The sequence below is a fragment of the Streptomyces sp. NPDC034086 genome (genome assembly GCF_055575515.1).
Map to the genome: position 1 here is coordinate 1 of NZ_JBVISM010000014.1, position 115,343 is coordinate 115,343.

General features: G+C 75.3%; 29 protein-coding genes and 2 pseudogenes (1 of these 31 running past the window's edge). 8 read left to right on the top strand and 23 right to left on the bottom strand.

Features of this window, described 5'->3' with window-relative positions; all coding sequences use genetic code 11:
• The coding region (locus ACZ514_RS26060) for a type I polyketide synthase (RefSeq protein WP_469125804.1) at window positions 1-3,840 on the bottom strand (3,840 nt) is incomplete at its 3' end.
• A gap of 256 nt (window positions 3,841-4,096) precedes the next feature.
• Here ACZ514_RS26060 and ACZ514_RS26065 point away from each other — a divergent pair.
• Window positions 4,097-5,320, top strand: coding sequence for a cytochrome P450 family protein (locus ACZ514_RS26065; RefSeq protein ID WP_469125805.1), 1,224 nt, complete (start codon window positions 4,097-4,099; stop codon window positions 5,318-5,320).
• A 78-nt stretch (window positions 5,321-5,398) separates the two neighbouring features.
• Here the strand turns inward: ACZ514_RS26065 and ACZ514_RS26070 are convergent, their stop codons facing one another.
• The 5 genes from ACZ514_RS26070 to ACZ514_RS26090 form a co-directional block, all read right to left on the bottom strand.
• On the bottom strand, window positions 5,399-11,206 hold the full coding sequence (locus ACZ514_RS26070) for a type I polyketide synthase (RefSeq protein ID WP_469125845.1): 5,808 nt from the start codon (window positions 11,204-11,206) through the stop codon (window positions 5,399-5,401).
• Between the two features lie 52 nt (window positions 11,207-11,258).
• Window positions 11,259-12,311, bottom strand: a complete 1,053-nt coding sequence (gene zapE, locus ACZ514_RS26075) for a cell division protein ZapE (RefSeq protein ID WP_469125806.1) — start codon at window positions 12,309-12,311, stop codon at window positions 11,259-11,261.
• A 199-nt stretch (window positions 12,312-12,510) separates the two neighbouring features.
• Window positions 12,511-13,272, bottom strand: a complete 762-nt coding sequence (locus tag ACZ514_RS26080; protein ID WP_469125807.1) for a thioesterase II family protein — start codon at window positions 13,270-13,272, stop codon at window positions 12,511-12,513.
• 569 nt (window positions 13,273-13,841) lie between these two features.
• Window positions 13,842-16,622, bottom strand: coding sequence for a helix-turn-helix transcriptional regulator (locus ACZ514_RS26085; RefSeq protein ID WP_469125808.1), 2,781 nt, complete (start codon window positions 16,620-16,622; stop codon window positions 13,842-13,844).
• A 164-nt stretch (window positions 16,623-16,786) separates the two neighbouring features.
• Window positions 16,787-18,223, bottom strand: coding sequence for an NAD(P)/FAD-dependent oxidoreductase (locus ACZ514_RS26090; RefSeq protein WP_469125809.1), 1,437 nt, complete (start codon window positions 18,221-18,223; stop codon window positions 16,787-16,789).
• A 209-nt stretch (window positions 18,224-18,432) separates the two neighbouring features.
• Between ACZ514_RS26090 and ACZ514_RS26095 the strand changes: the two genes are divergently transcribed.
• Together ACZ514_RS26095 and ACZ514_RS26100 are read left to right on the top strand one after the other, a co-directional pair.
• Entirely contained in the window at window positions 18,433-18,876 is a 444-nt protein-coding gene (locus ACZ514_RS26095; RefSeq protein WP_468170408.1) for a nuclear transport factor 2 family protein, read from the top strand.
• Window positions 18,877-18,887: 11 nt separating this feature from the next.
• Entirely contained in the window at window positions 18,888-19,337 is a 450-nt protein-coding gene (locus tag ACZ514_RS26100) for a nuclear transport factor 2 family protein (protein ID WP_468699757.1), read from the top strand.
• Between the two features lie 110 nt (window positions 19,338-19,447).
• Here ACZ514_RS26100 and ACZ514_RS26105 read toward each other — a convergent pair whose 3' ends face one another.
• From ACZ514_RS26105 to ACZ514_RS26170, 14 genes and pseudogenes are all read right to left on the bottom strand, one after another.
• Window positions 19,448-21,076 (bottom strand): ABC transporter permease, encoded by a 1,629-nt coding sequence (locus ACZ514_RS26105; protein ID WP_468170414.1) that lies wholly within the window; start codon window positions 21,074-21,076, stop codon window positions 19,448-19,450.
• Window positions 21,073-22,026: an ABC transporter ATP-binding protein gene (locus ACZ514_RS26110; RefSeq protein WP_469125810.1), complete on the bottom strand. Its 954-nt coding sequence runs from the start codon at window positions 22,024-22,026 to the stop codon at window positions 21,073-21,075. Before ACZ514_RS26110 ends, ACZ514_RS26105 begins: the two co-directional genes overlap by 4 nt.
• 259 nt (window positions 22,027-22,285) lie before the next feature.
• Entirely contained in the window at window positions 22,286-23,107 is an 822-nt protein-coding gene (locus ACZ514_RS26115; protein WP_468170420.1) for a class I SAM-dependent methyltransferase, read from the bottom strand.
• A gap of 59 nt (window positions 23,108-23,166) precedes the next feature.
• Window positions 23,167-23,949 carry a thioesterase II family protein gene (locus tag ACZ514_RS26120; RefSeq protein ID WP_468170423.1) on the bottom strand — a complete coding sequence of 261 codons (783 nt, stop codon included), beginning with the start codon at window positions 23,947-23,949 and terminating at the stop codon, window positions 23,167-23,169.
• A 68-nt stretch (window positions 23,950-24,017) separates the two neighbouring features.
• On the bottom strand, window positions 24,018-24,404 hold the full coding sequence (locus ACZ514_RS26125) for a nuclear transport factor 2 family protein (RefSeq protein ID WP_468699759.1): 387 nt from the start codon (window positions 24,402-24,404) through the stop codon (window positions 24,018-24,020).
• Window positions 24,405-24,749: 345 nt separating this feature from the next.
• Window positions 24,750-31,700, bottom strand: coding sequence for a type I polyketide synthase (locus ACZ514_RS26130; RefSeq protein ID WP_469125846.1), 6,951 nt, complete (start codon window positions 31,698-31,700; stop codon window positions 24,750-24,752).
• Window positions 31,663-42,918: a type I polyketide synthase gene (locus ACZ514_RS26135; RefSeq protein WP_469125811.1), complete on the bottom strand. Its 11,256-nt coding sequence runs from the start codon at window positions 42,916-42,918 to the stop codon at window positions 31,663-31,665. Before ACZ514_RS26135 ends, ACZ514_RS26130 begins: the two co-directional genes overlap by 38 nt.
• 58 nt (window positions 42,919-42,976) lie before the next feature.
• Window positions 42,977-47,887 (bottom strand): annotated as a pseudogene (locus tag ACZ514_RS26140) (type I polyketide synthase); the annotation flags it as partial.
• An 84-nt stretch (window positions 47,888-47,971) separates the two neighbouring features.
• Window positions 47,972-52,246 carry a type I polyketide synthase gene (locus ACZ514_RS26145; RefSeq protein ID WP_469125812.1) on the bottom strand — a complete coding sequence of 1,425 codons (4,275 nt, stop codon included), beginning with the start codon at window positions 52,244-52,246 and terminating at the stop codon, window positions 47,972-47,974.
• Window positions 52,247-52,370: 124 nt separating this feature from the next.
• A complete protein-coding gene (locus ACZ514_RS26150; RefSeq protein WP_469125813.1) occupies window positions 52,371-63,638 on the bottom strand; it encodes a type I polyketide synthase in 11,268 nt (3,755 codons plus the stop codon).
• 65 nt (window positions 63,639-63,703) lie between these two features.
• Complete coding sequence (locus tag ACZ514_RS26155; protein WP_469125814.1) at window positions 63,704-68,644, bottom strand: type I polyketide synthase; 4,941 nt, start codon at window positions 68,642-68,644, stop codon at window positions 63,704-63,706.
• Window positions 68,645-68,680: 36 nt separating this feature from the next.
• Window positions 68,681-76,723, bottom strand: a pseudogene (locus ACZ514_RS26160) (type I polyketide synthase); the annotation flags it as partial.
• Between the two features lie 96 nt (window positions 76,724-76,819).
• Complete coding sequence (locus tag ACZ514_RS26165) at window positions 76,820-88,636, bottom strand: SDR family NAD(P)-dependent oxidoreductase (protein WP_469125847.1); 11,817 nt, start codon at window positions 88,634-88,636, stop codon at window positions 76,820-76,822.
• Window positions 88,637-88,713: 77 nt separating this feature from the next.
• On the bottom strand, window positions 88,714-103,527 hold the full coding sequence (locus ACZ514_RS26170) for an SDR family NAD(P)-dependent oxidoreductase (RefSeq protein WP_469125815.1): 14,814 nt from the start codon (window positions 103,525-103,527) through the stop codon (window positions 88,714-88,716).
• A gap of 312 nt (window positions 103,528-103,839) precedes the next feature.
• On the opposite strand from ACZ514_RS26170, the gene ACZ514_RS26175 reads away from it, so the two are divergent.
• Both ACZ514_RS26175 and ACZ514_RS26180 read left to right on the top strand, forming a co-directional pair.
• A complete protein-coding gene (locus ACZ514_RS26175; RefSeq protein ID WP_468170447.1) occupies window positions 103,840-104,871 on the top strand; it encodes a 3-oxoacyl-ACP synthase III family protein in 1,032 nt (343 codons plus the stop codon).
• Window positions 104,868-106,634: a 3-hydroxyacyl-CoA dehydrogenase family protein gene (locus ACZ514_RS26180; RefSeq protein ID WP_468170450.1), complete on the top strand. Its 1,767-nt coding sequence runs from the start codon at window positions 104,868-104,870 to the stop codon at window positions 106,632-106,634. The genes ACZ514_RS26175 and ACZ514_RS26180 overlap by 4 nt, the downstream gene beginning before the upstream one ends.
• On the opposite strand, the gene ACZ514_RS26185 is transcribed toward ACZ514_RS26180, so the two are convergent.
• Window positions 106,631-107,146, bottom strand: a complete 516-nt coding sequence (locus ACZ514_RS26185) for a GbsR/MarR family transcriptional regulator (protein ID WP_469125816.1) — start codon at window positions 107,144-107,146, stop codon at window positions 106,631-106,633. The genes ACZ514_RS26180 and ACZ514_RS26185 overlap by 4 nt on opposite strands.
• Before the next feature lie 82 nt (window positions 107,147-107,228).
• On the opposite strand from ACZ514_RS26185, the gene ACZ514_RS26190 reads away from it, so the two are divergent.
• On the top strand, window positions 107,229-108,149 hold the full coding sequence (locus ACZ514_RS26190) for an ABC transporter ATP-binding protein (RefSeq protein ID WP_469125817.1): 921 nt from the start codon (window positions 107,229-107,231) through the stop codon (window positions 108,147-108,149).
• Here ACZ514_RS26190 and ACZ514_RS26195 read toward each other — a convergent pair.
• Both ACZ514_RS26195 and ACZ514_RS26200 read right to left on the bottom strand, forming a co-directional pair.
• Window positions 108,098-109,510 (bottom strand): AMP-binding protein, encoded by a 1,413-nt coding sequence (locus ACZ514_RS26195; RefSeq protein ID WP_469125818.1) that lies wholly within the window; start codon window positions 109,508-109,510, stop codon window positions 108,098-108,100. The genes ACZ514_RS26190 and ACZ514_RS26195 overlap by 52 nt on opposite strands.
• Window positions 109,511-109,591: 81 nt before the next feature.
• Complete coding sequence (locus ACZ514_RS26200) at window positions 109,592-112,210, bottom strand: AfsR/SARP family transcriptional regulator (protein ID WP_469125819.1); 2,619 nt, start codon at window positions 112,208-112,210, stop codon at window positions 109,592-109,594.
• Window positions 112,211-112,457: 247 nt separating this feature from the next.
• Between ACZ514_RS26200 and ACZ514_RS26205 the strand changes: the two genes are divergently transcribed.
• Together ACZ514_RS26205 and ACZ514_RS26210 are read left to right on the top strand one after the other, a co-directional pair.
• Window positions 112,458-114,263, top strand: a complete 1,806-nt coding sequence (locus ACZ514_RS26205; protein WP_468699770.1) for a fatty acyl-AMP ligase — start codon at window positions 112,458-112,460, stop codon at window positions 114,261-114,263.
• On the top strand, window positions 114,260-115,343 hold the 5' portion of the coding sequence (locus ACZ514_RS26210; RefSeq protein ID WP_468699771.1) for an acyl-CoA dehydrogenase. The gene runs 704 nt beyond the window's last position; 1,084 of the gene's 1,788 nt are visible here — the first part of the coding sequence; the start codon lies at window positions 114,260-114,262; its stop codon lies off the right edge, out of view. Before ACZ514_RS26205 ends, ACZ514_RS26210 begins: the two co-directional genes overlap by 4 nt.

Sequence of the window (115,343 nt, forward strand, 5' to 3'; positions counted from 1 at the left end):
GGCCGGGTCCAGTTCCGGATCGGCCGACACCCGCTCCAGCAGCCGGCCCGCCTGCGCCCGCACCGCCTCCCCGTCCCGCCCCGACAGCACCCAGATGGCCGGGAGGGCGGGGGCCGTCCGGGGCTCCTCCGCGGTGACGGGCGGGGCCTCCTCCAGGATGACGTGGGCGTTGGTGCCGCTGATGCCGAAGGAGGACACGGCCGCGCGGCGGGGTCGTCCGGTCCGGGGCCAGGTGACGTTCTCGCCGAGCAGCTCGACGCGGCCGGCCGTCCAGTCCACGTGCGGGGTGGGGGCGTCCACGTGCAGGGTGCGGGGCAGGACGCCGTGGCGCATCGCCATCATCATCTTGATGACGCCGGCCATCCCCGCCGCGGCCTGGGTGTGGCCCAGGTTCGACTTGACCGAACCCAGCCACAGCGGCCGGTCCTCCTCGCGGTCCTGGCCGTAGGTGGCGAGCAGGGCCTGCGCCTCGATGGGGTCGCCGAGGGTGGTGCCCGTGCCGTGCGCCTCGACCGCGTCCACCTGGTCCGCCGTCAGGCCGGCGTGGGCGAGGGCCTGGCGGATGACGCGCTGCTGGGACGGGCCGTTGGGGGCGGACAGGCCGTTGGAGGCACCGTCCTGGTTGACCGCCGAGCCCTTGAGGACCGCCAGGACCTCGTGGCCGTTGCGGCGCGCGTCCGACAGCCGCTCCACGAGGAGCATGCCGACGCCCTCGGACCAGCCGGTGCCGTCGGCGGCCGCCGCGAAGGGCTTGCAGCGGCCGTCGGGGGCCAGGCCGCGCTGGCGGCTGAAGTCGACGAAGGAGGCCGGGGTGGACATCAGGGCGACGCCGCCCGCCAGTGCCAGTGAGCATTCGCCCCGGCGCAGGGACTGCGCCGCGAGGTGCAGGGCGACGAGGGAGGAGGAACACGCCGTGTCCACGGTCAGCGCGGGGCCCTGGAACCCGTAGAAGTAGGACAGCCGCCCCGACAGGACGCTGCCCGCGCCGCCGGTGCTCAGGTAGCCCTCCAGGCCGTTCTCCCCGGCGAGCCGCGGCGCGTAGTCGTGGTACATCTGCCCGGCGAAGACGCCGGTGCTGCTGCCGCGCAGCGAGTCCGGATCGATGCCGGCCTGTTCGAACAGCTCCCAGGAGGTCTCCAGCAGCAGCCGCTGCTGGGGGTCCATGGCGAGGGCCTCGCGCGGGGAGATCCCGAAGAAGCCGGCGTCGAAGTCGGCGGCCCCGTCGAGGAAGCCGCCCTCGCGGGCGTACGTGGTCCCGGGTGCGTCGGGGTCCGCGTCGAAGAGGCCGTCCAGGTCCCAGCCGCGGTCCTGCGGGAAGGGGCCCACCGCGTCGGAGCCCGAGGCGACCAGACGCCAGAGTTCCTCGGGCGAGCCCACGCCGCCGGGGAACCGGCAGGCGGCGCCCACCACGACCACCGGGTCGGTGGCGTCCGCCACCGGGGACTGCGCTGCGGCCTCCGGCGGCGGACCGACCAGCTCGCCGTGCAGGAACCGGGCCAGCAGGACGGGGCTCGGGTGGTCGAAGGCCAGCGAGGCGGGCAGGCGCAGCCCGGTCGCCGCGCCCAGCCGGGCCGACAGGCGGACCGAGGCCATGGAGTCGAAGCCGAGCGGCCGGGACCGCTCGCGGGGGCCGGGCGGGGCGGGGGCGGGGGCTTCGCCGCGGACTGCGGCGATGGCGTCGGTGACCAGGCGCAGCAGCCGCCGTTCGCGGCCGGCCCCGGTCAGGGTCCGCAGTTCCGCGGTCAGGCGCCGGGTCAGCTCGGGGTCCTCGGTGGCCGTGGTGCCGGCGCGGGCCGCCGGTTCGTGGCCGTACGCGTGGACGCGGACGGCCGGTTCGCCTTCGATCAGTGCGGCGTCGAGGCCTTCCCGGAGCTCGCGCCCGGTGACGTCGGGTGCGGCGTTCAGGGAGAGCGCGGTGCGGCCCCGCGCGCGCAGGCGCTGGGCGACGGCGTCGAAGACCGCGCCGGGGGTGTCGGCGTCGAGCAGGACCACGGCGTGGGCGTCGCGGCCCGCGAGGGCCCGGTCGACGGCGTCGGCGTCGGCCGGGTCGCAGGTCGCGCGGGTGACGTCGGTGCAGTGGTGGGCGCCGGTCAGGTGTGCGGCCAGGGTGCCGGCGCGGTCCTCGTCGGCGGGTCCGGTGAGCAGCAGCACGGAGGCGGCGGCCAGGGCGCTGGCGTCGTCGGCGGGGAGCGAGGCGGGCAGGGGCGCGGGTCCGGGCAGGGTGCGGCTGATCCGGTCGTGGTGGGTGGTGCCGGCGGCGAGCAGCCGCGAGGGTTCGGGGCCGTCGCCGACGAGCCGGCGGACGATCTTGCCGGAGGCGGTGCGGGGGATGTGTCCGGTGCGGTGGAGCGCGACGGGGACCTTGTAGTAGGCGAGCCGCTCCCGGCAGCGCGTCAGGATGTCGTCGGGAGACAGGCTCCGGCCGTCCTCGGGCACGACGTAGGCGACCGGGACCTCGCCGAGGGTGCCGTGCGGGCGGGCCACGACGGCCGCGTCGGCGATGCCCTCGCCCGCGCGGATCAGGTCCTCGATCTCGGCGGGGTGGATGTTCTCGCCGCCCCGGATGATCAGTTCCTTCAGCCGTCCGGTGATGGTCAGGAAGCCGTCGGCGTCGAGGCGTCCGAGGTCTCCGGTGCGGTACCAGCCTTCGTGGAAGGCCGCTTCGGTCGCCTCGGGCGCGCGGTGGTAGCCGAGCATCAGGCCGGGGCTGTCGACGCGGATCTCGCCCTCGTCGCCCACGGGGACGTCGAGCCCGGTGGCCGGGTCGACGACGCGCAGGCGCAGGCCCGGGACGGGCCGGCCGCAGGAGCCGGGGACGCGCGGTCCGGTGAGCGGGTTGCAGGTGATGACGCCGGTGGTCTCGGTGCTGCCGTAGCTGTCGATCAGGGGGACCCCGAAGGCTTCGGCGAAGCGGGCGCCGAGTTCGGCGCCGGTCACCGCGCCGGCCACCAGGAACGCCCGCAGTCCGGTGAGGGCCGGTTCGCCTTCGCGGGCGGTGTCCAGGAGGTGGTGGCAGAGCGTCGGGACGGCCGCCATCAGGGTGTACGGGGCCGCGCGGAGTTCGGCGAGCACCTCGCCCGGCGTGCGGTCGGCGATGATCCGGGCCGAGGCTCCGGTGGCGGTGACGCCGAGGACGCAGAGGTTGAACGCGAAGCTGTGGTGCAGCGGCAGCGGCCACAGCAGCCGGTCGTCCTCGGTGATGCCGAGGACGGACGGGTATCCGGCCGCGACGGACCACAGGCCGGCGCGCTGGGTGGACAGGACGCCCTTGGGGGTGCCGGTGGTGCCCGAGGTGTAGAGCATCCAGGCGACCTCGTCGAGGCCGAGGTCGTCGGGGGCGGGCACGGGCGGTTCGGTGGCGCACAGCCGCGCGAAGTCGTGGACGTCCGCGCCGTCCGTGCCGTCGGGGCCGGCGGTGTCGAGGGGCTCGTCCGGTGCGGTGACGACGACGAAGCGGACGCCGTGTCCCACCGCGCCCAGGCGGCGGTACCGCGCGAGGCGCCGCACGTCGGTGATGACGAGGGCGGCTTGAGAGTCGTGGAGGACGTGGGCCAGTTCGGAGTCGCCGGCGTGCGGGCCGACCGGTACGGCGACGAGTGCGGCGCGGGTGACGGCGAGGCAGCTCTCGACCGTCTCGACCCGGTTGCCCAGGTGGACGAGGACGCGCCGGCCGCGGCCGGCTCCGAGGGCTGCGAGGTGACCGGCGAGCCTGCGCGTCGTCGCCGCCAGCTCCCCGTACGTGACGCCGCGCGTCCCGTCGGAGAAGGCGGGCCGGGCGGCGCGCTCGCGTGCGTGCTCCCGGAGGAGTTCCGAGAGGGGCCTGAAAAGGCCGTCCCGCACACCGTGCTCCCCCATTGCATGTCCCCCGCATCCGATCGAACACATTGATCCAGACCCATGCTCTCACCGCACGGGAGAAAGGTTTATGAATTTCTTTCCCCCCCGCTCAGCGGCCGATACTATGCGAGCCGACAAGTGAGATCAACTTCAATAGTGGTGTTACCCGGGGCGACCCCTACCGGCCCCCAGAAACCCCTCAACCAACCCCTGAAACAGCATCTCGGTCCACCCCTATTCAGCATTCCGAGGAGTTTTCATGTCCCTTCCCGTAATGGATGACGAGTTTCTGAGCAACCCCTATCCGGCCTTCGCGGGCCTCAGGGCGAAGGGGCCGGTGCACCGGATGCTGCTGCCCAGCGGCCTGCGGGTGTGGGCGGTCGTCAGCCACGAGGAGGCCCGCACCGCCATGACGCATCCCGCGCTGTCCAAGGACATCGACACCTCGGTCGAGCGGGGGTACTTCGACCGCGAGATGAGCGAGGGCGGCACGCCCCGGCTGGAGCACAGCTCGGTGGGCCGGCACATGCTCAACATGGACCCGCCGGGCCACACCCGGCTGCGCAAGCTGGTCAACAAGGCCCTGACGGCGCGCGGCGTGGAGCGGCTGCGGCCCACGATCGAGCGGATCAGCGCGGAACTGCTCGACTCGGCCGAGAAGGCGGCCGCCGAATCGGGCGACGGCGTGGTCGACCTGGTGGAGCACTACACGGCGGTCTTCCCGGTCAGGGTGCTCGGCGAGCTGCTGGGCATCACGGCCGAACACCTGCCGGTCCTGGTGGGGCTGACGGGCGCCATCATGTCGAACGACAACGAGAACGCCGGCGCGAACATGGCGAGGTTCGGGCAGCACATCGGGCAGATGATCCAGCACAAGCGCGCCGATCCGGGCGACGACCTCATCAGCGCCCTGGTGACCGCCCGCGACGACCAGGACCAGCTGTCCGACGTCGAACTGGTCTCGACGGTGTTCCTGCTGGTGGTGGCCGGCTACGAAACCACCGTGAACATGATCGGGCACGGCCTTCGGGCCCTGCTCAACCATCCGGCGCAGCTCGCGGCGGTGCGCGCGGACCCGGGCCTCGTCCCGGCCGCCAACGAGGAGTTCCTGCGCTACGAGGGCCCGGGCAACCGGGCGACCCTGCGCTATGCCACGGAGCCGCTGGAGCTGGGCGGGGTGACCATCGGGGCCGGCGAATACGTGTCGGTGCTGCTCGGGTCCGCCAACCGGGACGAGGCGAAGTTCGCCTGCCCGCACCGGCTCGACGTCACCCGGTCCACCAACGGCCACCTGGGATTCGGTCACGGAATCCACTACTGCGTCGGCGCGCCGCTCGCCCGGGCAGAAATGGAAATAGCCCTGCGCGATATCCTGGCGCGCTTTCCGGAGCTTTCGCTCGCCGTACCGGATTCGGAACTGCGCTGGCGCAAGAGTTTTATGATGCAGGGACTCGAGACGCTTCCGGTGCGCCTTCACCCGTAACGGGCGCAGGCAGCGGAACGGGCCCGCGCCGGACGGATCGCCCGTCCGGCGCGGGCCCTGCCGCGTCGTGTTCCGCTCCTACCTGCCGAATTCCGCCTGGATGAAATCGAATATCTCGTCGGCGGAGGCGGTGCCCAGGGCGGCGGCGGAGGTCCCCGCGCCGGTCCCGCCACCGGTCCCGGCGGGCGCCGCCGTCCCGAAGAGCGCCAGCAGGTCCGCCAGGCGTGCGGACACCTCGGCCCGGACCTCCTCGGAGTCCCCGGAGGCGGCCGCCCGGACGGCGCCCTCCAGCCGGTCCAGTTCGCCGAACACCGCCGGCCGCGGCTCCTCGGCCACCAGCAGGCCGCGCAGGTACGCGGCGAGCGCGGCCGGCGTCGGGTAGTCGAAGACGAGCGTGGTGGGCAGGCGCAGTCCGGTGGCGGTGCCGAGGCGGTTGCGGAGCTGGACCGCCGTCAGCGAGTCCAGCCCCAGCTCCAGGAAGCCGCGGCCGGCCTCCACCTCCTGCGGCCCCGCGTGGCCGAGGACGGTCGCGGCGTGGCCGCGTACCAGGTCGGACAGGATCCGGGTGCGCTCGTTCTCCGGCAGCCCGGCGAGCTGGTGCGCCAGCGAGGTCACGGGCGCCGCCTCGGCGGCGGCCCGGCGCACCGGTGCCGGAACCAGGGCGCGCAGCAGCGGGGGCACGCTCTCGCCGGCCGCCGACTGGGCGCGCACCGCCGCGAGGTCCACCCGCATCGGGACGAGCACCGCCTCGGGGGAGGTGAGCGCGGCGTCGAAGAGGGCGAGGCCCTCGGCGGTCGTCAGGGCCCGGGCTCCGGCGCGTTCGATGCGGGCGAGTCCGGCCCCGTCGAGGTGTCCGGTCATGCCGCTGCGTTCGGCCCACAGGCCCCAGGCGAGGGACTGCGCGGGCAGGCCGAGGGAGCGCCGGTACTGGGCGAGGGCGTCGACGTAGGCGTTGGCGGCGGCGTAGTTGCCCTGCCCGGGGGCGCCGAACAGGCTGGCGGCCGAGGAGAAGAGGACGAACGCCGACAGGCCGAGGGCGGCGGTGAGTTCGTGGAGGTTCCGGGCGGCGTCGGCCTTGGGGCGCAGGACCGCGTCGAAGCGTTCCGGGGTCAGGGACTCGACCACGCCGTCGTCCAGGACGCCGGCCGCGTGGACGACCGCGGTCAGCGGGTGCCCGGCCGGGATCCCGGCCAGCAGCCCGTCGAGGGCGTCCCGGTCCGCGGCGTCGCAGGCGGCCACGGTGACCGAGGCGCCCAGCTTCGACAGCTCGGCGACGAGGTCCCCGGCGCCGCCGGAGCGGCTCGCCAGGAGCAGGTGGCGGACGCCGTGTTCCGTGACCAGGTGGCGGGCCACCGCGCGGCCCAGGGTTCCGGTGCCGCCGGTGACCAGGACGGTGCCGCCGGGGGCGAGGAGCGGCCCGCCGGACGCGGCCGCGGCCGTGGCCGCGCGGGCCAGGCGCGGGGCGTGGACGGTGCCGCCGCGGACCGCGGTCTGGGGCTCGCCGGACGCCACGGCCCGGGCCAGGGCCTCGCGGTCGGCGGCCTCCTGGTCGGGGTCCTCGTACTCGGCGGCGTCGTCGGTTGCGGAGTGCCGCCGCTCCAGGTCGATCAGCAGGAACCGCTCCGGGTGCTCCGACTGCGCCGAGCGCACCAGGCCCCACACGGCCGCCTGCACCGGGTCCGGAGCCCCGTCGCCCTCCCCCGCCGCCACCGCGCCCCGGGTGACCACGGCCAGCCGGGAGTCCCCGGAGCGGGCGTCGGCCAGCCACGACCGGAGCAGTGCGAGGGTGGACGCGGTCGCGGACCGCACCTCGGCGGCGCCCGCGGCGGGCGAGGCCAGCACGAGCTCCGGGACGGTGGTGAACTCCGCGAGGTCCCCGGCACGCCGCGCACCGGAGGCCGGGCCCGGGGTGGCCGGACCCAGCGCCGCCCAGGAACCGTCGAGGGCCGCCCGGGCCGCGGGGAGCGGGGTCCAGTCGAGGCGGAACAGGGCCTCGCCGTGCCCGGGGCGGCTCCCCGCGAGCTGCTCCCGGTTCAGGGGGCGCAGCACCAGCGATCCGACGGCGGCCACGGGAAGGCCGGTCTGGTCGGTGAGTCGCAGGGAGACGGCCTCGTTCCCGGCGGGTGCGAGGGCGACCCGCAGCGCCCGGGCGCCGGTGGCGTGCAGGGTCACGTCGTGCCAGGCGAACGGCATCCGCCCCTGGCCGATGCCGCCGATGCCGCCGGTCCCGCCGTCCCCGTCGGCCGGCGCGCCCAGCGGGATGGCGTGCAGGGCGGAGTCCGACAGGGCCGGGTGCAGGCCGAACCGGTCCGCGGTGTCCTGCTGTTCCTCGGGCAGGCGGACCTCGGCGAAGACCTCGTCGCCCCGGCGCCACGCCGCGCGCAGCCCCTGGAAGGCGGGCCCGTACCCGAAGCCCGCCGCCGCGAACTCGGCGTAGACGCCGCTCACGTCGACCGGGCTCGCGCCCTCGGGCGGCCACACCCCGAAGGCGGTGGCGGCGGGGGAGGTGTCCGGGGTCAGGTGCCCGCCCGCGTGGCGGGTCCACGGCTGTCCGGTCCCGGCCGGGTCGGCGCCGGGGCCGTCGGTACGGGCGTACACGGCCACCGGCCGGCGGCCCGTCCCGTCGGCCGCGCCGACGGTGAGCTGGATCTGGACGCCTCCGTGCGCGGGCAGCGGCAGCGGTGCCTCCAGGACCAGTTCCTCCACGCGTGCGCAGCCGAGCCGGCGCCCGGCGTGCAGGGCCAGCTCCAGGAAGGCGGTGCCCGGCAGCAGGGCGTGGTCCAGCAGGGCGTGGTCGGCGAGCCAGGGGTGGGAGGCCTGCGAGAGGCGGGTGGTGAAGAGGAATCCGTCGGTGTCGGGGAGCGGGACGGCGGCGCCGAGCAGCGGGTGTCCTGCGGAGCCGAGGCCCAGGGCGGTCGCGTCGCCGGCGGGGGCGAACGCCTCCGGCCAGTACCGGCTGCGCTGGAAGGCGTAGGTGGGCAGGTCGGCGGGGCGCGGCAGCCGTCCGAGGCACGCCGCCTCCCAGTCCGTCTCCACGCCGTGGACGTGGGCGGCGGCGAGGGAGGTGAGGAAGCGTTCCGTGCCGCCGGCGTCCCGGCGCAGCGTCTCGCCCAGGAAGGCGTCGGTGCCGGTCTGTTCGAGGGTCTCGGCCAGCCCCACGCCCAGCACCGGGTGGGGGCTGATCTCCAGGAAGTGGGCGTAGCCGTCGGCGGCGAGGGCGCGCACGGCCTGCTCCAGCTGGACCGTCCGGCGCATGTTGCGGTACCAGTAGCCGGCGTCGAGTCCTGCGGTGTCGAGGAGGGCGCCGGTGACGGTGGAGTAGTAGGGGACGGCGGATTCGGCCGGGGCGACGGTGGCGAGGGCGTCGAGCATCCGTTCGCGCACCTCCTCGATGCGCGCCGAGTGTCCCGGGGTGTCCACCCCGGGGACCCGCCGGGCCCAGACCCCGTCGGCGGTCAGCTTCTCCAGCAGTTCCTCCAGGGCCGTGCGGTCGCCCGCGACGACCGCGGAGGTCGGTCCGTTGACGGCGGCGAGGGAGAGGCGGCCGTCCCAGGCGGTCAGCAGGGCGGTGACCCGCTCGGCCGGCAGCGCCACCGAGGCCATGGCGCTGGTTCCCGACAGCTCGAGCAGGGCCTGACTGCGCAGGGCGACGATCCGGGCCCCGTCGGCCAGGGACAGGGCGCCGGCGACGACGGCCGCCGCGACCTCGCCCTGGCTGTGGCCGACCACGGCGGCCGGTTCGACGCCGCAGGCCCGCCAGAGCGCGGCGAGGGAGAGCATCACCGCGAACAGGGCGGGCTGCAGGACGTCCACCCGTTCCAGGGAGGGCGCGCCGTCCGCCGCCCGCAGGACGTCGGTCAGCGACCAGTCCAGGTAGGGGGCGAACGCGGCCTCGCACGCTTCGACGCGTGCGGCGAAGACCGGGGAGCTGTCGAGGAGTCCGAGGGCCATGCCGGTCCACTGCGAGCCCTGGCCGGGGAAGACGAAGACCGGCCGGACGCCGGACGTCCGGGCCACACCGGTGACCGGGCCGTCGGGGCGCCGTCCGTCGTCCTCGCCCGTAGCCGGGCCGGCGGCCAGCGCGTCCAGCTGCCGCAGGAAGCCGGCCCGGTCCCCGGCGAGGAGGACCGCGCGGTGTTCGAAGTCCGAGCGAGTGCGCAGGAGGGCGGCGGCCACGGCCCGCGGGTCCAGGGCCGGGTCGGCCTCGATCCGGTCCCGCAGCCGCCGGGCCTGCGCGCGCAGGGCCGGTCCGGTGCGGCCGGAGAGCGGCCAGGGGACGGCCGGGGCGGTGGTGCTCGCGCCGCGGGAGAAGGCCGCGGAACGGGCGACGGGCGCGGCGGCGTCCGCGTCGGGGGTCCCGGCGGCCGGGGCGCCGGTGTCCGGAGTCCCGGCGGCCGGGGCGCCCTGCGCGGGCAGCGGGGCGGTGGTCCGGTCGTCGGGCGCCCGGCCGTCGGGGGCCGGTCCGTCGGACGTGCGTTCGTCCGGGGCCTGTTCCAGGATGGCGTGGGCGTTGGTGCCGCTGATGCCGAAGGAGGACACGGCGGCGCGCCGGGGCCGTCCGGTCACGGGCCACGGCCGGGCCTCGGCGAGCAGCTCCACCGCGCCGGAGGCCCAGTCGACGTGCGGGGTCGGCTCTTCGGCGTGCAGGGTCTTGGGCAGGACGCCCCGGCGCATGGCCATGACCATCTTGATGACCCCGCCGGCCCCGGCGGCGGCCTGGGTGTGGCCGATGTTGGACTTGAGCGAGCCCAGCCACAGGGGCTGGTCCGCCGGCCTGTCCTGGCCGTAGGCCGCCAGCAGCGACTGCGCCTCGATGGGGTCGCCGAGCGAGGTGCCCGTGCCGTGGGCCTCGACCGCGTCGATCCGGTCGGCGGTCAGCCGGGCGTTGGCCAGGGCCTGCGCGATGACCCGTTGCTGCGACGGGCCGTTGGGGGCGGTGAGGCCGTTGCTGGCGCCGTCCTGGTTGACGGCCGTGCCCCGGATCAGCGCGAGCACCTCGTGGCCGTTGCGCCGGGCGTCCGAGAGCCGCTCCAGCAGGAGCATGCCGACGCCTTCGGACCAGCCCGTGCCGTCCGCGTGCGCGGAGAAGGGCTTGCAGCGGCCGTCGGGGGCCAGGGAGCGCTGGCGGCTGAACTCCACGAAGGAGGCGGGCGTGGACATCACCGTCGCGCCGCCGGTCATCGCGAGGGAGCACTCGCCGCGGCGCAGCGACTCGGCGGCCAGGTGCAGGGTCACCAGGGAGGACGAGCAGGCCGTGTCCACGGTGAGGGCGGGGCCCTCGAAGCCGAAGGTGTAGGCGATGCGGCCCGAGGCGATGCTGCCGGCGCTGCCGTTGATGACGTAGCCGGCGAGGTTCTCCCGGCCCTCCAGGAGGTTGGCGTAGTCGTGGTACATCACCGAGAGGAACACTCCGGTGCGGCTGCCGCGCAGTGAGGCGGCGTCGATCCCGGCGCGTTCGACGACCTCCCAGGCGGTCTCCATCAGGAGGCGCTGCTGGGGGTCCATGGCGAGCGCCTCGCGCTGGTTGATCCCGAAGAACCCGGCGTCGAACTCGGCGACCCGGTCGATGAACCCGCCCTCGCGGGTGTACGTCGTACCGGGCCGCTCGGGGTCCGGGTCGTACAGCGCCTCGAGGTCCCAGCCGCGGTCGGCGGGGAAGGGGGAGATCGCGTCGACTCCCCCGTCGAGCAACCGCCACAGGTCCTCCGGCGACGTCACTCCGCCGGGGAAGCGGCAGCCCATGCCCACGATGGCGATGGGCTCGCTGTCCGCCGCCTCGGCATCGTGGAGCTGCTGCTTGACGGAGCGCAGTTCGACGGTGGCCCGCTTCAGGTAGTCGCGGAGTTCTTGTTCGGTCGCCATCGGCATAGCCCTTTGTTGTCTGATGTCGGAAACAGCTGCGGACGGAGCCGCGCGTTCCGCACCGTCCGGGCCCCGCTCAGCGCGCGTCGGAGTCGGCCGTGGCGGACAGCAGCGACAGGCGGCTCGCGGTGCGGTTGACGTCGAGCGGCAGGGCCTCGCCCCGCAGTACGTCGTCGAGCGGTGCCTCTCCGACGAGGACGAGGCGTACGTCCCGGTCGCAGAGCACGTCGATCAGGTTGGCGAACCGCTGGGCCGCGTCCCGGTTCTCCCCGGCCAGGCGGGGCAGTCCGGAGAGCACCCAGACGGGGAAGCGGTCCGTCACCGCCAGGTAGTCGCCGGTCGAGTTCGGCTGGTCGCACAGGTCGTGGAAGTCGAACCAGACCAGGTCGCCGCGGACCGCCAGCGCGGGCACCGTGCGGCCGCCGCCGACCTCCACCTGCTGCCGCTCGTCGGCCCCGGGCAGGCTCAGGCCCCGCTCGGCGAGCTGCTCGCCCGTGCCGGGCCAGACGTACGCCCCGCGCTCGAACTCGGAGCGGGCCGCGCCGGATCCGTACGCGGCCCGGTAGTCGCGTCCGCCGCCGAGTTCGACGACGTCCATGGTCTCTTCGAGCATCTTGATCGTGGGCTCGAACATCTCGTGGAAGACCGGGTTGGGGAGCAGTCCGGCCGGGGGGTAGTTCGAGGTGGTGAGCAGGGTGATCCTCTGGTCGAGGATCGACCTGAGCACCCGGCCGATCAGCATCGCGTCACCGGCGTCGTGGACGTGGAACTCGTCGAAGACGAGGAAGCGGCAGTCGCCGAGGAGTTCGGTGACGGCGAGGTCGGTGACCCGGCGGTCGCCCCGGTGGCGGTAGTACGCGGCGTGGAACTCGCGGAAGAAGTCGTGGAAGTGCAGCCGCCGCTTGTTCCGCAGCGGCACCGCCTCGTAGAAGGCGGTGGTCAGCCAGCTCTTGCCGCGGCCGACCGATCCCCACAGGTACACCCCGCGCGCGGGTGCGGCGTTGCGGCTGAACAGTCCCCGTCGGCGCGTCAGGTCCGCGCCGAGTTCGCCGAGCCTGAGGGCGGCCTGCCGCTGGGCGTCGTCCAGGACGAATCCGGCCTGCTGGGCGGCGCGTTCGAACTCCCGCATCAACTGGTGATCACCCGTTTCCCGTTGGTTTCGGATCCTGATGCGCACGAGCGATCAAGAGATGATCATCTTTCCCGACGCGTACGGTGCCCTCCAAGACTGGATCACCGCGCCCCCTGCCGGCACCCCTGTTCCGGGCGCGGCGACCCCTGCTTCCGGTCCGGCGGCCCCTGTGCGGCCCGGCCGGGGCGGCGGCCGATCAGTGGGTGAGGCCGCGTACGGCGCTGCGCAGGGCGGCGGCGACGAAGGCCTGGACCCGGTCCAGGTGCTCCTGGAAGGCGAAGTGGCCGCCGGTCAGCACCAGGCGGTCGAAGGGCCCGGTGGTGATCTCGGCCCACTCGGCGAGCGCGGCGACCGGGACGTAGGGGTCGTCGTCGCCGCCGATCGCGGTGACCGGGCAGCCGAAGGGCGGCGCGGGCCGGTAGCGGTAGGCGTCGCAGAGCTCGAAGTCGGCGCGCAGCAGCGGCGAGACGAGGTCCAGGAGTTCGGGGTTGCGGAACACCTCGGCGGGGGTCCCGCCGGTCTTGCGCAGCCACGCGCGGAACTCGTTCTCGGGCAGTTCGTGCAGCGGGCTGCCCCCGGTGCGGGGGCGGCGGCCCGGCATGCCGCTGCCGGACATGAACATGCGGATGGGTTCGGGCAGGCCGGCGCCGACCAGGCGGCGGGTGAGTTCCAGGCCGAGCATGGAGCCCATGCTGTGGCCGAAGACCGCGTACGGCCGGTCCACGAGCGGGACGATCCGGGTCATCAGCGCGTCGAGCAGCGGTTCCACCCGGCGCAGCGGCGGCTCGTCGAACTCGGTCCCCCGGCCGGGCAGTTCCACGGCGTGCACGTCGACGTCGGGGGCCAGTGCCCGGGGCCAGCCGCGGCGGTAGGCCACGGCGCCGCCGCCGGCCCACGGAAGGCAGAACAGCCGTACGGGTGCGTCCGGGCACTCCACGTCCCAAGGCCGACGGACCACGGTTCCCCCAAGATCGCTCGCTCACACGTGTCGTCGCGCTCGACGTTAGGGCGGCGCACGCCGGGGCCACACCCCTGCCGGGGCCCCTGCCCACCCCTGTCGTACGGCCGGTGTCGGTCCCGCGGTCCCGCGGTCCCGCGGGGCCGGTGCCGGAGCCGGGGCCGGTGCCCGGTCCGGGGGCCGGGTGGCGGGGCGAGGACTTGCGGACGGATCCCGGCGCGGCCCGGTCCGGGCGTCCTCCGGCCCGTTCGGAGGAGGCCAGCTGCCAGGGGACGCTGGTGACCATGACGCCGGGCTGGAACAGCAGCCGGGCCTTGAGGCGCAGGGCGCTCTGGTTGTGCAGCAGGTTCTCCCACCACCGGCCCACGACGCTGCGGCGCGTAGGCCACGGAGGACAGGGCGTCGCTGGCGAAGATCGGCAGGGCGATCCTCTTGGGGAGCAGCTGGCCGTGCCGCTGTTCGCTGCGCAGCGCACGTCCCAGCAGGACCCGCTTGGTCAGGTCGGTGAGGGTGGACACGCCGGCCGATGCCGAGCAGCGACCGCGTCCGGCCCCCTCCCCTGCCGGCCCCTAGGCGACCCCTACGCCGGGGAAGGCGCTTTCCAGGCTGTCGAACTGCAGGCTCATGGGCAGGTCCTGACGGCGTGAGATGCCGAGCTTGCGGTAGGCGCGGGTGAGGTGCTGTTCGACGGTGCTGACCGTGACGTAGAGCTTCGCGGAGATCTCCCGGTTGGTGTAGCCGTACGCGGCCAGTGCGGCGACCCGGCGCTCGGACTCGCTGAGCTGCTCGGTCTCCACGGTCTCCTCGGTGCGCTGGACGGGCGCGGCGCGCTGTTCGGTGCCGGTCTGGCCCGGCATGATCTGCCCGCACAGCGGCACGGCCCCGCAGTCGGCGGCCAGGTGCCAGGCCCGGCGGGTGACCATGCCGGCCCGGGTGCCCTCGCCGAGCAGCAGCAGGGCGCGGCCGAGGTCGGCGAGGGCCTTGGCCAGTTCCAGCCGGTCTCCGGAGCGGCTGAGTTCGTCGACGGCCCGGGTGAGCAGCTTCGGGCGCTGGCGCAGTTCCGAGGTGGCCGCGCGCAGCCGCAGGGAGACCCCGAGGACGCGGGGGCTGCGGACGCCGGAGGTGGCGAGCTGTTCCACGACGAAGCGCTCGGCCTGGCGGTGTTCGCCGAGCCGCAGCAGGGCCTCGGCGGCGTCGGTGCGCCAGGGGAGCTGGCGGGGCCGGTCCAGGCCCCAGCGCTGGGCGAGCCGGCCGGCGTCGAGGAACTCGCCGAGCGCCGCCCGGTGGCGGTGGGTGGCCAGGTAGTAATGTCCGCGCGCCCGCAGGTAGTTGAGGGCGTAGACGCTGGAGAAGAGCTCCTCGGGCACGGGGGTCTGGAGGCGGCGGGCCACGGCGTCGTAGCGGCCCATCGCGGTGAGGGCGGTGACGAGGGTGGCGACGGGGCCGAAGAGGAAGAGGCCGCCCCGGTCGGCGACGGCGTCGACGGCGGCGGCGGCCTCGCGTTCGGCGCCGGCGAGGTCGCCCAGGCGCAGCAGCGCCTCCGAGTGGACGAGCCCGAACACCGACTGCCAGCCGGGGGAGCCGGCGGGCTGGGTCTCGGCCTGGAGGCGCCGGCACCAGACGGCGGCCCGGTCGGGGCGGTCCGCGTGCACCAGGGTGCGGACGGCCTGGACGATGGGGTCGAAGGTGGCGTGGGCCAGCGGGGTGCCCTTGAGGAGGCGTTCGGCGGCCTGTTCGTCTCCGGAACTGTCGGGGTGGGTCCACAGGGCGGCGGAGGAGCGCAGTTCGGCGGTGCCGGTCCGGGCGGGGCCGCCGCCCGGGTGGTCGCCGGGCGCGCCGGATCCGGCGGCCGGGCCGGCGGGGGCCGCGGGGGTGGCGGCGGGGGGCAGTGCGAACAGTTCGCGCAGCGGGTCCTCGCGGGTGGTACGGGCGGCCGTGCCCGGGTCCGCCATGCGTTCGAGGGCCTCGGCCGCGTCCTCGATGCGGCCCTGGGCGACGAGCAGCCGGGCGAGCCGGCCGGCCCCGGCGGGCCCGAGGCCGCCGCGGCGCAGTGCGGCGAGCGGGCCGTCCAGGTGGCGTTCGGCGGCGGCGGGGTGTCTGCGCCAGGTCACCGCGGCCAGCTGGAGGCCGATCTCCCAGCCGGTCCGCTCGTCGGCGCACAGGGCGCGGGCGAGTTCCAGGCAGGCGGCGGCGTGGTCGCACCGCTCGTCGTCGACGAGTACCTGGAGGGCGGCCTCGCGCAGGACCTGGACGGGCCAGTCGCCGCGCGGCGCCTCCTCCGGGCCGGCGCCGGCCTCGGAGGCGGCGAGCAGGTGCGGGGCGACGGTGGCGGCGCGGGCACCCGACTCGTGGAGCACCTGGGCGGCGCGCATGCGCAGCCGGGCGAGTTCGTGCCGGGAGACCCCGTCGAGGACGGCGGCGGCCACGGCGGGGTGGCGCAGGCGGCCGTGCTTGCTGAGCCCGGAGGCCTCCAGGGCGGCGGCCGCGCGGGCGGCGGCGGCCGGGCCGGTGCCGGCGAGGCGGGCCGCCAGTTCGGGGGTGGCGTCGTCGCCGAGGACGGCGAGGGCCACGGCGAGCGTGCGGGAGTCGGCGCCGTCGCGGTGCAGGCAGGTCAGCGCGGCCCGGGCGAAGGGGCCGCCGGGTGCGGGTTCCGGCCACCGGTCGGCGGGGCCCCGTACCGGGCGGGGCCGTTCGTTGAGCAGGGCCCGCAGCAGCAGCGGGTTGCCGCCGGTGGCGCCGTGCAGCCAGGCGGTGTCGGCGGTGGACGCGGGACGGCCCGTGTGGTCTTCCAGCAGGGCCGCCGTGCCCGGCTCGTCGAGCCGCCCGAGCAGGATCCGGGTGAAGCCGGGGTGGCGCAGGAACTCGGTGCGGGCGAGCGGGCTCTCGGTGTGCTCGTGGAGCGCGTCGGCCAGCACCAGCAGGAGCCGTTCGCCGCGTACGGCGCGGGCGACGTCCAGCAGCCGTTCCAGGGAGACGGGGTCGGTGTGGTGGAGGTCGTCCACGCACACGACGACCGGGGTCCGGTCCGCGGCGGTGCGCAGCGCCCGGATGAGCTCGCGTCCGCCGAGCGGCTCCCGGCCGGCGGACTCGGCCGGGAGGGCGCCGGCGGGCAGTCCCGCGGTCAGCTGGCGCAGGACTCCGTAGGGGACGTCGCGCTCCTGGGCGGTGCCGGCGGCCCGGAGCACCAGGGCTCCGAGCCGCTCGGCCCTTTCGGCCAGGTGCAGGAGCATCTCCGTCTTCCCGCAGCCCACCGCCCCTTCCAGGAGTACGACGCCCGCCGTCGCGGACGCGCATGCCGTCAGCGCGTCCTCCAGCTGCGCGCACGCGTCTTCCCTGCACCTGAGCCTCATGGTCCGCCCCCTCCGCATGGCTTGCCTCGAACCGCAGCAAACGATGCCTTGCGAACCACCGGGGCTCACCGGCTTCGTGCCGGTCACTAGTTGCCCGGCAGCAAATGCGGCAGCGGTGATCACGCCCTTTTCGGGGGTGGCGGGGCGTGGAGGGGCGCTCTGTGCTACGCGCCGGTCAGGGCGGGCGCTCCCGTCTCCTCGGCGGCGGCGAGCACGGCCCGCTCGGCCGGGGTGAAGGGAGGGCCGTCCGGTTCGGTGCGCGCGCCGGCCGCTCCCGCCTTGCGCAGGGCGGCGACCAGGTGCGGGGACTCCAGGCTGGCGACGGGCGCGGCGAGCGAGGTGACCTGCATGGCCGCCGCGTTGACGACCGGGTCGTACAGGGCGGCGGTGCCGAGCAGGTCGGCGAACTGCTGGGCCTCCCGCGGGCGCGGGGCGATCCGCGGGTCCTTGGCGTGGTTGCGGGTGCCCGGGTAGCAGATGTCCTGGGTGGTGGCGAGCAGCCAGGGGTCGTCGACGACCTTGGCGACCGCGTGCCGGGCGGCGTCGGCCGTGCCGGCGGCCAGGCCGCCGCGGGTCAGGGCGGTGTCCAGCGCGCGGGCGCTGAGGGCCGCGCAGCTCATGCCGTGTCCGTAGACGGGGTTGAAGGCGGCGAGGGCGTCGCCGAGGACCAGCAGGCCGTCGGGCCAGGTGGCGAGGCGCTCGTAGTAGCGGCGGCGGTTGACGGTGGAGCGGGACCCCTGGACGGGGCCGAGCGGTTCGGCGCGCTCCAGCAGGTCGGCGATGACGGGGTGGCGCAGGCCGCGCGCGAAGGGGATGAACTCGTCGTCCCCCGTGGGGGGTTCGGCGCCGCGGGTGCCGGCGAGGGTGACCAGCCAGCGACCGCCCTCGATGGGGACGAGGGCGCCGTTGCGGCCGGGCGCGCCGGTGCCGGGGACGGCGGCGACGTTGACCATCGGGAAGGTCTCGGCGCCCGCGGGGGCCCGGTAGACGCGGGTGGCGTAGGCGATGCCCGTGTCGACGACGTCCTCCTCGACCTCCGGCAGGCCCAGCTCGGGCAGCCACTTGAGGGTCTGGGAGGGGCGCCCGCCGGTGTCGACGACGAAGTCCGCGGCGAGCTCGCTCTCCACGCCCTCGGCGTCGCGCAGGCGCACGCCGGTGACGCGGGCGGCGGAGCCGGTGAGGCCGGTGACGCCGGTCTGCCGGCGCACCTCGATCCGGGGGTTGTCCAGGGCCTGCTCGCGGACCACCCAGTCGAGCAGGGCCCGGCTGGCGGTGATCATGAACTGGCTGCCGGGGAAGCGGGTCTGCCAGCCGTACGGGGTGAACCAGACGATGTCGCGCGGCAGGTAGAGCCGGTGGGCGCCCTCGTCGGCCAGTCGCTTGAGGGCGCCGGGCAGCAGCGACTCGATGGCGCGGGCGCCGCCGGACCACAGGAGGTGGGCGTGCCGTGCCTGGGGAACGCCCTTGCGCAGTTCCGGTCCCTCGGGGTAAACGTCCCGTTCCACCACGGTGACGCGGTCCACGTGCCGCGCGAGCACCGTGGACGCCAGCATGCCGGCCAGGCCGCCACCGATTACCACGGCGCGTGTTTCTGCGGTCATGAGTGCGTGACCCTTCCATCCGTCAGACGCCTTGCGCACCGTCGAATTCGAATTCCCGGGAGCCGGTGCAGGCATTCCCGATCCCCGCGACGCTAGCACTCGCCCACAATGCCCTGAACCCCTACGAACCCCTATCAAACAAGGCGCCTATGGCGGGATCCGGGCGGCCGCCGCCACGATGGTCCGGCCTGCTGAAAGGAGAAGAATCCATGCTGGACGAGGCGGCGCTGAAAGACCTGATCCTGGAACACACGCGCCGGGTCAACGCGGGGGACGTCGAGGGGCTGCTGAGGCTGTACTCGCCGGACGTCCGCTTCGAGGACCCCGTGGGCGCCGGGGCGCAGCAGGGCCACGCGGCGCTGCGCGCGCACGCGACCGGCGCGGTGACCAGTAACGCGGTGGAGGTGCCGGGGCCACCGGTGGCGGCCCAGGACGGGCGCCACGCCGCCGTTCCGGTCGTCGCCACGATGGACTACCTGCCGCTCGGGCCGGTCCTGACGCGGCACGGAGTACTGCCGGCCCCGGCCGAGCCCGCACGGCAGCGGATGCTGTTCCGCTTCCTGATGGTGATCCGGGCCGGGGACGACGGGCTGATCGAGGACATGAAGGCCTACTGGGGGGCGAGCGACGTCTCCCTCGCCGACGCGGCTTAGGGGAGGAAGAGATGCTGGACGAGGCGGCTCGCAAGGAACTGGCGCTGGAGCACTGCCGTCGCATGAGCAGCGGCGACGTGGACCACATGCTGGAGCTGTACACGAAGGACGTGCGCTTCGAGGATCCGGTCGGTTCGGTTCCGATGATCGGGCACGACGAATTGCGCGTGCATTTCCAGCGGGCCGCGGAAGCGAAAACGGTGGATGTCGCCGGTGTTCCGGTGGCCGCGCAGGACGGCCTGCACGTGGCCATTCCGGTCTCGGTGTACATGAATTATCTTCCGCTGGGCCCCGCGCTGACGAAGCACGGATATCTGGACAAGCCCGCGGACCCGTTCCGCAAGCGCATCAAATTCGCGCTCACCAGCATCTTCCGGACCGGCTCGCACGGTCTGATCGAAGCGGTGTGGGTGTACTGGGGGAAGTCGGACCTGTCGCTCCTGGACCCCGGCCAGGAGTGACGCGGGGCGGCCCGCCCCCGCGAGCGGGGCGCCGGGACGCGCGAAGAGGCCGTCCGCACCGGGATCCCCGGTGCGGACGGCCTCCGTGTACGCCGGGACGCGGCCCGGGCTCAGGCGGCCAGGTCGCGCCGCCCGAACAGGGCGGTGCCCGCCCACAGGAGCAGCGCCGCCACGGCGGTCAGCAGCACCAGCGGCAGCGCCTCGGCATCCACCGCGGGCAGGGCCGGCAGGTGGCTGAACGGCGAGAGGTCGCGTACCGCCTGCGGCAGCTTCAGCAGGGCGCCGAGCTGTCCGACGACCAGGCAGAGGGCGAGCGCCCCCCAGGCGGCGCCGGAGGTGGCCGCCGGCGCGAGGCCGAACACCAGCACCACGACGCCGGCGAGCACCAGGACCGCGGGGGCCTGGACCAGCGCCGCCCCGGTCAGGTCGGCCACGCCCGCGCCGACGTCACCGGCGGCGGCACCGTAGGCGAGGCCCGCGGCCAGCCCGGCGACGAACAGCAGGATCAGCGAGCCCGCGACCGCGACCGCCACGTGGCCGGCCACCCAGCGGCTCCGTCCGATGGCGGTGGCCAGCAGGGACTCCAGCCGCCCGGAGGTCTCCTCGGCCCGCAGCCGCAGCAGCGCCTGCACGACGAAGCCCGCCGTGATCGCGCCGACCATGACCATCATCGAGGCGAAGAAGGTGTCGACGGGGTCACCGCCCCCGCCGCCGATCTTGCCGAGGGTGTCGGTGAGGCCGGTGTTGTCCTCCAGCGCGTCCCCGGCCGACTTGCCCATGCCGCCGATCACCGCGCCGAGCACGGCGATGCCCACGGCCCAGCCGATCAGCGAGCCCCGGTGCAGGCGCCTGGCCAGCCCGTACGGGCCGAGCAGGCCGGGTGCGGCGGTGGCCGGCCCCGGACGGTCCTCGAACATGCCGGCGCCGAGGTCGCGGCCCGCGGAAAGGCGCAGCGCGACGGTCGCCGTGGCGGCCGCGAACAGCAGCGGGACCACGAGGACCCACCAGTTGTCCTCGCCGAACGGGCTGGTCCGCTGGGCCCAGCCGATGGGCGACAGCCAGGACAGCCAGGAGCTCTCCACGACCGTGCCCGACTCCCGTACCTCTCCCCCGGCGTCGGCGATGCCGCGGACCAGGAAGGCGACGGCGATGGCCGCGCCGGCCAGCGAGTTGGCGCCCCGTGAGGTGCCGGACAGCTGGGCCGTGACGGCGGCCACGCCCGCGAAGGCGAGTCCGGTCGCGGCGACGGCCGCGGCGGCCACGAGCGAGCCGCCGAGGGGCAGCCCGGCCAGCGGCAGCACGATGCCGAGGAAGATGAACAGGCCCGCATTGGCCTGGAGGGCGAGCAGCAGGGCCGCGGCGAGGCCCGCCTGACGGCCCACGGGGGCCGCCCCGACGAGTTCGGCGCGGCCGCTCTCCTCGTTCTGGCGCGTGTGCCGCACGACGGCGAAGGTGCTCATCAGGCCGGCCAGGACGCACAGGAACGTCAGGACCTGCACCATGGCGAGCGCGCCCTCGCTGGTGCCGACGGGCGCGCCGCGGGTGAGCAGCAGGGCCGGGTTGTCGGTGAGCAGCTTGACCGCTTTGGTGCGGGCCGCGTCGTCGGCGTAGGTCTTGCTGACGCTGCCCGCCGCGCTGTAGGCGAGCGCCGCGGTGCCGTAGAGCCACACGGACAGCTGGATGCGGTCCCGGCGCAGCGCGAGCTTGAGCAGTGGCTGGGTATTCGCGTACTCGCTCATCGCGCGCCCGCTCCCGCCTTGGCGCGCCGCCCGCCGCGCTGCTCGGTGCCCTCTTCCACGTGGTCGCCGTAGTGGCGCAGGAAGAGCTCTTCGAGGGTGGGCGGGGTGCTGGTGAGCGCGCGCACGCCGAAGGAGGCCACGTGCGAGAGCACGGTGTCGAGGCTGCCGTTGTCCACGTCGAAGCGGAGGTGCTTGCCTTCGGCCTGGACGTTGTGGACGCCCGCGAGCGACTCGACGCCGGTGATGGCGCGCTCCGACTCGACGGAGAGAGCGGTGCGGGTGAGGTGCCGCAGCTCGGTGAGGGTGCCCGTCTCGACCGTGTGGCCCTTGCGGATGATGCTGACGCGGTCGCACAGGGCCTCGACCTCGCCGAGGATGTGGCTGGAGAGCAGGACGGTGCGGCCCTGCCGCTTGACCTCCTTGACGCTGTCCTGGAAGACGGCCTCCATCAGCGGGTCGAGACCGCTGGTGGGCTCGTCGAGGATGAGGAGTTCGGCGTCGGAGGCGAAGGCGGCCACCAGGGCGACCTTCTGCCGGTTGCCCTTGGAGTAGGTACGGCACTTCTTGGTCGGGTCGAGCTGGAAGCGTTCGATCAGCTCGGTCCGGCGGGCCTGGTCGATGCCCCCGCGCAGGGCACCGAGGGTGTCGATGGCCTCCCCGCCGGAGAGGTTGCGCCACAGGCTCACGTCGCCGGGGACGTAGGCGAGGCGGCGGTGGATCTCCACCGCGTCGGCCCAGGGGTCCTTGCCGAGCAGGGAGGCCTGTCCTCCGTCCAGCCTCAGCAGGCCCAGCAGGGCCCGGATGGTGGTGGACTTGCCGGCCCCGTTGGGGCCGAGGAAGCCGTGCACCTCGCCCGTGCGGACCGTCAGGTCGAGTCCGTCGAGTGCCCGGAACTTCCCGAAGTTCTTGGTCAGTCCTGTTGCGGCGATTGCGTTCTCGCTCAGCGCCACCGCACACCACCTTTCACGATGTCGTGTTCATCGGAGTCGTCGTCCGTGCGACTCCCGAAGACGACGGCACCGCGGCCAGTTTGCGGCCCGGATCAGCATTCCGCCGATCCCCTTTCCGGAGCAATGTGAGGGCGTGTTCATGGCCGGATTCAGGGGTGCGTAAGGGTGTCCGGTAGGGGTCGTCCCCGCCCCGCGGGCGGGCACGCCGAAGGGCCCGGGAGCCGATCGGCTCCCGGGCCCTTCCCGGTGTCACGGGACGTCAGAAGGCGTAGCGCAGCACCCGGTTGTACGTGCGCAGCACCGGTATCACGTTCATGATCTTGCACATGACCCGCGAGGTCCACGGCATGTGCGACACGTACGGCGAGTCGGTGAAGGTCCACTCCGTCTTGTGCTCGATCCGCGGGTGCCACCCCTCCATCGCCTTGGGGTCCTTCAGGCCCCAGACGAAGCGCTGGCCGGTCGCCTTGACCGTCCAGTGCTTGTTCATCGCCTTCACCGAGAACGGCGTGTAGGCGTCGAACAGCAGCTCGCCCTCGGGGAACCGGCCGACGATCCGGGTGACGAGGTCGCGGACCTGCTCCTCGGTGAAGTACACGAGGACGCCCTCGGCGACGACGAGCACCGGCCGGTCGGCGGGGATCCCGTCCAGCCAGTCCGGGTCGAGGGCGGAGGCGCCGATGACGTGGTGGTGCTCCCGCGCCGGGAACAGGTCGCGGTAGATCTGCGCGATCTCCGGCAGGTCCAGGTCGTACCACTCGACGTCGTCGGAGGGCTCGATGCGGAAGACGCGGCCGTCGAGGCCGGCGCCGAGGTGGAGCACGACCGCGCGCGGGTTGCGGCTCAGGAAGTCCTGGACCCAGCGGTCCACCTCCTTGCCGCGGATGGCGAGGGAGATCGCGTCGTCGTCGCGCATCTTCAGCTGGACCTTCAGCTCGTCGTAGTCCTCGATGGACTCGACCGCCCGGACCGCGAGGCGGTCGCCCAGGATCGGGCGCTGCGACTTGGCGTCGTGGGCCCGTGAGTAGAGGGCGACGAGGAGGTTCCTCGTGGCCGCGCTGAACTGCACCTTGGTCTGCATGGGGACACCCGTCTCGGTTCGTTCGGTCGATCGGTACGGCCGCGGCCGGCGCGCGGACGTCAGCGCCCGGCCGGCACCGCGGTGAAGGCCGCGAGGTCCTCGATGACCGCCCGGGTCACTGCGGCCTGCTGCGGGGTCAGGTAGAAGTGCCCGCCGGGGAAGCTGCGCAGGCCGAAGCCGCCGCTGGTCAGTTCCCGCCACTCCATCGCCTCGGCGAGGCTCACGCGCGGGTCCGACTCGCCCGTGAGGACGCTGACCGGGCACTTCAGGGCCGGTCCCGGACCGTCGGGGCGGTAACGGTAGGTCTCGATGGCCTTGTAGTCGCTGCGGATCGCCGGCAGGACCATGCGCAGCAGCTCCTCGTCGGCCAGCAGGCCGGCGTCGGTGCCGCTGAGGGCCCGGATCTCGGCGATCAGCGCGTCGTCGCCGCGCGTGTGGACGTTCTCCTCGCGCCGGACGGTCGGCGAGCGCCGGCCGGACGCGATCAGACCGGCCGGCGGCAGGCCCTCGCGCTCGAACCGGCGCGCGAGCTCGAAGGAGAGCACCGCGCCCATGCTGTGCCCGAACAGCACCAGCGGCTTGTCGGTCCAGGGCAGCAGCGCCCGGTGGATCTGCTCCACCAGCTCGGCCACGTCGTCGAGGGGCGGTTCGGCCCGGCGGTCCTGGCGGCCGGGGTACTGCACGGCCAGTACCTCGGCGTGCCCGGCCAGCTCCTTGGAGAAGGGGAAGAAGAAGGACGCGCTGCCACCGGCGTGCGGCAGCAGCACCAGGCGGTGCCGCGCTTCCGGCGTGGGGTGGAAGCGCCGGATCCACAGGTCGCCGTGCTCGTCGGGGGTGCTCATCTCCGTACCTCTCCTCGGTCGTGATCGCCTGTCGGGTGCGCCGCGTTCCGGCGGCGCGGTGGGGGGGCTCAGACGCCGATGTCGCTCATGCCCCAGAAGACGCGCATGTCCTCGATCAGGCCGTCGGCGTTGATGGTGAACACGTCGACCGCGTTGATGTGGGTGCGGGTGCGGTTCGGGTCGAGGATGTTGGTCATCGTCGCGGCGACCGGAACGGCGACCTGCTTGCCGTCCTGGCCGACGGAGGCGTGACCCGGGGCGACCGTGACCTCGGCGGCGATGTTGCTGTGGAAGTACTCGCGCTGGGCGGCACGGCCGACACGGGGCTCACGGCCGACCGGGTCCTCGATCCGGGCGTCCTCGGTGAAGTGGGTGAGGATGGCGTCGACGTCACCCTCGTTCACCTTGCGGAAGTACTCCGCGACGATCTCCTTGCGCTTCTGCTCGTCCAGCATGGGGGTTCCTCCACGGTCGTGATCGATGTGCGTACGCGGGCGTGACCGTAGGCGCGTGGCTTAAAGCCGCGCTTAAGACGTCGTTTCCCACGGGGAGCGGCACCGGTTCGTCGGACGCGGCGGCTCTGGTCAGCGGGGCAGGCGGCCGGACCGTTGCCGTCGTCGGGGTCGGGTCCCGGTCGGGCGCCGGTGGCGGACGAGAGCCGCGGCCGGACCCGTGCGGGCGGGCCCGGACACGCGTCCACCCCCGGTCGTCAGGGCCGGGGGTGGACGGTACCGGGGGTGTGCGCACGGGGTCCGGGGGTGTGCGGGGCCGGGGGTCGGTCGGCCCCCGGCCCCCGTGGCTCAGCCGAAGATCCAGAACCGTTCGCGCTGGAAGGGGTAGGTCGGCAGGTCCACGCCGTGGGCTCCGCTGCCCTCGAACACCGCGGCCCAGTCGACCGGCTCGCCGGCGCTGTGGAAGGCCGCGGCCAGGGCCAGCGGCCCCCCGGTCACCGGGTCCGCGGAGGGGACGGGGGCCGGGACGGCCGCCAGGGCCTCGGCGAGGCCCTCGGCCCAGTCCTCGCCGAGCGGTTCGCCGGAGCCGGCGTCCAGGAGGGCGATTTCCGGCCGGGCGGCCCCCGTCACCCGGGGCTGTTCCCCGTCCGCGAGGGCGGCCAGCGCCTCGACGGCCTGCTCCAGGGTGAGCGCGCCCGCCACGTGCGCGGCGGCGAGCCGGCCGGGGCCGGACACCAGCAGCGCCTGCGGGGCCAGGCCCCAGCTCTCGTACAGCCGGTACAGGGCGACCTCCTCGGCGAAGGCCTCCGCGACGTCCGGGAAGGGCGCTGCCAGCCGGACGTCGAGGTGGGCGCGTACGGCGTCCCAGGCGTCGGCGAAGACGGGCCGGGCCTCGTACAGGGCGTCCGCGAGGCCGCGTACGGCCCCGGTGAACGCGATCCGCGCGGTGCCTTGCGTGACGGCCCCGGGGTGTTCCTCTCCCCGCTCCACGGCGGCCAGCGCCGCGAGGAGCTCCTCGCGGCCGGAGGCGAGCAGCACCGCGCGGTGTTCGAAGGCGGCCCGGCCGGTGGCCAGGGTGAAGCCGACGTCGGCGGGGTCGAGGGCGGGGTCCTCGGCGAGCGCGGCACCGATGCGGGCCGCGTGGGCCCGCAGGGCCCGCGGGGTGCGGCCGGACAGCGGGACCGCGACGGCGCCCGGGGCGGTACGGGCGGGGCCGGCGGGGGCCGGTTCCGGGGCGGGCGGCGCTTCGAGGATCAGGTGGGCCTGGGTGCCGCTGGCGCCGAGCGAGGAGACGCCGGCCCGGCGCGGGCGGCCGGTCTCCGGCCACGGGGTGGGCTCGGTGACCAGGCGGACGGCGCCCGCCGACCAGTCGACGCGGCTCGTGGGCTCCTTGACGTTCAGCGTCGGCGGCAGCAGCGCGTGGCGCAGGGACAGCACCGTCTTGATGACGCCGGTGACGCCGGAGGCGGACTGGGGGTGGCCGATGTTGGACTTGACGGTCGACAGCAGCAGCGGCCGGCCGGCCGGGCGGTCCTGGCCGTACGTCGCCAGCAGGGCCTCCGCCTCGATGGCGTCACCGAGCGGGGTTCCGGTGCCGTGGCCCTCGACCGCGTCCACGTCCCGGGCGCTCAGGCCGGCGTCGGCCAGGGCCTGCCGGATGAGGCGCTGCTGGGAGATGCCGCTGGGGGCGGTGAGGCCGTTGCCGGCGCCGTGGTGGTTGACGGCGGACCCCCGTACGACGGCCAGGACCGGGTGGCCCAGGCGCCGTGCCCGGGACAGGCGTTCGACGAGCACCATGCCGGCGCCCTCGCCCCAGCCGGTGCCGTCGGCGTCCTCGGAGAACGGCTTGCAGCGGCCGTCGGCGGCGGCGCCGCCCATGTGGTGCCAGGCGACGGGGGCGGACAGGACCGTGACGCCGCCCGCGAGGGACATCGCGCACTCGCCGCGCCGGACCGACTGCACGGCCAGGTGCAGGGCCACGCCGGACGAGGAGCAGCCGGTGTCGACGGTGAGGGTCGGGCCGTGGATGTCGAGGGCGTAGGCGACCCGCCCGGAGGCGATGGCCGGAGCGATGCCGCTGCCGAAGTGCGGTTCGCTCTCCTCGGGGATCCGCTGCGCCGGCAGGAAGCCCTGGTAGCCGACGCCGATGTAGAGGCCGATCTGCTCGTCGGTGAGGCCGCGGGGGTCGACGCCGGCCCGCTCGAACGCCTCCCAGGCCGTTTCGAGCAGGATCCGCTGCTGGGGGTCCATGACGAGGGCCTCGGCCTCGGAGATGCCGAAGAAGGAGGCGTCGAACTCGCCGATGCCGCGCAGCAGTCCGGCCTGCGTGAGGGTCTTGACGGCCTGGAAGCCGTCCTCGTCCGCACTGTCCTCCGCGCCGTCCTCGTCCGCGCCGCCGGCGGTGCCTTCGCCGGGGAGGCCGGTGATCCGCCAGCCGCGGTCGCGCGGCAGGTCCCCGACGAGGTCCTCGCCCTCGGAGACCGCCTGCCACAGCTGTTCGGGGGTCTCGATGCCGCCGGGGAGGCGGCAGCTCATGCCGACGATGACCACCGGGTCGTCGTCCTCGGCGGCGGCGTGGCCGGTGGCGGGCGCGGCCGTCTCCTGCTCGCCGGTGCCGAGGAGTTCGGCGGTGAGGAAACGGGCGAGGGCGACGGGGCTCGGATGGTCGTAGACCAGGGTCGCCGGCAGGGTCAGTCCGGTCGCGGCGGTGAGCCGGTTGCGCAGTTCGACGACGGTGAGCGAGTCGAAGCCGAGTTCCTTGAAGGCCCGGCCCGCCTCGACGGCCTCGCCCGAGGCGTGGCCGAGCACGGCGGCCGCCTGGGCCCGTACGAGGTCGGTCAGCAGGGTGGTGCGCTCGCCCGGGGAGGCCGCGCGCAGGTCGCGGACCAGGTCGGAGGAGGACTCGTCCGGGGACGGGGGCGCGGCGGGCGCGGACCGCGGCACGAGTTCGGTGAGCAGGGCGCTGGGCCGCTCGGAGGTGAAGCCGGGCGCGAAGCGTGACCAGTCGACGTCGGCGACGGCGACGAAGGCCTCGTCGTGTTCGACGGCCTGGACCATGGCGTCCAGGGCGGCCTGCGGATCCATCTCGAGGACGCCGCGGCGGCGCATGTACTCCTGCGCTCCCTCCAGTTCCATCATGCCGCCGCCGCCCCAGGCGCCCCAGGCGAGGGAGGTGGCGGGCAGGCCGCGGGCCCGGCGCCGTTCGGCGAGCGCGTCGAGGTAGGCGTTGGCGGAAGCGTAGGCGGTGTGCCGGGCGGCGCCCCACACCCCGGAGTTGGAGGAGAACAGGACGAAGGCGTCGAGGTCGGTGCCGTCGAGGAGGGCGTCGAGGTGGTCGGCTCCGGCCACCTTGGCCGCCGACAGCTGTTCGAACTCCGCGGCGGTGGTCTCGGCGCCGAGGGTGTACTGCGGTACGCCGACGGCGTGGACGACGGCGGTCAGGGGCTGCCCGGCCGGGATCGCGCCGAGGACCGCCGCCAGCTGGCCGCGGTCGGACACGTCGCAGGCGGCGAGCGTCACCTCCGCGCCCAGCGAACGGAGTTCGGCGGCGAGTTCCGCCGCCCCGGGGGCGTCGGCGCCGCGCCGGCTGGTGAGGACGAGCCGGGCGGCCCCGGTGGCGGCGAGGCGGCGGGCGACCTGCGCGCCGACGCCTCCGGTACCGCCGGTGACCAGCACCGTCCCGGACGGCCGCCAGCGGCGGACCGGCTCGCGGTCCCCGAGCGGGGCGCGCACCAGCCGGCGGCCGAGGACGCCGCTGGTGCGGACGGCGACCTGGTCCTCGTCGCCGTAGCCGCCGGCCAGGACCCCGGCGAGCCGGCCGAGCGCGCGCTGGTCGAGGACCGGCGGCAGGTCGACGAGGCCGCCCCAGGTGCGGGGCTGTTCGAGGGCGACGACCCGGCCGAGGCCCCAGACGCGGGCCTGTGCCGGTACGGCGGGGGCGTCGGCGCGGCCGGCGGCGACGGCTCCCCGGGTGGCGGCCCAGTGCCGGGCGGTGATCCCGGCGTCGGCCAGGGCCTGGACGAGGACGTGCGTGCCGGTGGCGCCGGACGCCTCGTCCAGGCCGAGGAGGGAGAGGACGCCGCCGAGTCCGGGCAGGGCGGCGGTGGCCTCGCCGAGCCGGACCGCGAGGGCCGGGCGGGTGACGGCGGCGGGGTCGGTCTCGAGGACGACGGTCTCGACGCCGTGGGCCGCGAGGCCGGCGGCGACCGTGCCGGCCACGTCGGTGGCGGCGGGCGGGGTGACGATCAGCCAGGTGCCGGCCGGGGCGGTCGTGGCCGGGGCCGCGGTCAGCGGCGTCCAGGCGGCCTTGTAGCGCCAGGAGTCGAGGGTGGAGCGGGCCCGCTGTCCTCGCCGCCAGGTGGCGAGGGCGGGCAGCAGCTCCCCGAGGGCACGGCGCTCCTCGAGGGCGAGGGTGCCGGCCAGGGCCTCCAGGTCCTCGGCCTCGACGGCCGCCCAGAACCGGGCCTCGGTCTCGTCGGCGGTGGCGGGACCGCTGGTGGGGGCCTCGGGCCGGACGGGGGCGGGCTTGAGCCAGTAGCTCTGGCGCTGGAAGGCGTACGTGGGCAGGGCGATGGTGCGGGCGCCGGAGCCGGTGAGGACGGAGGCCCAGTCGACGTCGACGCCACGGGTCCAGGCGGTGGCGAGGGAGGTGTAGAACCGGGCCAGGCCGCCCTCGCCACGGCGCAGGGTGCCCGTGGCCAGGATCTCGGCGCCCGCCGCTTCGGCCGTCTCCACCAGCCCGTACGTGAGCACCGGATGCGCACTCGACTCCACGAACGCCCGGAAACCCTCCGCCAGGAGGGAGCCGACGACGGGTTCGAAGGAGACGGGCTGCCGGCAGTTCTCGTACCAGTAGGCCGCCGTCAGCTCGGGACCCTCCAGGACCTCCCCGGTGACGGTGGAGTACAGCGGGACCGAACCCGTCCGGGGCTCCACGAAACCCAGCAGGTCCAGGATCCGCTCCTTGAGGCGGTCCACCTGGGCGCAGTGCGAGGCCACCGTCGACGGCACGATCTTCGCCCGCACCCCCTCGGCCTCCAGGGCCGCGACGAGCTCCTCCAGCGGAGCGACCTCACCGGCCACCGTCACCGCGCGCGGACCGTTGATCCCCGCGATCGACAGCACGTCCCCGTACGGGGCGATGCGCGACTCCGCCTCGGCACGCGACAGCGACACCGAGGCGACCGCGCCCCGGCCCACCAGCTCGTCGGCGAACAGCTGCGAACGGAGCACGACGACCTTCGCACCGTCCTCCAGCGACAGCGCACCCGACACCACCGCGGCCGCGATCTCACCCTGCGAATGACCCACCACCGCGTCCGGCACCACACCCGCCGCACGCCACAACTCCGCCAACGACACCATCACCGCGAACAGCACCGGCTGGAGCACCTCGATACGGGAAAGATCACCCTCCCCCCGCAGCACCCCCTCCACCGACCAGTCCACATGCGCCTCCACCGCCGCCGCGACCTCCGCGAACCGGGACGCGAACACCGGCGACGAATCCAGCAGCTCGACACCCATCCCGGCCCACTGCGACCCCTGACCCGGGAACACGAACACCGTCCTGCCGCCCGCGTCCGCCACACCCGCCGCGACGGGCGCGTCGAGCGAGGAGAGGAGTTCCTCGCGGGTGGAGCCGAGCGCCACGGCCCGGTGGTCGAAGGCCGAGCGGGTGGCGGCCAGGGAGAGCGCCACGTCCTCGGGCCGCGGCGCGGCACCGGACCGGACGAACTGCCGCAGCCGGGCGGTCTGCGCGGTCAGCGCCGCCGCCCCCTTGCCGGACAGCACCCAGGGGAGCGGTCCGCCGGTGCCCACGGCCGGGGCGGCGGCGTCCGGCTCCTCCTGCCGCTCGGGGGCGGCGGGCGCCTCGGGGGCGGCCTCGAGGATGGCGTGGGCGTTGGTGCCGCTGAGGCCGAAGGAGGAAACGGCGGCCCGGCGCGGGTGGTCGGTCTCGGGCCAGGACCGGGACTCCAGCAGGAGTTCCACGTCGCCGGCGGCCCAGTCGATGTGCGGGGAGGGCGCGTCCACGTGCAGGGTCCTGGGGAGGATCCCGTGGCGCAGCGACATGACGGTCTTGATGACGCCGCCGACGCCGGCCGCCGCCTGGGTGTGCCCGATGTTGGACTTGATCGAGCCGAGCCACAGCGGCCGGCCCTCGGGCCGGCCGCGACCGTAGGTGGCGAGCAGGGCGTTGGCCTCGATGGGGTCTCCGAGGGTGGTGCCGGTGCCGTGCGCCTCGACGGCGTCGACCTGGTCGGGGGTGAGCCGGGCGTTGGCGAGCGCGGCGCGGATGACGCGCTGCTGGGCCTTGCCGCTGGGGGCGGTGAGGCCGTTGGAGGCGCCGTCCTGGTTGATGGCGGAGCCCCGGATGACGGCGAGCACCTCGTGGCCGTTGCGGCGCGCGTCGGAGAGCTTCTCCAGCAGGACGAGGCCGACGCCCTCGGAGAAGGAGGTGCCGTCGGCGCCGGCCGCGAACGCCTTGCAGCGGCCGCTGAACGCCATGACCCCCTGGGCGCTGAAGCCCACGAACAGGCCGGGGGACGCCATCACGGTGACCCCGCCGGCCAGGGCGAGCGAGCATTCGCCCTGGCGCAGCGCCTGGGCCGCGAGGTGCACGGCGACCAGGGAGGAGGAGCACGCGGTGTCGATGGTGACCGCGGGGCCCTCGAAGCCGTACGTGTAGGAGAGCCGGCCGGAGATCACACTGGCCACGGAGCCGGTGACGAGGTGCCCCTCGGCGCCCTCGGCCTCGTCGCCGAGGCTCTGGGCGTACGAGGGCTGGGAGGCGCCGATGTAGACGCCGGTCTGGGTGCCCTTGAGCCGGACCGGGTCGATGCCGGCCCGCTCCAGCGCCTCCCACGAGGCCTCCAGCAGCAGCCGCTGCTGCGGGTCCATGGCGAGGGCCTCGCGCGGCGAGATCCCGAAGAACGCGGCGTCGAACTCGTCGACGTCGGGGACGAACGCGGCCTCGCGCACCGTTCCCGTGTCGCCGAGGTCCCAGCCGCGGTTGTCGGGGAAGCCGGAGACGGCGTCCCCCTCCTTGGCGACGAACTCCCAGAGGTCTTCGGGGGATTCGATGCCGCCGGGGAAGCGGCAGCTCATGGCGACGACGGCGATGGGCTCGTGCGCGGCGTCGACCAGGTGCTGGTTCTGCCGGCGCAGCCGTTCCGTCTCCGTCAGCGACGCCCGCAGCGCTTCGACGACCTTTTCCGAGGGGGTGCTCATGGGTGTGATCTCCGGATCTCGTCTTCGCGTATCAGTGGTGGTCGCCGTCCAGGGCCAGGGACACGAGATCGTCGAGGTCCATCGTGGCGATCGAGTCCTCCCGTGCCCCGGTGTGGTCGGACGTGGGCGGTTCGGCCGCCGGGCCGCCGGCCAGCCGCAGCAGCGTGTCGAGGACGCCCGCTTCGCTCAGCCGGGCGAGCGGGAGGGTGGCCAGGGCCCGCCGCAGGTGTGCCTCGTCGACCGGTGCGCCCGTGCCCGCCGGGGCGGCCGCGTCGTCCGTCGCTCCGGTTTCGGGGGCGAGTTCGTCCCGCAGGTGTTCCGCGAGTTCGACCGGGGTGGGGTGGTCGAAGACGATGGTCGCGGGCAGCCGCAGTCCGGTGGCCGCGCCGAGCCGGTTGCGCAGTTCGACGGCGGTCAGCGAGTCGAAGCCGAGCTCCTTGAAGGCCCGGTCGGCCTCGAGGGAGCCGGGGTTGGCGTGGCCGAGGACGGCCGCGACGTTGGTCCGTACGAGGTCGAGCAGCACGCCCAGGCGGCGTTCGGCGGAGAGGCCGGCGAGCTTGCGGGTGAGCGCGGAGCCGTCCGGTTCCGCCGTGGCGGTGGATCCCGCGGCCCGCCGTACGGGGGTACGGACGAGGGAGCGGTACAGGGCGGGCAGGCCGGCCCCGCCGGCGGAGTCGCGCAGGGCGGCCGGGTCGAGGCGGACGGGGACGCTCAGTGCCTCGTCCTGGTCCACGGCCGCGTCGAACAGGGCGAGGCCCTGCTCCGCGGTGAGCGGGGTGACGCCGCCGCGGCCGAACCGGGCCAGGTCGGTGTCGTCGAGCCCGGCCGTGAGTTCGCTGGTCTGGTGCCACATGCCCCAGGCGAGGGAGGTGGCGGGCAGGCCCTGGGCCCGCCGGTGGTGGGCGAGCGCGTCCAGGTAGGTGTTGGCGGCGGCGTAGTTGGCCTGGCCGGAGTTCCCGGTCACGCCCGCGGCCGAGGAGTAGAGCACGAACCGGCGCAGGTCCAGATCGCGGGTGAGTTCGTGGAGGTTCCACGCGGCGTCCACCTTGGGCCGCATGGCGCGTTCCATGCGGGCCGGGGTGAGCGAGTCGAAGACGCCGTCGTCGACGACCCCGGCGGCGTGCACCACGCCGGTCAGCGGCCGGCCGGCGGGGATGGTGGCGAGGAGGGCGGCCAGGGCGTCGCGGTCGGCGGCGTCGCAGGCCACCACCTCGGCCGTCCCGCCCAGCTCGGCTATCTCCGCGACGAGTTCGGCCGCTCCGGGCGCGTCGGGGCCGCGCCGGCCGGCGAGCAGCAGGTGCCGCACCCCGTGCCGGGTCACCAGGTGTTTGGCGACGAGCGCCCCCAGGGTTCCGGTGCCGCCGGTGACCAGGACCGTGCCGTCGGGGTCCCAGCCCTGCGGAACCGTCAGCACGATCTTCCCGGTGTGCCGGGCCTGGCTCATGAACCGGAACGCCTCCGGCGCCCGCCGGACGTCCCAGGCACGGACCGGCAACGGCCGCAGCACACCCGCCTCGAAGAGGCCCGTCAGCTCGGTGAGCATCGCGGCGGTGCGCTGGGGGCCGGCCTCGGCCAGGTCGAAGCGGCGGTAGTGGACGCCCGGGTGGTCCAGGGCGACCTGTCCGGCCTCGCGGACGTCGGTGGCGCCGAGTTCGACGAAGCGGCCGCCGCGCGGCAGCAGCCGCAGCGAGGCGTCGACCAGGTCCCCGGCCAGGCAGTCCAGGACGACGTCGACGCCCTCGCCGCCGGTGGCGGCGGAGAAACGCTCCTCGAAGGAGGCATCACGGGAGGAGGCGATGTGCGCCTCGTCCAGACCTGCCGCGCGCAGCACGTCCCACTTGCCCTCACTGGCCGTGCCGAACACCTCGGCACCCAGGTGCCGGGCGATCCGCACCGCGGCCGAACCCACACCGCCGGCGGCGGCATGGACCAGGATCCGCTCACCCGCCTTCAGGCCCGCCAGGTCCACGAGCGCGTAGTACGCGGTGAGGAACACGGCGGGCACCGAGGCGGCCTGCTCGAAGGACCAGCCCTCGGGGATACGGGCCACCATCTGGGCGTCGGCGACCGCGAGGGGGCCGAAAGCGTGCGGCACCATGCCCATCACCCGGTCGCCCGGGGCGAGGTGGGCGACGCCCGGGCCCGTCTCGACGACCACACCGGCCGCCTCGCAGCCCATGAAGCCGCCGCCCGGATACATCGCGAGGGAGACGAGGACGTCGCGGAAATTGAGCCCGGCGGCGCGCACGGCGATGCGCACCGCCCCCTCGGTCAGCGGTCCGGCCGCCTCCGGCCGGGGCAGCAGGGCCAGGTGGTCGAGGGTTCCGGCGGCGGTGGTGTCCAGGGCCCAGGCGGCGGTTCCGCCCGGTACGGACAGGGCCGTGCCCGAGCCGGCCCGGACCAGGCGCGGTGCCAGGGCGGTGCCGGAGCGCAGCGCGGTCTGCGGTTCGTCGTGGACGAGGGCCGTGGCGACCGCGCCCCGCAGGGCGGCGGCCGACTCCTCGGTGGCGTCGAGGTCGGCGATCAGGAGCCGGCCGGGGTTCTCGGCCTGGGCGGAGCGGATGAGCCCCCAGGCGGGTGAGTGGGCGAGGCCGGTGGCGTCCTCGCCGGTACGGGTGGCGACCGCGCCGTGGGTGAGGACGACCAGCCGGGATCCGGCGAAGCGTTCCCCGGCCACCCACTCCTGCACGGTGGCGAGGAGGGCGGCCGCCCCGGCGTGGACCTCGGCGAGTGCGCCGTCCGGGCCCGGGTGCGCGTCCGGGTCTCCGTACGGCAGGACCACGGTCTGCGGCAGGGTCGCGCCGTCGGCGGCGGCGAGGGCCGCGAGGTCCTCGTACCGGTCGACGGCGGCACCCGCGCCCTCCAGGGCGGCCGCGATGCCGGGTGCGGCGGAGCCGATGACGGCCCAGTTCCCGGCGGCGGAGGCGTCGGCGTGGGCGGGCAGTTCCGTCCAGTCGAGGCGGAACAGCCCGTCGGTGCCGGGGTCGGCGCCCTGGCGCAGGGTGGCCGTGTCGACGGGACGCAGTACGAGCGCGTCGACGGTGGCGACCGGTGCGCCGGCCGCGTCGCAGACGTCCACCGCGATGGTGTCGGTGCCCGCCGCGCTGACGCGGACCCGCAGGGTGCCGGCGCCGGCCGCGTGGAGGGCGACGCCGCTCCAGGCGAAGGGCAGCCGGGCCTGGCCGGTCAGCTCGATGAACTCGCCGAGCCGCATGGCGTGCAGCGCGGCGTCGAGCAGTGCGGGGTGCAGGAGGTAGCGGGCCGCTTCGCCCTGGTGGCTGTCGGGCAGCGCGACCTCGGCGAAGACGTCGCCGGTGGACTCCTGGCGCCATGCGGCGCGCAGGCCCTGGAAGGCGGGGCCGAACTGGTAGCCGGTCTCGGCCGCGGCGGCGTAGAAGCCGTCGAGGTCGACGGGTTCCGCGGTGGCCGGCGGCCAGGCGGTCAGGTCGTGGCCGGGGGCGCGGACGTCCCGGGCGAGGACGCCGCTGGCGTGGCGGGTCCAGGGCAGGTCGGCGGGGGCGTCCTCGGCGCGGGAGTGGATGGTGACGGGGCGGGTGCCGGCGCCGCCTTCGGGGCCGACCAGCACCTGGAGGTGCACACCGCCGCGGGCCGGGAGGAGCAGCGGTGCTTCGAGGGTGAGCTCGTCCAGCAGCGTGAACCCGGCTTCGTCGCCGGCGCGGACGGCCAGCTCGACGAACGCGGTGCCGGGGAGGAGGGGAGTGCCGGACACCGCGTGGTCGGCGAGCCAGGACTGGGTGTCGGGGGCGATCCGGCCGGTGAACAGGAGGCCTTCGCCGCCCGCGAGGCTCACGGCCGCACCGAGCAGCGGGTGCCCGGCGTCCGAGAACCCGAAGCCGGTGGCGTCACCGGAGAAGGGCGGCAGCGGATCGGGCCAGAAGGGCTCGTTCTGGAAGGCGTACGTGGGCAGGTCGACGCGCGCGGTGTCCTGGCCGGCGTGGACGGCCCGCCAGTCGACGGGGGCGCCGTGGGTCCAGGCCTCGGCGAGCGAGGCCAGGAAGCGCTGGGCTCCGCCTTCGTCACGGCGCAGGGTGCCCTGGGTCACGGCGGAGGTCCCGGCGGCCTCGATGGTCTCCTGGACACCGATGGTGAGCACCGGGTGGGCGCTGGACTCGACGAAGATCTTGTGCCCGCGTTCCAGGAGTGCGGCGATGGCGTCCTGGAAGCGGACGGTGTGGCGCAGGTTGGTGTACCAGTACGCGGCGTCCAGCTCCGACCCGTCGGCCCACTCGCCGGTGACGGTGGAGAAGAACGGGACCTCGGCCGTCCGCGGCTCGATCCCGGCGAGGAGGCCGATGACCTCGTCGCGGATCAACTCGACCTGCGGACCGTGCGAGGCGTAGTCCACATTGATCCGGCGCGCCCGCACACCATCGGCCTCACAGCCCGCCATCAGCTCGTCCAGGGCCTCCGGATCACCCGAAACCACCGTCGAAGCCGGCCCGTTCACCGAAGCCAGCGCCAGACGCTCACCCCAGGCCGAGATACGTTCCGCCACGGCATCGGCCGCAGCCGCCACCGACACCATCCCGCCCTTGCCCGCCAGCGCGAGCAACGCCTTCGCCCGCAACGCGGACACCTTCGCCGCGTCCTCCAACGACAACGCGCCCGAGACGGCCGCGGCCGCGATCTCACCCTGCGAGTGACCGACGACGGCCGCCGGGACGACCCCCACGGAACGCCACAGCTCGGCCAGCGACACCATCACCGCCCACAGGGCGGGCTGGACGACGTCGACCCGGTCGAAACCGGGAGCACCGTCCTTCTGCCGGAGCACCTCCAGCAGCGACCAGTCCGTGTACGGGGACAGCGCGCGCTCGCAGTCGTCCAGACGGGACGCGAACACCGGCGAGGAGTCGTACAGCTCCACCGCCATCCCCGCCCACTGCGAGCCCTGACCCGGGAACACGAACACGGGGCGGCCGGTGCCCTTGACGACGGCGCCCTCGGTGACGCCGACGCCGGGCGCGCCCTCGGCCAGGGCGGTGAGCCCGGCGAGGAGTCCGGCGCGGTCGTCGGCCTGGACCGCGCCACGGCGTTCCAGGGCGGCCCGGGTGGTCGCCAGGGACCAGGCGACGTCCACGGGGCGCAGTGCCTCGCCGCCGTCGGCCGCGGCGAACTCCCGCAGCCGGCCGGCCTGGCCGCGCAGGGCGGCCGTACCGCGCCCGGAGACGATCCAGGGCAGTGCGGCGGCCGGGAAGGCCGGGACGGCGGGTACGCGGGCGGGCTCCTCGGTCCGCGGCGCCTGCTCCAGCACGACGTGGACGTTGGTGCCGCTGCCCCCGAAGGAGGACACGCCGGCGCGGCGCGGGCGGCCCGTCTCGGGCCACGGCCGGGCCTCGGTCAGCAGTTCCACGGCGCCCGAGTCCCAGTCGATCTCGCGGGACGGCTCGGCGACGTGGAGGGTCTTGGGCAGGACGCCGTGGCGCAGCGCCATGACGGTCTTGATGACGCCCGCGACGCCGGAGGCGGCCTGGGAGTGGCCCAGGTTGGACTTCAGGGAGCCCAGCCACAGGGGCCGCTCGGCGGTGTGGGCCCGGCCGTAGGTGGCGAGGAGGGCCTGTGCCTCGATGGGGTCGCCGAGGGTGGTGCCGGTGCCGTGGGCCTCGACGGCGTCGATGTCGGCGGGGTCGAGTCCGGCGTCGGCGAGGGCCGCGCGGATGACGCGCTGCTGGGCGGGGCCGCTGGGGGCGGAGAGGCCGTTGCTGGCGCCGTCCTGGTTGGCGGCCGTACCGCGGATGACGGCGAGCACCTGGTGGCCGTTGGCCTGGGCGTCGGAGAGCCGCTCGAGCATGATCACGCCGACGCCCTCGGACCAGCCGGTGCCGTCGGCGTCGTCGGAGAAGGACTTGCAGCGGCCGGACGGGGAGAGTCCGCCCTGCTGGCTGAAGCCGATGAAGACGCCGGGTGAGCACATGACCATGGCGCCGCCCGCGAGCGCCATGCGGCAGTCCCCGGTGCGCAGGGCCTGCACGGCGAGGTGCAGGGCGGTCAGCGAGGAGGAGCACATGGTGTCGACGGTGACCGCCGGGCCCTCCAGCCCGAAGGTGTAGGCGAGGCGGCCGGAGGCGACGGCGGCGGAGGCGCCGAACAGCATCTGGCCGTCGGAGCCTTCGGGCATCTGCACGTCGTGGCCGTAGCCGGGGTATCCGGCTCCGATGAACACGCCGGTACTGCTGCCCTTGAGGGTGTCCGGGTCGAGGCCGGCCCGTTCGAAGACCTCCCAGGCGGTCTCCAGGAGGAGGCGCTGCTGCGGGTCCATGGTGAGGGCCTCGCGGGGCGAGATGCCGAAGAAGCCGGGGTCGAAGTGGGTGGCGGTGTCGACGAAGCCGCCCTCGCGGACGTAGCTCGTACCGGCCTTGGCGCGGTCGGGGTCGTAGAAGCCGTCGAGGTTCCAGCCGCGGTCGGCGGGGAAGCCGCCGATGGCGTCGCGGCCTTCGGCGACGAGCTGCCACATGTCCTCGGGCGAGGTGATCCCGCCGGGGTAGCGGCAGCTCATGGAGACGATGGCGATGGGCTCGTCGGAGGCGACGGTCCGCGCGGCGGCGCCGGCCTCGGCCGCGGTGGCGGTGTCCTGGGCGCCGAGCAGTCCGGTGCGCAGCAGGTCGGCGACGGCCTGGGGGGTGGGGTGGTCGAAGACCATCGTCGCGGGCAGGGTGAGGCCGGTGGCCGCGGTGAGCCGGTTGCGCAGGTCGACGGAGGTCAGCGAGTCGAAGCCGGTCGCCTTGAAGGCACGTCCGGGCTCGATCGCGTCGAGGGAGGGGTGGCCGAGGACGGCGGCCGCCTCCCGGCGGACCAGGTCGAGCAGGATGGTGTCCCGTTCTCCTTCGGGGGCCTGCCGCAGGCGGCGGGCGAACTCTCCCGAGGGGCTGTCCCCGTCGGTGTCCGCGTCGGCGCGGGCGGCCCGGGTGGCCTCGCGGGCCTCGGGGATGCCGGTGAGCAGCGGGCTGGGGCGGGTGGCGGTGAAGCCGGGCGCGAAGCGGGACCAGTCGACGTCGGCGACGGCGACGAACGCCTCGTCGTGTTCGACGGCCTGGAACAGCGCGGACAGGGCGGCCTGCGGGTCCATCTCGAGGACGCCGCGGCGGCTCATGTACTCCTGGGCGCCGGCGGTCTCCATGATGCCGCCGCCGCCCCAGGCGCCCCAGGCGACGGAGGTGGCGGTCAGGCCGCGGGCCCGGCGGCGTTCGGCGAGCGCGTCGAGGTGGGCGTTGGCGGCCGCGTAGGCGGTGTGCCCGGCGGCGCCCCAGACCCCGGAGTTGGAGGAGAACAGGACGAAGGCGTCCAGGGCGGTGGCGCCGAGGAGCTCGTCGAGGTGGGTGGCGCCGGCCACCTTGCCGGCGAGGACCCGCTCGAACTCCTCGGGGGTGACGTCCTCCAGGACGGTGGACTGGGGGACGCCGGCGGCGTGCACGACGGCGGTGAGGGGGGTGGCGGCGGGTACGGCGGCCAGCAGCGCGGCGACCGCGTCGCGGTCGGAGACGTCGCAGGCCACGGCTTCGGCCTCGGCGCCCAGGGCGCGCAGCTCCGTGAGGAGTTCGGCGGCGCCGGGGGCGTCGGGCCCGCGGCGGCCGGCCAGTACGAGGCGTTCGGCGCCGGCGGCGGCGAGCCGGCGGGCGACGTGCGCGCCGACTCCGCCGGTGCCGCCGGTGACGAGGACGGTGCCGTGCGGGCTCCAGTCGCGGGCCGGTTCGCGGTCCTCCAGGGCGGCGCGGACGAGGCGGCGGCCGAAGGCTCCGGAGCCGCGGACGGCGATCTGGTCCTCCTCGCCGGCGCCTCCGGCGAGGATCTGGACGAGCCGGGTCAGGGCGCGTTCGTCGGCGGCCCGCGGCAGGTCGACGAGTCCGCCCCAGTCGCGGGGCCGTTCCAGGGCGACGACCCGGCCCAGGCCCCAGACCTGCGCCTGGGCGGGGTCGGCGGCGTCGTCGGAGCGGCCGGTGGAGACGGCGCCGCTGGTCACGGTCCACAGCCTGGCGCCGGTCACGGCGGCGTCGGTGAGGGCCTGGACCAGGACGAGGCCGTGCAGGGCTCCGTCGGCGCCGAGGCCGGCGAGGGAGAGGACCCCCGTGATCTCGGCGGCGGCGACGGCGGTGCGGATCAGTTCGGCGAGCGCGGTCCGGTCGCCGCCGGTGACGCGTACGGTCACGGTCGAGGCGCCGTGCCGGGCGAGCGCGGCGGCGCAGTCGGCGGCGAGGGGGTCGTGGGCGGGGTCGGCGGGCAGCACGACCAGCCACGTGCCGGTCAGCGGCGCCGGGGCGGGCTCGGGGAGACGCTCCCAGGAGACGCGGTAGCGCCAGGCGTCGACGGTGGAGCGTTCGCGGCGGCGGCGACGCCAGGAGGACAGGGCGGGCAGCAGCTCGCCCAGGGAGCGGCGTTCCTCCAGCTCGAGGGTGCCGGCGAGGGTTTCGAGGTCCTCGCGTTCGACGGCGTCCCAGAAGCGGGCTTCGATCTCGTCGGCGGGCGGTGTCGCGGCCGGGGTCCCGGGGGTGGCGGCCGCCTCCAGCCAGTAGTGCTGCCGCTGGAAGGCGTACGTGGGCAGTTCCACGGTGCGGGGGCCGTGCGGGGCGACGAGCGTGGCCCAGTCGACGCCGGCGCCGTGGACCCAGGCCTCGGCGAGGGAGGTGAGGATGCGGCGCGAGCCGCCCTCGTCGCGGCGCAGGGAGCCGAGGGCGACGGCGGCGGCGGCCGTGGTGTCGATGGTCTCCTGGACGCCGATGGTGAGGACGGGGTGGGCGCTGGCCTCGACGAAGATGCCGTGGCCCTCGGCGAGGAGGGCGCGGACGGCCTCCTCGAAGCGCACGGTGGTGCGCAGGTTGGTGTACCAGTACGCGGCGTCGAGTTCCGTGCCGTCGACGAACCCGGCGGTGACGGTGGAGAAGAAGGGGATCTCGGCGGTGCGGGGCTCGATCCCGGCCAGCAGGCCGATGACCTCGTCGCGGATCGACTCGACCTGCGCGGAGTGCGAGGCGTAGTCGACGTTGATGCGGCGGGCCCGCACACCGTCGGCCCCGCAGGCCGCCATCAGCTCGTCCAGGGCCTCCGGATCACCGGAGACCACCGTGGAGCGGGGCCCGTTGACGGAGGCCAGCGCGAGCCGCTCCCCCCAGCCGGAGATGCGTTCCCTCACCGCGGCGGCGTCGTCCGCGACCGACACCATCCCGCCCTTGCCGGCCAGCGCCACGATCGCCTTCGCCCGCAGCGCGGACACCTTCGCCGCGTCCTCGAGCGACAGCGCGCCCGACACCGCCGCGGCCGCGATCTCGCCCTGCGAGTGGCCGACGACGGCCGCCGGGACGACACCGGCCGCACGCCACAGCTCGGCGAGGGACACCATCACCGCCCACAGGGCGGGCTGGACGACGTCGACCCGGTCGAAACCGGGTACGCCGTCCTTCTGCCGGAGCACCTCGAGCAGCGACCAGTCGGTGTGGGGGGCGAGGGCCGCGGCACACGCGTCGAGGCGGGCGGCGAACACCGGGGAGGCCTCGTACAGTTCCACGGCCATGCCCACCCACTGGGAGCCCTGGCCGGGGAAGACGAGGACGGTCCCGGAGCCGGGCAGGGTGGCGCCCCGGACGACGGTGGTGGCGCCGGGTGCGGCTTCGGCGAGGGCGGCGAGGCCTTCCTGGAAGCCGCTGTCGCCGACGGCGACGACCACGGCGCGCTGTTCCAGGGCGGCGCGGGTGGTGGCCAGGGAGTGGGCCACGTCGGCGGGGCCGGGCGCGCTCTCGCGGGCGGCGAAGGCGCGCAGCCGGTCCGCCTGGGCGTGCAGGGCGCCCGGGGTGTGGCCGGAGAGGGCCCACGGGATCAGCGGGGTGGACAGGACCGCCGGGGTGGCGGCGGGGGCGGCGGCGGCCGCATCGCCGGTGTCGGGGCCGTCGTGGGCGTCCTGTTCGAGGATGACGTGCGCGTTGGTGCCGCCGACGCCGAAGGCGGAGACGCCCGCGCGGCGCGGCCCGCCGTCGCGGGAGGTCCACTCGACGGGTTCGCGCAGCAGCCGTACGGAGCCGGCCGACCAGTCGACCTGGCTGGTGGGCGCGTCGACGTGGAGGGTCCGGGGCAGCAGGCCGTGGCGCATGGCCATGACCATCTTCATCACGCCGGCCATGCCGGCGGCGGCCTGGGTGTGGCCGATGTTGGACTTGACGGAGCCGAGCCACAGCGGCCGGTCCTCGGCGCGGTTCTTGCCGTAGGCGGCCATCAGGGCCTGCGCCTCGATGGGGTCGCCGAGGGTGGTGCCGGTGCCGTGGGCCTCGACGGCGTCGATCTGCTGGGCGCCGAGGCGGGCGTTGGCGAGGGCCTGCTTGATGACGCGGATCTGGGAGGGGCCGTTGGGGGCGGTCAGGCCGTTGCTGGCGCCGTCCTGGTTGACCGCCGAACCGCGGATGACGGCGAGGACCTCGTGGCCGTGGCGACGGGCGTCCGAGAGCCGCTCCAGCAGCAGGACGCCGATGCCCTCGGCGAAGCCGGTGCCGTCGGCGGAGTCCGCGAAGGCCTTGCAGCGGCCGTCGGCGGCCAGGCCGCGCTGGCGGCTGAACTCGACGAACAGGCCGGGGGTGGACATGACGGTGACGCCGGCGGCCAGGGCGAGGGAGCACTCGTCCTGCCGCAGGGCCTGCACGGCCAGGTGCAGGGCGACCAGGGAGGAGGAGCAGGCGGTGTCGACGGTGACGGCCGGGCCCTCCAGCCCGAAGGCGTAGGCGAGGCGGCCGGAGACCACGGCGGCCGCGCTGCCCGTGCCGAGGTAGCCCTCGACGTCGTCGGGGACGGAGTCGAGGTCGGTGGCGTAGCTGGAGGCGGAGGCACCGACGAACACGCCGGTGCGGCTGCCCTTGAGCGACGTCGGGTCGTATCCGGCGCGCTCCAGGACCTCCCAGGAGGCCTCCAGCAGCAGCCGCTGCTGCGGGTCCATGGCGAGGGCCTCGCGTGGCGAGATGCCGAACAGCCGCGCGTCGAAGCGCGGGACGTCCTCGAGGAAGCCGCCCTGCCGGGTGTACGAGGTGCCGATCCGGTCGGGGTCGGGGTCGTAGAGGGCGCCGAGGTCCCAGCCGCGGTCCTCGGGGAAACCGCCGATGCCGTCGCGGCCTTCGGCGACGAGGTCCCACAGCTGTTCGGGCGTGGCGACCCGGCCGGGGAAGCGGCAGGCCATGCGGACGATGGCCACGGGCTCGGGCTCTTCGAGTTCCTTGACGCGCCGGCGCGCGTTGCGCAGGTCGGCGGTGGCCCGCTTCAGATATTCGCGGAGCTTGTCCTCATTGTTCGTGCTCAACGTCACTCACCTACCGGGAACGGGAAGCCAACACGGCGCGGTCGTTGCGGGCGCGGGGTCACTGCGTCTCCAACTCGTCGTCGAGCAGGTCGAAGAGCTCGCTGTCCGAGGCCGCGTCGAGGTCGGCGTCGGAGGCGGGCGCCGCGTCCGCTGCGGTGGCGTTCCAGGCGGCGAGCAGCGCGTGGAGCCTGCTGCTGATCCGGCCGCGGTCGTCGGGGGTGGCGGGGGCGGCCCCGGCGAGGGCGCCGCCGAGCCGGTCGATCTCGTCGAGCAGCGGGTCCAGTCCGCCGGTGTCGCCGAGGAGTTCGGTGCGCAGCAGGGCGGCGAGTTCGACGGGCGTGGGGTGGTCGAAGACGAGGGTGGAGGGCAGGCTCAGGCCGGTGGCGGCGCCGAGCCGGTTGCGCAGTTCGACCGCGCTGAGGGAATCGAAGCCCAGTTCGCGGAAGGCGCGCTGGGGGCCGACGGCGGCCAGGGCCTCGGGGCCGGTGGTGCCGTGGCCGAGGACGGAGGCGGCCTGCTTGCGGACCAGGTCGAGCAGGACGCGGTCCTGTTCGGCCGGCGCGAGGCCGGTGAGCCGGTGCAGCAGGGCGTCGGCGGCTCCGTCGGCCTCCTCGGCCTCGGCCGCGGCGGCGGAGGCGGCCCGGGCAAGGAGCTGCGCCGCCTCGGGGACCATCTCGAAGAGGGGGCTGTTGCGCTCGGTGTTGGTGCCCAGCGAGAAGCTGTCCCAGCGGATGTCGATGACGACCGGGCTGGTCTCCTCGTGGTCGAGGGACTGCTGGAGGGCGGCGGTGGCCAGCTCCGGGGGTAGTTCCCAGACGCCCTGGAGGCGGGCGCGTTCGCCGACGCCGTTGTCGGCCATGCCGCTGCCCTCCCAGGTGCCCCACACGACGGCGGTGGCGGGCAGGCCGAGGGCTCGGCGCTGCTCGGCGAGGGCGTCGAGGAAGGTGTTGCCGGGGGTGTAGTTGCCCAGGCCCGCGGAGCCGTAGGCGGCACCGAAGGAGGAGAACAGGACGAAGGCCGTGAGTTCCTTGTCGCGGGTCAGTTCCTGGAGGTTGAGGGCGCCGCGCGCCTTGACGGCGAGGACGCGCTCCATGCGGTCGGGGGTCAGCGAGTCGATCATGCCGTCGTCGAGGACGGCGGCGGTGTGGAACACCGAGGTCAGCGGGGTTTCCGCGGGCAGTGCCCCGATGACGGCGGCGAGCGCGGCGGCGTCGGTGACGTCGGCCGCCGCGATGGTCACCTTGGCTCCGAGTCCGGTGAGTTCGGCTTCCAGGGCGTCGGCGCCGGGGGCGTCGGGTCCGCCGCGGCTGATCAGCAGCAGGTGTTCGGCGCCCGCGCGGGCCAGCCAGCGGGCGGTCTGCGCGCCCAGGCCGCCGGTGCCGCCGGTGATCAGGGCGGTGCCGGTGGGCTGCCAGGTGCGGGCCGGTTCGGCGTCGCCGAGCGGCGCCCGGACCAGCCTGCGGACCAGGACGTTCCAGGACCGTACGGCGAGCTGGTCCTCGTCGCCGGGTTCGGTGAGGACGCCGGCGAGCCGCTTCCAGGCCTCCTCGTCGACCTGCCGCGGCAGGTCGACGATGCCGCCCCACAGCCGCGGGTGCTCCTGGACCAGGACGCGGGCCAGGCCCCACACGGCGGCCTGGACGGGGCTGGTGAGCGGGTCGGAGTCGCCGACGGAGACGGCGCCCTGGGTGAGGGACCACACCGGGGCGTCGAACTCGGCGAGTTCGCGGACCTGGAGGACCGCCTGGACGAGGGTGACCGTGCCGGCCAGGCCGAGCGGGAGGTCCGGGTGGTCGGGGTGGGGCCGTTCGTCGAGGGACAGCAGGGACAGGATCCCGGTGACGCGGTCCTCGCCCTCGACGGTGAGCTCCTGGTGGAGCTGCTGGGCGAGGGTGTACCGGTCACTGGCCCAGACGTCGACGGGGACGCGGACGGTGCGGGCGCCCTGGGCGGCGAGGCGTTCGGCGGCGGCCGCGGCCACCGTCTCGTCGGCGCCCTCGGACTCCACGATCAGCCAGGTCCCGGTGAGCTGCGGGGCGGCGGTGTCGGCGACCGTCCACACGGTGCGGTAGCGCCAGGAGTCGATCGCGGACTTCTCGCGCCGGGTGCGGCGCCAGGCGGACAGGGCGGGCAGCGCCTCGCCGAGGGGCTGGTCCGCTCCGACCCCCAGGGGAGCGAGGTCGCCGCTGTCGACGGCCGCCCAGAAGGCGGCGTCGACCTCGTCGCCGCCGTGGGCGACCAGGCCGGGGGACGCCGGGTCCGAGGGCGCGGCGTCGAGCCAGTACGGGCGGTGCTGGAAGGCGTACGTGGGCAGCTCGACGCGCTGCGCGCCGTCGGGGAAGACGGTGGGCCAGGCGACGGTGGCGCCGCGCGTCCAGGCTTCGGCGAGGGAGGTGAGGAAGCGCTGCGGACCGCCCTCGTCGCGGCGCAGGGTGGCGAGGGTGACGGCGGCGGAGGCGGCCGGGGCCTCGGCGGCGTCGATGGTCTCCTGGACGCCGATGGTGAGGACGGGGTGGGCGCTGGCCTCGACGAACAGGCCGTGGCCGGTGTCCAGGAGGGCGCGGACGCCCTCCTCGAAGCGGACGGTGGTGCGCAGGTTGGTGTACCAGTACGCGGCGTCCAGCTCGGAACCGTCGGCCCACTCCCCCGTCACGGTGGAGAAGAAGGGGATCTCGGCGGTGCGGGGCTCGATCCCGGCCAGCAGGCCGATGACCTCGTCGCGGATCGACTCGACCTGCGCGGAGTGCGAGGCGTAGTCGACGCTGATGCGGCGGGCCCGCACACCGTCGGCCCCGCAGGCCGCCATCAGCTCGTCCAGGGCCTCCGGATCACCGGAGACCACCGTGGAGCGGGGCCCGTTGACGGAGGCCAGCGCGAGCCGCTCCCCCCAGGCGGAGATGCGTTCCCTCACCGCGGCGGCGTCGTCCGCGACCGACACCATCCCGCCCTTGCCGGCCAGCGCCACGATCGCCTTCGCCCGCAGCGCGGACACCTTCGCCGCGTCCTCGAGCGACAGCGCGCCCGACACCGCCGCGGCCGCGATCTCACCCTGCGAGTGGCCCAGCACGGCGGCGGGGCGGACCCCGTGGAAGCGCCACAGCTCGGCGAGGGACACCATCACCGCCCACAGGGCGGGCTGGACGACGTCGACCCGGTCGAAACCGGGTACGCCGTCCTTCTGCCGCAGGACGTCCAGCAGCGACCAGTCGGTGTGGGGGGCGAGGGCCGCGGCGCACGCGTCGAGGCGGGCGGCGAACACCGGGGTGGAGTCGTACAGTTCGACCGCCATGCCCGCCCACTGGGAGCCCTGGCCGGGGAAGACGAAGACGGGGCGGTCCGCGCCCGCGGCGGCGGTGACGCCGCTGGTGTCGCCCTCGGCGAGCCCGGCCAGCCCGGCGAGGAACTCCTCGTGCTTGGCGGCGACGACCGCGCCGCGCACCGGGTGGGCGGTGCGGGTGGTGGCCAGGGAGAAGCCGGTGGAGGCGGGCGCGGCGCCGTCCCGGACGTGGGCCAGGAGGCGGGCGGCCTGCTCGCGCAGGGCAGTCCGGGTGCGGCCGGAGAGGATCCACGGTACGGGCGCGCCGCCGCCGTCCTCGGGGGACGGCGGCGCCGCCCGGTCCGCCGGGGCGGCCTCCTCGAGGATGACGTGGGCGTTCGTACCGCTCACGCCGAAGGAGGACACGCCGGCCCGGCGGGGCTCCTCGCCGCGGCGCGTCCAGTCGCGGGTCTCGTTCAGCAGCCGGACGCCGCCGGAGGACCAGTCGATGTGCGGCGACGGCTCGTCGGCGTGCAGGGTCCTGGGGAGCACGCCGTGGCGCAGCGCCTGCACCATCTTGATGACGCCGGCGAGGCCGGCGACGGGACCGCCGTGCCCGATGTTGGACTTCGACGAGCCGAGCCACAGCGGCCGGCCGGCGGAGTGCTCCTGGCCGTAGGTGGCGAGCAGGGCCTGTGCCTCGATCGGGTCGCCGAGGGAGGTGCCGGTGCCGTGCGCCTCGACCGCGTCCACGTCCCCCGGGGTGAGCCGGGCGTTGGCGAGGGCGCGGCGGATGACCTCCTGCTGCGCGGGCTCGCTGGGGGCGGTGAGGCCGTTGCTGGCGCCGTCCTGGTTGAGGGCGGAGCCGCGGATGACGGCGAGGACCGGGTGGCCGTTGCGGCGCGCGTCGGAGAGACGCTCCACGAGCAGCACTCCCGCGCCCTCGGACCAGGTGGTGCCGTCGGCGCTGGCTCCGAAGGCCTTGCAGCGGCCGTCGGCGGCCAGCGCGCGCTGGCGGCTGAACTCCACGAACGCGGCGGGGCTGGCCATGACGGCCACGCCCGCGGCCAGGGCGAGCGAGCACTCGCCCTGGCGCAGCGACTGCACGGCCAGGTGCAGGGCGACCAGGCCGGAGGAGCAGGCGGTGTCGACGGTGACGGCGGGGCCGGCCAGCCCGAAGGCGTAGGCGACCCGGCCGGACAGGACGCTCGACATGGTGCCGGTGCCGATGTAGCCCTCCACGCCGTCCGGCAGGGCGTCCAGCCGGGAGGCGTAGTCGGAGGCGACGGCGCCGACGAAGACGCCCGTCTCGCTGCCCTTCAGCGACAGCGGGTCGTGACCCGCCCGCTCCAGGGTCTCCCAGGCGGTCTCCAGGAACAGCCGCTGCTGCGGGTCCATGGCGGCCGCCTCGCGGGGCGAGATGCCGAAGAGCTCCGGGTCGAAGAGGGTGGCCCCCTGGAGGAAGCCGCCCTCCCGGACGTACGTCTTGCCGGGGGCGTCGGGGTCGGGGTCGTACAGGTCGGTGTCCCAGCCGCGGTCGGCCGGGAAGGGGCCGATCGCGTCGGTACCGGACGCCACGAGGTTCCAGAAGCCCTCGGGGTCGGTGACCCCGCCCGGGAAGCGGCAGGCCATCGAGACGATGGCGATCGGCTCGGACCCGGCGTCCTCCGCGTCGCGCAGCTGCTGCTTGGTACGGCTCAGGTCGGCTGTGACGCGCTTGAGGTAATCACGGAGCTTCTCTTCGTTGCTCGTCGACATGCTCGGTACTCCTAAGTGGATATGGGACAGAGGAGCAGGTCAGGAAGCTCCCAGTTCCTTGTCGATCAGTGCGAAGATCTCGTCGTCCGTCACCGACGCGAGGGCGTCGTCGTCGAGGACGTCCGTCTCCGTCTCGGTTGCGCGCCACTTCCACAGCAGCGCTTCCAGCCGCTTGGCGACGGTGTCGCGGGCGGTGCCGTCCGGGTCGGCGTCCGCCAGTACGGCTTCCAGGGCGGCGAGTTCACGCAGCCCGGGCGCTTGCGCGCCGCGGGCGGTGCCCAGCTGGTCGAGGAGGTGCCGGGCGAGGGCGAGCGGGGTCGGGTGGCTGAAGACGAGGGTCGCGGGCAGGGACAGGCCGGTCGCGGCGGTGAGCCGGTTGCGCAGCTCGACCGCGGTCAGCGAGTCGAAGCCGAGCTCCCGGAACGCCCGTTCCGCCTCGACCGATTCCGTCTCCGGGTGGCCGAGGACCGCGGCCACCCGGGTACGGACGAGGTCGGTGACCGTGCGCTCCTGCTCCTGCGGGGAGAGCGCGGCCAGCCGCTGTGCGAACGATTCGGCCTCCGCCGCGTCCTGCGAGGCGGCCGTCCGGCGTACGGGCGTACGCGTCACGGTGCTCGCCCCGCCGGTGGCTCCGGCGGCGGCCGCGGCGGCGGACAGTTCCCCGGCGGACACCAGCCGCGACGCGAACGACGCGACGGAGGCCACGGGGCGGCCGGTGGCGTCGGCGACCGTGAGGGCCACCTCGTCCGGGCCGGCCGGGGTCAGGTGCACGCGCACGCGCGAGGCTCCCGCGGCGTGCAGGCGCACCCCGCTCCACGCGAACGGCAGCCAGGCCGTTCCGTCCTCCGTCTCCGGCCCGCTCACCGCCAGCGCGTGGAGCGCGGCGTCGAGCAGGGCCGGGTGGAGGCCGAACCGGCCGGCGTCCTCCTGCTGATCCTCGGGCAGCACCACCTCGGCGTACACCCCGACACCGTCGCCCGGCAGCCAGACCTCGGCCAACCCCTTAAAGGCGGGCCCGTACCCGTACCCCGACCCCGACAGCCCCTCATAGAAGCCGTCGAGGTCCACGCGCTCGGCGCCGGCCGGGGGCCAGACGCCGAGCCCGCGGCCGGGCTCCGGGGTCTCGGCGCGGCTGAGCACGCCCTGGGCGTGGCGGGTCCAGGGGCCGTCGGCGGCGTCCTGGCGGCCGTACACGGCGACGGTGCGCCTTGAGCCGGTGTCCGGGGGGCCGACGACGACCTGGAGCAGTACGGGGCCCTCGTCGGGCAGGACGAGCGGGGCTTCGAGGGTCAGTTCGTCGAGGGTGTCGCAGCCGGCCTCGTCGCCGGCGCGGACGGCCAGTTCGACGAACGCGGCTCCGGGCAGCACGCGGGCTCCGGCCACGACGTGGTCGGCGAGCCAGGGGTGGGTGCGCAGGGAGAGGCGGCCGGTGAGGACGGTCTGGCCGCCGTCGGCGAGGCGGACGGCCGCGCCGAGGAGGGGGTGGTCGGCGGCGCCGAGACCGGCGGCGGACACGTCGCCGGCACCGGTGGCGGTGGCCGTCAGCCAGTAGCGCTCGCGCTGGAAGGCGTACGTGGGCAGCTCGACGCCGGAGGCGTCCTGGCCGGCGTAGACGGCCCGCCAGTCGACGGGGGCGCCGTGCGTCCAGGCCTCGGCGAGCGAGGCGAGGAAGCGCTGCGGGCCACCTTCGTCACGGCGCAGGGTGCCGAGGGTGACGGCGGCCGGCTCCGTGGTGTCGATGGTCTCCTGGACGCCGAGGGTGAGCACCGGGTGGGCGCTGGACTCGACGAAGATCTTGTGGCCGCGTTCCAGGAGTGCGGCGATGGCGTCCTGGAAGCGGACGGTGTGGCGCAGGTTGGCGTACCAGTACGCGGCGTCCAGCTCCGACCCGTCGGCCCACTCCCCCGTCACGGTGGAGAAGAACGGGACCTCGGCCGTCCGCGGCTCGATCCCAGCCAGCAGACCCATCACCTCGTCGCGGATCGACTCGACCTGCGGACCGTGCGAGGCGTAGTCCACATTGATCCGGCGCGCCCGCACACCATCGGCCTCACAGCCCGCCATCAGCTCCTCCAGAGCCTCCGGATCACCCGAGACCACCGTCGAAGCCGGCCCGTTCACCGAAGCCAGCGCCAGACGCTCACCCCAGGCGGAGATACGTTCCGCCACGGCGTCGGCGGAGTCGGCGACCGACACCATCCCGCCCCTGCCCGCCAGGGACACGATCGCCCGCGCCCGCAACGCCGACACCTTCGCCGCGTCCTCCAACGACAGGGCACCCGACACCGCCGCGGCCGCGATCTCACCCTGCGAGTGACCCACCACCGCAGCCGGAACCACACCCGCCGCACGCCACAACTCGGCCAGCGACACCATCACCGCCCACAACGCCGGCTGCACCACGTCCACCCGGTCAAAACCCGGAGCACCCGCCTCCTGCCGGAGCACCCCCAACAACGACCAGTCCGTATACGGAGCCAGAGCAGCGGCGCACGCGTCCAAACGGGACGCGAACACCGGCGAGGAGTCGTACAGCCCCACCGCCATCCCCGCCCACTGCGAACCCTGCCCCGGGAACACGAACACCGTCTTGCCGGCTCCCGCCTGCCCCTGGTGGACGCCGGTCGCGGTGTCGCCCCCGGCGAGGGCGGTGAGGGCGCGCCCGGTGTCCTGCGCGGAGGTGAGGGAGGTGATCGCCGCGCGGTGGTCGAAGGCGGCCCGGGTGGTGGCCAGGGCGACGCCGGTGGCGGTGTGCGCGCCGGGCTGCGCGGCGGCGTGCGCGGCGAGCCGTCCGGCCTGGCCGCGGAGGGCGGCGGCGGTGCGGCCCGACAGGAGCCAGGGGGTGCCGTCGACGGGGCCGGACAGGACGGCGGGGCGGCCGGGGCCGGCGTCGGCCGGTTCGGCCTCGGTGTCCGTTCCGGGGTCCTCGGGGGTCTGCTCGAGGATGACGTGCGCGTTGGTGCCGCTGATGCCGAACGCGGAGACGCCGGCCCGGCGCGGGCGGCCGGTCTCCGGCCAGGCGCGCGGCTCGGTCAGCAGCTCCACGGCGCCGGAGGCCCAGTCGATCTTCGGGGAGGGCGCGTCGACGTGCAGGGTCTGCGGGAGCAGGCCGTTGCGCATCGCCATGACCATCTTCATCACGCCGGCCGCGCCCGAAGCGGCCGAGGTGTGCCCGATGTTGGACTTCACGGAGCCGAGCCACAGCGGCCGGCCGGCGGGCCGGTTCTGCCCGTACGTGGCGAGGAGGGCCTGGGCTTCGATGGGGTCGCCGAGGGTGGTGCCGGTGCCGTGCGCCTCGACGGCGTCGACGTCGGCGGCGGTGACGCGGGCGCTGGCGAGGGCCTGCTTGATGACCCGCATCTGGGCGGGCCCGTTGGGGGCGGTGAGCCCGTTGCTGGCGCCGTCCTGGTTGACGGCGGTGCCCCGGATCACGGCGAGGACGCGGCGGCCGGCCCGGCGGGCGTCGGAGAGCCGTTCGACGAGGAGCATGCCGACGCCCTCGGCGGGCCCGAAGCCGTCGGCGGCGGCGGCGAAGGCCTTGCAGCGGCCGTCGGCGGCGAGCGCCCGCTGCCGGCTGAACTCCACGAACCCGGCGGGGTTCGACATGACGGTGACACCGCCGGCGAGGGCCATGGAGCATTCGCCGTTGCGCAGGGCCTGGGCGGCCATGTGCAGGGCGACGAGCGAGGAGGAGCAGGCGGTGTCGATGGTGACGGCCGGGCCCTCCAGGCCGAGGGAGTAGGCGAGCCGGCCGGACATGACGCTGGCCAGGTTGCCGGTGCCGAGGTAGCCCTCGAGCTCGTCGGGGGCCTGGAGGATGCCGGTCGTGTAGTCGATGGCGCTGAAGCCGACGAAGGTGCCGGTGAGGCTGCCGGTGAGGGTGGCGGGGTCGATCCCGGCGCGTTCGACGGCCTCCCAGCCGGTCTCGAGGAGGAGGCGCTGCTGGGGGTCCATGGCGAGGGCCTCGCGCGGGGAGATCCCGAAGAAGCCGGCGTCGAACTCGTCGACGTCGTGCAGGAAGCCGCCTTCCTTCACGTAGTTGGTGCCCGGCTTGTCGGGGTCGGGGTCGTAGAGGGATTCGATGTCCCACCCGCGGTTGACGGGGAAGCCGCCGACGGCGTCGCCGCCGGCCGCGACCAGCTCCCACAGGTCTTCGGGGGAGCTCACCCCGCCCGGGTAGCGGCAGGCCATGCCGGTGATCGCGATCGGTTCGTGGCCGGCCGACTCGGCGGCCTGCAGCCGCTTGCGGGTCTGCTGCAGGTCGGCCGTCGCCCGCTTGAGGTATTCGAGGAGCTTCTCTTCGTTGTTCGCCATGGTCGGTATCTCCGTGGGCCCCGTGGGGCGGATCGCTGGCCGGCGGGTGGGATGGGGGAAGGGGTGCCTCCCCGGAACGGACCGTGGTCGTGGCCCGTCCGGGGAGACACCCCTCCCGGATGTGTCAGGAGGTGCCCAGCTCTTTGTCGAGGAGGGCGAACATGTCGTCGGCAGTGGCGCTGTGCAGGCCTTCACCGGTGGTCTCGTCCGGGGTGGCGTCGGTGCCGCCCACGGTCCACAGCAGGGCTTCGAGGCGCTGCTTGAGCTTGGTGCGGGTGTCGCTGTCGGGTGCGGTGGCGGCGAGCGCGCCCTCGAGGCGGTCGAGTTCGTCGAGGACCGAGCCGACGGGGGCCGTCGACTCCGGCAGCAGGGCGCCGCGCAGGTGCCCGGCGAGGGCCGCCGGGTTGGGGTAGTCGAAGACGATGGTGGCGGGCAGTTTGAGGCCGGTGGCGGCGCCGAGCCGGTCGCGCAGTTCGACGGCGGTCAGCGAGTCGAAGCCGAGGCCCTTGAAGGCGCGGCCGGGTTCGATGGCGTCGGCCGAGTCGTGGCCGAGGACGCCGGCCACCTTCTCGCGCACCAGGCCGAGGAGGATCGTCTCCCGTTCGGCGGGGTTCGCCGCGGTGAGTTCCTCGACGAGCCGGGCGGCGGCCCCCGTGGCGGACGTGGCCGTCCCCGCGGGTTCCTCGGCGGCCTTCAGGGCGGCGCGGGCCTCCGGGACGCCCTGGATGAGCGGGCTGGGGCGGCCGGAGGTGAAGCCGCGGGCGAAGCGCTCCCATTCGACGTCGGCGACGGCGCGGAACACCTCGTCGTGCTCCACGGCCTGGACCATCGCGTTCAGGGCGAGTTCGGGGTCCATCTCGATGACGCCGCGGCGGCGCATGTACTCCTCGACGCCCTCGCCCTCCATCATGCCGCCGCCGCCCCAGGCACCCCAGGCGAGGGAGGTGGCGGTGAGGCCGCGGGCCCGGCGCTGCTGGGCGAACGCGTCGAGCCAGGCGTTGCCGGGGGCGTAGCCGCCGTGCCGGCCGCTGCCCCAGACGCCCGAGTTGGAGGAGAACAGGACGAACGCGTCGAGCGGGGTGTCGCCGAGCAGCTCGTCGAGGTGGCGGGCGCCGTCGATCTTCCCTTCGTTGATCTTCCGGTACTCGTCGGTGGTCATCTCGTCGACGAGGGTGGACTGGACGATGCCGACGGCGTGGACGACGGCGGTCAGGGGCTGCCCGGCCGGGATCGCGCCGAGGACCGCCGCCAGTTGGCCGCGGTCGGACACGTCGCAGGCGGCGAGCGTCACCTCCGCGCCCAGCGAACGGAGTTCGGCGGCGAGTTCCGCCGCCCCGGGGGCGTCGGCGCCGCGCCGGCTGGTGAGGACGAGCCGGGCGGCCCCGGTGGCGGCGAGGCGGCGGGCGACGCGGGCACCGACGCCTCCGGTACCGCCGGTGACCAGGACCGTCCCGGACGGCCGCCAGCGGCGGACCGGCTCGCGGTCCCCGAGCGGGGCGCGCACCAGGCGGCGCCCGAAGGCCCCGCCGGAGCGCACCGCGACCTGGTCCTCGTCGCCGAGCCCGGTGAGGACCCGGGCGAGCCGGGCCGCGGCCCGCTCGTCCAGCTCCGGCGGCAGGTCGACGAGGCCGCCCCAGGTGCGGGGCTGTTCGAGGGCGACGACCCGGCCGAGGCCCCAGAGCTGGGCCTGGACGGGGTCGGCGGGCGCGTCGGCGGGGCCGGTGGCGACGGCGCCGTGGGTGAGCGCCCACAGGGGTGCCGTCACTCCGGCGTCGTTCAGGGCCTGGACGAGGACGAGGGTGCCGGTGGCGACGTCGTCCCGGCCGGCCGCGTCGCCGAGCAGGGAGACCACGCCGGTGAGCGGGTCGCCGGGCAGCAGTGCGGCCCAGGCGGTGCGGTCGGCCGCTGCGGGGTCGAGGGCGAGGCGGTGGACGTCGGCGCCGTGCGCGGCGAGCGCGGCGACGGTGGCCGCGGTGCGCTCCGGATGGGCCGCCCGCGCGGGCTCCACGACGAGCCAGCGTCCGGTGAGCCGGTCGGTGGCGTCCTCGGGCAGCAGGGTCCAGTCGACGTCGTAGCGCCAGGAGTCGACGGTGGAGCGCTCGCGGCGGCCGCGCCGCCAGGTGGCGAGCTCGGGCAGCAGCTCGCGCAGCGGGCGGTCGCCGTCGAGGCCGACGGTCTCGGCCAGGGTGTCGAGGTCACCGGCTTCGACGGCCGACCAGAACGCGCCCTCGGTCTCCTCGGCCGGGCCCTGGGGGGCGGTGGCGTCGGCGGGACCGGAGGCCAGCCAGTAGCGCTGCTGCTGGAAGGCGTACGTGGGGAGTTCGACGGTGCGGGCTCCGCGTCCGGCGAGGACGGAGGTCCAGTCGACGTCGACGCCGCGGGTCCAGGCGGTGGCGAGGGAGGTGTAGAAGCGGGCGAGGCCGCCCTCCTCGCGGCGCAGGGTGCCCAGGGCGAGGGCCTCGGACCCGGCGTCCTCGGCGGTCTCCATGACTCCGTACACGAGGACGGGATGGGCGCTGGACTCGACGAACACGCGGTGCCCGTCGGCGAGCAGGGAGCGGACGACGGGTTCGAAGGAGACGGGCCGCCGGCAGTTCTCGTACCAGTAGGCGGCGGTCAGCTCCGAGCCGTCCAGGACCTCCCCGGTGACGGTGGAGTAGAGCGGGACGGAGCCGGCGCGCGGCCGGACGAAGGAGAGCAGTCCGGTCACCCGGTCCTTGAGCCGGTCGACCTGGGCGCAATGGGAGGCCACCGTGGAGGGGATGACCTTGGCGCGGACGCCTTCGGCCTCCAGGGCGGCGACGAGTTCCTCGAGCGGGGCGACCTCGCCGGCGACGGTCACCGTCCCCGGACCGTTGATCCCCGCGATGGAGAGCGCGTCCCCGTACGGGGCGAGCCGTTCGCGGACCGCGTCCGCGCCCAGCGACACCGAGGCGACCGCGCCCCGGCCCACCAGCTCGTCGGCGAACAGCTGCGAACGGAGCACGACGACCTTCGCGCCGTCCTCCAGCGACAGCGCACCCGACACCACCGCGGCCGCGATCTCACCCTGCGAATGACCGACCACCGCGTCCGGCACCACACCCGCCGCACGCCACAACTCCGCCAACGACACCATCACCGCGAACAGCACCGGCTGGAGCACCTCGATACGGGAAAGATCACCCTCCCCCCGCAGCACCCCCTCCACCGACCAGTCCACATGCGCCTCCACCGCCGCCGCGACCTGCGCGAACCGGGACGCGAACACCGGCGACGAATCCAGCAGCTCGACACCCATCCCGGCCCACTGCGACCCCTGACCCGGGAACACGAACACCGTCTTGCCCTCGGTGTCGGCGGTGCCGGTGACGGTGCGTGGGGTGGGGGCGCCCTCCGCGAGGGCGGCGAGTCCGGCGAGGGCCTCGTCGCGGCTGCCGAGGACGACGGCGGCGCGGTGCTCCAGGCGTGCCCGGGTGGTGGCCAGGGACAGGGCGACGTCGGACAGGGACAGGTCGACGTCGGCGCCGAGGTGGTCGTACAGGCGCCGTGCCTGTGCCTGGAGGGCCGCGGGGTTCTTGCCGCTCAGGGTCCAGGGGACGGTGGCGGCGAGGACCCCGGCCACCGCCGGGCGTCCGGTGTCCTCGGGCGCCCGGTCGTGGTCCCGGGAGGCGGCCTGCGGGGCCTGCTCCAGGATGACGTGCGCGTTGGTGCCACTGAGGCCGAAGGAGGAGACGCCGACCCGGCGGGGGTGGCCGGTCTCGGGCCAGGCCCGCTGCTCGGTGAGCAGCTCGACGGCCCCGGTGGACCATTCGACGTGCGGGGAGGGCTCGTCGACGTGCAGGGTCCGGGCGAGGACGCCGTGGTGCAGGGCCATCACGGACTTGATGACGCCGGCGATGCCGGAGGCGGCCTGGGTGTGGCCGATGTTGGACTTGAGGGAGCCGAGCCACAGCGGCCGGTCCGTGTCGCGGCCCTGGCCGTAGGTGGCGAGCAGGGCGTGCGCCTCGATGGGGTCGCCGAGCCTGGTGCCGGTGCCGTGCGCCTCGACGGCGTCGACGTCCTGCGCGGAGAGCTTGGCGGAGGCCAGGGCCTGGCGGATGACGCGCTGCTGGGCGGGGCCGCTGGGGGCGGTGAGGCCGTTGGAGGCGCCGTCCTGGTTGGTGGCGGAGCCCCGTACGACGGCGAGCACCTGGTGGCCGTTGCGGCGGGCGTCGGAGAGCTTCTCCAGGAGGAGCACGCCGAGGCCCTCGGAGAAGGCGGTGCCGTCGGCCGCGCCCGCGAAGGCCTTGGCGCGGCCGTCGGCGGCGAGCGCGCGCTGGCGGCCGAACTCGACGAACTCGGCGGGCGTCGACATGACGGCGACGCCGCCGGCCAGTGCCATCGCGCATTCGCCCTGGCGCAGGGACTGCGCGGCCAGGTGCAGCGCGACGAGCGAGGAGGAGCAGGCGGTGTCGACGGTGACGGCGGGGCCCTCGAGGCCGAAGCTGTAGGCGACGCGGCCGGAGATGACGCTGTTGGAGAGGCCGGTGCCGAAGTAGCCCTCGACGCCCTCGGGGATCTCGCGCAGCCCGGTGGCGTACCCGGACGGGACGGCGCCGACGAAGACGCCGGTGCGGGTGCCCCTGAGGGTGGCGGGGTCGATGCCGGCCCGTTCGAGGACCTGCCAGGCGCCTTCCAGCACGAGCCGCTGCTGCGGGTCCATGGCGAGGGCCTCGCGCGGGGAGATCCCGAAGAGTTCGGCGTCGAAGCGGCCCGCGTCGTGCAGGAACCCGCCCTCCTTGACGTACGTGCGGCCGGGCGTGCCGGGCTCCGGGTCGTAGAGGGCGTCCAGGTCCCAGCCGCGGTCGGCGGGGAAGGCGCCGATGGCGTCGCCCTCGGCGGCGACGAGCCGCCACAGCGCTTCGGGCGAGTCCACGCCGTCGGGGAAGCGGCAGGCCATGCCGACGATGACGACCGGGTCGCCGTCGGCGGCCGGGACGGTGAGGGGGGCGTTGTCCTCGTCCCGCGGCTCCGCCCCGGCGTCGCCGACGAGCGCGGTGCGCAGCTCGCGGGCGAGGGAGGCGGGGGTGGGGTGGTCGAAGACGATGGTCGCGGGCAGCCGCAGTCCGGTGGCCGCGCCGAGCCGGTTGCGCAGTTCGACGGCGGTCAGCGAGTCGAAGCCGAGCTCCTTGAAGGCCCGGTCGGCGCCGACGGCTTCGGCGGCGGAGTGGCCGAGTACGGCGGCCGCGTGGGTGCGGACCAGGTCGAGCAGGGTCCGCAGCCGGTCGTCGGGGGTCAGTGCGGTCAGCCGGCGGGCGAGGGCCGAGCCGCCGGCGCCGTCGGCGCTGTCCACGGTGCGGCGGCCGGACACGCGGACCAGGCCGCGGGCGAGGGCGGGCAGGGTGCCGGTGCTGGCCATGGTGCGCAGGACGGTCTGGTCCAGGCGTACGGGGACCAGCAGGGGTGCGTCCGTGGCCGTGCCGGCGTCGAGGAGCGCGAGGCCCTCGGCCGGGGAGAAGGCGACCATGCCGGAGCGGGCCATGCGGGCCACGTCCTCCTCGGAGAGGTGGCCGGTCATGCCGCTGGCCTCGTCCCACAGGCCCCAGGCGAGCGAGGTGGCGGGCAGGCCGCGGGCGCGGCGGTGCTGGGCGAGGGCGTCGAGGAAGGCGTTGGCGGCGGCGTAGTTGCCCTGGGCGGGGCCGCCGATGACGCCGGCGGCGGAGGAGAACAGGACGAAGGCGGTGAGGTCCAGGTCGCGGGTGAGCTCGTGGAGGAGCGCGGCCGCGTCCGCCTTGGGCCGCAGGACGGTGCCGAGCCGGCCGGCGTCGAGGGAGGCGATCACCCCGTCGTCGAGGACTCCGGCGGTGTGGACGACCCCGCGCAGCGGCCGGCCGGCGGGGATCGCGGCGAGGAGATCGGCCAGCGCGTCGCGGTCGGCGGCGTCGCACGCCACCACCTCGGCCGTCCCGCCCAGCTCGGCTATCTCCGCGACGAGTTCGGCCGCTCCGGGCGCGTCGGGGCCGCGCCGGCCGGCGAGCAGCAGGTGCCGCACCCCGTGCCGGGTGACGAGGTGTTTGGCGACGAGTGCGCCCAGGGTTCCGGTGCCGCCGGTGATCAGGACGGTGCCCTCGGGGTCCCAGCCCTGCGGAACCGTCAGCACGATCTTCCCGGTGTGCCGGGCCTGGCTCATGAACCGGAACGCCTCCGGCGCCCGCCGGACGTCCCAGGTGCGGACGGGCAGGGGCCGGAGCGTGCCCGCCTCGAAGAGCCGGCCCAGCTCGGCGAGCATCTCCGCGATCCGGTCGGGTCCGGCCTCGGCGAGGTCGAAGGCCCGGTAGGCGACCCCGGCGTGGTCCCGTTCGACGTCCCGCGGGTCGCGGACGTCGGTCTTGCCCATCTCGATGAAGCGGCCGCCGCGCGGCAGCAGCCGCAGCGAGGCGTCGGTGAGTTCCCCGGCGAGGGAGTTCAGGACGACGTCGACGCCCTCGCCGCCGGTGGCGGCGGAGAAACGCTCCTCGAAGGAGGCGTCACGGGAGGAGGCGATGTGCGCCTCGTCCAGACCGGCGGCGCGCAGCACGTCCCACTTGCCCTCGCTGGCCGTGCCGAACACCTCGGCACCCAGGTGCCGGGCGATCCGCACCGCGGCCGACCCCACACCGCCGGCGGCGGCATGGATCAGGATCCGTTCACCCGCCTTCAGGCCCGCCAGGTCCACGAGCGCGTAGTACGCGGTGAGGAAGGCGGTCGGCGCGGACGCGGCCTCCTCGAAGGTCCAGCCGTCGGGGATACGGGTGACGGCGCGCCGGTCGGCCACGGTCTGCGGGCCGAAGGCACCGGGGAACGGGCCCATCACGCGGTCGCCGACGGCCAGTCCGGTGACGCCGGGCCCCGTCTCGGTGACGGTGCCGGCGCCCTCGTTGCCCATGGTGGCGTCGCCCGGGTACATGCCGAGCGCGATCATCACGTCGCGGAAGTTCAGGCCGGCGGCGCGGACCGCGACCCGGACCTCGCCCTCGGCGAGCGGCCGGGCCCCGGCGGGCACGAGTGCCAGGCCGTCGAGGGTGCCGCCGGAGGAGGCGAGTCGCCAGCCGTCGGCGTTCCGCGGGGGCGTCAGGGTGCCGCCGGGGGCGGCGCCGCGGACCAGGCGCGGCGCGAGCACCGCCGTGTCGCGTACGGCGGCCTGCGGCTCGCCGGCACGGCCCGCGGCGGCCACGGCCGTGGGGAGGGCCGCCGCGGCGTCCTCGGGCGCGGCGCCGGCCGCGTCGAGGTCGACGAGCAGCAGCCGTCCCGGGTTCTCGGCCTGGGCGGAGCGGACCAGGCCCCACAGCGGGGCGTGGACGAGGTCGGTGACGTCCTCGCCGGGGCGTACGGAGACGGCTCCGCGGGTGACGACGGCCAGCCGCACTCCCTCCAGCCGCTCGTCGGCGAGCCATTCCTGCAGGAGGGCCAGGACGCGGGCGGTCTCCGAGCGCACCGCGTCGGCGAGCGCGCCGGCCGGGGAGTCCACGTCCGGGGCGGGGGCGCCGCCGACGGGCAGGACCACGACCTCGGGGGCGGGCAGTCCGGCGGCGACGGCGTCGCCGAGGGTGGCCACGTCGTCGAAGACCTGCGGGAACGCCCCGGCCCGCTGGAAGGCGGCCTCGAGGCCGAGGCGGTCCTCGCCGAGCAGGCACCAGTCGTGCGGTGCGGCGTCCTGCGGGAGGCCGTCCGTGTCCACGGCCGTCCAGTCCAGCCGGAACAGGGAGTCGTCGGTGACCGGTCCGGCGTCGAGGGACGCGGCGGTGACGGCCCGGGACACCAGGGCGCCGACGGTGGCGACGGGGCGGCCCGTGGCGTCGGCGATCTCCAGGCCGACGCCGTCGTCCCCGGCCGGGGAGATCCGTACGCGCAGCGCGGTCGCGCCGACGGCGTGCAGGGTGACCCCGTTCCAGGAGAACGGCAGGCGTACCCCGTCGGCCTCGCCGCGGGCGGCCGGAACCAGACCGGCGTGCAGGGCGGCGTCGAGGAGGGCGGGGTGGAGGCCGAAGCGGGCGGCGTCGTCGTACTGCTCGTGGGGGAGGGCGACCTCGGCGTACATCTCGTCGCCGTCGCTCTGCTTCCACACGGCGGTCAGGCCCCGGAACGCGGGCCCGTACTGGTAGCCGGTACCGGCGAGGGCCTCGTAGAAGCCGTCGAGGGGGACGGGTTCGGCACCGGGCGGCGGCCAGGCGGAGAGGTCGAAGTCCGGTTCGCGGCGGGCGCCGAGCAGCAGGCCGGCGGCGTGGCGGGTCCACGGGGTGCCCTCGGGGGCGTCCTCGGGGAGGGAGTAGAGGGCCACGGGCCGGCGGCCGTCGGCTTCGGGGCCGCCGACGACGAGCTGGAGGCGTGCCGCGCTGTCGGGGGGCAGGACGAGCGGGGCTTCGAGGGTCAGTTCGTCGAGGGTGTCGCAGCCGGCCTCGTCGCCGGCGCGGACGGCCAGTTCGACGAACGCGGTGCCGGGGAGGAGGACGGTGCCGTTCACGGCGTGGTCGGCGAGCCAGGGGTGGGTGCGCAGGGAGAGGCGGCCGGTGAGGACGGCCTGGTCCCCGTCGGCAAGGCGGACGGTCGCGCCGAGGAGGGGGTGGTCGGCGGCGCCGAGACCGGCGGCGGACACGTCGCCGGAGCCGGAGTCGGCCACCTCCAGCCAGTAGCGCTCGCGCTGGAAGGCGTAGGTGGGCAGGTCGACGCGCGCGGTGTCCTGGCCGGCGTGGACGGCCTGCCAGTCGACGGGGGCGCCGTGCGTCCAGGCCTCGGCGAGCGAGGCCAGGAAGCGCTGGGCTCCGCCTTCGTCACGGCGCAGGGTGCCCTGGGTCACGGCGGAGGTCCCGGCGGCCTCGATGGTCTCTTGGACACCGATGGTCAGCACCGGGTGGGCGCTGGACTCCACGAACAGCCCGTGCCCGCGCTCCAGGAGTGCGGCGATGGCGTCCTGGAAGCGGACGGTGTGGCGGAGGTTGGTGTACCAGTACGCGGCGTCCAGCTCCGACCCGTCGGCCCACTCCCCCGTCACGGTGGAGAAGAACGGGACCTCGGCCGTCCGCGGCTCGATCCCGGCCAGCAGACCCATCACCTCGTCGCGGATCGACTCGACCTGCGGACCGTGCGAGGCGTAGTCCACATTGATCCGGCGCGCCCGCACACCATCGGCCTCACAGGCCGCCATCAGCTCCTCCAGAGCCTCCGGATCACCCGAGACCACCGTCGAGGCCGGCCCGTTCACCGAAGCCAGCGCCAGACGCTCACCCCAGGCCGAGATACGTTCCGCCACGGCGTCGGCGGAGTCGGCAACCGACACCATCCCGCCCCTGCCCGCCAGGGACACGATCGCCCGCGCCCGCAACGCCGACACCTTCGCCGCGTCCTCCAACGACAGGGCACCCGACACCGCCGCGGCCGCGATCTCACCCTGCGAGTGACCCACCACCGCAGCCGGAACCACACCCGCCGCACGCCACAACTCGGCCAGCGACACCATCACCGCCCACAGGGCGGGCTGCACCACGTCCACCCGGTCAAAACCCGGAGCACCCGCCTCCTGCCGGAGCACCCCCAACAACGACCAGTCCGTAAACGGAGCCAGAGCAGCGGCGCACGCGTCCAAACGGGACGCGAACACCGGCGAGGAGTCGTACAGCCCCACCGCCATCCCCGCCCACTGCGAACCCTGACCCGGGAACACGAACACCGGACGCTCCGCGCCCTTGACGACGGCCCCGTCCACGACGCCCGCCGCCGGGAGCCCGGCGGCCAGCGCGTCCAGACCGGTCAGGAAGCCGTCGAGGTCGCCCGCCAGGACGACACCGCGCCGCTCCAGCGCGGCCCGGGTCGTCGCCAGGGCCCGGGCCACCGCGGTCGGTTCGACGGCGGTGCCGGACCCGGCGTGGGCGCGCAGCCGGGCCGCCTGCCCGTGCAGGGCCTCGGTGGTCTTGCCGGACAAGGTCCACGGGATCAGGCCGCCGGTGACCACGGTCTCGGCGGGCGCCCCGGGCGCCGCGCTCTCGGCGCCGCCCTCGGCCCCGTCCGGTGCGAGGTGCTGCTCGAGGATGACGTGGGCGTTGGTGCCGCTGATGCCGAACGAGGAGACGGCGGCCCGGCGCGGGCGGCCGTCGACGGTCCAGTCCGAGGGCTCGGTGAGCAGTTCCACCGCGCCGGAGGACCAGTCGATGTGCGGGGACGGCTCGCTGACGTGGAGGGTCTTGGGAAGGACGCCGTTGCGCATCGCCATGACCATCTTGATGACGCCGGCGATGCCCGAAGCGGCCTGTGTGTGGCCGATGTTGGACTTCACGGAGCCCAGCCGCAGGGGTGCCGCGTCCGCGGGCCGCCGGCCGTAGGTCGCCAGCAGCGCCCCCGCTTCGATCGGGTCGCCGAGGGCCGTTCCGGTGCCGTGCGCCTCGACGGCGTCGACGTCGTGGGCGGACAGCCGGGCGTTGGCGAGGGCCTGCTTGATGACGCGCTGCTGGGAGGGGCCGTTGGGGGCGGTCATGCCGTTGCTGGCGCCGTCCTGGTTGGTCGCCGAACCCCGTACGACGGCCAGTACCTCGTGCCCGTTGCGCACGGCGTCGGAGAGCCGCTCGACGAGCAGGACGCCGGCTCCCTCGGCGAGCGCCATGCCGTCGGCACCCGCGGAGAAGGCCTTGCAGCGGCCGTCGGCGGCCATGCCGCGCTGTTCGCTGTAGCCGATGAACTCCAGCGGGGTGGACATGACGGTGACGCCGCCGACGAGGGCCATGGAGCACTCGTCGGAGCGCAGCGCCTGCGCGGCCATGTGCAGGGCGACGAGTCCCGAGGAGCAGGCGGTGTCGACGGAGACGGCCGGGCCCTCGAGGCCGAAGGTGTAGGCGACGCGGCCGGAGACGACGCTCGCCGCGCTGCCGGTGGTCAGGTGGCCCTCGTACCCCTCGGGGATGGAGGGGAGGGACCAGCAGTAGTCGAGGTTGTAGCAGCCGACGAAGGTGCCCGTGCGGCTGCCCTTCACGGACCGCGGGTCGATTCCGGCGCGTTCGAACGCCTCCCAGGCGGCTTCCATGACGAGGCGCTGCTGGGGGTCCATCGCGAGGGCCTCGCGCGGCGATATCCCGAACACGCCCGGGTCGAACGCGCCGGCCTCGTAGAGGAATCCGCCTTCCTTCACGTAGGTGCGGCCGGAGCGCTCGGGGTCCGGGTCGTAGATCGCGTCGAGGTCCCAGCCGCGGTCCTCGGGGAAGGGGCCGATGGCGTCCGCGCCGTCCGACACCAGGCGCCACAGGTCCTCCGGTGACGCGACGCCACCGGGGAAACGGCAGGCCATGCCGACGATCGCGATCGGCTCGTGCCCGGCGTCCTCGACCTCGCGCAGCCGCTGCTTCGTCTCGTGCAGATCGGCGGTGACCCACTTGAGGTAATCGCGGAGCGTCTCTTCGTTCGTCGCCATGGGGACCTCTTCGAACCTCTCGGATAGAACTGGAATTCGTGTGACCGACTGGCCGGAGGACGCCCTTACTCCGGGCGGCCGAATTCCTTGCGGATGAATGCGAATATCTCTTCGTCGGACGCGGCGTCGAGCTTTCCGCTGACGGATTCGGCGTCCGCGGCGGCCTGCGCGTCCTTCCAGCGGGAGAGCAGTGCCTCCAGGCGGCGGGTGAGGTTCTTGCGTTCGTCCTGGCCGGGTGCCAGCGACAGCAGGTCGGACTCGAGGCGGTCGAGGTCGCCGTGCACGGAGTCCGCGGTCGCCTGTTCGCGCCGGGCACCGCCGTCCAGGAGCAGGCCGCGCAGGTAGCCGGCGAGCGCGCCGGGGGTGGGGTAGTCGAAGACCATCGTGGCGGGCAGGGCGAGCCCGGTGGCGGTGTTGAGCCCGTTGCGCAGGCCGACGGCCGTCAGCGAGTCGAAGCCGAGGTCCTTGAAGGCCCGGGCGGCGTCGACCGCGCCGGCGGAGGCGTGGCCGAGGACGGCGGCGGCGTGGCCGCACACCAGGTCCGTGAGGACGCGTTCCTGTTCCTCGCCGGACAGTTCGGCGAGCTTGTGGCGCAGCGCGTCGGCGGCTCCCGTGTTCCCGGCGTCCTCGTCGCCGCCGGCCCGCGCGAGGATCCGGCGGGCCTGCGGGACGTCCTCGGTGAGGCGTCCCGTACGGGCCGAGGTGAACAGGGGCAGGAAGCGGTCCCAGTCGACGTCGGCGACGGCCACGGCCGTCTCGTCGTGCTCGAGGATCCGCCGCAGGGCCTGGAGGGCCGCTGCGGGGTCCAGGAGGGGCAGGCCGCGCCGGGCGGAACGCTCGTGGAGTTCGCGCGCCTCGTCGGGGTGGGCCTCGGCGTCGAACAGGTCCCATACGCCCCAGCCGACGGCGGTGGCCGGCAGGTTCCGGGCGCGCCGCTGCTGGGCGAGGGCGTCCAGGTGGGCGTTGGCCGCGGCGAACGCGGCGTGCTCGCCGCCGCCCCAGTAGGAGGTGACGGAGGAGAACAGGACGAACGCGTCCAGGGTGGGGCCGTCCGTGCCGAACACCTCGTCGAGGGCCCGGGCGGAGGTGACCTTGGCCGCGAGGGCCTCCTCCAGGTGCCGGCCGGTGGTGGCGGCGAGGGGGGTGAGTTCGATGTGCGCGGCGGCGTGGACGACGGTGCGGACCGGCCGTCCGGCCCGCTCCGCGCGCGCGGTCAGCGCGGCGAGCGCCGCCGGGTCCGCACCGTCCCACTCCTCCACGGTCACCCCGGTGCCGGTGGTGGCGAGGTCGCCGGCGAGGGCTTCGAGCGCGGGGGTGAACTCCGCGGGCGCCGCGGTGAGCAGCAGGTGGCCGGCGCCCGCGGCGGCGAGGCGGCGGGCGGCCTCGGCTCCCAGCGGGCCGGCGGCGCCGGTGAGCAGGGTCGTGCCGGACGGCTGCCACTCGCGGGCGGGCGCGCCGCCGGGCAGGGCGGCCCGCACGAGCCGGCGTACGTAGGTGCCGGCGGTGCGGATCGCGATCTGGTCCTCGCCGTCCCGGCCCGCGAGGGCCCCGGCGAGGCGTGCCGCGGCGGCCTCGTCGAGGTCCGCGGGCAGGTCGACGAGGCCTCCCCAGCCGCGCGGCCGTTCCAGCGCGGCCACGAGGCCGAGGCCCCAGACCTGTGCCTGTACGGCGCTGCGCGGAGCCTTTTCGGGGCCGGCGGCGACGGCCCCGCGGGTGAGGGCCCACAGGGGGGCCTCGATGCCGGCGTCCTCGAGTGCCTGGGTGGCGACGAGGGTGCCGAGGAGACCGGCGTCCTCGTCGGTGGACAGCAGGGAGAGGATCCCGGCGAACGGCTCGTGGCCGTCCTGCGCGGCGCGCAGCGCCCCGGCCCACGCGTCCCGGCCGGCCCGGGCGGGGTCGAGGGCGAGGACGTGGGCGCGGGCGCCGTGGGCGGTGAGCAGGTCCTCGAAGGTCCCGGCGGCGGTGCCTTCGGGGGCCAGCAGCAGCCAGTCGCCGTGGAGACGGGCCGGTGCGGCGTCGGGCAGGTGCTTCCAGGTGATGCGGTAGCGGCGGGCGTCGAGCGCGCTCGCCTCCCGGCGGTCACGACGCCAGGCGGACAGGGCGGGCAGGAGTTCCCGGAGCGGCCCGGTGTCCTGGAGCGCGAGGGTGTCGGCGAGGGCGGTGACGTCCGCGCTCTCCACGGAGTCCCAGAAGCCGGCTTCGGCCTCGTCCACGGCTGGTGCGCGGTCGGCTGCCGGGGCGGCTTCGAGCCAGTAGGTGCGGCGCTGGAAGGCGTACGTGGGGAGGTCGGCGGGTGCGTCCGGGGTGTCGCAGAGGCTCTGCCAGTCGACGGGGGCGCCGTGCGTCCAGGCCTCGGCGAGCGAGGCCAGGAAGCGCTGCGGGCCGCCCTCGTCACGGCGCAGGGTGCCCTGGGTGACGGCCGGCGAACCGGCGGCCTCGATGGTCTCCTGGACACCGATGGTCAGCACCGGGTGGGCGCTGGACTCCACGAACAGCCCGTGCCCGCGCTCCAGGAGTGCGGCGATGGCGTCCTGAAAGCAGACAGTGTGGCGCAGGTTGGCGTACCAGTACGCGGCGTCGAGTTCCGACCCGTCGGCCCACTCGCCGGTGACGGTGGAGAAGAACGGGACCTCGGCCGTCCGCGGCTCGATCCCGGCGAGGAGGCCGATGACCTCGTCGCGGATCGACTCGACCTGCGGGCCGTGCGAGGCGTAGTCCACATTGATCCGGCGCGCCCGCACACCATCGGCCTCACAGCCCGCCATCAGCTCCTCCAGGGCCTCCGGATCACCCGAGACCACCGTCGAGGCCGGCCCGTTCACCGAAGCCAGCGCCAGCCGCTCACCCCAGGCCGAGATACGTTCCGCCACGGCGTCGGCGGAGTCGGCGACCGACACCATCCCGCCCTTGCCCGCCAGGGACACGATCGCCCGCGCCCGCAACGCCGACACCTTCGCCGCGTCCTCCAACGACAGGGCACCCGACACCGCCGCGGCCGCGATCTCACCCTGCGAGTGACCCACCACCGCAGCCGGAACCACACCCGCCGCACGCCACAACTCGGCCAGCGACACCATCACCGCCCACAGGGCGGGCTGCACCACGTCCACCCGGTCGAAACCCGGAGCACCCGCCTCCTGCCGGAGCACCCCCAACAACGACCAGTCCGTAAACGGAGCCAGAGCAGCGGCGCACGCGTCCAGACGAGCAGCGAACACCGGCGAGGAGTCGTACAGCCCCACCGCCATCCCCGCCCACTGCGAACCCTGACCCGGGAACACGAACACCGGACGCTCCGCGCCCGTCACCACGGCCCCCTCCACGACGCCCGCCGCCGGAAGCCCGGCGGCCAGCGCGTCCAGGCCGGCCCGCGAGCCCGCCGGGACGACGCCGCGCCGCTCGAGCCCGGCCCGGGTGGTCGCCAGGGCGAGGCCGATGGCCGCTGCGGAGACCCCGGAGCCGGCCTCGTCGGTGAAGGCGCGCAGCCGGGCCGCCTGGCCGCGCAGGCCCTCGGCGGTACGGCCGGAGAGGATCCAGGGCAGGGCGGCGGCGGGGAGGAGCGGCCGGGCCGTCGCGGGTGCCTGCGGGGCGGATCCGGTGTCCGCGTCCCGGCCGGTGTCCCGGCCCGCGGCCTGGACGATCACGTGGGCGTTGGTGCCGCTCGCGCCGAAGGAGGAGACGGCGGCGGTGCGGGGGCCCTCCGTGGCGGGCCAGGGCCGCTCCTCCGTGAGGAGTTCGACCGCGCCGGAGGACCAGTCGACCTCGGGGGTGGGGCCGTCGATGTGCAGGCTGCGGGGCAGCACCCCGTCGCGTACGGACATCACGGCTTTGATGACGCCCGCGACGCCGGCCGCGGCCGCCGAGTGGCCGATGTTGGACTTGATGGAGCCCAGGTGCAGGGGGCGGCCTTCGGGACGGCTGCGGCCGTAGGTGGCGAGGAGGGCCTGCGCCTCGATGGGGTCGCCGAGGGTGGTGCCGGTGCCGTGCGCCTCGACCAGGTCGACCTCGTGGGGCGAGAGCCGGGCGTTGGCGAGGGCCTCCTCGATGACCCGTTGCTGGGAGGGGCCGTTGGGGGCGGTCAGGCCGTTGGAGGCGCCGTCCTGGTTGACGGCGGAACCGCGGACGACGGCCAGGACGCGGTGTCCGTTGCGGCGGGCGTCCGACAGCTTCTCCAGGAGCAGGACGCCGACGCCCTCCGACCAGCCGGTGCCGTCGGCGGCGGCCGCGAACGGCTTGCAGCGGCCGTCGGGGGACAGCCCGCGCTGGCGGCTGAACTCGACGTACACCTCGGGCGTCGACATGATCTGCGCGCCGCCCGCCAGGGCGAGCGCGCACTCGCCCTGGCGCAGGGACTGCACGGCCAGGTGGATGGCGACGAGGGAGGAGGAGCACATGGTGTCGACGGACACCGCCGGGCCCTCCAGCCCGAAGGCGTACGAGAGGCGCCCGGAGGACACGGCGGTGGCGATGCCGGTCATCAGGTGGCCCTCGACGTTCTCGGCGGCCCCCTCCCGGTCGCTGCCGTAGCCGGTGTACGTGGTGCCGACGTAGACGCCGGTCCGGCTGCCGGCGACCGCCGTCGGGTCGACGGACGCCCGCTCGAAGGCCTCCCAGGCGGTTTCCAGCAGCAGCCGCTGCTGGGGGTCCATGGCGAGGGCCTCGCGCGGGGAGATCCCGAAGAAGTCGGCGTCGAAGTCGCCCGCGTCGTGGACGAAGCCGCCCTCGCGGACGTACGTGGTGCCGAGGTGGTCGGGGTCCGGGTCGTAGAGGGCGTCGAGGTCCCAGCCGCGGTTGACGGGGAAACCGGAGACGGCGTCGCGGCCGTCGCGGACGAGGCGCCACAGGTCCTCGGGCGAGCGCACGCCGCCCGGGTAGCGGCAGGCCATGCCGACCACGGCGATGGGCTCGGGTTCGTCCGCCTCGACCTCGCGCAGCCGCTGCCGGGTCTGCTTCAGCTCGGCGGTCACCCACCTGAGGTGATCGAGCAGCTTCTGTTCGTTGTCCATCTGGCGGGAGCTCCTTGGATGACGTTCCGGCACGGGCTACGACTTGCCGAGCTCTTCGTGGATGAACGCGAAGATCTCTTCGGCCGAGGCGGACGCCAGTTCGTCGTGGGCGTCGGCTTCCTCGGCCTTCTCCGGGTTCGTGCCGCCCCACTTGGTGAGCAGCACCTGGAGCCGGCCGGCGATGCGGTGGCGCGCCCCGTCGTCCGGGGTGAGCCGGGTGAGGGCCGCGTCGATGCGGTCGAGGTCGGCGAGGACGGACCGGTCCGTCTCGATGTCGCCGCTCCGCAGGTGCTCGCTCAGGTGCTGGGCGAGCGCCGCGGGGGTGGGGTGGTCGAAGAGGAGGGTGGCGGACAGCTTCAGGCCGGTGTCGCCCGCGAGGCGGTTGCGCAGTTCGACGGCGCTGAGCGAGTCGAAGCCCAGGTCCTTGAAGGGCCGCGCCTCCTGGACCCCGTCGGCGGTGCGGTGGCCGAGGACCGCGGCGGCGTGTCCGCGGACCAGTTCGACGAGGAGGTGCTGCTGGTCGGCGGGTGCGGCGGCGGCGAGCCGCTGCCTGAGGGCGGCGGAGGAGGCGGTGGCCTCCTGTCCGGTGTCCGGGCCGTCGTCCGCCAGCGCCTCCTGTACGTCGGGGAGTTCGCTGATCAGCGCGCTGTGGCGCATGGCCGTGTAGGTGGGGGCGAACAGGGCCCAGTCCACGTCGGCGACGCCGACGCAGGTCTCGTCGAGGTCGAGGGCCTGCTGGAGGGCGGCGATGGCGGTGTCCGGCGCGATGCCGATGACCCCGCGGCGGCGCAGGTGCTCGTCGATGTCCTCGGAGGCCGCCATGCCGGCCTCGGCCCACGGGCCCCAGGCGACGGCGGTGGCGGGCAGGCCGTGGGCGCGGCGGCGTTCGGCGAGGGCGTCGAGGTGGGCGTTGGCGGCCGCGTAGGCGGCCTGGCCGCCGCTGCCCCACATGCCGGCGCTGGACGCGAAGACGACGAACGCGGACAGGTCGAGGCCGCGGGTGAGTTCGTCGAGCAGGTCGGCGGCGACGGCCTTGGGGCGCAGGACGTGCGCGAGGTGTCCGGCGGTGACCTCGTCCATGAACCCGTTGTCGGAGACGCCCGCGGCGTGGACGACGGCGGTCAGCGGCCGGTCGGCGGGCACGGAGGCCAGCAGGGCGGCGAGCTGGTCGCGGTCGGCGACGTCGCAGGCGGCGAGGGTGACCTCGGTGCCCGAGGCGCGCAGGGCGGCCGCGAGTTCGGTGGCTCCGGGGGCGTCCGCGCCGCGCCTGCTGGTCAGCAGCAGGTGGCCGGCGCCGCCTTCGGCGAGCCAGCCGGCGAGCCGGCTGCCCAGGGCGCCGGTGCCGCCGGTGACGAGGACGGTTCCGGTGGGCCGCCAGGGTGCGGCGGCCGGGCGGGCGGCGGGGGCGGGGGCGCGCCGCAGGCGCCGTACCCGGACGCCGGCGCCGCGGACGGCGAGCTGGTCCTCGCCGCCGGGTGCGGCCAGGACGGCGGCGAGGCGGGCGGCGGCCCGCTCGTCGAGGTCGTGGGGCACGTCGACGAGGCCGCCCCAGCGGTCGGGGTACTCGAGGGCGGCGACCCGGCCGAGGGCCCACACCTGGGCCTGGGCGCCGGTGGGGTCGGCCGTCGGGTCCGAGGGTCCTGTGGAGACGGCTCCGCTGGTCAGGTTCCACAGCGGGGCGCCGACGCCGGCGTCTCCGAGGGCCTGTGCCAGGGCGGCGGTCGCGGCGAGCGCGGCGCTGACCCCGGGCTGGGCGGCGTGCGGGCGGCTGTCGAGCGGGAGCAGGGAGAGCACGCCCGCGGGCTCCGGGCCGGTGCCGGCGCGCAGCCGGGCGGCCCAGTCGGTGCGGTCGGCGGCGGTCGCGTCGAGGCGCAGGACGGCGGTGGTGGCTCCGGCGGCGGTGAGCGCGGCGGCGGCCCGGTCGGCGAGCGGCCCGGCGGGGTCCGTGCCTTCGGGTACGACGAGCAGCCAGTGTCCGTCCTGGCGGGCGGCGGCGGCCGGGTCGGGGGCGGGCTTCCAGGTGATGCGGTAGCGCCAGGAGTCGATGGTGTGCTGCCGTTGGCGGCCGCGCCGCCACGTGGACAGGGCGGGCAGGACGCCGCGCAGCTGCTCCTCGTCGGGGAGGTGCAGGGTGCCGGTGAGGGCCTGGAGGTCCTCGCGTTCGACGGCCGCCCAGAACTCGGTGTCGGCCTCGTCCCGCGCGGTGGGCGCGCCGGCGCCGGCGGGGGCGGCGTCGAGCCAGTAGCGCTGCCGTTGGAAGGCGTACGTGGGCAGGTCGACCCGGCAGGCGGGGCGGTCGGCGAGCGGCGGGGTCCAGTCGACGGGCAGGCCGCGGGTCCAGGCGTCGGCGAGGGCGCCGAGGAACGCCTCCGGTTCGGGGCGGTCCTTGCGCAGGACGGGGGTGAGGAGTCCGGAGAAGGCGTCGGGGAGGGATTCCCCCGCCATGGCGGCGAGGACGCCCTGCGGGCCGAGTTCGAGGAAGTGGGTGACGCCCTGTCCGGCGAGGTGGGTGATGCCGTCGCCGAAGCGGACGGCGGCGCGGACGTGCTCGACCCAGTAGTCGGCCGTGAACGCGGTGATCTGCTCGCCGGTGACGTTGGAGACGACCGGGAGGGCGGGGGCGGAGTGGGTCAGGGTCCCGGCGACCTCGCGGAAGGCCTCCAGCATCGGCTCCATCAGCGGCGAGTGGAAGGCGTGCGAGACGGTCAGGCGCCTGGTCTTGCGGCCCTGTTCCGCCAGCTTCGCGGCCACGTCGAGAACGGCGTCCTCGGCGCCCGAGATCACCACGGACTCGGGGCCGTTGACCGCCGCGATGTCCGCGTCGGCGGGCAGCAGCGGGCGGACCTCGTCCTCGCCGGCCCGGACGGACACCATCGCCCCGCCCTCCGGCAGGGCGCCCATCAGCGCACCGCGCGCCGCCACCAGACGGGCCGCGTCCGCCAGGGACAGCACCCCCGCCACGTGCGCGGCCGCTATCTCGCCGATCGAATGGCCCGCGACGAAGTCGGGGCGGATGCCGTAGGACTCCAGTACGCGGAACAGCGCGACCTCGAGGGCGAACAGCGCGGGCTGCGTGTACTCGGTGCGGTGGACGTCGTCCCCGCCGCCGAAGACGATCTCCTTCAGCGGGAGGTCGAAGTGGGCACAGACCTCGTCGAAGGCGTCGGCGAACACCGGCTGGGCGTCGTACAGTTCCCGGCCCATGCCCGCGCGCTGCGCGCCCTGCCCGGAGAACAGGAAGGCGGTGCGGGCGCCCGGAACGGCCTCGCCGCGGAAGGTGCCGGGCGCCGAGGCGCCGGCCGCGAGGGCGTCGAGGCCCTCGAGGTAGCCCTCGCGGCTGTCGGCGAGAACCACGGCACGGCTTTCCAGCTGGGCGCGCCAGGACAGCAGGGCGGAGGCGGTGCTCGGCAGGTCCAGCCCGGGACGGGCCGCGGTGAGGTCGCGCAGGCGGCGCGCCTGTTCGGTCAGGGCGTCGGGGGTGCGGGCGGAGACCAGCCAGGGCAGCAGCTCGGCGGGCGCCGGCTCCTGCCCGGGCCCGGTCGTGGTCCGCGGTGCGGGCTCCTGCGGGGCCTCCTCGACGATCACGTGGGCGTTGGTGCCGCTGACGCCGAACGAGGAGACGCCGGCCCGGCGCGGGCGGCCCGTCTCCGGCCATGCGACGGCCTCGGTGAGGAGTTCCACCGCGCCCGCCGACCAGTCGACGTGCGGGGACGGCTCGTCGGCGTGCAGGGTCCTGGGCAGTACGCCGTGGCGCATGGCCATGACCATCTTCATGACGCCGGCGACACCGGCGGCGGCCGAGGTGTGGCCGATGTTCGACTTGATCGAGCCGAGCAGCAGCGGCCGGTCCCCGGGCCGGTCCTGGCCGTAGGTGGCCAGCAGGGCCTGCGCCTCGATGGGGTCGCCGAGGGCGGTGCCGGTGCCGTGCGCCTCGACCGCGTCCACGTCCTGTGCCGTCAGCCGGGCGTTGGCCAGCGCCTGGCGGATCACCCGCTGCTGGGAGGGCCCGTTGGGGGCCATGAGGCCGTTGGAGGCGCCGTCCTGGTTGGTCGCCGTACCGCGGACCACGGCGAGGACGCGGTGGCCGTTGCGGCGGGCGTCGGAGAGCTTCTCCAGGAGCAGGACCCCGGCGCCCTCGGACCAGGCGGTGCCGTCGGCGGCGGCGGAGAACGCCTTGCAGCGGCCGTCGGCGGCCAGGCCGCGCTGGCGGCTGAACTCCACGAACAGGTCGGGGGTCGGCATGACGGTGACGCCGGCGGCCAGCGCCATGGTGCACTCGCCGGCCCGCAGGGACTGGGCGGCCAGGTGGAGGGCGACGAGGGAGGAGGAGCAGGCGGTGTCGACGGTGACGGCCGGGCCCTCCAGCCCGAAGGTGTAGGCGACGCGGCCGGAGATGACGCTGGTCAGGTTGCCGGTGAGGGAGTAGCCCTCGACGCCTTCGCCGCCCATCTGCTGGAGGCCGCCGAAGTAGCCGGGCTGGGTGGCGCCCGCGAAGACCCCGATGGGGGCGGACTTCACGCTCGTCGGGTCGATGCCGGCCCGTTCGAAGGCCTCCCAGGAGGCCTCCAGGAGCAGCCGCTGCTGCGGGTCCATGGCGACGGCCTCGCGCGGCGAGATCCCGAAGAAGGCCGGGTCGAAGTCGGCGGCGTCGTGGAGGAACCCGCCCTCGCGGACGTAAGTGGTGCCGGGGTGGTCGGGGTCCGGGTGGTAGAGGGCCTCGAGGTCCCAGCCGCGGTCGGCGGGGAAGGGGCTGATGACGTCGGCGCCGGTGTCGACGAGCTGCCACAGGTCCTCGGGCGAGCGGACCCCGCCGGGGTAGCGGCAGGCCATGGCGACGATCGCGACGGGCTCGTCCTGCGCCGCCGCGCCCGCGATGTGGCCGGTGACGGCGGCGGCGCGCTCACCGAGCACTTCGGCCCGGACGAACGCGGCGACGGCGGCGGGGGTCGGGTGGTCGTAGGCGAACGCGGCGGGCAGCCGCAGCCCGGTGGCGTTGTTCAGCCGGTTGCGCAGGTTGACGGCGGCCAGCGAGTCGAAGCCCAGCTCCTTGAAGGCCCGCTGCGGGTCGATCGCGGCCGGCCCGTCGTGGCCGAGGACGGCGGCGGCGAGGGCGCGTACCAGGTCCAGGACGGTGCGGAGCTGCTCGGCCTCCGGGAGGCCCCGGAGCTGCTCGCGCAGCGCGGACCCGGCGGCCCGGCCGGCTTCCTCGTCGGGTGCGGAGTGCAGGGCGGCGAGGGCGGTCCGGGTCTCGGGGGCGCGGCGGCGGCGCAGCCAGGAGGCCATGTCGGGGAGGGCTTCGCGCAGCGGCTTGTCACCGTCGATGTCCAGGGTGGCGATGAGGGTGTCGACGTCCTCCTCGTCGACGGCCTGCCAGAACCGCTCCTCGGCCGCGTCGCGGGGGGCGCCGGTCTCGGGGGTCAGCCAGTAGTGGCGGTGCTGGAAGGCGTACGTGGGCAGCTCGACGGAGTCCGCCGGGGTGCGGGGGGCGAGGAGCGGCGTCCAGTCGACGGGGAGGCCGCGGGTCCAGGCCGCGGCGAGCGCGCCGAGGAAGGCGGTGGGCTCGGGGCGGTGCTTGTCAAGGGCGGTGGTGGCGAGGCCGTCGAACTCCTCGGGCAGGCTCTCCCGGGCCATCGCGGTGAGGACCCCGGCGGGACCGAGCTCCAGGAAGTGGCCGACGCCACGTGCGGCGAGGTGGGCGATGCCGTCGCCGAAGCGGACGGCGGCCCGGACGTGCTCGACCCAGTAGTCGGCGGAGAACTCCGTGATCGGTCCGCCGGTGACGTTGGAGACGACCGCGATCGCGGGGGTCCCGTAGGTCAGGCCTTCGGCGACCTCGCGGAAGGCGTCGAGCATCGGCTCCATCAGCGGCGAGTGGAAGGCGTGCGAGACCGTCAGCCGCTTCGTCTTACGACCCCGGTCCGCGAGCGTTGCGGCCACGGCCAGGACATCCTGCTCGGCACCCGAAATCACCACGGACTCCGGGCCGTTGACCGCCGCGATGTCGGCTTCCGCGGTCAGCAGCTCACGGACCTCGCCCTCCGTGGCCCGTACGGACACCATCGCCCCGCCCTCCGGCAGGGCGCCCATCAGCGCACCACGCGCCGCCACCAGACGCGCCGCGTCCCCCAGCGACAGCACCCCCGCCACATGCGCGGCAGCGATCTCACCGATCGAATGACCCGCCACGAAGTCCGGACGCACACCGAACGACTCCACCAGCCGGTACAACGCCACCTCGAGGGCGAACAGCGCCGGCTGCGTGAACTCGGTGCGGTGGACCTCCTCCCCGCCGCCGAACACGATCTCCTTCAACGGGACGTCGAAGTGGGCGCACACCTCGTCGAACGCGGCCGCGAACACCGGCTGGGCCGCGTACAGCTCACGCCCCATCCCCGCACGCTGCGCCCCCTGCCCCGAGAACAGGAAGGCCAGCTTCCCGGGGCGTGCCGTGCCCTCGGACAGCGACCCGTCCGGGGTGCCGTCCGCGAGGGCGCGCAGGCCGGAGCGGAAGCCGTCCGTGTCCTCGGCGAGGACCACCGCACGGTGGTCCAGCGCGGAGCGGGTCAGCGCGAGCGCTGCCGCGACGTCCGCCGCCGGGAGGGAGGTGTCGAGGCCGAGGAGGCGCTCGGCCTGGCCGCGCAGCGCCTGCGCGCTGTGCGCCGAGACCACCCACGGCAGCGGCCCGGCAGGGGCCGGGACGCGCGGCGGTCCCTCCGGCGTGCCGGCGGGCGCCTGCTCGACGATCACGTGGGCGTTGGTGCCGCTGATGCCGAACGAGGAGACGCCGGCGCGGCGCGGACGGCCGGTCCCGGGCCAGTCCACGGCTTCCGTCAGGAGTTCGACGGCGCCCGCCGACCAGTCGACCTGGGGGGTGGGCTCGTCCACGTGGAGGGTGCGCGGCAGCACGCCCTCCCGCATCGCCATGACCATCTTGATGATGCCCGCGACGCCCGCCGCGGCGGCCGTGTGTCCGATGTTCGACTTGACCGAGCCGAGCAGCAGCGGCCGGCCCTCCGGCCGGTCCTGCCCGTAGGTGGCCAGCAGGGCCTGCGCCTCGATGGGGTCGCCGAGGGCGGTGCCGGTGCCGTGCGCCTCGACCGCGTCCACGTCCTGTGCCGTCAGCCGGGCGTTGGCCAGCGCCTGGCGGATCACCCGCTGCTGGGAGGGGCCGTTGGGGGCGGTCAGGCCGCTGCTCGCGCCGTCCTGGTTGACGGCGGAGCCGCGGACCACGGCGAGGACGCGGTGGCCGTTGCGGCGGGCGTCGGAGAGCTTCTCCAGGAGGAGCACGCCCACGCCCTCGCCCCAGATGGTGCCGTCGGCGGTGGAGGAGAACGCCTTGCAGCGGCCGTCGCCGGCCAGGCCGCGCTGGCGGCTGAACTCCTGGAACAGCCACGGGTTGGGCATGACGGTGACGCCGCCGGCTATCGCCATGGAGCACTCGTCGGCGCGCAGGGCCTGGGCGGCCTGGTGGACGGCGACGAGGGAGGAGGAGCAGGCCGTGTCGACGGTGATGGCCGGGCCCTCCAGCCCGAAGGTGTAGGCGACGCGGCCGGAGATGACGCTGTTGACGTTGCCGGTGAGCGTGTAGCCCTCGACCTCGCGGTGCGGGGTTCCCGTGCCGCCGCCCAGGTAGCCGGGGTTTCCGGCGCCGACGAAGACGCCGGTACGGCTGCCCTTGAGGGTGGCGGGGTCGATCCCGGCGCGTTCGAAGACCTCCCAGGAGGACTCCAGGAAGAGCCGCTGCTGGGGGTCCATGGCGAGGGCCTCGCGCGGCGGGATCCCGAAGAAGCCCGCGTCGAACCCGGCCGCGTCGGAGACGAACCCGCCCTCCCGGACGTAGCTGCTGCCGGGGGCGTCCGGGTCCGGGTCGTAGAGGCCGTCGAGGTCCCAGCCGCGGTCGGTGGGGAAGGCGACGATGCCGTCGCCGCCTTCCGCCACCAGCCGCCACAGGTCCTCCGGTGAACCGACGTCCCCGGGGTAGCGGCAGGCCATGGCGACGATGGCGATCGGCTCCTGCTCCTTCGCCTCCGCGGCGTGCAGACGCTTGCGGGTCTGCTGGAGGTCGGCGGTGACGAGTTTCAGGTAGTCGCGGAGCTTGTCTTCGTTACTGCTGGCCATCGTGGCAGTGCCTCCGGTGGGACGGTCAGGACGGGGCCCGTGCGGGGGGGGCGCGGATCAGCTGAGACCGAGTTCCTTCTCGATGAGGGCGAACATCTCGTCGTCGCTCGCCGAGGTGATCTCCGCGGTCCCGTCGGAGGTCTGTGCTTCCTCGTCGGTGTCGTTCTCGGTGCCGGCCTGCTCGAGCTTCCACAGGATCGAGCGCAGCCGGTTCACGGCCCGTTCCCTGCCGTCGCTGCCCTCCGGCAGCGCGGCCACGGCCGTCTCCCAGCCGGCCATGGCGTCGAGCACCGCGGCCTCCCGGGTGCCCTCGCCCGGGTCCAGTTCCGTGTGCAGGAATCCGGCGAGGGCGGCGGGTGACGGATGGTCGAAGATCAGCGTGGTCGGGAGCCGGAGGCCGGTGGCCGCGCCGAGTCCGTTGCGCAGTTCCACGGCCGTGAGCGAGTCGAACCCGAGGTCGAGGAAACCGCGTTCGGTGTCGATGGCCGCCGGGTCGGGGTGGGCGAGGACGGTGCCCACCTGGGTACGGACCAGGTCGAGCAGGGCTTCGGCGCGTTCGGCACCGGTGAGGCGGGACAGCCGCTCGGCGAGGGCCGAGGCCCCCGCGGCGGCGGCCTCGCCCGCGGCCCGGCGTACGGAGGCCCGCACGAGCCCCTTGAGCACACCGGGCAGCCTGCCCGCGTCGGCCTGGCCGCGCAGCGCCGTGGTGTCCAGGCGTACGGCGGCCAGCAGGGCCTCGTCGTGGCGTGCCGCGTCGTCGAACAGGGCCAGGCCCTGTTCGGTGGCGAGCGGCAGGACACCGCTGCGGCCCATCCGCGCGAGGTCGGTGGCGTCGAGTCCGGCGGTCATCCCGCTGGATTCGGCCCACTGGCCCCAGGCGAGGGAGACGCCCGGCAGTCCGTGGGCGCGCCGGTGCTGGGCGAGCGCGTCGAGGAAGGAGTTGGCCGCCGCGTAGTTGCCCTGGCCGGGGCCGCCCATGACGCCGGCCACGGAGGAGTAGAGGACGAAGGCGGTCAGGTCGAGGCCGCGGGTGAGTTCGTGCAGGTTGACGGCGGCGTCGACCTTGGGCCGCAGTACCCGGGCCAGCCGGCCGGCGTCGAGCGAGCCGAGGACTCCGTCGTCCACGACCCCGGCGGTGTGGACGACCCCGCGCAGCGGCCGGCCGGCGGGGATCGCCGCGAGGAGGGCGGCCAGGGCGTCGCGGTCGGCGGCGTCGCACGCCACCACCTCGGCCGTCCCGCCCAGCTCCGCTATCTCCGCGACCAGTTCGGCCGCTCCGGGCGCGTCCGGGCCGCGCCGGCCGGCGAGCAGCAGGTGCCGCACCCCGTGCCGGGTCACCAGGTGCTTCGCGACGAGTGCGCCCAGGGTTCCGGTGCCGCCGGTGACCAGGACCGTGCCGTCGGGGTCCCAGCCCTGCGGAACCGTCAGCACGATCTTCCCGGTGTGCCGGGCCTGGCTCATGAACCGGAACGCCTCCGGCGCCCGCCGGACGTCCCAGGCACGGACCGGCAACGGCCGCAGCACACCCGCCTCGAACAGCCGGCCCAGCTCGGCGAGCATCTCGCCGATCCGCTCCGGACCGGCTCCCTCGACCATGTCGAAGGCCTGGTACGTCACTCCGGGGTGGAGCCGGGCGACCTCTTCGGGGTCGCGTACGTCCGTCTTGCCCATCTCCAGGAAGCGGCCGCCGCGCGGCAGCAGCCGCAGCGAGGCGTCGACCAGTTCGCCGGCCAGGCAGTCCAGCACCACGTCCATGCCCTCGCCGCCGGTGGTGACGGAGAAGTGGTCCTCGAAGAGGGCGTCACGGGAGGAGGCGATGTGCGCCTCGTCCAGCCCCAGTTCGCGCAGCACGTCCCACTTGCCCTCGCTGGCCGTGCCGAACACCTCGGCACCCAGGTGGCGGATGAGCTGCACGGCGGCCATGCCGACGCCTCCGGCGGTGGCGTGGACGAGGACCCGCTCGCCGGCCTTCAGGCCCGCCAGGTCGACGAGCCCGTAGTAGGCGGTGAGGAAGACGGTCGGGATCGCGGCGGCCTGCTCGAAGGTCCAGCCGTCGGGGATGCGGACCACCAGGCGGTGGTCGACGACCGCGACGGGGCCGAACGCGCCCCGGATGAGACCGGTGACCTCGTCCCCGACCTCGATGCCGGTGACCCCGGGGCCCACCTCGGTGACGACGCCGGCGCCCTCGTTGCCCATACGGGCCACACCCGGGTACATGCCGAGCGCGATCATCACGTCGCGGAAGTTCAGGCCCGCGGCGCGGACCGCGACACGGATCTCGCCCTCGGCGAGCTCCATCCCGCCGGCCGGGGACGGGACGAAGTCCAGGCCGTCGAGCGTCCCCGCCCTGGTGCTGTTGAGGACCCAGGACGAGCCGGCGGGCAGGACGAGGGCGCCGCCCGCTGCGGACGCGCCGGCGGACGGGACCAGGCGCGGTACGAGCAGCGCGCCGTCGCGGAGCGCGGCCTGCGGCTCGTTCCCGGTGAACACGGCGTCGGGGAAGCCGGTTCCGGGGGCGGTGCCGGCGTCGAGGAGGACGAAACGGCCGGGGTTCTCGGCCTGCGCGGCCCGCACCAGACCCCACAGGGGCGCCTGGGCCAGGTCGGTGACGTCCTCGCCGGGCAGTACGGCCACCGCACCGCGCGTGACGACGACCAGCCGGGTGGCCCCGAACCGCTCGTCGGCCAGCCAGGTCTGCAACGTGTCGAGCAGCGCGGCGGTGGTCCCGTGCACGGCTCCGGCCAGTCCTGCGGCCGGGGCGACGGCCAGGGATCCGGCGTGCAGGACGACCGCTGCGGGCACCGGCGCACCCTCGTCGAGGGCGGCCCGCAGGGAAGCGAGGTCCGCGTGGTCCGCACCCGCGCCGCCGACCGCCACCCGCGGCCCGCCGCCGGCTGCGGCGGCCGGCGGAGCGGCGGTCCAGTCGAGCCGGTACAGCGCGTCGGAGTGGCCGGCACCCGCCACGGCGGCGGTCAGCTGCTCGGCGGCGACCGTACGGGTCGCCAGCGAGGCGACGGACACGACCGGGTTGCCGGCCGGGTCCGCGATGTCGAGCGAGAGGGAATCCGGGCCGGCCGGCGTCAGCCGCACCCTCAGCCTGGACGCGCCCACGGCGTGCAGACGCACACCGCTCCAGGCGAAGGGCAGGCGTACCTGCCCCGCGTCCGTGGCCGGCCCGGCGACAGCGAGCCCGTGCAGCGCAGCGTCGAGCAGGGCCGGATGCAGTGCAAACCAGCCCGCCTCATCCTGCTGCGCATCGGGCAGCCCCACCTCGGCGAACACCACGTCACCGTCGCTCCGGCGCCAGGCCCGGGCCAACCCCTGGAAGGCCTCCCCGTACCCGTAACCGGCCGCGGCGAGCCCCTCATAGAACCCGTCGAGGTCGACCGGCTCGGCATCCGCCGGAGGCCATACGGCCAGGTCGGACAGGGGTTCGGGGGCCGTTTCGGGGGCAGGGGCGAGCCGTCCGGCGGCGTGCCGGGTCCAGAGCGCGTCGGCGTCCTCGGGACGCGAGTGGACGCTCACCGGCCGCGTGCCGTCCCCGTCGACGGCACCGACGAGCACCTGGAGCAGGACGCCACCCCGGTCGGGGATGACCAGGGGCGTCTCGATGGCGAGTTCCTCCAGCTCGCCGCAGCCCGCCTCGTCGCCCGCGCGGAGCGCGAGTTCCACGAAGGCGGTGCCCGGCAGCAGGACCGTGCCGGCCACCGCGTGGTCGGCGAGCCAGGGGTGGCTGTGCAGGGAGAGCCGCCCGGTGAGCAGCAGCTGCCCTCCGTCGGCCGGCATCACGGTGGCGCCGAGCAGCGGGTGCCGGGCAGCGCCGAGTCCGGCGGCGAGCACGTCCGCGGAGGCGGAGGCCGCGGGGCGCGGCCAGTAGCGGCTGCGCTGGAAGGCGTACGTGGGAAGGTCCACGGCGGCCCGGGCAGCCGCCGTACCGCCGGCCAGTGCGGCCCGGTCGACGGGGAGGCCGCGGGTCCAGGCCTCGGCGAGCGCGCCGAGGAAGGCCTCGGGCTCGGGCCGGTCCTTGCGCAGGACGGGCGTCAGCAGCCCGGAGAAGGCCTCGGGGAGCGACTCCCCCGCCATGGCGGCGAGCACGCCCTGCGGGCCGAGCTCCAGGAAGTGCCCCACGCCCTGCGCGGCGAGGTGGGCGACGCCGTCGCCGAAGCGGACGGCGGACCGGACGTGCTCCACCCAGTAGTCCGCGGTGAACTCCTCGACCTGCCCGCCGGTGACGTTGGAGACGACCGGAACGGACGGGGCCGCGTACTCCAGCGTCTCGGCGACCTCGCGGAACGCCTCGAGCATCGGCTCCATCAGCGGCGAGTGGAAGGCGTGCGAGACGGTGAGGCGCTTGGTCTTGTGCCCCTGGGCGGTCAGCCGCTCGGCCACGGCCAGAACGGCCGCCTCCGCACCCGAAACCACCACCGAAGAAGGCCCGTTGACCGCCGCGATGTCCACCTCGGCGGACAGCAGCGGGCGTATCTCGTCCTCACCGGCGCGGACGGACACCATCGCCCCGCCCTCCGGCAGGGCGCCCATCAGCGCACCGCGCGCCGCCACCAGACGCGCCGCGTCCCCCAGCGACAGCACCCCCGCCACGTGCGCGGCAGCGATCTCACCGATCGAATGACCCGCCACGAAGTCCGGACGCACACCGAACGACTCCACCAGCCGGTACAACGCCACCTCGAGGGCGAACAGGGCCGGCTGGGTGTACTCGGTGCGGTGGACCTCCTCCCCGCCGCCGAACACGATCTCCTTCAACGGGAACCCGAAGTGGGCGCACACCTCGTCGAACGCGGCCGCGAACACCGGCTGGGCGTCGTACAGCTCACGCCCCATCCCCGCACGCTGCGCCCCCTGCCCCGAGAACAGGAAGGCCAGTTTTCCGGGCTGGACCGGGGCCTTGGTGGTCTCGGTCAGGGCGTCGAGTCCGGCCAGCAGGCCGTCCAGGCCGGTGGCGGTCACCGCGCCCCGGTGTTCGAGCGCGGCGCGGGTGGTCGCGAGGGAGTGCGCGACGGCGCGCGGGTCCAGGCCGGTGTGCGTACGGGCGTACGCGGCGAGCCGCGCCGCCTGGGCGCGCAGGGCCTCGGCACCGCGGCCGGAGACGGTCCACGTGACCGGGCCGCCGTCCGTGTCGGGGGCCATGGGGGCGGGCGCCGTCGCGGGCGCCTGTTCCAGGACGACGTGGGCGTTGGTGCCGCTGGCTCCGAAGGAGGAGACGCCCGCGCGGCGGAGGCGACCGGTCCGCGGCCACTCCACGGACTCCGTCAGGAGTTCCACCGCGCCCGCCGACCAGTCCACGTGGGCCGACGGCTCGTCGACGTGCAGGGTCTTCGGGAGGATCCCTTCGCGCAGGGCCATGACCATCTTGATGACGCCCGCGACGCCCGCGGCGGCCTGGGCGTGGCCGATGTTCGACTTGACCGAGCCGAGCCACAGCGGCCGGTCCCCGGGCCGGTCCTGGCCGTAGGTGGCCAGGAGGGCCTGTGCCTCGATGGGGTCGCCGAGGGTGGTGCCGGTGCCGTGGGCCTCGACGGCGTCGACGTCGCGCGTGGTGAGGCGGGCGTTGGCGAGGGCCTGTTCGATGACCCGCTGCTGGGAGGGGCCGTTGGGGGCGGTCAGGCCGTTGGAGGCGCCGTCCTGGTTGACGGCGGAGCCGCGCAGTACCGCGAGGACGCGGTGACCGTTGGCCTGGGCGTCGGAGAGCTTCTCCAGGAGGAGCACGCCGGCGCCCTCGGACCAGCCGGCGCCGTCGGCGGCCGCGGCGAAGGACTTGCAGCGGCCGTCGGCGGACAGTCCGCGCTGCTTGCTGAACTCGACGAAGACGCTGGGGGTGGCCATGACGGTGACGCCGCCGGCCAGTGCCATGGTGCACTCGCCGGCCCGCAGGGCCTGGGCGGCCAGGTGCAGGGCGACGAGGGAGGAGGAGCAGGCGGTGTCGACGGTGACGGCCGGGCCCTCCAGCCCGAAGGCGTACGAGAGGCGGCCGGAGACGACGCTGCCGGAGGTGCCGGTGAGCAGGTAGCCCTCGGCGCTGTCGGCGGCGCGTTCCACGTGGCTGGCGTAGTCGTGGTACATGACACCGGCGAAGACGCCGGTGCGTGTGCCCTTGCGTTCCGCCGGGTCGAGTCCGGCGCGTTCGAAGGCCTCCCAGGAGGCTTCGAGGAGGAGCCGCTGCTGCGGGTCCATGGTGACGGCCTCGCGCGGGGAGATCCCGAAGAGTTCGGGGTCGAAGTCGGCGGCGTCGTGGAGGAACCCGCCGTTGCGGGTGTACGAGGTGCCGGGGCGGCGTCCCTCGGGGTCGTAGAGGGCGTCGAGGTCCCAGCCGCGGTCGGTGGGGAAGCCGGCGACGGCGTCGCGGCCTTCGGTGACGAGCCGCCACAGGTCCTCGGGCGAGCGGACCCCGCCGGGGTAGCGGCAGGCCATCCCGACGATCGCGATCGGCTCGTCGGGGGCGTGGGCGGGTGCCGGGGCGGCGGGGGCGGGGGTGGTGGCGGGGGTGAGGATCCCGGAGAGGAGGTGACGGGCCAGGGCGGCCGGGGTGGGGTGGTCGAAGATGAGCGTGGCTGCCAGTTTGAGGCCGGTGGCGGCGTTGAGCCGGTTGCGCAGTTCGACGGCGGTGAGGGAGTCGAAGCCGAGTTCCTTGAAGGCCGCCTCGGGGCGGATCGCCGACGGGTCGGCGTGGCCGAGCACCGCGGCGACCTGGCCGCTGACGAGAACGAGGAGTTCACGTTCGCGTTCGCTGTCGCCGAGCGGGGCGAGCCGCCGGGCGAGGGAGGAGGCCTCGGCGCCGGTGCCGGTCTCGACGGCGCGCCGGGCCGGGGTGCGGACCAGGGAGCGCAGCAGGGGGGGCAGCAGTCCGGCTGCGGCGCGCGTGCGCAGGGTCGCCGCGTCGAGGCGTACGGGGACCAGGACGGGATCGGCGTCGGTGTCGGTGTCGGCGGCGGCCGCGTCGAGGGCGGCGAGGCCCTGGGCCGCGCTGAGCGGGAGGACGCCGGCGCGGGCGGCCCAGCCGAGGTCGTCGTCCGTGAGGTGACCGGTGAGGCCGCTGGTCTCCCACAGGCCCCAGGCCAGGGAGCGGGCGGGCAGGCCCTGGTGCCGGCGGTGGGCGGCGAGGGCGTCCATGAAGGCGTTGGCGGCCGCGTAGTTGGCCTGCCCCGGGTTCCCGAAAACACCCGCGGCGGAGGAGAAGAAGACGAAGGCGGTCAGGTCCAGGTCGCGGGTCAGCTCGTGCAGGTTCCACGCCGCGTCCACCTTGGGACGCATCACCGCATCGAGACGCGCCTCCGTCAGCGAAGCCACCAGACCGTCGTCCAGCACCCCCGCCGCATGAACCACACCCCGCAAAGGACGCTCCGCCGCGATCCCCGCCAGCACCGAAGCCAGCGCATCCCGGTCCGCGGCATCACACGCCACCACCTCCACCACGGCACCCAACGCCCGCAGCGCGTCCGCCAGCTCGACCGCACCCGGCGCGTCCAGACCACGACGGCCCGACAGCACCAACGACCGCACCCCGCACTCCGACACCAGATGCCGGGCCACCAGCCCACCCAGCGCACCCGTACCCCCGGTGATCAACACCGTCCCCTCCGCATCCCACACCGCGCCCCCGGCAGGCACGACCGCGGCCCGCACCAGACGCGGGGAGAGGGCGGTGCCCGTGCGCAGGGCGAGCTGGTCCTCGCCGGTGGCGACGGCCCGTTCCAGGGCGGTGCGGGAGGCGTCGGTGCCGTCGAGGTCGACGAGCTGGATGCGGTCGGGGTGTTCGGACTGCGCCGAGCGGACCAGGCCCCACAGCGGGGCGAGGGTCAGGTCGGGCGCGGGGTCGCCGGGGCCGGTGCGGACCGCGCCGGTGGTGGTGATGACCAGGCGCGGGGCGGCGAGGCGTTCGTCGGCGAGCCAGTCGCGGAGGGTGGCCAGGAGCGCGGCCGTGGCGGCGCGGGCGGCGCGGGCCGGGTCGTCCCCGGAGCCGGAGCCGGTGGCGGTGGGGTTCGGGTGGGTGAGCAGGACGTGGGTGGGGGCGGCGGTTCCGGCGTCGAGGGCGGCGGTCAGCGCGTCCAGGTCGGGGAAGCCGGCGCCGCCGAGCTCGGCCCAGGTGCCGGGGGGCGCGTCGGCGGGCAGCGGAACGTCGTTCCAGGTGACGCGGTGCAGGGTGTCCGTGCGGGCGCCCTGGAGGCGGTCGGGGGTGACGGGCAGCAGGCTGAGGGCGTTCACGGTGGCGACGGGCCGGCCCTCGGGGTCGGCGAGGTCCACGGCGAGTTCGCCGGCGCCGGCCGGGGTGATGCGGACCCGCAGGGCGGTCGCTCCGGTGGCGTGCAGGCACACTCCGCTCCACGCGAAGGGCAGCCGGACGCCGTCGGAGGCGGTGCCGGTGCCGGTGTCGGTCCCGAGGAGCGTGGCGTGCAGGGCGGCGTCGAGGAGGGCGGGGTGCAGGCCGAAGGCCGCCGCCTCCTCACGCTGCCCGGCATCCAGCGCCACCTCCGCGTACACGGCCCCGTCCGCGCTCCAGGCCGCCTTGAGGCCCTGGAAGGCGGGCCCGTACGCGTACCCGGCCTCGGCCGTCCGCGCGTAGAACCCCTCCACCTCCAGGGACCGCGCACCGGCCGGCGGCCACACCGACAGGTCCACCGCGGGGCCGGGCGCGGCGGTGGGCGCGGCGGTGGGGGCGACGACGCCGGAGGCGTGCCGGGTCCAGGCGGTGTCGGCGCCGGGGTCGTCGGGCCGTGCGTGGACGGCCACCGGGCGGCTGCCGTCGGCGGCGGGTTCTCCGACCACGAGCTGGAGCTGGACGGTGCCGGTCGCGGGCAGTACCAGCGGGGTCTCCAGGGTGAGTTCCCGCAGCTGTCCGCAGCCCGCCTCGTCGCCCGCGCGGACGGCGAGTTCCACGAAGGCGGTGCCCGGCAGCAGGACGGTGTCGCCCACGGCGTGGTCGGCGAGCCAGGGGTGGCCGCGCAGGGATATCCGGCCGGTCAGCAGGAAGCGGTCGCCGTCGGCGGAGCGTACGGACGCGCCGAGCAGCGGGTGTCCGGCGTCGGCCAGGCCCGCGGCGGACACGTCGGCGGCGCCGGCCGCCGCGCCGGCCCAGTACCGGCGGCGCTGGAAGGCGTACGTGGGCAGGTCGACCGTACGGGGGGCGTGTCCGGCGAGCACGGCGGGCCAGTCCGGGGATGCGCCGCGGGTCCAGGCTTCCGCGAGGGAGGTGAGGAAGCGCTGCGGGCCGCCCTCGTCTCGGCGCAGGGAGCCGAGGGCGACGGCAGGCACGCCGGCGGCGTCGATGGTCTCCTGGACGCCGACGGTGAGCACCGGGTGGGCGCTGACCTCGATGAAGAAGCCGTGGCCGCGTTCGAGGAGGGCGCGGATGCCGTCCTCGAAGCGCACGGTGCGGCGCAGGTTGGCGTACCAGTACGCGGCGTCGAGTTCGGTGCCGTCGACGGGCCGTCCGGTGACCGTGGACAGGAACGGTACGCGGGTCCTGCGCGGGGTGATGCCGTCGAGGGCGCCGATGACGGCGTCGCGGATCTCTTCGACCTGGGGGCCGTGGGAGGCGTAGTCGACGTTGACGCGGCGGGCGCGGACGCCGTCGGCCTCGCAGGCGGCGAGCAGTTCGTCGAGGGCCTGGGGGGTGCCGGAGACGACGGTGGAGCGGGGGCCGTTGACGGCGGCGACGGCGAGCCGGTCGCCCCAGGCGCGGATGCGTGCGGTGACGGCGTCGGCGGTGTCGGCGACGGACATCATGCCGCCCTTGCCGGCCAGCGCGAGGAGGGCCTTGGCGCGCAGGGCGGAGACCTTCGCGGCGTCCTGGAGGGACAGGGCGCCGGAGACGGCGGCGGCGGCGATCTCTCCCTGGGAGTGGCCGACGACGGCGGCGGGTTCGACGCCGCTCGCCCGCCACAGTTCGGCGAGGGAGACCATGACGGCCCACAGGACGGGCTGGACGACGTCGACGCGGTCGAAGCCGGGTGCGCCGTCCTCCTGGCGCAGGACGCCGAGGAGGGACCAGTCGGTGTACGGGGCGAGGGCTTCGGCGCACTCGTCGAGGCGGGCGGCGAATGCCGGGGAGGATCCGTACAGTTCGACGGCCATGCCCACCCACTGGGAGCCCTGCCCGGGGAAGACGAAGGCGGTCTTGCCCTCGATGTCGGCGGTGCCCTCGACGAGCCGGGCGGCGCTGTCGCCGGCGGCGAGCCGGGCGAGCGCGTCCAGCCGGGCGTCCGCGCCGGCTCCGCCGTCGGTGCCGGTGTCCGGGCCGGCGTCGGTGCCGGCGTCGGTGCCGGTGTCCGGGCCGGCGATGACGACCGCGCGGTGGGCCAGTGCGGAGCGGGTGACGGCGAGGGAGAGGGCGGTGTCGGCGGGGCGCGGGGCGTCCGCGCCGGTGCCGGTGCCGGCGGCGAAGGCGTGCAGGCGGCCGGCCTGGCCGCGCAGGGCGGCTTCGCTGTGGCCGGAGAGCGGCCAGGGCGTGGGGGCCGCGGCCGTGAAGGGGGCGGGGCCGGCCGCCGGGGCGGGGGCGTCCTCCTCGGCGGGTGCGGCCTGCTCCAGGATGAGGTGGGCGTTGGTGCCGCTGATGCCGAACGCGGAGACGGCGGCCCGGCGGGGGCGTTCGAGGTCGGGCCACGCGCGGGCGTCGGTGAGGAGTTCGACGGCGCCCGCCGACCAGTCGACGTGCGGGGTGGGCTCGTCGACGTGGAGGGTCTTGGGGAGGACGCCGTTGCGGATCGCCATCGTCATCTTGATGACTCCGGCGATGCCGGCGGCCGCGGCGGTGTGTCCGATGTTGGTCTTCAGCGAGCCCAGCCACAGGGGGGCGTCCTGCGGCCGGTCCTGGCCGTAGGTGGCGATGACGGCCTGCGCCTCGATCGGGTCGCCGAGGGTGGTGCCGGTGCCGTGCGCCTCGACGACGTCGACGTCGCGCCCGCGCAGCCGGGCGTTGGTCAGGGCCTGGCGGATGACGCGCTGCTGGGAGGGGCCGTTGGGGGCGGCGAGGCCGTTGCTGGCGCCGTCCTGGTTGGTGGCGGAGCCCCGGATGACGGCGAGGACGCGGTGGCCGTTGCGGCGGGCGTCGGAGAGCCGTTCGAGGACGATCACGCCGACGCCCTCGCCCCAGCCGGTGCCGTCGGCGGCGGCGGCGAAGGCCTTGCAGCGGCCGTCCTCGGAGAGGCCGCGCTGGCGGCTGAACTCGACGAACAGGCCGGGGACGGACATGACGCTCACGCCGCCGGCGAGCGCCATCGAGCACTCGCCGTTGCGGAGGGCCTGCGCGGCGAGGTGCAGGGCGACCAGGGAGGAGGAGCAGGCGGTGTCGACGGTGACGGCGGGGCCCTCGAAACCGTAGTGGTAGGCGAGCCGTCCGGAGACGACGCTGCCGGAGGTGCCGGTGAGGGAGTAGCCCTCGGCGCCGCCCTGGGTGTTGTGCCCTCCGACGATGTAGGCGGGCGTCGCGGCGCCCACGTACACGCCGGTCCGGGTGCCCTTGAGGGTGCCGGGGTCGAGCCCGGCCCGTTCCAGCGCCTCCCAGGAGGTCTCCAGCAGGACCCGCTGCTGCGGGTCCATGGCCAGCGCCTCGCGCGGGGAGATGCCGAACAGGCCGGGGTCGAAGTCCGGCGCGTCGTGCAGGAAGCCGCCGGAGCGGGTGTACGTGGTCCCCGGGTGGTCGGGGTCCGGGTGGTAGAGGGTGTCCAGGTCCCAGCCGCGGTCGGCCGGGAACCCGGATATCGCGTCCCGGCCCTCCGCGACCAGGCGCCACAGGTCCTCGGGGGAGCGGACCCCGCCCGGGTAGCGGCAGGCCATGCCCACGAGGGCGATCGGCTCGCTGCCCCGGCTCTCGGCCTCACTGAGCCGCTGCCGGGTCTCGTGGAGCTCGGCGGCCACTCGCTTGAGGGACTCGACCAGCTTGTCCTCGTTCGCCATCGCGGCGTGTCCTTCCCTGTTCTCGGGGTCGCCGGGGATCAGGAGACCCCGAGCTCGTTCTGGATGAAGTCGAGTACCTCGTCGGCCGAGGCCGACTGGAGCCGGTCCGCCACGTCCTCCCCGCCGGCGGGTGCCGTCGGCACGGAGGCGGACGCCGCCGCCTTCCAGCGCTGGAGGAGTTCCTCGATGCGGCCGGTCACCTCGTCGTGTCCGGGTGCCTCGGGGTCGGCGGCGAGCACGGCCACTTCGAAGCGGCCGAGTTCGGCGAGCAGGTCGGCGCCGGGGGCGGCGGCTGCCTGCCGGGGCACCAGCTCGTTCAGCAGGTGCTTGGCGAGCGTGCCGGCCGTCGGGTAGTCGAAGATCAGCGTGGGGGGCAGCCGCAGTCCGGTGACGGCCCCCAGCCTGTTGCGGAACTCGACGGCGGTCAGCGAGTCGAAGCCGAGTTCCTTGAAGGTGCGGTCCGCGCCGACGGCGGCGGGCGCCCCGTGTCCGAGGACGGTGGCGACGTTGGTCCGCACCAGGTCCAGCAGCAGGTGTTCCCGTTCCGATTCCGGCTGGGCGGCGAGCCGCCGGTCCAGCGGCTCGGCGCCCCCGTCGACGGCCGGTCCGGCGATGCGGCGGGCCGGGGCGCGTACGAGGCCCTTGAGCACGTCGGGCAGGGAACCGTCCCGGGCCGTCCCGCGCAGTCCGGCCAGGTCGAGCCGGACGGGGGCGAGCAGCGGCTCGTCCTGGCAGAGGGCGTCGTCGAGGAGGGCCAGGCCCTGCTCGTTGGTCATGGGCAGGAAGCCGGACCGGCCGAGGCGGGCGAGGTCGGTGGTGTCGAGTCCGGCGGTCATCCCGCTGGATTCGGCCCAGTGGCCCCAGGCGAGGGAGACGCCCGGCAGTCCGTGGGCGCGCCGGTGCTGGGCGAGCGCGTCGAGGAAGGAGTTGCCGGCCGCGTAGTTGGCCTGTCCCGGGTTGCCGAGGACACCGGCCGCCGACGAGTAGAGGACGAAGGCGGTCAGGTCGAGGCCGCGGGTGAGTTCGTGCAGGTTGACGGCGGCGTCGACCTTGGGCCGCAGTACCCGGGCCAGCCGGCCGGCGTCGAGCGAGCCGAGGACTCCGTCGTCCACGACCCCGGCGGTGTGGACGACCCCGCGCAGCGGCCGGCCGGCGGGGATCGCGGCGAGGAGATCGGCCAGCGCGTCGCGGTCGGCGGCGTCGCACGCCACCACCTCGGCCGTCCCGCCCAGCTCCGCTATCTCCGCGACCAGTTCGGCCGCTCCGGGCGCGTCGGGGCCGCGCCGGCCGGCGAGCAGCAGGTGCCGCACCCCGTGCTTCGTCACCAGGTGTTTGGCGACGAGTGCGCCCAGGGTTCCGGTGCCGCCGGTGACCAGGACCGTGCCGTCGGGGTCCCAGCCCTGCGGAACCGTCAGCACGATCTTCCCGGTGTGCCGGGCCTGGCTCATGAACCGGAACGCCTCCGGCGCCCGCCGGACGTCCCAGGCACGGACCGGCAACGGCCGCAGCACACCCGCCTCGAACAGCCGGCCCAGCTCGGCGAGCATCTCGCCGATCCGCTCCGGACCGGCCTCCATCAGGTCGAAGGCCCGGTAGCGCACGCCCGGGTAGGCGTGGGCCACGTCCTGCGGGTCGCGGACGTCGGTCTTGCCCATCTCGATGAAGCGGCCGCCGCGCGGCAGCAGCCGCAGCGAGGCGTCGACCAGTTCCCCGGCCAGGCAGTCCAGCACCACGTCCATGCCCCGGCCGCCGGTCGCGTGCGTGAACCGCTGCTCGAAGGAGGTCGAGCGGGAGGACCCGTAGTGGGCTCCCTCCAGCCTGACCTGCCGGCGCAGTACGTCCCACTTGGCCTCGCTGGCCGTGCCGAACACCTCGGCGCCCAGGTGGCGGGCCAGTTGGACGGCGGCCATGCCCACGCCGCCGGCCGCCGAGTGCACGAGGACGCGTTCCCCGGCCTCCAGCCCGGCCAGGTCGACGAGCGCGTAGTAGGCGGTCAGGAACACCGCGGGCACGGACGCGGCCTGCTCGAAGGACCATCCCTCGGGCATCCGCGCCAGCATCCGGGCGTCGGCGACGGCCACCTCGCCGAACGCGTGCGGGACCATGCCCATCACCCGGTCGCCGGGGACGAGGCGGGTGACGCCCGGGCCCGTCTCGGTGACGACGCCGGAGGCCTCGCTGCCCAGGACGATCTTGTCCGGGTACATGCCGAGCGCCATCAGGACGTCACGGAAGTTCAGGCCGGCGGCGCGGACCGCGATCCGCACCTCGCCGGGGGCGAGCGGCGCGGCCGCCTCCGGGAACGGGGTGAGGGCCAGGCTCTCCAGCGTGCCGCCGCCGGTGGTGTCGAGCCGCCAGTGCGGGGCGTCGTCCCGCGGCGGGGCGAGCATGGCCCCCGCGTCGGCGCGGGCCAGGCGCGGCACGAGGAACTCCCCGTCGCGGACGGCGATCTGGCTCTCGCCGGTGGCGACGGCCGGGATCACCGGGGCCTCCTCGACGGCGGTGTCCGTGTCGATGAGGACGAACCGGCCGGGGTTCTCGGCCTGCGCGGAGCGCACCAGGCCCCAGAGCCCGGCGTGCGTCAGGTCGGTGACGTCCTCGCCCGGACGGGCCGCGACCGCGCCGCGCGTCGCCACGACCAGGCGGGACGAGGCGAACGCGGGCTCGGCGAGCCAGTACTGGAGCGTGCTCAGCAAGGCGGCGGTGGCCTCCCGTACGCCGTCCGCCCGTACGGCGGTCCGCGTCCGGGCGACCGGCAGCAGCACCGCGTCGGGGGCGGGGGCGCCGCCCGCGACGGCGGCGGCCAGCGACTGGAGGTCGGGGTGGGCCGGCAGGCCCGCCCCGTCCGGGTCTCCGGACGGGGAGCCGAGCACCGCCCAGTTCAGCTCTGGTGCGTCGGCGGCGGTGGCCGTCGTCCAGTCGACCCGGTACAGGGCGTCCTGGTCGGCCGACCTCGCCCGGTGCAGCTGGTCGTGGGAGACCGGCAGCAGGGTGAGGGAGTCGATGGTCGCGACCGGCATTCCGGCCGGGTCCACGACGGTGACCGCCACCGCGTCAGCGCCGGCGGGCACGAGGCGGACCCGTACGGCCGAGGCCCCTTCGGCGTGCACGGTCACCCCGCTCCAGGCGAAGGGCAGCCGCAGACCGCTGCCGGCACCGGACGCGACGTCGAGCAGCATGCCGTGCAGGGAGGCGTCGAGCAGGGCCGGGTGCACGCCGAACGCGGCGGCCTCCTCCTGCCGGGCCGGGTCGAGGGCGACCTCGGCGTAGACCTCCTCGCCGGACCGCCAGGCGGCCTTGAGGCCCTGGAAGGCGGGCCCGTAGGAGTAACCCGCCTCCGCGAGGCCCTCGTAGAACCCGCGCAGGTCGACCGGCCGGGCTCCGGCGGGCGGCCACACCGCGAACTCGGCGCCGCTCGGCGCGGGCCCGGCGGCGGTGAGGGTACCGGTGGCGTGCCGGGTCCACGGCAGGGCCGCCCCGGCGCCTTCCGGCCGCGAGTGGATCACGACGCTGCGGGAGGCCGATTCCCCGTCCGGGGCGCCCACGGCGATCTGGAGTCGTGCCGCGCCGCGCTCCGGGAGCGCGAGCGGGGCTTCCAGGGTCAGCTCTTCCAGGCGTCCGCAGCCCGCTTCGTCGCCCGCGCGGAGCGCGAGTTCCACGAAGGCGGTGCCGGGCAGCAGGACCGTGCCGGCCACCGCGTGGTCGACGGCCCACGGGAGGGTGTCGGCGGACAGCCGGCCGGTGAGGACCAGCCCGTCGCCGTCGGCCAGGTCGACCGAGGCACCGAGCAGGGGATGGGCGGCGGAGGTCAGACCGAGTCCGGCCGCCGCGCCGTTCGCGGTACGGGAGGGGGCGAGCCAGAACCGCTCGTGGTCGAAGGCGTACGTCGGCAGGTCCACCCGGCGGGCCGGGCGGCCCGCGAGGAGCGGGGTCCAGTCCACGGGGAGGCCGCGGGTCCAGGCCGCGGCGAGGGCGCCGAGGAAGGCCTCGGGCTCGGGGCGGTTCTTGCGGAGGGCGGGGACGAGCAGCCCGGAGAAGGCCTTGGGGAGGGATTCGCCCGCCATGGCGGCGAGGACGCCCTGCGGGCCGAGCTCCAGGAAGTGCCCCACGCCCTGCGCGGCGAGGTGGGCGATGCCGTCGCCGAAGCGGACGGCGGACCGGACGTGCTCGACCCAGTAGTCCGCGGTGAACGCGGTGATCTGCTCACCGGTGAGGTTGGAGACGACCGGGACGGACGGGGCCGCGTACTCCAGCGTCTCGGCGACCTCGCGGAACGCCTCGAGCATGGGCTCCATCAGCGGCGAGTGGAACGCGTGCGAAACCGTCAGCCGCTTGGTCTTGTGACCCCGTGCGGTCAGCTGCGCGGCCACGGCCAGGACTGCCGCCTCGGCGCCCGAAATCACCACCGAAGAGGGCCCGTTGACCGCCGCGATGTCCACCTCGGCGGACAGCAGCGGGCGTATCTCGTCCTCACCGGCGCGGACGGACACCATCGCACCGCCCTCCGGCAGGGCGCCCATCAGCGCACCACGCGCCGCCACCAGACGCGCCGCGTCCGCCAGGGACAGCACCCCCGCCACGTGCGCGGCCGCGATCTCACCGATCGAATGACCCGCCACGAAGTCCGGACACACACCGAAGGACTCCACCAGCCGGTACAACGCCACCTCGAGCGCGAAAAGCGCCGGCTGCGTGAACTCCGTGCGGTGGACCTCGTCCCCGCCCCCGAACACGATCTCCTTCAACGGAACGTCGAAGTGGGCGCACACCTCGTCGAACGCGGCCGCGAACACCGGCTGGGCGTCGTACAGCTCACGCCCCATGCCGGCGCGCTGCGCCCCCTGCCCCGAGAACAGGAAGGCGACCCGCTCGCCGGTGCCCGTGAGGCCCTGCGTCACGCCGGGTGCGCCCGTGCCCTCGGCGAGGGCGCGGAGTCCGGCCGCGAAGCCGTCCCGGTCCTCGGCGAGCACCACCGCGCGGTGCTCCAGCGGCGACCGGGTGGTCAGCAGCGCGGTGGCGACGTCCGCGGCCTGCGCGGAGCCGTCCAGGCCGAGCAGCCGGGCGGCCTGGCCGCGCAGGGCGCCGGCGCTGCGCGCCGAGACCACCCACGGCAGCAGCCGGGCGGGCTCCTGCTCCGTGGCGGGCGCGGGCTCCTGCGGCCCCTCCTCGATGATCACGTGGGCGTTGGTGCCGCTGATGCCGAACGAGGAGACGCCGGCGCGGCGCGGCCGGCCCGTCTCCGGCCATTCCACGGCCTCGGTGAGCAGCTCCACGGCGCCCGCGGACCAGCGCACCTCGGGGGTGGGCTCGCCGACGTGCAGGGTCTTCGGGAGGACCCCCTCGCGCAGGGCCATGACCATCTTGATGACGCCCGCGACGCCCGCGGCGGCCTGGGCGTGGCCGATGTTCGACTTCAGCGAGCCGAGCCACAGCGGACGGTCCCCGGGCCGGTCCTGGCCGTAGGTGGCCAGCAGGGCCTGCGCCTCGATGGGGTCTCCGAGGGTGGTGCCGGTGCCGTGGGCCTCGACGGCGTCCACGTCCTGCGGGGCGAGTCGGGCGTTGGCGAGGGCCTGGCGGATGACGCGTTGCTGGGCGGGGCCGTTGGGGGCGGTGAGGCCGTTGGAGGCGCCGTCCTGGTTGGTGGCGGAGCCCCGTACGACGGCGAGCACCTGGTGGCCGTTGCGGCGGGCGTCGGAGAGCTTCTCCAGGAGGAGCACGCCCACGCCCTCGGCCCAGCCGGTGCCGTCGGCGTCGGCGGAGAAGGACTTGCAGCGGCCGTCGGCGGCCATGCCGCGCTGGCGGCTGAACTCGACGAACACACCGGGGGTGGCCATGACGGCGACGCCGCCGGCCAGTGCCATCGTGCACTCGCCCTGGCGCAGGGACTGGGCGGCCAGGTGCAGGGCGACGAGCGAGGAGGAGCAGGCGGTGTCGACGGTGACGGCCGGGCCCTCCAGTCCGAAGGTGTAGGCGACGCGGCCGGAGACCACGCTGCCCTGGGTGCCGGTCAGGCCGTATCCCTCGACGCGCTGCGGGTTCTCCTCGACGCGGAAGGCGTAGTCGTGGTGCATGGCTCCGGCGAAGACGCCGGTGCGGCTGCCGCGCACGGTGTCGAGGTCGAGCCCGGCCCGCTCGAAGACCTCCCAGGAGGCTTCGAGGAGGAGCCGCTGCTGCGGGTCCATGGCGAGGGCCTCGCGCGGGGAGATCCCGAAGAGGACGGGGTCGAAGTCGCCGGCCCCGTAGAGGAATCCGCCCTCGCGGGCGTAGGTGGTGCCCAGCCGGTCGGGGTCGGGGTCGAAGAGGGTGGCGAGGTCCCAGCCGCGGTCGGTGGGGAAGCCGGCGACGGCGTCGCGGCCTTCGGTGACGAGCCGCCACAGGTCCTCGGGTGAACCCACCCCGCCGGGGTAGCGGCAGGCCATCCCGACGATCGCGATCGGCTCGTCGGGGGCGTGGGCGGGTGCCGGGGCGGCCGCGGCCGGCTCGTCGGTGCCGGCGGCCGCTGCTGCGTCCGGTGCGCCGAGCAGCTCGGTGAGCAGGAAGCGGGCGGCCGCGTTGATCGTGGGGTGGTCGAAGACGAGGGTGGCGGGCAGCCGCATGCCGGTGGCGGCGCCGAGCTGGTTGCGCAGTTCGACGGCGGTGAGGGAGTCGAAGCCCAGTTCCTTGAACGCCTTGTCGGGGCGGATCGCCGACGGGTCGGCGTGGCCGAGCACCGCGGCGACCCGGCCGCGCACCAGGTCGAGGAGTTCGCGTTCCCGCCCGGCACCGTCGAGGGCGGTGAGGCGGCGGACCAGCGAGGAGACCTCGGCCTCCGGGGCGGCCGCCTCGACGGCGCGCCGGGCGGGGGTGCGGACCAGGGAACGCAGCAAGGGGGGCAGCATGCCCGCGGCGGCGCGCGTGCGCAGGGTCGCCGCGTCCAGGCGTACCGGGACCAGCAGGGGCTCGCCGGGGGCGCGCAGCGCGGAGTCGAGCAGCGCGAGGGCGTGGTCGGAGGCCAGCGGCAGGATGCCGGCGCGGGCCATCCAGCCGAGGTCACCGTCCTTGAGGTGGGCGAGCATGCCGCTGGACTGCTCCCACAGCCCCCAGGCGAGGGCGGTGGCGGGCAGGCCCTGGGCGTGCCGGCGGTGGGCGAGGGCGTCCATGAAGGCGTTGGCGGCCGCGTAGTTGGCCTGGCCGGGATTGCCGAACACACCGGCGATGGAGGAGAAGAACACGAGTGCGGTGAGGTCGAGGTCGCGGGTCAGCTCGTGGAGGTTCCACGCCGCATCGACCTTGGGACGCATCACCGCGTCCAGCCGCTCCTCGGTGAGCGAGGCGACGAGCCCGTCGTCCAGCACACCCGCGGCGTGGACCACGCCCCTCAGGGGACGGTCCGCCGGGATCCCCGCCAGCACCGAAGCCAGCGCCTCCCGGTCCGCCGCGTCACACGCCACGACCTCCACCACGGCACCCGAAGCCCGCAGCGCATCAGCCAGCTCCACGGCGCCCGGCGCATCCGCACCACGACGGCCCGCCAACACCAGCGAACGCACCCCGTGCTCCGACACCAGATGCCGGGCCACCAACGCACCCAGCGCACCCGTACCACCGGTGACCAGCACCGTCCCCTCCGGATCCCACACCACGCCCCCGCCGGACACAGCACCGGCCCGGACCAGGCGCGGGACGAGCAGGGAGCCGTCGCGGACGGCGATCTGGGGTTCCCCGGTGGCGAGCGCGGCGGTCAGGCCGGTGCCGCCGCTGTCCCACGGGTCGAGGTCGACCAGGACGAAGCGGTCCTGGTTCTCCGTCTGGGCGGAGCGCAGCAGACCCCACAGCGGGGCGTGCACGAGGTCGATGACGTCCTCGCCGGCGCGTACGGAGACGGCGCCGCGCGTGACGACCACCAGCCGGGCGGCGGCCAGCCGGTCCTCGGCGAGCCAGTCCCGGACGAGGCCGAGGGCGGCGGCCGTCGCCGCGCGGGCGGCTTCGGCGGTCGGGGCTGCGTCGGTGTCCGCACCCGTGGCGGGTGCGCAGGAGAACACGACCGTCGAGGGAACGGCGAGCCCCTGGTCGAGGGCGGCCGTGAGGTCGGCGAGGCGCGGGTAGGCGGCGCCACCCAGCTCGGTCCGGTCGGGGAGCGCGCCGGCGTCCTCGGTCGCGGGAACCGCCGACCACTCGACGCGGTGGAGTCCGTCGCGGTGTGCACCGCGCAGGGCTCCCTCGGCGACGGGCCGCAGTACGAGCGACTCGACGCGGGCCACGGGGCGGCCTTCGGCGTCGGCAACGTCCAGCGCGACCGTGTCGGTGCCGAGGGAGGTCATGCGCAGGCGGAGGGAGGCGGCTCCGGTGGCGTGCAGGGACACGCCGCTCCACACGAAGGGCAGCCGGACGCCGGAGTCCTCGCCGCGGGCGGCGCGGACGAGCTGCTCGGCGTGCAGGGCGGCGTCGAGGAGGGCGGGGTGCAGGCCGAAGGCCGCCGCCTCCTCGCGCTGCCCGGCATCCAGCGCCACCTCCGCGTACACGGTCCCGCCCTCGGCCCAGGCGGCCTTGAGGCCCTGGAAGGCGGGACCGTAGCCGTAACCGGCCCCGGCCGCCCGCTCGTAGAACCCCTCCACGTCCACCGGCCGCGCACCGGCCGGCGGCCAGACCGCCAGGTCCACGGCCGGGACCGGGGCGGCGGCGGGCGCCAGGAAGCCGTTGGCGTGGCGGGTCCAGGTCGTGTCGGTGTCGGAGTCGTCGGGCCGTGCGTAGACGGCGACGGAGCGCCGGCCGGATCCGTCGGGGGCTCCGACGGCCGCCTGGACCTGGACGGCTCCGCGCGTCGGGAGCACGAGCGGGGCTTCGAGGGTGAGCTCTTCGAGGTGCGCGCAGCCGGCCTCGTCGCCGGCCCGGACGGCCAGTTCGACGAAGGCGGTGCCGGGCAGCAGGACGGTGTCCAGCGCGCCGTGGTCGGCGAGCCAGGGGTGGCTGCGCAGGGAGATCCGGCCGGTCAGCAGGAAGCGGTCGCCGTCGGCGACCCGTACGGACGCGCCCAGCAGCGGGTGCCGGGCCTCGGCCAGGCCCGCGGCGGACACGTCGGCGCCGCCGGTGTCCGGGGCGTCGAGCCAGTGGCGTGCGCGCTGGAAGGGGTAGGTGGGCAGCTCGGTCGCCGCGTGGGCGCCGGAGCCGGTGAGGACGGAGGTCCAGTCGACGTCGACGCCACGGGTCCAGGCGGTGGCGAGGGAGGTGTAGAACCGGGCCAGGCCGCCCTCGCCACGGCGCAGGGTGCCCGTGGCCAGGATCTCGGCGCCCGCCGCTTCGGCCGTCTCCACCAGCCCGTACGTGAGCACCGGATGCGCACTCGACTCCACGAACGCCCGGAAACCCTCCGCCAGGAGGGAACGGACCACCGGCTCGAAGGAGACGGGCCGCCGGCAGTTCTCGTACCAGTAGGCCGCCGTCAGCTCCGAACCCTCCAGGACCTCCCCGGTGACCGTGGAGTACAACGGGACCGAACCCGTCCGGGGCTCCACGAAACCCAGCAGGTCCAGCAGCCGCTCCTTGAGGCGGTCGACCTGGGCGCAGTGCGAGGCCACCGTGGAGGGGATGACCTTGGCCCTTACCCCCTCGGCCTCCAGGGCCGCGACGAGTTCCTCCAGCGGGGCCACCTCACCGGCCACGGTGCACGTACCCGGACCGTTGATCCCCGCGATGGAGAGCGCGTCCCCGTACGGGGCGAGCCGTTCGCGGACCGCGTCCGCGCCCAGCGACACCGAGGCGACCGCGCCGTTGCCGACCAGCTCGTCGGCGAACAGCTGCGAGCGCAGCACGACGACCTTCGCACCGTCCTCCAGAGACAGCGCACCCGACACCACCGCGGCCGCGATCTCACCCTGCGAATGACCCACCACCGCGTCCGGCACCACACCCGCCGCACGCCACAACTCCGCCAACGACACCATCACCGCGAACAGCACCGGCTGGAGCACCTCGATACGGGAAAGATCACCCTCCCCGCGCAGCACCCCCTCCACCGACCAGTCGACATGCGCCTCCACCGCCGCCGCGACCTGCGCGAACCGGGACGCGAACACCGGCGACGAATCCAGCAGCTCGACACCCATCCCGGCCCACTGCGACCCCTGACCCGGGAACACGAACACCGTCCTGCCGCCCGCGTCCGCCACACCGGACACCGGCGGGGCCTCCAGACCGGCCAGCAGTTCTTCGCGGGTGGAGCCGAGCACGGCCGCCCGGTGGCCGAAGACGGAGCGGTGTCCGGCGAGGGCGGCGGCGACGTCGGGGGCGGGGGTTCCGGGGTGCTCGGCCGCATGGGTGCGCAGCCGGGCGGCCTGCTCGCGCAGGGCGTCCTCGGTCTTGGCGGACAGCAGCCACGCCACGGGGCCGGCGGCGGGTGCCGCCTCCGGCCCGGGCGATGCCGGGGCCGGGGCTTCCTCGAGGATGAGGTGGGCGTTCGTACCGCTGATCCCGAAGGAGGAGACGCCCGCACGGCGCGGGTGGCCCGTCTCCTCGGCGGCGGGCCACGGGCGGGCCTCGGTGAGCAGTTCGACGGCACCCGTCGACCAGTCGATGTGCGGGGAACGCTCTTCGGCGTGCAGGGTCTTGGGCAGGACGCCGTGGCGCAGGGCCAGGATCATCTTGATGACGCCCGCGACCCCCGCGGCCTGCTGGGTGTGGCCGGTGTTGGACTTGAGGGAGCCGAGCCACAGCGGCCGGTCCGTGTCGCGGCCCTGGCCGTAGGTGGCGAGCAGGGCGTGCGCCTCGATGGGGTCGCCGAGCCTGGTGCCGGTGCCGTGCGCCTCGACGGCGTCGACGGTGTCGGCGGTGACGCCCGCGTTGGCCAGGGCCTGGCGGATGACGCGCTGCTGCGAGGGTCCGCTGGGGGCGGTGAGGCCGTTGGAGGCGCCGTCCTGGTTGGTGGCGGAGCCCCGGATGACGGCGAGCACCTGGTGGCCGTTGCGGCGCGCGTCGGAGAGCTTCTCCAGCAGCAGGACGCCCGCGCCCTCGGCCCAGCCGGTGCCGTCGGCGTCGGCGGAGAAGGACTTGCAGCGGCCGTCGGCGGACAGGGCGCGCTGGCGGGTGAGTTCGACGAAGAGGCCGGGGGTGGGCATGACGGTGACGCCGCCCGCCACGGCGAGGGTGCACTCGCCCTGGCGCAGGGACTGCGCGGCCAGGTGCAGCGCGACGAGCGAGGAGGAGCAGGCGGTGTCGACGGTGACGGCGGGGCCCTCGAGGCCGAGGGTGTAGGCGATGCGGCCGGAGGCGACGCTGGGCGTGCTGCCGGTCATCAGGTAGCCCTCGGTGGACTCCGTGCCCTCGTGCAGGCGCGGGCCGTAGTCCTGGAAGGTCGCGCCGATGAACACGCCGGTGTCGGTGCCCTTGAGGGCGAGGGGGTCGAGGCCGGCGCGTTCCAGGGCCTCCCAGGAGGTCTCCAGCAGCAGCCGCTGCTGCGGGTCCATGGCGGCGGCCTCGCGCGGCGAGATGCCGAAGAAGGCGGGGTCGAAGAGGGTGGCGCCGTCGAGGAAGCCGCCGGCGCGCACGTAGTGCGTGCCGGGCCGGCCCTCGGGGTCGTAGAGGCCCTCCAGGTCCCAGCCGCGGTCGGTGGGGAAGGGGCCGGTGACGTCCCGGCCGGCGGTGAGGACCTCCCACAGGGCCTCGGGCGAGTCGGTGCCTCCGGGGAAGCGGCAGGCCATGGCGACGACGGCGATCGGTTCGTCGGTGGCCGCGGCCCCGGTGCGGCGGGCGGCCGCGGCCGGGTCGGCGGAGTGGCCGAGGGCGCGTTCCACGAGGTTGCGGGCGAGGGCGACGGGCGTGGGGTGGTCGAACAGCAGGCTGCTGGGCAGGGCCAGTCCGGTGCTGCGGGTGAGGCTGTCGCGCAGTTCGACGGCGGTCCAGGAGTCGAAGCCGAGCTCGTGGAAGGTCTCGCGCAGGTCGATGTCGCGGGCGTCGCCGTGGCGCAGGACGACCGCGATGTCCGCGCGGAGCAGGTCGAGGACGGCCCGTTCGCGGCCGGCGGCGGGGAGCGCGGCGAGGCGGGCGCGCAGGGCTCCGGCATCGGAGTCCGTCTCCGCACCCGGGCCGTCCCCGGACGCGGACGCGGAGGCGGACGCGGAGGCGGGCGCCGGGGCCGTCACCGGGGCCGTCACGGGGGCGTCGGGCGCCGCGTCGATCCAGTGGCGGCGGCGCTGGAAGGCGTAGGTCGGCAGGTCCAGCCGGGGAGCCGGGCCGGCCGCGCCGAGGAGGGTCTCCCAGCGCAGGTCCGGGGCGGCGCCCAGGGTGTGCAGCCGGGCCAGGGCCGTGGTGAGCGACTCCGGCTCGGGCTGCTTGCCGGTACGGACGACCGGCACGAACGCGGCGTCCTCGCCCGCGCACTCGCGTCCGGCGGAGGACAGGGCTCCGTCGGGGCCGAGTTCCACGTAGGTGGTGACGCCGGCGGCGTCCAGGGCGCGGATGCCGTCGGCGAAGCGGACGGCCTCGCGGACGTGGCGCACCCAGTAGCCGGCGGTGCCGATCTCCTCGTCGGTGACGATCCGCCCGGTCAGGTTGGAGACGACGGGGATGCGCGCCGGAGCGTAGGAGACGGAGGCGGCGACGGTGCGGAACGCCTCGAGCACGGCGTCCGTGTGCGGGGAGTGGAAGGCGTGGCTGACCGGAAGCCGCTTGGTCTTGCGGCCCTGCGCGGCGAAGTGCTCGGTGAGGGCGTCGACGGCGTCCTCGTCGCCGGAGACCACGACGGAGCGCGGGCCGTTGACGGCCGCCACGCACACCCGGTCGGTGCGCCCGGCGAGCAGCGGCGCGACCTCGGCCTCGTCGGCCTGGAGGGCGGCCATGGCGCCGCCCTCGGGGAGGGCGTCCATGAGGCGGCCGCGGGCGGCGACGAGCGCGGCGGCGTCGGGCAGGGTGAGGATCCCGGCGACGTGCGCGGCGGCGAGTTCGCCGATGGAGTGGCCGACGAGGAAGTCGGGGCGGACGCCGAGGTGGCCGAGGAGCCGGTGGAGGGCCACCTCGAAGGCGAACAGCGCGGGCTGGGTCCAGGCGGTGCGGTCGAGGAGGGCGGCCTCGTCGGTGCCCGGCTCGGCGAAGGCGATCTCCCGCAGCGGGCGGGGCAGGTGGGCGTCGAAGGCGGCGCACACCTCGTCGAAGGCGGCGGCGAACGCGGGCTGCGCGGCGTGCAGTTCGCGTCCCATGCCGGGGCGCTGGCTGCCCTGCCCGGAGAAGAGGAACGCGGTGGCGCCGGAGCCGGCCCGGCCGCGGACGAGGTGCGGAGAGGGGGCAGCGGCGGCGAGCGCGTCGAGTCCCGCGGTGAGGCCGGTGAGGTCCTCGGCGAGTACGACGGCCCGGTCCTCGTGGGCGGTACGGGTGGCGGCCAGGGCGTGCGCGAGGTCCGCGGCCGTCCCGGTGTGGGTGGCGGCGTACGCGCTGAGCCGGGCGGCCTGGGCGCGCAGGGCCCGTTCGCCGCGGCCGGAGAGCGGGAAGAGCAGCGTCCGGCCGGTGTCGGGGGCGGGCGCGGGAGCCTCGGCGGGGGCCGGGGCCGGGGCCGGGGCCTCGGTGAGGACGACGTGGCAGTTGGCGCCGCCGAGGCCGAAGGAGCTGACGCCCGCGACGAGGGGGCGGGCGGGGTGCGGCCAGGGGCCGGCCTCGGTCTGTACGCGCAGCCGCAGCGCCTCGAGGTCGATGGCGGGGTGGGGGGTGCGGTGGTGGAGGCTGGCCGGCAGTTCGCGGTGGCCGACGGCGAGGGCGGCCTTGATGAGGCCGGCGATGCCCGCGGCGGCCTCGAGGTGGCCGATGTTCGTCTTGGCGGAGCCGACGGGCAGCGGGTCGGCCGCGTCGCGGGCCGCGCCGAGGGCGGTGCCGAGCGCGGCGGCCTCGACGGGGTCGCCGACCGGGGTTCCGGTGCCGTGCAGTTCGACGTACTGCACCTCGGCGGGGTCGGTGCCGGCGGCCTCCAGGGCCCGGCGGATGACGTCGGCCTGGGCGGTGGGGCTGGGCACGGTGAGGCCGTCGGTGGCCCCGTCGTGGTTGACGGCGCTGCCGAGCAGGACGCAGTGGACGCGGTCGCCGTCGGCGAGGGCCCGGTCGAGGGGCTTGAGCAGGACGAGTCCGCCGCCCTCGCCCCGGACGAAGCCGTTGGCGCGCGCGTCGAAGGTGTGGCAGCGGCCGTCCGGGGACAGCGCCCCGAACCCGGCGGTGATCTCGGAACTGGCGGGGGTGACGCGCAGGTTGACGCCACCGGCGAGGGCCAGGTCGGCCTCCCCGCTGAGCAGGGCCCGGCACGCCAGGTGCACGGCGACGAGGGAGGAGGACTGGGCGGTGTCGACCGTCAGGCTGGGCCCGTTCAGGCCGAGCGTGTAGGAGACCCGGTTGGCGATGACGCCCCGGTTGAGCCCGGTGAAGGTGTGCTGTCCGGTCGCCGCGCCGCCGGAGCGGCGTACGAGGTCGGCGTAGTCGTCCCAGATGGCGCCGACGAACACGCCGGTGCCGCTGTTCTTGAGGGTGCCCGGCAGGATGCCGGCGTCCTCCAGTGCCTCCCAGGCGAGTTCGAGGACGAGCCGCTGCTGCGGGTCCATGGCGGCGGCCTCGCGCGGCGAGATGCCGAAGAACCGGGCGTCGAAGGTGTCGACGCGGTCGAGGTAGCCGCCGCGGGCGGCGGCCGGGCCGGCCTCCGCGGGGACGACGTCGCGGCGCGCCTCGGGCGCGTCGGTGACGGCGTCCGTTCCGTCGCGCAGCAGCCGCCAGTACGCGGCGGGGCCGTCGGCCCGCGGGAACCGGCAGGAGATGCCGATGACCGCGATCGGTCCGGTGGTACGGGCGGGTGTACCGGACTCCTCCGGAGCCGCCGTCGTCTGCCGTGCCGGATTCAGCGGGTCAGCCACGATCTCCCCCTTCGCCTGTTTGCCTGATGCGTCTTCAGGGATCCGCCGGGCGCGCGGGCGGACCGAGGACCGGGGGAATTCCGTGCAGACCGTCGAGACGCTGACGTCCAGCTCTAAAGGTCGGCTAAAAACAGCTCCTGGTCACCGGACCGCCGGGCCGCTAGGGGCGGCTAGGGGGCGGAGCAAGGGTTACCGCCCGCCTCGGTCTCCGAGAACCATTGCTGAATGTCCCATTCGAGCATCCCGCGGTGAATGCATTTCCCGTACTCTCCCGCGCTTTCTGCCCACCGCCACGGTGAGGAGCCGCCCGTCATGACAGCAATCGGAATTCTGGGCACCGGGTCGTACCTGCCTGCCGACACGGTCTCCAATCGGCTCGTCGCGGAACGGGCGGGGGTCACGGAGGACTGGATCCTGCGGAAGACGGGCATCCGGGAGCGCCGCTACGCGGCCGAGTCCGAGGCCACCTCCGATCTGGCGGTCGAGGCGGCGCGGGCCGCGCTGGACGCCGCGGGGATCTCGGCGGCGCAGCTGTCGTGGATCGTGGTGGCGACGTCCACGCCGGATTCGCCCCAGCCGGCCACGGCCTGTCTGGTCCAGCACCGGATCGGTGCGGTGAACGCGGCCGCCTTCGACCTGAACTCGGTGTGCAGCGGTTTCGTGTTCGGTCTGGTGACGGCGGCCCGGCTGCTGCCGGGACGGGACGGCGGGGCCGGCGGTCACGCCCTGGTCATCGGCGCCGACGTGTACTCCCGCATCATCGACCGGGAGGACCGGCGGACCGCCGTCCTGTTCGGTGACGGTGCGGGTGCCGTGGTGCTGGGCCCGGTGCGGTCGGGCTACGGGGTCCTCGGCTCGTACCTGGCCAGCCGTGGCGACCAGGCGGAACTGATCCACGTCGAGGCCGGCGGAAGCCGGCTGCCCGCCTCGGAGAAGACGGTCGCGGAGGGGCTGCACCACTTCAGGATGGACGGGCGCGGCGTACGCGACTTCGTGGCCGCCGAACTGCCGCGCGCGGTCGGCGAGGTGCTGGACCGGCACGGTATGGACCGCTCCGAGGTCGACCACTTCGTCCCGCACCAGGCGAACGGCGTGATGCTGGGCGAGACCGTGCCCCGCCTGGGCCTGCCCCGCGCCCGTACGCACCTCACCGTCGCCGAGCACGGAAACACCAGCGCCGCATCCATTCCCCTCGCCCTCGACGGGGCGTGCCGGTCCGGGGCGTTCCGGGACCGGGACGTCGTCCTGCTCGCCGGTTTCGGCGGCGGCATGTCCCTGGGCACGGTCCTCGTCCGCTGGGACGAGGAGGCGGCTCCCGCTCCCCGAAAGGACTCAGCAGCATGACGGCAGCATCCGCGGCACCCCTTCCCGGTGCCCTGCCCTTCACCGCGGTCGCGGTGATCGGCCTCGGAACGGTCGGATCCGCGCTGGCCCGTTCGCTCGCCTCGGCGGGCGCCCGGGTGGTGGCGGTGGAGGCCGACGGTGACGCCCTGGCCCGCGGCCGGGAGCGCGTCCAGCGCGGTCTGGAGGATCCGGCGGCCCGCGCCCGCGTCACGTACACGGCCGATCTCGCGGCCGTCACGGGCAGCGAGCTGGTCGTGGAGGCGGTGCCGGAGGACTTCGCGCTGAAGACGGAGGTGCTGCGGCGGGCCGACGGACTGTGCGGACCCGGGACGGTGTTCGCGACGACGACGTCGCTGTCGGTGACCCGGGTGGCGGCGGCGTGCGGGCGGCTGCCGCGCACGGTGGGCCTGCACCCGGTCGGGCACGCCCCGGAGGGCGGTGTGGTGGAGGTGGTGACCACGCCGCTGACCGAGCCGTCGGTGGGGCGGGCCGCCGAGGAGCTGGTGGGTGCGCTGGGCCGGACGGCCCTGGCCTCCAGCGACCAGCCGGGCTTCACCGGGGGCGGGCTGCTGATGGCCTACCTGAACGGCGCCGTCGCGATGTACGAGCGCCGTTACGCGTCGCGCGACGACATCGACGCGGCGATGATGCTGGGCTGCGGGCTGCCGCTGGGGCCGCTGGCCCACCTCGATCTGATCGGTCTGGACACGGCGCGCGACACCCTGCGCGGTCTGTACGAACAGACGGGGCAGGCGCGGTTCCTGCCGCCGCCGCTGCTGGACCACATGGTGACGGCGGGGCTGCTGGGCGCGAAGGCGGGCCGGGGCTTCCACACCTGGCCCGAGGGCCCGGCGGGTCCCCGTGCCGCGGCCGTCCCTCCGGAGGGCGGGGCGGGGGGTTCCGCGCGGCCGTCGCGGCCGGTGCGCAGCGTCGGGGTGATCGGTTCCGGCACGATGGCGTCGGGCATCGCCGAGGTGTTCGCCCGGTCCGGGTACGCGACGCGGCTGGTGGCCCGTACGGACGTCCGCGCGAAGGAGGCGCTGGACAGGATCGCGGGGTCCGTGGAGCGCGGGGTCAAGCGCGGCCGGATCGGTGCCGAGGACGGCCGGGCCGCGCTGGAGCGGCTGGTCCCGGCCGATTCCCTGGAGGCGGTTGCGGACTGCGACCTGGTGGTCGAGGCCGTCGCCGAGGAACTCGCCGTCAAGCGGGAGGTGTTCCGGGGGCTGGACGCCGTGTGCCGTCCGGGCGCGGTACTGACGACGACGACGTCGAGCCTGCCGGTGGTGGAGTGCGCTGCGGTCACCTCGCGGCCCGAGGACGTGCTCGGCATGCACTTCTTCAATCCGGCGCCGGTGATGCGGCTGGTGGAGGTGGTCGGCACGGTGCTGACGGCGCGGGACGCGCTGGGGACGGTCCACGAGGTGTGCGCGCGGCTGGGCAAGCACCCCGTCGGGATCGACGACCGGGCCGGTTTCATCGTTAACGCCCTGCTGTTCCCGTACCTCAACGGCGCGGTGCGGCTGCTGGAGGACCGCCGGGCGGTCGCCGGGGAGATCGACTCGGTGATGACGCGCGGCTGTGGCTATCCGATGGGGCCGCTGACGCTGCTGGACACGATCGGCCTGGACGTGTCGCTGCAGATCCAGAACAGCCTGCACGCCTCGTTCCGGGAGCCGTCGCTGGTGCCGGCCCGGCACCTGGAGCACCTGGTGGACGCGGGGTACCTGGGGCGCAAGAGCGGCCGCGGCTTCCACACGTACTAGGGCTGCCGGCGGGTCACGCGGGGGCCGCCGCGGTGGGCGCGCCAGCGGTCCATCAGCGAGTCCAGTTCCGCCTTCACGAAGTCGAAGAAGTCGGCCGTCTCCTCGGCCCGCAGGCCCGCCGGCGTGCCGGGACCGAGGACCTGGATCCCCTGCTTGAGGGTGGCCGCCCAGCGGTTGAGCATCTGGTCCCGGTTGGTGACCGCCTCGTACCAGAGGTCCGCGTGGATCCGGTAGATCTCCCGCCGCCCGCCCGGTGCCCGCTCGCGGCCGACCATGTGCACCTGGGCCAGGTAGCGGACCGCGCCCGATACCGCGGCCGGGCTCACCCTCAGCCGTTGCGAGAGCTCCGCGGCGCTCAGCGCGCCCGCGTCCTCGGCGAGCAGGCACGCGAAGACGCGGGAGGCCATCCGCGGCATGCCGGCGGCCACCAGGTCGGCGGCGAACCGTTCGACGAAGGCCGAGACCTCCTCGCTGTAGGCCCGCTGTCCGCTTTCACCGGCGCTCGTGTCCATGGTGTCTCCCCCGTGATCGATCGTCAGACGATCCCTTTCGCTATCTTCACGATATTCTGAAACTAAGGTATCTTCCGACAGTGTGATGAAGGCAATCGAGATTGCCGGACTGTACAAGTCGTTCGGCCGCACGCACGCGCTGAAGGGCCTCGACCTGACCGTCGAGAAGGGTGAGGTGCACGGCTTCCTCGGCCCCAACGGCGCCGGCAAGTCCACCACCCTGCGCATCCTCCTCGGCCTGATCCGCGCCGACCGCGGCCGCGTGCGGCTGCTGGGCGGCGACCCCTGGCGCGACGCGGTCGCCCTGCACCAGCGGATCGCGTACGTTCCCGGCGACGTGAACCTGTGGCGCAACCTCTCCGGCGGCGACGCCGTCGGCTTCCTGACGGGGCTGCGCGACAACACCGACCCCCGGCTGGCCAAGGAGCTGATGGAACGCTTCGAGGTCGACCCGGGCAAGAAGGGCCGCGCGTACTCCAAGGGCAACCGGCAGAAGCTCGCCCTGGTCGCCGCCTTCGCCGCCGACGCCGAGCTGCTCGTCTTCGACGAACCCACCTCCGGCCTCGACCCGTTGGCCGAGGAAGTCTTCCAGAGCTGCGTCGGCGAGGCCACCGACGAGGGCCGTACGGTCCTGCTCTCCAGCCACATCCTCGCCGAGGTCGAGGCGCTGTGCGACCGCGTCAGCATCGTCCGGGACGGGCGCACGGTCGAGACCGGCACCCTCGCCCGCATGCGGCACCTGTCGCGGACCTACGTCACGGCCGAACTCGCCGCACCCGTCGAGGGCCTCGAGGACCTCGACGGGGTCCACGGCCTGGAGGTGCACGGCACGGAGGTGACCGCCGAGGTCGACGAGGAGCACCTCGGCGCGTTCCTGCGGGTGCTGTCCCGGACGGGCGTGCGCAGCCTCGTCAGCCGGCCCCCGAGCCTCGAGGAGCTGTTCCTGCGCCACTACCGCCCCGAGGCCGAGCCGGCGTCCGCCGGATCCCCGGGGCCGGGCTGAGGGCCGCGGCGGCGCGGCGGCGCCGCCTCACCCCTCCCCGACAGCAGCAGCCCCTTGCGGGTCTTGCCCATCGCGTTGCGCGGCAGCGAGGCGACGAACCGCACCTCGCGCGGCCGCTTGTGCACCGACAGGCGCGCGGCCACGAAGTCCGTGAGCTCGGCCCCCGTCACCCCCGAGGCCACGACGAACGCCACGACGCGCTGGCCCAGATCGGAGTCCGGTACCCCGACCACGGCGGCCTCGGCCACGCGCGGGTGGTCCAGGAGCGCGTTCTCGATCTCGCCCGCCCCCATCCGGTAGCCCCCCGACTTGATCATGTCGACGGAGGCCCGGCCCACGATGCGGTGGGTGCCGTCCGCGTCGATCGCCGCGATGTCGCCCGTGCGGAACCAGCCGTCCTCGGTGTACGAGGCAGCCGTGGCCTCGGGCCGCCCCAGGTAGCCGGAGAACAACGTGGGTGCGGTCAGCTGGAGTTCACCGATCTCCTCCCCGGGCCCGGCCGCGATCCGCGTACGGACGCCGGGCAGCGGCGTCCCCACCGCGCCCGGCCGCAGCGGGCCGTCCGCGCGGCCGCTCACCGTGATCAGGGTCTCCGTCATCCCGTACCGCTCGACCGGCCGGCCGCCCGTCAGCTCCTCCAGGCCGCGGAAGACCCGCTCCGGAAGCGGGGCGCTGCCCGAGACCAGCAGCCGTGCGGAGCGCAGCGCCCGGGCCCGCTCGGGTTCCCCCACGACGCGGGACCACACGGTGGGCACCCCGAAGTACAGGCTCCCGCCCGCGCCGGCGTACGCGGCCGCGGTGGGCCGGCCGGTGTGCACCAGGCGGCTGCCGGTGCGCAGCGCGCCGAGGACGCCGAGGACCAGGCCGTGCACGTGGAACAGCGGCAGCCCGTGGACCAGGGTGTCCTCGGCGTTCCACTGCCAGGCCCCGGCGAGGGCGTCCAGGCCGGCGGTGATGGCGGCGCCGTCGAGGACGACGCCCTTGGGGGCGCCGGTGGTACCCGAGGTGTACAGGATCATCGCGGGGGCGTCGGCCGCCGGCGCGGGGCCGCTCCAGGCGGCCCGGCGGGCGAAGTCCACCGTGACGGGGCAGGCGCCCGAGTCGCGCAGGACGTGCTCGCGTTCGGCGACGCCGGCGTCGGGCGGTACGGGCACCACGGGCACCCCGGCCAGCAGGCAGCCGGCCACCGCGGCGACGGTTTCCAGGGAGGCCGTGGCCTCGACGGCGACGGCGGGGGCGCCGGCCACGTCGGCGGCCACCGCCCCGGCCGCGCCCAGCAGTTCCTCGTACGAGGCGGTCCGGCCGGCGACGGTGACCGCGTCCGCACGGTCCCCGTACACCCCTTGCAGCGCCGTGAGCACGGATGTCTCTCCTTACGTCGGTACGTGGCGACGCGTGGCGCGTCGGTCGGTCGGTCCTGCGGCGGTACGGCCGCCCGCGGCTCAGGCGGCGGCGCGCAGGCGCCACACCCCGGGCCGGGTCTCCGTCCAGTCCGGCAGCGGAAGGCCGCCGCGCACCTGGCGCAGCCAGCGGACCGCGTACGCCTCGCGCCGCCGGTCGCCGAGCCGTGCCGCCAGGGCCAGGCACTGCGCGAAGTGCGGCTCGGCGGCGGCGGGGCCCTCGGTCTCCAGGGCGAGCAGGGCCCGGACCCGGCGGGCCTCGTAGTGGTCGCGGGGGGCGGCGGGCGCCGCGTCGAGGACCTGGCCGATCAGCCGGGCGGCCTCCGTGACGGCCGAGGATTCCAGGCTCAGTTCGGCCAGGCCCGTCAGGGCGCGGTCGCGCTCGGGCCGGGCGTCGGCGCCGTCGGCGGCCCTCAGGGCGCGCCGGTAGAGGCCGCGGGCCGTGTCGGTGCGGCGGCGCTGCCAGGCCAGGTCGCCGAGCGAGCACAGCAGCCGGGACTGGGCGCCGAGGTCACCGGAGTGCTCGGCCGCGTCCAGGGCCCGGGAGTGCGCGCGTTCCCAGTCGTCCCAGGCCGCGTGGGCCTCCAGGGGGGCGGTGAGGCCGTCGGCGAGGCGCACGGTGTGGACCCAGAGTCCGGCCGCGTGGGCCCGGTCCAGGACCGAGGTCAGGGCGGTGCGGCGGTGCGCGAACCACTCGGCGGCGTGCGGCAGCCCACCGGCCTCCTGTGCCTCGGCGGCCAGGGCCCCGGCGAGCCGGGCCACGGCCCGCGCCGCCTCGCCGGGGGGCTCCTCGGCGTCGAGGAGCTCGCCGGCCAGCAGCCGCCACAGCACGTGCAGGCGGTAGCCGCCGCGCGGTCCGGCGCGCAGCAGCCGGGCTTCCACGAGGCTCTCCAGCAGGGCTTCGGCGGCCGGTTCGGGGGTGCCGAACAGGGCGGCCGCGTCGGCGGTGGGGAAGGGGCCGGCGGGCAGCAGTCCGAGCAGCCGGAAGGCGCGCCGCACGGGTTCGCCGGCCTCGTCGTACGCGCCGCGCAGGGCCGCGTCCAGACCGGGGTCCGCGGAGCGCAGCTCGGGGAGCCGGGCGTGTTCGTCGGACAGCCGGGCGGCCAGGGAGGCCACGCTCCAGTGCGGACGCGCGGCCAGCCGGCCCGCGAGGGCCCGTACGGCCGAGGGCAGCCGCCCGCAGGCCTCGACGACGGCGGCGCAGGCCCCGTCGGGCCCGTCGTCCTCCCCCTCCCCCTCCCCGCCGCGCCCCGAGGCGGTCAGCAGCAGCCGGCGGGCCTGGGCCGGGGCGAGGACGTCCAGCAGGTGCGCCCGGGTGACCGGGAGGGCCGGGGTCCGGCGGGCGGTCAGCAGCGCGGTGCTGCCGGGGGTCGTGGGCAGCAGGGGGCCGGCCTGCGCCGCGCCGGCCGCGTCGTCGAGCACGAACAGCATCCGGCGGCCCCGGGTGAGGCGCTCCAGGGTGCGGCGCAGCCCGTCGAGGTCCTCGGGCAGCGGCCCGGTGACCCGGCAGCGGAGCAGCAGCCGGGTGAGGGCGGCGGCGGGGTCGAGCGGTGCGCCGGTGTCGTCGCGCAGGGACAGGAAGACCCGGCCGTCGGGGAAGAGGTCGCCGGCGCGGTGCGCGGCGGCGAGGGCGAGGGCGGTCTTGCCCGCGCCGGAGGGGCCGGTGAGCGCGACGCAGCCGCCCGCGGGGACGTCCCGCAGGAGCGTCTCCAGCGCGGCGAGGTCCTCGTCGCGTCCGGTGAACAGCGGGTCGGGGGCGGGGAGTTCCCACACCGGCCCGGTGACCGGCGGCAGTGCGGGGTCCGGCCCGGCGGGCGGCGCCGCGCTCGGTGCCGCGGCGGGGGCGGGGGCCGCGGCGGGGGCGGCGGCCGCGCCCCGGCCGCCCGCGGGGCGCAGCAGTGCGGTGTCCCCGTCGAGGATGCGGCCGTGGAGCTGCTGGAGGGGCGGCCCCGGCTCGATGGCCAGTTCGTCGACGAGGGTGCGCCGCAGCCGGGCGAAGACCTCCAGCGCGTCGGCCTGCCGGCCGGTGCGGTAGAGCGCCACCATCAGGTGGGCGTGGAACTCCTCGCGCATCGGCAGCTCCGCGGCGAGCGCCCGCAGTTCACCGACGAGGTCGTGGTGGCGGCCCAGGTGCAGGTCGGCCCGGATGCGCTGCTCCAGTGCGGCCGTGCGCAGTTCGCCGAGGCGGATGGCGGTGCTGCCGAGCACCGCCCCGTGGGGGGTGTCGGACAGCAGGGGCCCGCGCCACAGCGCGAGCGCGCGGCGCTGGAGGTCGGCGGCGGCGCCGGCGTCCTGGCGGGCCATGGCGGCGCGGCCCCGGGCGTGCAGGTCCTCGAAGGCGGTCAGGTCCAGCCGGTCCGGGTCGAGCCGCATGAGGTAGCCGGGCGGCCGGGTGACCAGGCAGTCGCGGCCCGCGTCGGGGTCCGCGGCGTGCAGGAGCTTGCGCAGCTGCGAGATGTAGACCTGGAGCGTGGTCGTCGCGGTGCGCGGCGGGTCCTCGCCCCACAGTTCGTCGATGAGGCTGCCCACGGACACGATCTCGTTGGGCCGTACGAGCAGCGTCGCGAGGACCACGCGGATCTTGGCCGCGCGGGGGGTGACGCGGTGCGCGTACGGGCCGGCCGCGTCCACCTCCAGTGGCCCCAACACCCGAAATCGCATGCAGCCCCCGTTCCTCGGCACTCCGGTGGCGCGGGTGGCGGCGGACTCCCCCCGCTCCGGCCCTCGCCACCCTAGGGCCGGGCGCACCCCCGGCTTCGGACAGCCGGACCCCTGATCCGGCGCCGCGCACCCTGGCCCGGGACCCGCAAGCCAGGCTTTAGGGGCGGTGTGGAGCATGCCGAGGCGTTGGCGGCAGGGGCGCCGGGCGTTCGGCAGTTGCCCCGGGTGCGCCAGAAGGGGGCTGACGTTGACTGGATTCGCTACGTTCACCGAGGTGCTCCGCGGCCGGGCCGCGGTTCTCGGCGAGCGCGACGCTCACGTGTTCCTCGGTGACGCCCCGGGCGCCGCCGCCGAGCACCTCACGTACGGGGAGCTGGACCGGGCGGCCAGGGCCATCGCGGTACGGCTGCGCGAGCACGGCGCCCTGGGGCAGCCGGTGCTGCTGCTGTACCCGCCGGGCCCCGGGTTCCTGAAGGCGTTCGCCGGCTGTCTGTACGCCGGTGCCGTCGCCGTGCCGGCGCCGCTCCCCGGTGACCGGGGCGAGCGGCTGCAGCGCGTGTCGGGGATCATCCGCGACACCGGCGCGCGGCTGGTGCTGACCGACTCCGCGCACGCCCCCGACGTATCGCTGTGGCTGGCCATGGCGGGCCGGGGCGAGACGGTGTGCCTGGCCACCGACGTGGAGGAGGGGCTGGACGCCGGGGCCTGGCAGCCGCCCCGCACCGGCCCGGACGACCTGGCGTTCCTCCAGTACACCTCGGGTTCGACCTCCCGTCCGCGCGGGGTGATGGTCAGTCACCGCAACCTCCTCGCCAACATGGAGGCCATGCGCGGCGTCCTGGGATCGACCCCCGGGGACGTGTTCGGCAGCTGGCTGCCGCACTACCACGACATGGGACTCGTCTGTCATCTGCTGCACCCGCTGTGGCTGGGCGCCTCGTCGGTGCAGATGTCCCCCACCGCATTCGTCAAGCGGCCGGTGCGCTGGCTGCGGTCGATCGGCGAGTACGGGGTGACCATCGGCGGCGGCCCCAACTTCTGCTACGACCTGTGCCTGCGCCGGATCACGGACGACCAGCTCGCCGGCCTGGACCTGAGCAGCTGGCGGCTGGCGGTCAACGGCGCCGAACCGGTGCGCCACCGGACCCTGGAGGCTTTCGCCGAGCGCTTCGCCGCGGCCGGTTTCCGCCGCGGGAGCCTCTTCCCGGCCTACGGGCTCGCCGAGGCCACGCTCGTCGTGTCCGGCGGCACGCCCGGCCGCGGCCCGCGCACCCTGACCGTCGACGCGGCCGGCCTCGAGTACGACGAGCTGCGCCCGCCGCGCCCCGGCCTGCCGGTGCGGACCCTGGTCGGGAGCGGCACCGTACGCGGCTTCGACGTGCGGATCGTGGAGCCGGTGGTCGGCCGCGAGCTGCCCGAGGGGCGGGTCGGGGAGATCTGGGTGCGCGGCGACAGCGTCGCCCAGGGCTACTGGCGGCGTCCCACCGACACCGCCCGCACCTTCCACGCCATGGTGGACGACGGGGACAGCGGCTTCCTGCGCACCGGAGACCTCGGGGTGATCGACGGGGACGAGCTGTACGTCACCGGCCGCCTCAAGGAGATGATCATCCTCAACGGGCGCAACATCTACCCGCAGGACGTCGAGTGGGCGGTGCGCGAGGGGGAGCCGGCCCTCGGGGCCGGCCAGGGCGCCGTCTTCACCGTGGACGCGGACCGCGAGCAGCTCGTCGTCGTGCACGAGGTGCGCCCCGAGACCGCGGACTGGGAGACGCTGCGCGCCCTCGCCCGGCGCATCCAGGTCCTCATCGGCCAGGACTTCGACGTGCCCGCGGCCAACGTGCTCCTGGTGCGTCCCGGCACCCTGCGCCGTACCACCAGCGGCAAGATCCAGCGGACCCTGATCCGCAAGCTGTTCCTGGAGGGCGGGGTCAGCGGCGAGTACGAGGTCCTCGACCCGGCCGTGCACGCCCTGGTCCGGCCGCGCGACAGGCTGCTCGGCAACGACCTGCTGCGGCCCTCCGCCCGCACCGCCGCGGAGACGGCGTGGTGAGCACCGTCGCCGTCGCCGCCGGACCGGCCCCCCGGGCGCCGGTGCGGCGGCCCGCGCCGTCGCCGGAGTCGACGAGCGGCCGGGTCCGGGCCGCCGCGCTGGAGACCCTGCTCGGCGACCCGGCGGAGCCCGCCAACCCGGCCGGGCACGGCGCGCTGCTCGCCTCCGACCGGGCGGCCGCGCTGTCCCCGGAGGCGGAGGGGCTGCTCGACGGCTTCGGGATGCACCGCGAGTTCGTGCCGCGCGAGCTCGGCGGCCGCTTCGACTCCCCCGAGGGCCTGCTGCGGGTGATGCGGCCGGTGTTCCGCCGGGACGTCTCCCTCGGCATGGGCTACGGCATGACCACCTTCATGGCCGCCTCGGACGTGTGGATGCGCGGCAGCGAGGAGCAGCGGTCGTGGCTGGCCGGCCTGCTGCTGGCCGGTTCGAAGGCGGCCATAGCCCAGCACGAGACCGCGCACACCAACGACTTCGTGCGCAACCAGATCTCCGCGGACCTTGCCCCCGGCGGCGGCCTGTCCCTCACCGGGGCGAAGCCGGTGGTCAACAACCTGCACCGGGCCGACGCCCTGGTGCTGTTCTGCCGTACCGGCGGGCACTTCCCCGGCGGGACGCAGAGCGCCCTGCTGCTGGACCCGCGCACCCTGCCGGCCGGCCGCTACCGCACCGAGCGGCGCCCCGCCGCGCTGGGCCTGCGCTCCTGCTTCTTCTCGGGCGTGCGCTTCGACGACTGCCCGGTGCCCGCCGACGCCCTGCTCGGCGCGCCCGGCAGCGGCGTCGCGACCTCGCTGCAGTCGTTCCAGATGAGCCGCACGCTGATGGCCTCGCTGTCGGTGGCCGCCGTGGACACCAGCCTGCGCACGGCCGTCCTGGTGGACCGTCAGCGGGGGCCCGGCGCGGCGGGCACGGCGCCGGTGGACCCGCAGCACACGGCGAACACCCTGACCGGCGCCTTCGTGAACCTGCTCCTGTACGACTGCCTGGCGGTCGTCGCCACCCGGGCGCTGCACCTGCTGCCGGCCGAGACCAGCGTGTACTCGGCTGCCGTGAAGCTGCTGCTGCCGCGGGTGCTGATCGAGA

Bases quoted from the DNA above. Each gene is read 5' to 3' on its own strand.
- ACZ514_RS26200 (WP_469125819.1), bottom strand. From the start codon at position 112,210: ATGCGATTTCGGGTGTTGGGGCCACTGGAGGTGGACGCGGCCGGCCCG.
- zapE (WP_469125806.1), bottom strand. From the start codon at position 12,311: ATGCGGGAGTTCGAACGCGCCGCCCAGCAGGCCGGATTCGTCCTGGAC.
- ACZ514_RS26085 (WP_469125808.1), bottom strand. From the start codon at position 16,622: ATGAGGCTCAGGTGCAGGGAAGACGCGTGCGCGCAGCTGGAGGACGCG.
- ACZ514_RS26155 (WP_469125814.1), bottom strand. From the start codon at position 68,644: ATGGACAACGAACAGAAGCTGCTCGATCACCTCAGGTGGGTGACCGCC.
- ACZ514_RS26115 (WP_468170420.1), bottom strand. From the start codon at position 23,107: ATGCAGACCAAGGTGCAGTTCAGCGCGGCCACGAGGAACCTCCTCGTC.
- ACZ514_RS26100 (WP_468699757.1), top strand. From the start codon at position 18,888: ATGCTGGACGAGGCGGCTCGCAAGGAACTGGCGCTGGAGCACTGCCGT.
- ACZ514_RS26125 (WP_468699759.1), bottom strand. From the start codon at position 24,404: ATGCTGGACGAGCAGAAGCGCAAGGAGATCGTCGCGGAGTACTTCCGC.
- ACZ514_RS26180 (WP_468170450.1), top strand. From the start codon at position 104,868: ATGACGGCAGCATCCGCGGCACCCCTTCCCGGTGCCCTGCCCTTCACC.
- ACZ514_RS26175 (WP_468170447.1), top strand. From the start codon at position 103,840: ATGACAGCAATCGGAATTCTGGGCACCGGGTCGTACCTGCCTGCCGAC.
- ACZ514_RS26065 (WP_469125805.1), top strand. From the start codon at position 4,097: ATGTCCCTTCCCGTAATGGATGACGAGTTTCTGAGCAACCCCTATCCG.
- ACZ514_RS26145 (WP_469125812.1), bottom strand. From the start codon at position 52,246: ATGGCGAACAACGAAGAGAAGCTCCTCGAATACCTCAAGCGGGCGACG.
- ACZ514_RS26120 (WP_468170423.1), bottom strand. From the start codon at position 23,949: ATGAGCACCCCCGACGAGCACGGCGACCTGTGGATCCGGCGCTTCCAC.
- ACZ514_RS26090 (WP_469125809.1), bottom strand. From the start codon at position 18,223: ATGACCGCAGAAACACGCGCCGTGGTAATCGGTGGCGGCCTGGCCGGC.
- ACZ514_RS26105 (WP_468170414.1), bottom strand. From the start codon at position 21,076: ATGAGCGAGTACGCGAATACCCAGCCACTGCTCAAGCTCGCGCTGCGC.
- ACZ514_RS26150 (WP_469125813.1), bottom strand. From the start codon at position 63,638: ATGGCGACGAACGAAGAGACGCTCCGCGATTACCTCAAGTGGGTCACC.
- ACZ514_RS26095 (WP_468170408.1), top strand. From the start codon at position 18,433: ATGCTGGACGAGGCGGCGCTGAAAGACCTGATCCTGGAACACACGCGC.
- ACZ514_RS26185 (WP_469125816.1), bottom strand. From the start codon at position 107,146: ATGGACACGAGCGCCGGTGAAAGCGGACAGCGGGCCTACAGCGAGGAG.